This is a genomic window from Pseudomonas nitroreducens, from assembly GCF_024170165.1.
In the GTDB taxonomy this organism is placed as follows: Bacteria; Pseudomonadota; Gammaproteobacteria; order Pseudomonadales; family Pseudomonadaceae; genus Pseudomonas; species Pseudomonas nitroreducens_C.
The window spans coordinates 56116-169112 of sequence record NZ_JALJXP010000011.1 but is presented as its reverse complement, the minus strand read 5'-3'; the positions used below and the strand labels follow the sequence as shown (position 1 = coordinate 169112).

The following is a 112997-nucleotide window of genomic DNA, read 5'->3' as shown; positions in this document are numbered from 1 at the left end:
GAGGCCGACGGCTTCCGCATCTACAGCGCCCGGCGCTGATCCAGAGCTCGCACTACACTCCACGCAGCCCGCTGGATCGGCGCATCGCCGCTCGCCCTGAAATATCGAGGACACCGTGAATCGCAGAATCAAAGACGACGTCGAACTGACATTCGCCATGGGGCCGAAGGAGAAGCCGCATCATCTGAAGCGCTCCCTCAAGCCGCGCCACCTGAACATGATCGCCATCGGTGGCTCCATCGGCACCGGCCTGTTCGTCGCCTCCGGCAGCACCATCGCCACCGCCGGTCCCGGCGGCGCACTGCTGGCCTATGCGCTGATCGGCCTGATGGTGTTCTTCCTCATGACCAGCCTCGGCGAGCTGGCGGCGTACATCCCCGATTCCGGCTCGTTCTGCACCTATGGCAGCCGTTTCATCGACGATGGCTTCGGTTTCGCCATGGGCTGGAACTACTGGTACAACTGGGCGGTGACCATTGCCGCGGAGCTGGTGGCCGCGCAGCTGGTGATGAAATTCTGGTTCCCGGAAGTCTCGGGCATGTACTGGAGCGCCGGCTTCCTGGCCATCATGTTCATGCTCAACTTCTTCTCGGTGAAAGGCTTTGGCGAGAGCGAATTCTGGTTCGCGCTGATCAAGGTGGTGGCCGTGGTGATCTTCATCGGCATCGGCCTGGCCAGCATCATCGGCATCATGCACGGCATCGACAGCCCCGGCTTCAGCAACTTCACCAGCGGCGATGCGCCCTTCGTCGGTGGCCTGCAGGCGATGATCGGGGTGGCGATGATCGCCGGCTTCTCCTTCCAGGGCACCGAGCTGATCGGCGTCGCCGCGGGCGAGTCGGAGAATCCGCAGAAGTCCATTCCCATCGCCATCCGCCAGGTGTTCTGGCGAATCCTGATGTTCTACATCCTGTCGATCTTCGTCATCGGCATGCTGATCCCCTACACCGATCCGAACCTGCTCAAGACCGACAGCAGCGACATCAGCACCTCGCCCTTCACCCTGCTGTTCGAGCGCGCGGGCCTCGCCGCCGCCGCGGGCGTGATGAACGCGGTGATCCTCTCGGCGATCCTCTCGGCGGGCAACTCGGGCATGTACGCCTCGACCCGGATGCTCTACACCATGGCCACCCAGGGCAAGGCGCCGCGCCTGTTCACCCAGGTGTCCGCCAGCGGCGTGCCGCGCTATGCGCTGTATGCCACCACGCTGATCGGCGCGCTGTGCTTCCTCACCAGCTTCATCGGCGACAAGACCGTCTACACCTGGCTGCTCAACGCCTCGGGCATGTGCGGCTTCATCGTCTGGCTGGGCATCGCCGTGTCGCACTACCGCTTCCGCAAGGGCTTCGTGCTGCAGGGCGGCAACCTCAATGACCTGCCCTACCGTGCCAAGTGGTTCCCCCTGGGCCCGCTGTTCGCCTTCACCCTGTGCCTGATCATCACCCTGGGGCAGAACTACCAGGCCTTCGTCGGCGAGCACGTGGACTGGGCCGGGCTGGTTGCCACCTACATCACCATTCCGCTGTTCCTGGCGATCTGGCTGGGCTACCGCTTCAAGAACGGCACCCGTTTCATCCGCTACGAAGACATGGACATCAGCCCCACCCGCGACTGATCCGACACGCAGGCTTGCCCAAGTCCCGGGACTTGGGCAGAATGCGCCCCGTCCTAGGGGAGTAGTCTCCCGCGAGCGCCCTGCTCGCCCGGTACGCGTCAACACACTTGGTCCGCAGACCATGGCGCGTACGATCCAGGCCTGCAGCGTTCAGGCCGGGGTTTGACAAGACCTATGACACGAGCAACCTGACCCGGGGCGGGCAGGTAGCGCGTGTCATGGTGATTAGTCGACCCGCCCCCTTTGGAAGTCTGATGGAATCCCTCTTCGTCCCCACCCTGATCGTTGCCCTCGCGGAAATCGGCGACAAGACGCAACTGCTCGCGCTCGTCCTCGCCGCGCGCTTCCGCAAGCCCTGGCCGATCATCGCCGGGATCATCGCCGCCACCCTGGCCAACCATTTCGCTGCCGGCGCCGTGGGCAGCTGGGTCGCTTCGTTCTTCTCGGAAAGCACGCTGAGCTGGGTGCTGGCCGTGTGCTTCCTGGCAGTCGCTGGCTGGACCCTGATTCCGGACAAGCTGGATGACGACGAAGAAGGCTCGCTGAAGAAGTTCGGCCCGTTCCTCACTACCCTGATCGCCTTCTTCCTCGCCGAGATGGGCGACAAGACCCAGGTCGCCACCGTGATGCTGGCCGCGCAGTACCCGCACTTCTGGCTGGTGGTCATCGGCACCACCCTGGGCATGCTGATCGCCAACGTGCCGGTGGTCCTGGCGGGCAACTTCGCGGCCGAACGCCTGCCGCTGAACCTGATCCGCCGCCTGGCCGCCGCCGCCTTCGCCGTTCTCGGCCTGGCTGCGATCTACCATGCACTGAAGCTCTCCGGCGTGTTCTGACCGGCTGCTTTTCGTCGGGGGGCTGGCGCGCCGGCCAATGCCTGTGTATCGCCAGCGATACACAGTGGCGCTCCAGCCTCCCCCGACAAAGGATGTCGCCATGCCGGAAAAAGACCTGAAGAAAGTCGCCCGCCACCATATCGACCTCGCCTGGAACAAGGGGCACCTGGCGCTGGTCGAGCAACTGCACAGCCCGGACTTCATCTACAAGAGCGCCTTCACCGCCCAGCCGCTGGACAACGCCGGCTACCGGGCGCTGGTGGAGGAGATCCGCAGTGGCATGGAAGACCTGGAAGTGGCCGTGGAGGAATGCATCCGCGAGGGCAACAAGGTCTTCACCTGGAGCACCCTGATGGGCAGCATCGCCCGCCCTGTGCTGGGTTACCCGGCCAGCGACCGCATCGTCAGCATCTCGGCCATGGGCTTCTGGACCTTCAACAGCCAGGACCAGGTGCAGGAACTGTGCACGCTGTTCGACATGGAAAGCTTCCGCGCGCAGATGGGGCTGCCCAACCGGCCCTTCGCTGAGAAGGCGCTGCCCTGACAACGAAAAAGCCCGGCCAATGAGCCGGGCTTTTTTCATTCACTTCCACGCTCTACGCGGCACATAAGGCTCTCGCAGGGAGCTCCGTAACAGCTTTTCGTAGGAGCGAGCCTGCTCGCGAACAGGGACCGCTCAGCGTTATGCAGTTCGCGAGCAAGCTCGCTCCTACAAAGACAGCCGAAATCAGAGGTAATCGTTGGCGTGGAACCAGGAGATGGCCCGCTCCAGCGTGTCATCCAGCGGCACATGGGACTCGAAGCCCAGCTCCTCGCGCGCCTTGCGGCCGTCGAGGAACTGCCCGCCGGCCATCACCTCGATGGCGGTGTCGTCCAGCAGCGGCATCTTGCCAGTCAGCCGGTAGCGCCAGCGACCCAGCGTCGCCAGCGCGCGGGCGCGATGCAGCGGCATCGGGGTCGGTGCCGGCTTGCCCAGCAGCTTGGCGATGGTGGCGGTCAGCTCGCCCATCTCGATGTTGTGCCCGGTCAGCAGGTAGCGCTCGCCGACCCGCCCACGCTCCAGCGCCGTGAGCAGGCCGCGCCCGGCCTCGGATGCATCGATGACGTTCCGCCGGCCCGGCACGTAATGCAGCATCTCGTCGCGGCCGATGGCGGTGATCAGGCGTCCGGTGGTCGGGCCGATGTCCAGCTCGCCCAGCACCATGCCGGGAATCCCGATGACCACCGGCAGCCCGCCACGGGCCTGTTCGCGGGCCTGTTCGTCCAGCGCCCACTTGCACATCACGTAGGCGCTCTTGCCGGTGGGCAGCCCTTCGTAGAACAGCCCCTCATGGCCCGGCAGCCCCTGCGGGTGCGAGGGCATGGCGAAGGCCGAACCGACGTAGAGGATGCGTGGCACTTTCGCCTGCAGACAGGCGGCGTAGAAATGATTGGTCAGGTCCAGTGCGCTGGCGACCTCCTCCTGCCAGCGACGCGGGCGCACCGGGTAGTAACCGGCGCTGAAGATCACCGCGTCCAGCCCGCTGAGCGCGCGGGCCATGCCCTGGTGATCGAAGAGTTCGGCTACCCGGCACTCAGGCTCGAGGTAGGCCAGGCGCTGGATCTGCGACGAGGGTCGGTGGATCAGCACCAGCTGGTGGCCGGCCGCCTTGATCGCGCGGGCGGCGTGGTGGCCCAGGAGCCCGGTGGCTCCGAGTACAGCGATTTTCACGGGTGCTCCCTGTTCACTGGATAAAGCGGCGCAACCTTACGCCGCTCCTGGCCGTTCGAGAGAATCACGAACCCCTGCTGCAAAAACACTGTTCAGCGGGTCTTGGCCTGCTCGTAGAGCGGCATGACCTTCGGGATGGCGGCCTGCAGGTTGGCCATCCGCGTACTGTCCGCCGGGTGAGTGCTGAGGATTTCCGGCGGAGCCTCACCGTTCGACGCCTGTCCCATCTTCTGCCACAGGGTCATTGCGGCGTTGGGGTTATAACCAGCTCGCGCCGCCAATTCCAGGCCGATCAGGTCCGCTTCGTTCTCATTCTGCCGGCTATTGGGCAGCGTCAGGCTGTATTCGACCACCTGGTGGGCCATGTCCACGCTGCTCTGCCCCAGCCCCAGCAGCGCGCCGCCGATGCCCAGCCCCATCTGTTCCGCGTAGGCGCGGGACATGGCTTCTCGGCCGTGCTCGCGCAGGGCGTGGGCGATCTCGTGGCCCATCACCGCGGCCAGTTCGTCGTCGCTGAGCTTGAGCTGATCAATCAGCCCGGTGTAGACGATGATCTTGCCGCCGGGACCGCAGTTGGCATTGAGCTCGTCGCTCTTGATCACGTTGACTTCCCACTGCCAGGACGGCGCGTCCGAGCGGAAGGCGCCGGTCTGCGGAATCAGTCGCGCGGCAATGGCCTTCACACGCTTGGCGTCGTTGCTGCTGGCATCCAGCTTGCCGGCCTTGGAGGCCTCACCGAGGGTCTGCTGGTAGGACTGCGCATACATCTGGTCGACCTGGGCGCTGGACAGCATGCTGAACATGCTCTGCTTGCGATCGACACCGACGACGCCGCTATTGGTGGTATTCACCTGCTGGCAGGCGGTCAGCAGCAGGGCTGCGGCCAGGCCTGCGACACGAAAAACGCTGGGCATGTTGCTCTCCCGAAACAATGCAATCTCCCACGGACAGCGCGCATGGTAGGCCCGCCTCCGATGCCCGGCAACTGGCAGGAAACAGCCGGCGCAGCAGGGACTTACGAAACCCTATCGACGCCACCCCAGGTACCCTGCGGCGCGCGTCGTAGCACACGCGAAGAAGACCATCGTGCTGGCGATCCTCAACCGCGAACAGGGCGCTCACAGCGCCCGCGTAATTTCATTTTGACATCACATGCTAGACCTCCCGGCCCACCCCGACAATCCTGCGACAAGCGGCGAACAGCCGCGTTACAACGCTTTACAACGGCCGCCTAAGGAATTCCCCCGGTCCTGCCGATACAGATAGACACGCAGACCTCTGGCGCATTCCGGGTACCCGTATGAAATTCAAGTCGATCCAGTTTTCCGTGGTGGCGCTGGCCGGTGCCAGTGTTCTGGCAGTGGTCGCGGCGCTGGTGCTCTACGCACTGTTCGCCGGCTCGCGGACCCAGGCGCTGGTGCAGGAGCGCACCCAGGCGCTGCTCGAACAGGTGATCAACGAACGCCTGGTGGCCATGGCCCGCGGCCAGGTCGCACAGATCCAGCGCGAACTGGAATACCCGCTCACCGTCGCCCGCGACCTGGCCAACACCAACGCCCTGCTCGACGAAACCGACAGCAATGGCCAGCCGCTGCTGGGCATCGGCCGTGCCGGCATGTCCAACCTGCTGCGCCAGACCGTGGCGCAGAACCCCAAGCTGCTCGACGCCTTTGCCGGTTGGGAACCCAACGCCTTCGCCGGCAATGACAGCCAGTACGCCGGCCTGCCGGGATACGACGGCAGCGGCCGCTTCATGCCCTGGTGGTATCGCAAGGACGGCGGCCTGACCGTGGAAGCCATGGGCGACACCCTGGAAAGCCAGAAAATGCAGCCCACCGGCGTGCGCGAAGGCGAGTACTACCTGTGCCCGAAAGAGAAGCACCAGCCCTGCATCATCGACCCGGCGCCCTACGAGATGGCCGGAAAGATGGTGCTGATGTCCTCGTTCAACGCGCCGATCATGGTCAAGGGCCAGTTCAAGGGCACCGTCGGCGTGGACCTGTCGCTGGACTTCATCCAGGACCTGCTCAAGGCCGCCGACAGCCAGCTCTACGACGGCGCCGGCGAGATGGCGCTGATCTCCACCAACGGCCGCCTGGTCGCCTACACCAAGGACCCGGCCAAGCTCGGCGAATCCGCCAGCAGCGTGCTGGACGCCAACGAAGTGGCCAACCTGGCCAAACTCACCCTCGACCAGCCGCTGACCTCGGTGGACAAGGAGCACGGCCACATCGAGCTGTTCCTGCCCTTCACCATCGCCGACTCCGGCGCGCGCTGGACGCTGATGCTGCAGCTACCGCAGGAAGCCGTGCTGGGTGACCTGAACCAGCTGCAGAGCGACCTGAAAGCCCAGCGCGACAGCGACACCCTGGGCATGACCCTGGTCGGCCTGCTGATCGCCGCCATCGGCCTGGCCGTGATCTGGCTGGTCGGCCACGGCATCGCCCGCCCGCTGCGCCAGCTGGTCGGCATGCTCGACGACATCGCCCAGGGCGAAGGCGACCTGACCCGCCGCCTGAGCAGCGACCGCGCCGACGAACTGGGCTCCATCGCCAAGGGCTTCAACACCTTCCTCGGCAAGCTGCAGGGCATGATCGGCCAGGTGGTGACCTCGGTGCAGCACGTCAGCGACTCTTCCGAGCACACCGCCGACATCGCCATCCGCACCAACCAGGGCGTGCAGAAGCAACTCGCGGAGATCGAGCTGGTGGCCACCGCCGTCCACGAGATGACCGCCACCGCCCAGGACGTGGCGCGCAACGCCACCCACGCCGCCGAAGCGGCCAACCATGCCGACCAGGCCGCGCACCACGGCAAGCGCATCGTCGAGAGCAGTTCCACGGCGATCCAGGCGCTGGCCAGCGAGATCGGCCGCGCGGTGGGCGTGGTGCAGTCGCTGGCCCGCGACAGCGAGAACATCAATGCGATCCTGGTGGCCATCCGCGGCATCGCCGAGCAGACCAACCTGCTGGCGCTCAACGCCGCCATCGAGGCCGCCCGTGCTGGCGAGCAGGGCCGTGGTTTCGCGGTGGTCGCCGACGAGGTGCGCAACCTGGCGCAGAAGACCCAGCAGGCCACCGAGGAAATCCAGTCGATGATCCAGCAGCTGCAGAACGGCACCCGCGAAGTGGTGCAGGTGATGCAGCAGAGCCAGGACAAGACCGAAGACAGCGTGCGTCATGCCGGCGAGGCGGCCCAGGCCCTGGAGTCGATCACCCAGGCAGTGTCGGTGATCAACGACATGAACACCCAGATCGCCAGCGCCGCCGAAGAACAGAGCGCGGTGGCCGAGGACATCAACCGCAACGTCAGCAACATCGGCATGGTCGCCAACCAGGTGGCCGGCGGCGCCGACGAGGCGTCCCAGGCCAGCGCCGAGCTGACCAAGCTGGCCGAGCAGCAGCGCCGGCTGGTGAATCAGTTCAAGGTGTAAGGCTTGCGGGATCGTACAACGGTCCCCATCAGCCCATGACGCCGTCGATTTCGTAGGAGCGGACTTCGGTGTCAGGCCGGGGTGAGGCACTCCGGCCCATTGCAGGTCGGGTCGTTGATGAAGCTCGCCAGCGCCTGCATGCGCAGCCGCGCCTGGGGCAACTGCAGCAGCTCCAGCAACCGCGCGGCGGGCGTCGCGTTCGACAGCCATTGCGCCTGTTCCTGCACATCGAGGATCAGCGGCCGGCGCATCTCGCCCGCCGCCTGGGTGAGCATTGCCACGCTGTAATAGGTGTGGCCTTCGACCGGATACGCCTCCCACACCCCCGCGAAACAGATCAGCCCGCCGCCGGAAACCCAGTGCGGCCGCTTGCGCACACCGTGCCACTCATAGAAGCCATTGGCCGGCAGCAGGCAGCGGCGCTGGGCGAACGCGTCGCGGAACATCGGCTGTTCAGCGATGGTTTCCGTGCGGGCGTGGGCAGGGGTTCGCGACAGATCCTTGAGCCATGCCGGCGTCAGCCCCCAGCGCGCAAGCTCGGCATGGCGCGCGCCATTCTCCTCGCGCAGCATCAGCACGCGGGAGCCGGGTGCAAGGTTCCACTGCGGCTGCAGATCGGCAGGGAAGCCGACGTTTTCGGCAAGCTCGCGGTTCCAGCGGAACAGGGCGTAGCGGCTGGTCATGGGCGATCGTTCATGGGGAGTCGTCGAGGCGAGTCAGCAAAGCAGGACGCCGGGGCCGCCCTCGTGATCGTCGGCGCCGCCCGGCAGGGGTTGCGCGGCATTGTACGCGGCGATCAGTTCGCGCGCCTGCTCGGCCACCGCGTCCTCCACCCACAGGTGCAGCAGGCCCATGCCCGGCAGCTCGCCGATGCCACCGACCAGATGGCGTCCGCCCAGGTGCGACGAAATGCCCTCGTTGGCCAGCATGCCGCCCAGCAGCTCGGCTTCGATCAGGTCGGCGGGTTCGTAGATTCGCTGCATCAATCGTCCTCGCGCTGGACTTCCAGGGTCCAGTCCACGCCGTCGGTGTGGAGCTGGAACAGGATCGGCCGGCAACACACCGGGCAATCTTCATAGTAGCTCTGGTCGCCCCCGGAAAGGTCGAGCACGGCCTCGGCCGGCTCGCCGCAATAGGGACAGGAATAAGCCTGACTTTCGAGCATCGCTGGTTCCCCCGTGACTTCCGTTTATAATCGCGCGGTCTTTTTGGGTGCCCGCCTGGCCGGTGAGTCGGCGGCATACCCATCCGGGCCGTCTATTTCGCGGCCTGTCCCGTGATACCCCGAGAATTCATAGAGAGCATGATGGGCGAGTTCGAAGCCATCCGACCGTACAACGACGCCGAAGTCCCGGCTGTCCTGCAGCGCCTGCTGAGCGATGACGCCTTCCTCGGCGCGCTGGCGCGTTACCGTTTCCCGCGTCTGTCCGGTCCGTTCGGCTGGCTGCTCAGACCACTTATAGCCCATCGGCTGGCCCGCGAAGTCACCGGTATCCGCAGCGTCAGCGAGCTGCAGCACAAAGTCGAGCCCTACGTCGACCGAACCATCGAGCACGCCACCGACGGCGTCACCTATTCGGGTGTCGAACGCCTGCAATCGGGCCGTGCCTACCTGTTCATCGCCAACCACCGCGACATCGTGGTCGACCCGGCCTTCTGCAACTACGCGATCTACCACGCCAAGCTGCCGACGCCGCGCATCGCCATCGGCGACAACCTGCTGCAGAAGCCCTTCGTCAGCGACCTGATGCGCCTGAACAAGAGCTTCATCGTGCACCGTTCGATCAGCGGCCGGCGCGAGAAGCTGGCGGCTTACCAGAACCTCTCGGCCTACATCAATCACTCGATCTGCCAGGACGGCCAGTCGATCTGGATCGCCCAGGCCGAGGGCCGCGCCAAGGACGGTGACGACCGTACCGATTCGGCGATCCTCAAGATGTTCCACATGAGCCGCAAGGACGAGCCGTTCGCCGAGGTGGTTCGCCAGCTGCACCTGATCCCGGTGTCCATCAGCTACGAATACGACCCCTGCGACGCCGCCAAGGCCCGCGAACTGTTCACCCGCGCGACCACCGGCGAGTACAGGAAGGCGCCGGGCGAGGACGACCGCAGCATCGTGCAGGGCATCACCGGCTACAAGGGCCGGGTGCACATCAACTTCGGCGAGGAAATCACCGGCGACTTCGCCGACGCCAAGCAGCTCGCTGCCGAGCTGGACCGGCAGATCCTCGGCAACTACCGGTTGTTCCCGGTGCACTACCTGGCCTACGAGGCCTCCGACCTGCGCGACGCCGCGCTGAACGTGCCCCGCGCCGAGACCCTGTTCAAGGCCGACGAACTGCAGCGGGCGCGCACCGAATGGGAGCGTCGCCTGGGCGAATGCCCCGCCGAGCAGCGCGGCCACCTGATCCTGCAGTACGCCAACCCGGTACTGAACCAGTACCGGCTCAAGCAGCGGGCATGAAAAAAGGCGCCCTCGGGCGCCTTTTTCATCTCAGCCGTTACTGGCTCAGCTGCGTGCTGTACCAGCTCACCGCCATGGCCAATGCCATGCAGGCGAAACCGAAACGGTAGAAGAAGCGGTTCATCCGCGCGGTCGGTTCGACGCTGTCCAGCGGCACCGGTGCGACTTCGCTCTCGGCGGCCAGGCGCGCCAGGGCGAGGCGCTCGCGGCGACGGGTCGCCAGCAGCAGCCAGCCTCCGGCCAGGGCGAAGAACAGGGCCAGGTCATTCACGATACGACCGGGATGGGCCTGGAAGAGACTCCAGAGCGCCTGCAGCGACATCACAACCTCCGCTTCAAACTGCACACCAACGACTTCGAAGCAAAGCGGGGCCAGTCTGGACGAACGGGCATGGCCCGTCATGGATGAGAAACAATCGACGCGCATTTTATCCGCTGGCCCGCCATCGCAGCCAGCGCGCAACGCTTATTTACGACGAGCGTAAGAATTATCGAGAAATGGTCTAAGACCTCTCCCGCGCCCTGGCACGTTGCTGGCTTCAACGAATTCTGCAAACCCGGTCTTTCGCCAAGGAGATTCGCCATGCTCGACATCGTCCCCCACGAAAACGCCTACCTGATCGAACACCTGGAAGAAATCGAAGCCGTGGTCGTCGAACTCTCGTTCAACGTCCAGGACGACCACTGGCTGGTCTACACCCAGGCCTGCGGCCACGAGCACCTGGACCTGCCGGAAACCGACGAGCGCATGCGTTCGTTCGAAGTCGACCCGTACCGCCAGGCCGCCTGATCGCAACCGCTCAGCGCCCATGAAAAAGCCCGCCATTCGGCGGGCTTTTTCATGTCCGATCGATCAGCGCTGGTTCAGCGTCTGGCCGATGGTCGGGTCCTTGAACACACGGGTCAGCGCATCGCTGAGCACGTCGCTCACCAGCTTGGTGTTGGTCGCCTGGTTGGGCGCCATGCCGAAACGCTGGTTGGTCGAGGCGCCGTAGCGGCCGCTGTAGCGACGGGTGCCGCTCTGCACGTCGGCGCGGAAAGTGGCGCCGATGTCGGCCTCGGTGACGTACATGCCTTCCTTGGGCGACTGGTACTTCAGCTCGGCCAGGGTCAGGGTCAGTTGCGGCGCGTTGTAGGCGTTGGCCGACGGGGTGAAGCCCAGCAGGCGCACGGCAGTCTCGGCCTGCAGCTGCAACTTGGGGATCACGTCTTCACTGCGCACGGTCAGCTGGCTGGTTTCCGAATACAGGCCACCACGGGTACCCAGCGCGGTGCTCGGGCGACCGTCGACGACTTTCACCACCACCGGCTGGCCCTGGCCAACGGCGGCGACCGGGCCCTTGAACTCGGGCGTCGGGTTGAGTTGTTGCGGGCTGAGGGCGCAGCCGGTCAAGGTCAGGCTGGCGGCAGCGATAAAGCCGAGCAACAGGCGAGGCAGCATGCTCATCTCTCCATGGGGTAGGCGATGGCCGGCAGTATACCGGCGGGCAGCGCGGTCAGATAGCGCTTGGCCATTGGACGCGGAACCCGTTCGCAGGGTTCCCTCGCCACGCGTCGATCAGCCACCTTGACCGACCCGCAGGCAAGACGCACCGGGAGGGGGCACAAATGGTCAATCAAGGGGTAGACACTAGGAAAAAAGTCTAAGGTGCAGAGCTTTTTTTTGTGTTTCGCCGTTATAATCGCCCCCCGATTATAAGGACGCCTCCTGGTCGGGCCCCGCACGATGCCGACACACCGTGTCTCGCCTCTGCCACCCCTCAAAGAGAGTCGCCACTCGCCTCGGTCACTGGCCGTCGCGCTTTGTACGTTCGTTGCGCAGAACTTGGCATGGATGCAGCCGCCCCCTCCGCACGGAGACCGGACCGGCCCGCGACGACGATCCCCTTTGAGCTTCACGCCTCCAAAAGAGCGTGATCGAAGGTTTTTCACTACTTCACGAGAGTGTGGCGAGCAATGAAGAGTTTTGCGTTGGTAGCACCATTGACGTCTGACCCCGCAGCACTGAATCGCTTTTTCGGCACCGGAAGCCGCGCATAAGCGCCACTCCCCGATGCCCTTGCGGATGACTTTGTCTGTCCGTGGATTGCCGAGAAGGTGCGCACTTCCCCTCCTCCGATCCCGGCCCGAGACATTCCGCGAAAGGTCCCTGGCGACCTGAGAAGAATTCGGACATGCGGCTTCGCGCAACGAGCGCAAGGCCCCTGTCACAACTGGCTGCTGATAGTTTTGGAGACGCGTTAATGGCGCAGAACGAAATCGAATCGATGGACGTGCTGCTGGTCGGCGCCGGCATCATGAGCGCAACCCTGGCTGTCCTGCTCAAGGAAGTCGATCCGGGCGTCAAGCTCGAGATCGTCGAACTGCAGGAATCCGGAGCCATCGAAAGTTCCAACCCGTGGAACAACGCCGGTACCGGTCACGCCGGCCTCTGCGAGCTGAACTACACCCCGCAGGCGGCTGACGGCTCGATCGACATCAAGAAGGCGGTGAACATCAACGCCCAGTTCGAGGTGTCCAAGCAGTTCTGGGCCTACCTGACCGGGAAGGACGCCTTCGGCGCACCACGCAACTTCATCAACCCCGTTCCGCACATGAGCTTCGTGCGTGGCAAAGACATTCCGTTCCTGAAGAAGCGCCATGAGATGCTTGCCCAGCACCATGCCTTCTCCTCGATGGAATACACCGAGGACCGCGCGAAGATCGCCGACTGGGCCCCGCTGACCATTCCCGGCCGCCCGGCCGACGAGCAGGTCGCGATGACCCGCGTGGAAAGCGGCACCGACGTCAACTTCGGCGCCCTGACCAACCAGCTGCTGAGCTACCTCTCCAGCCGCGAAGGCAGCGAAGTCCGCTACTTCCAGAAGGTCGTGGGCCTGGAGCGCTCCGGCGACGGCTGGCTGGTGGACATCAAGAACACCCAGACCGGCGACGCCCGCAAGGTGAAGGCGAAGTTCGTCTTCCTCGGCGCCGGCGGCGGCGCGCTGCCGCTCCTGCAGATGTCCGGCATCCCGGAAAGCAAGGGCTTCGGCGGCTTCCCGGTAAGCGGCCAGTGGCTGCGTTGCGACAACCCGGAAGTGGTCAAGCACCACCAGGCCAAGGTCTACAGCCAGGCCGAAGTGGGCGCCCCGCCGATGTCCGTGCCGCACCTGGACACCCGCGTGGTCGAGGGCAAGACCTCGCTGCTGTTCGGCCCCTACGCCGGCTTCTCCACCAAGTTCCTGCGCCACGGTTCGTTCCTCGACCTGCCGCTCTCGGTGCGCACCAGCAACCTGCTGCCGATGCTCGCCGTGGCCCGCGACAACATGGACCTCACCCGCTACCTGGTGAAGGAAGTCATGCAGTCCATGGACCAGCGCATCGAAGCCCTGCGCAAGTTCTACCCGGAGCTGAACCCGGCCGACTGGCGCCTCGAAACCGCCGGCCAGCGCGTGCAGATCATCAAGAAGGACCCGAAGAAAGGCGGCATCCTGCAGTTCGGTACCGAACTGGTGGCGGCCCAGGACGGCAGCATCGCCGCCCTGCTCGGCGCCTCGCCGGGCGCCTCGGTTACCGTCTCGATCATGCTGGGCCTGCTGGAGCGCTGCTTCCCCGAGCGCTACCAGTCGGCCGAATGGACCGCGAAGCTCAAGGAGATCTTCCCGGCCCGCGAGAAGCAGCTGGAAACCGACGCCGCGGTCTACCGCGAAGTCAACCAGATGACCGCCGACCGTCTGCAGATCGTCGCCGCGTCCTGAGTGCTGCTCCCATGAAAAAGCCCGCCATCCGGCGGGCTTTTTCGTTTCTGTCTTCGGAAGAGGTCAATGGCAGCTGACCATCCAGCCGACGCCAAAGCGGTCGGTGAGCATGCCGAAACGCTGCGCCCAGAAGGTCTTCTCCAGCGGCATCTCCACCCGCCCCTCCTCCGCCAGGGCAGCGAATGCCTGCTCCGCCGCCACCACGCTGCGCAGCGTCAGGTGCAGGGAGAAGCCATTGAAAGCGGCGTTGTGCTCGCCGCGGCCATCGGACAGGAACACCTCCGTCTCGCCGATCTGCAGGCTGGCGTGCATCACCTTGTCCAGCCAGCCGTCGGGCACCGGCGAGGGACCGGGCGCCTCCTCGAAGCGCATCAAACCTCCGAGCTGGGCACCCACCGCGCGCTGGTAGAAGGCAATCGCCTCATCGGCGCGACCATGGAAAAACAGATAGGGCTGTACTTGCACGGCTTCGTCCTCGCCTTGTCGTTATCGTTCTGAGGGAAAGTCTAGGCGGGGATTCGCGGAGGTGTCCGGCGAGTCTTTTCGTAGGATGGGTGGAGCGCAGCGATACCCATGCGGTCCGACGCCCGGAAGTGATGGGTATCGCTGCGCTCCACGCCATCCTACTTCGAGTTTCCCTGCTGAACTCGCGAACAAAAAAGCCCGCACAAGGCGGGCTTTTCAGCGGTTCGCAGCGATTAGCCGCGAGCAGCCTTGATCACCTCGATGTAGGGCTCGGCCTGGCGCTGGTCCTGGATCAGGGCGATGAAGTCCTGGCCCTGGGCGTCCTTGGCGGACAGGTCGTAACCGGCTTCGACGAAGAAGCCGACGAAGCGCTCGAAGTCGTCGATGCGCAGGCCGCGGTAGGCCTTGACCAGCTTGTGCAGGGACGCCGGAGTGTCGTCGGCCGGTTCCACGTCGAGGAACAGCTTGATGGCGTCGTCGTTGATCTCTTCGCCAATCACCTGCTTCTTGTCTTTACGCATCGCTCGCTTCTCTCTACGGCTGTCTCGGGGATCGCGGCCGGCAACGGCTCAGGCCGGGCACCACGGGTCGGGCAGTTTAACCCTGCGCCGTGCGCGGCTCAACGCGCACGCACCGCGCCGGTATGCAGGTCGGCCCAGATATGGCCATTGCCATAGGTGAGGAACTGCACGTAGACGGTGCCGTTGCGCAGCAGGTCGAGCAGCTGGGGATAAGCCGCCTGTGGGTAATACAGGCTGAGCACGCGGGTCTTCTCGTCGTAGGCCGGCTTCTTCAGGCTCTTGCCCTCGGCGTCGAAGCTGATGACCACCTGGCTGATCTGCGCGCCCTTGCTCAGCGGCTTGCCCTTGAGGCGCAGCAGCGACGGCGTGGTGATCGGGATCGGCTGCTGGTTGGACTGGCGCTGGTTGCCCAGCACCACGCTGTACTCGGTGACCTGCAGCAGTTGCTGCTGTTCCGGCTCGCCCTGGCGCAGGCCGGCGTCGTCCGGGGGCAGGAACTGGCTGTGCATCGGCGCGGCAACGGCCGTCCCGGCCAGGCCGAGAGGAAGGCAGAACAACAGCGCCAGCACGGCGCCCGGCATGCGAACGGACATCATCACCTCCGCGGGACAGGGCCGAGCACTCTAGCACGCACCCGAAGCGCCACGACAGGCACACATGGCAAGCCCGGCGATACATTGATAGCCTTCGAAGCAACACCCTCGACACATCGCCACTCACGAATCGAAAGCCGCCATGCTGCACAACGTTTCCGACCTCGACCTGCGCCTGCTGCGCATCTTCGCCTGTGTGGTGCGCTGTGGTGGCTTTTCCGCCGCCCAGGGCGAACTGGGCATGGGCCAGTCGACCATCAGCACCCACATCGCCAGCCTGGAGACGCGCCTGGGCTACCGCCTGTGCGAACGCGGCAAGAGCGGCTTCCGCCTGACCGAGAAAGGCCAGCGGGTACTGGATTACGCGCAGAGCCTGTTCGCTGCGCTGGGCGACTTCCGCGACCAGGTGCAGTCCCTCGCAGGGCGACTGGTCGGCGAGCTGCATCTGGGCCTGGCCGATAACATCGCCACCCTGCCCGACGCCCGCATCCACCAGACCCTCGCGCGCTTCAACCGCCGCGACCAGGACGTGCGCCTGCATTTCCTCATCGAGTCGTCCAGCGAACTGGAGCGCCTGGTGCTCAGCGGCCGCCTGCACCTGGCCATCGCCTGCTTCAGCCGGCGCCTGCCGAATCTGCGTTATCAGCCGCTGTACCATGAGCGGGTCGCGGTGTTCTGCGGGCGCGAACATCCGTTGTTCGGCAAGTCAGTGAAGGACGCCGCAGAGCTGGAAAGCTGCGACTGGATCCAGCATGGCTATGCGGTGGCCGACGTGCAGTTGCCGGCCGATCCGCAACGCAGCACGGCCTTCGCCCAGCACATGGAGGCGGTGCTCCACGCCGTGCGCGCGGGCACTCACCTGGGCTACCTGCCGACCCACTATGCCGAGCGCTGGGTGGAGCAGGGAGAGATGCGCGCGCTATTGCCGGACAGCCTCGGCTACGGCATCACCCACAGCCTGGTGGTGCGCGACGAGCCGGGGCACAACGAAGCGCTCCAGGCGCTGGTCGAGGACCTGCGCCTGGAGCACGGGGTGACGCCGATCAGCGCGGCGCGGTGATGTGCTTGATGTCGAAGAACGCCGACAGGCCCCACGGCCCCAGCTCGCGGCCGATGCCGCTGCGCTTGCCGCCGCCCCAGGAGGTCTGCGGGAATACCACTTGCGGCGAGTTCAGCCAGACGTTGCCGGCCTCCAGGCTCTCGGCGATGCGCTGGGCGCGCCCGAGATCGGCGCTGCACACGGTGGCGGCCAGGGCGAAGTCGCTGTCGTTGGCCTGACGCAGGGCATCGGCTTCGTCGCTGAAGGTACGCACGCACAGCACCGGGCCGAAGATTTCCTCGCGCCACAGGCGGCTGTCCGCCGCTACGCCGGTGTACACGGTCGGCTGGATGAACCAGCCCTCGGCCGCTTCGCCGCCGGTCAGGCAGGCCAGGCCTTCGTCGCGGGCGACCGCGAAGTAGTCGAGCACCTTGCGGTACTGCGCCTCGCTGGTCATCGGGCCCATGTCGGTCTCGCCCTGCAGCGAATCACCGACGCGCAGACCTTCCACCGCGACCTTCAGCTTCGCCAGCAGCGGCTGAGCGATGGATTCCTGCACCAGCAGGCGCGAGGTGGCGGAGCACATCTGCCCGGCGTTCCAGTAAACGCCGGCGATGATCCATTGCACGGCCTCGTCCAGGTCGCAGTCCTCGAACACCAGGATCGGCGACTTGCCGCCCAGTTCCAGGCCCACCGGCAGGGTGCGCGCGGCAGCGGCTTCCATGACCTTGCGGCCGACGACGTTGCTGCCGGTGAAGGACAGCTTGGCGATGCCCGGATGGCTGCACAGCGCGGCGCCGGCATCGGCCAGGCCCGGCACCAGGTTCAGTACGCCGGCCGGCAGGCCGATGGCGTCGGCGATCTCGCCCAGTACCAGTTCGATCAGCGGGGTGATCTCCGAGGGTTTGAGCACCACGGTGCAGCCCGCCGCCAGCGCCGGTGCGACTTTCCAGGCGCTGGTCACCAGCGGGAAGTTCCACGGCACGATCAGACCGACTACACCGATGGGCTCGAAGCGGGTCTGCGAGCGGTAGCCGGCGTCCGGCAGGGCGACTTCGGCGTTCTGCCGGGCGTCCAGCTGGTCGGCCAGCTCGGCGTAATAAGCGAAGGTGGCGATGGCATCGCCGATATCGATTTCCGCTTCCAGGCGCGGCTTGCCACTGGCCTGCATCTGCAGGGCGATCAGCGCTTCGCTGCGGGCTTCGAGCTGCTCGGCGAAGGCGCGCAGATAACCGGCACGCTGGGCGGCACTGGTCAGTTTCCAGTCGGCGAAGGCACATTTGGCGGCAGCGACGGCGCGCTCCACGTCGGGCACACCGGCGCAGGCGACTTCCGGCAGCGCTTCACGGGTGGCGGGAGCAATCGGCCGCAGGACCGCGCCGCTGTCGGCGGGCTGCCATTGGCCATCGATATAAAGGAGACGGGACATGCGAACCTCGGACGGTTGTCGGGTGAGGGTCGCAGGATAGGGACGGCATGCATCGACAAAAATGCGAGTCAGCCCATGCATGCATCGATGGATATCAATGCTTCGATGTTCGACTGCAGGAGCGGGCCATGCCCGCGATTCGCGCCCATGGGGCGCTCCTACAGGTATCGATCAGGCAGGAAAGTGCGAACGCATCCAGTCCAGGTACTCGGCAGCGCCTGCCTCGCCCTCGCGCGGCGCCCACTGCCCGCGCTCGTCCTCGCTCAGCGGCACGAAGGGGCCGGCCTTGGCTTCGAACATGATGCTGTCCGGCTCCAGCGCCACCATGGCGTGGAAGGTGCCCGGCGGCAGGTCCGCGCCGACACAGTCGCCACCTGCGCGCAGCACGCGCGTGGTCAGCAACTCGCCGCTGTCGGAAAAGATCAGCAGGCCCAGCGCACCCTTCACCACCAGCAGGCTTTCGGCCTTGTCCGGGTGGCGATGGCAGTGCGGTGGGATGTAGCTGTCGGGCTGCAGCGCGTTGAGCAGGCGATGGCAGGGCTCGCTCTGCTCGTGGAAGTTGTGGTTCTGCCGGCGCCGGGGGCTGGCGGCGGCACGGGCCGCGACCTCGTCGAACAGCGCACTGTCGAGAAAACGCGGCCCGCTCATCGTCAGAGACCCTTTACGGCGAAGATGCCGGCGGCGTTGCGCCAGTAGCCCTTGTAGTCCATGCCGTAGCCGAAGATGTAGCGATCGATGCAGGACAGGCCCACGTAGTCGGCCTTCAGGTCCGGACGGGCCTTGCGGTCGTGATCCTTGTCGATCAGCACGGCGGTGTGCACGCGCTTGGCGCCGGCATGCTTGCAGAAGTCCATGATCGCCGAGAGGGTGTGCCCTTCGTCGAGGATGTCGTCGATGATCAGCACTTCGCGGTCGATGAAGGAGATTTCCGGCTTGGCCTTCCAGAACAGTTCGCCACCGGTGGTCTCGTTGCGGTAACGGGTCGCATGCAGGTAGGAAGCTTCCAGCGGGAAATTCAGCAGCGGGAGCAGCTTGCCGGAGAAGATCAGGCCACCGTTCATCACGCAGAACACCACCGGGTTGGTGTCGGCCAGGGAGCCGTTGATGGCCTCGGCCACACGGGCAATGGCGGCCTCTACCTCGGCGTTGGTGTACAGGCAGTCGGCTTCGGCCATGACTTGGCGGATGTGCGCGAGATCGACGGACATGGGGGTTCTCCCGTGAAAAAGTGCGCAAAGGTACCTATCGGCGTGCCACGGAGCAAGGGTCAGCGGACGAATGTCGCCGACAATCATGGCCCAAGGTAGCTAGGATGCATTACGCTACCGCAATTTTTTTGCCAGCCCGTCCGGAGAACCCATCCATGCCCGTCCTCGAGATCCGCCATCCCCTGATCCGCCACAAGATCGGACTGATGCGCCGTCACGATATCAGTACCAAGAATTTCCGCGAGCTGGCCCAGGAAGTGGGCGCCCTGCTGACCTACGAGGCGACCAAGGACCTGCCGCTGGAAAACTACGAGATCGAAGGCTGGGCCGGCCCCGTGCAGGTCGAGAAGATCGCCGGCAAGAAGATCACCGTGGTGCCGATCCTGCGCGCCGGCATCGGCATGCTCGACGGCGTGCTCAGCCTGATTCCGGGCGCCAAGGTCAGCGCGGTGGGCGTGGCGCGCAACGAGGAAACCCTCGAAGCGCACACCTACCTGGAGAAGCTGGCGCCGGACATCGCCGAGCGCCGCTCGCTGATCATCGACCCGATGCTGGCCACCGGCGGCTCGATGGTCGCCACCATCGACCTGCTCAAGAAAGCCGGCAGCAAGGACATCCGCGCCATGGTGCTGGTGGCCGCTCCCGAAGGGATCAAGGCAGTCAACGATGCGCATCCGGACGTGCTCATCCTGACCGCTTCCATCGACCAGTGCCTGAACGAAAATGGCTACATCATGCCGGGCCTGGGCGATGCCGGTGACAAGATCTTCGGCACCAAGCAGAAGGAAACCTGATAGATGGCCGATGAATTCAACGAACCGCTGTGGCGCCAGATCATCTCTGGCGCACAGATGCTCTTCGTGGCCTTCGGCGCGCTGGTGCTGATGCCGCTGATCACCGGCCTGGACCCGAACGTCGCGCTGTTCACCGCCGGCTTCGGCACCCTGATGTTCCAGATCGTCACCGGCCGCCAGGTACCGGTATTCCTGGCTTCGAGCTTCGCCTTCATCACCCCGATCATCCTCGCCAAGGGCCAGTTCGGCCTGGCGGCAACCATGGGCGGCGTGGTGGCCGCGGGCTTCGTCTACACCTTCCTGGGCCTGGCAGTGAAGGTAAAAGGCACCGGCTTCATCGACCGCCTGCTGCCGCCGGTGGTCATCGGCCCGGTGATCATCTCCATCGGCCTGGCCATGGCGCCGATCGCCGCCAACATGGCGATGGGCAAGGCCGGTGACGGTACCGAGCTGATCGCCTACAAGACCGCCATGTTCATCTCCATGCCAGCGCTGCTGACCACCCTGATCGTCGCGGTGTTCGGCAAGGGCATGCTGCGCCTGGTACCGATCATCGCCGGCGTGCTGGTGGGCTACGGCCTGTCCTTCGCCTTCGGCGTAGTCGACGTGGCGAAGATCGTTGCCGCGCCGTGGCTGGAACTGCCGAAGTTCACCGCACCGGAGTTCAACTGGCAGGCCATCCTGTTCATCGTTCCGGTGGCACTGGCCCCGGCCATCGAGCACATCGGCGGCGTCATCGCCGTGGGCGGCGTGACCGGCAAGAACTACCTGAAGACTCCCGGCCTGCACCGCACCCTGCTGGGCGACGGTATCGCCACCTCCGCCGCCGGCCTGTTCGGCGGCCCGCCGAACACCACCTATGCGGAAGTGACCGGCGCGGTGATGCTGACCAAGAACTACAACCCGAAGATCATGACCTGGGCGGCGGTGTTCGCCATCAGCCTGGCCTTCGTCGGCAAGTTCGGCGCCATCCTGCAGAGCATCCCGGTCCCGGTGATGGGCGGCATCCTCTGCCTGCTGTTCGGCACCATCGCCTCGGTGGGCATGAACACCCTGATCCGCCACAAGGTGGACCTGTCCCAGGCGCGCAACCTGTGCATCGTCTCGGTCACCCTGGTGTTCGGCATCGGCGGCGTACTGATCGGCACCGGCACCGGCCCGGATGATTTCGGCCTGAAGGGCATCGCCCTGTGCGCCATCGTCGCGATCCTGCTGAACCTGATCCTGCCCGGCGAGGAAGGCTGGGAAAACAAGGTGCTGGAACAAGGCGCCGGCGACTCCGCGGCCGACAAGCCCGCCGAGTGAGGTCCGGGCGCCGCCTCGCGGCGGCGCCCTGCCCACACAAAGTCAGGCGAACGCAGCATGCCGATCACGGTCCATTCTGCATGACAGTTCGCACCCGACAGGAGGCACTCCCATCCGCTTCGCCTCAATGACCCCGCCCCTCCCTGACCGGGTGCGCCCGTGAGCCGTGCCGCGTGGCTGTTGATCGGCCTGATCGGCGCCTCGCTGATTCCCCTCGCCCTCGGCGGGCGGGAGATGCTCGAGCATGTCCTCGCCTTCCCCCTCGACCAGTTGCTGATCATGTTCGGCATGATCTGCCTGTGCTGGCTGATCAATGCGCAGAAGCTGCGGGTGCTGCTCAACGGCCGCGCCGGGGAGATCGGCAAGGTACGCTCGGTGGGCATCATCATGGCCTCGGAGTTTGCCTTCTACGCCACCCCCGGCGGCACCGGTGGCCCGCTGACCCTGATGGCCCTGCTCGCCCGCCACGGCATGCGCCCGGCCCACAGCAGCGCGATCTTCGCCGTGGACCAGCTGAGCGACCTGCTGTTCTTCCTCTGCGCACTGGCGGCCGTGCTGGTGTGGGCGCTATCGCACAGCGTCAGCCCGAACCTGGAGACTTCGCTGATCACCAGCGGCGTGCTGCTGGGCGGGATCTTCTTCGGCGTGGTATTGCTCGCGCATTTCCAGCGCCGGGTGATCAAGGCCAACGGCCGGCTGTTCACGCGCCTGGGGATGAAACCGCGCACACGCCTGCACTGGGCGCGCAAGTGCCTGCACTTCCGCGACACGCTGGTAAGCTGCCTGCGCCAGCCCAAGCGCCGGCTGCTGCTGATCTTCTCCTTCACCTGCTGCCACTGGATCCTGCGCTTCTCGGTGCTCTACATCACCCTCAAGGCGCTGGGCGTGGACCTGCACTGGGCCTGGGCCTTCCTGATCCAGCTGCTGTCGCTGGCGGCCGGCCTGGCTACCCTGCTGCCGGGTGGCGCGGGCGGCACGGAACTGACCAGCGCCGCGCTGCTCGCCCCGCTGGTGGGCAAGTCCACGGCAGCAGCCGCCATCCTGATCTGGCGCCTGGTGACCTACTACTTCTACCTGGTGATGGGCGCGCCGGTGTTCGCCCTGATGGCGGGCCGGCCTTTGCTGCGCAAGCTGATGGGGCTGCGCGAAAGCGCCTGAGGGTCAGTCGCTGGCGGGCTTTTCGTCGTCTGGCGACGCGGGCTTGAGGGAATCCCAGAGCTCGGCGGCGCCGGGAAAATCGGTGCCATCCTCGTCGCTCAGGGCTTCGGGATCGTAGCGGCTGGTACAGCCTTCGCCCAGGGTGGGCGGCGGGGTGGCGGTGCCGGGGTTCTTCGGGTCACTCATGCTGGCCATCTCCGTTGAGCGCAGCGCCCGCCGTCAGGCGACGGCGGGAGCATGCGGAGTACCCAGTCCAGAACGAAGCCGGGTGGATCAGTCGAATACCACGGTCTTGTTGTCGTGCACCAGCACGCGGTCTTCCAGGTGGTAGCGCAGGCCGCGGGCCAGCACCAGCTTCTCCACGTCCTTGCCCAGGCGCACCAGGTCCTCGATGTTGTCGCGGTGGCTGATGCGCACCACGTCCTGCTCGATGATCGGGCCGGCGTCCAGTTCCTCGGTCACGTAGTGGCAGGTCGCGCCGATCAGCTTCACACCACGCAGCGAGGCCTGGTGGTAGGGCTTGGCGCCGACGAAGGACGGCAGGAAGCTGTGGTGGATGTTGATCACCTGGTGGCGGTACTTCTGGCACAGGTCCGGCGGCAGGATCTGCATGTAGCGCGCGAGCACCACGTTGTCGGCCTGGTGTTCGTCGATCAGGCGCGAGACCTGCTCGAAGGCCGGCTGCTTGTTCTTCGGGTCCACCGGGACGTGGAAGTACGGAATACCGTGCCACTCCACCATGCTGCGCAGGTCATCGTGGTTGGCGATCACGCAGGGAATCTCGCAGTCCAGCTCACCGCTGTGCCAGCGGTGCAGCAGGTCGGCCAGGCAGTGCGACTCGCGGCTGGCCATCAGCACGACGCGCTTCTTCACCGAGGAGTCGGTGATGCGCCACTCCATGGAGAACTCGCGGGCAATCGGCGCGAAAGCCTGACGGAAACCGTCGATATCGAACGGCAGGGAGTCGGCACGAATCTCATGCCGCATGAAGAACCAGCCGTTGTCGTTGTCAGAATGGTGACTGGCCTCGGTGATCCAGCCGTTGTAAGTGGCCAGGAAATTACTCACCTTGGCGACGATGCCAACCCCGTCGGGGCAGGCGATCACCAGTCGGAAAGTGCGCATGGGTGTACTCCAGATACATCGCGAAGGCCGCCATTCTAGCGGCTCGAGGGGAAAAGATCAGCCATTGCCGTGGTGCGCCGACGAGAGCCAGTTCGGTGCATTGCGAATGCATCGGTTAATTACCGGCGAATGAACTAGTTAAATAATCCGGCAATTACCGATAAAACTTTTCCCAAGCATTTACTTGAACAACTTCGCTGACTATTATGTCTGCTACAAACTTTCCGCCACCGCTGGACCCAGAACAAGGTACCCAACATGTCGCTGATCAACGAGTACCGCGCTACCGAAGAAGCCATCAAGGAACTTCAGGAGCGCCTGAAATCCCTGGAACAGGACGACAAGCTGAAGAAAGAGCTTGAGTTCGAAGAGAAACTTCGCGCACTCATGGCCAGCTACGGCAAATCCCTGCGCGATGTCATCGCCCTGCTCGATCCGGACGCGAAGCTGAGCAAATCGCCGCGTACCGCAAAAGCCACCGTGAGCAAGCGCGCGCGCAAGGTCAAGCAGTACAAGAACCCGCACAATGGTGAAGTGATCGAAACCAAGGGCGGCAACCACAAGACCCTCAAGGAATGGAAGGCCAAGTGGGGCGCCGAGGCCGTAGAAGGCTGGGCCACGCTGCTGGGCTAAGCCTCTCCGACATGAAAGACGCCAGCCTTGCGCTGGCGTTTTTTATTGCCTGCGAGAACAGTGCGCGGCGCTACAGGCTATAACGCGCGCGCAGCGCCTGCGCATACTTGTCCCACTCTTGCAGCAGCAGACGCCCGGCCGGCGTGGCATTGACCAGCTGTTCGCTGATTGCCGCAGCGAAGTTATCCAGAGTATTCGGTGCGCCCCACTCCGCCTGGCTCAGGCGAGCACGGCAGAAGTCCTGCCATTGTTGCTGTTCCGCGGCGCTCAAAGTTTCCGGAAAATTGCGCGCACGATAACGGAACAGAAGTTCGGGAAGTCGCGCATCGTCGAACGGCCATTGCTCTTTCGCCAGGCGCGCAGGATCGGCCTGGCGCACCTGCTCGCACAATCTGCGATCACGATCACCAATAAATCCGTCATACAACTGCTGTTCGGGATCTTCACTGCCGGCGAAACTTTCCTCGGCATACAAGAGGGCGAGTTTGTCCTGCCAGATTGCCTTCGCCTCGGTCAGTGTCCGCGCCGCCGCCAGGCAGGCGTCGAGATCCAGGCCGATGCGCTCGCGATCCTGCGGGCGCAGGACGGACAGCGGCGCCACCACCGGGCATTTGTTGATATGCAGCAGCTTCAGCGGCACCGGCAACTCGCCCTCGGCCAGTTCGTCACGGCGCGTGTAGAGGCGCTTGCGCAGGGTTTCCGCATCCAGCTCCAGCAAGGGCGAGACTTCGGTGCCCAGGTCGCAGACGATCAAGGCGTTGCGGTTGCGCGGATGCCAGCCCAGCGGCAGCACCACGGAGAGATAATGCCGCGCACCGGAGAACATGCCGGAGATATGCACCATCGGCTGCAGCACGCGTACCTGATCCAGCACACCCTGCTTGCCGCGCAGGCGATAGAGGTAGTCGTACAGCTTGGGCTGGCGGTCACGCACCAGCCGCGCCAGGGCGATGGTGGCGCGCACATCGGACAGCGCATCGTGCGCCTGGCCGTGTTCGATGCCGTTGGCCGCGGTGAGGCGCTCCAGCTTGAGGCTGACGACGCCGTCCTGTTCAGGCCAGACGATGCCTTCGGGGCGCAGGGCGTAGGCGGTACGCACCATGTCGATCAGATCCCAGCGGCTGTTGCCGCCCTGCCATTCACGAGCATAGGGATCGAAGAAGTTGCGGTACAGGCTGTAGCGCGTCACCTCGTCGTCGAACCGCAGGCTGTTGTAGCCCGCCACGCAGGTACCCGGCTGCGCCAGTTCGGCGTGCAGGCGAGTCATGAATTCGGCCTCGCTCAGCCCGCGCTCTTCCAGCCGGTCCGGGGTGATGCCGGTGACCAGGCAGGCGGCCGGGTGCGGGAGGATATCTTCGCTGGGCCGGCAATAGAGGTTCAGCGATTCACCGATCTCGTTGAGCTCCTCGTCCGTGCGGATGCCGGCCACCTGCAGCGGGCGGTCGCGGCGCGGGTCGATTCCGGTGGTTTCGTAGTCGTACCAGAAGATGCTGGCGTTCATCGTTTTTCCTTGCCTGCAAGCGAGTGCGTCGCAGTCTAACAGTGCAGCCGACCACACTTCCAAAACGCCTCGCTGGCACCTCGCCAGCCCCCGCCTTTATGATGGGCGTCGCAAGGACACTCACTGGAAAGGACTTTCCTCATGCAAGACATCGCTGCACAAAATCCCTACAGCGCTCCGCTGAGCAACCTCGAAGCGAGCGCCGCCCAAGGCTCCGTCCCCTCCATCGTCGAGGCCCTGACGCGCGGCTACAACTTCGGTATCGGCGATCTGCTGGGCGAATCCTGGCGCCGCACCAAGGGCGCCAAGGGCCTGATCATCGGCGGCTTCGTGATCTTCTATGCGGCGATCTTCGCCCTGGTCAACCTGCTCAGCCTGTTTCTCACCGTGGTCGGCGTCGCCGGGATCGCCGGCATGGGCCTGCTCGGTGACAGCGAAGCGGCCGGCGGCATGGCAGTCGGCGCGCTGGTCGCGTTCTTCATCGGCTCCATCGTCCTGAGCTTCGTCGCCACAGCCGTCTGCTACCCGCTGCTGGCCGGCGTGAACATGCTCGGCATCCGTCGCGCAGCCGACCAGCCACTGCGTTTCAACGAAGTCTTCAGCCACTTCGGCCGCACTTTCCAGGTGGTGATCTGCGTGCTGCTGAGCACCCTCATGATCTTCATCGGCTACTTCCTCTTCGTGCTGCCGGGCATCTACCTGAGCATCGCCTACATGCTCGCCATCCCACTGGTGGTCGAGCGCGGCCTGTCGCCCTGGGCGGCAATGGAAGTCTCGCGCAAGGCCATTACCCAGCACTGGTTCAAGGTCTTCGGCCTGCTGCTGGTGTTCGGCCTGCTGTTCATGCTCAGCACCCTGACCCTGGGCATCGCGCTGATCTGGGTATTGCCGTGGCTGATCGTCGCCATCGGCGTGCTCTACCGCACCATCTTCGGCGTGCTGCCGCCAGCCAAGTGATCAAATCGGCCTGAGCCTGCCAGCGCGGTTGCCTCGCCGCACCGCGCTGGCTAGCATCTGGCACCTACGTCATCGACAGCGGTTTCCCTTGAGCCCAGCAGACCTCCATTCCAACGCGTCGCCCCACGCGCCCGTCCTGGATACCCGCTACCACGTGGAGACCCCGGAAGGCATCGACCTGCTGCTGCGTCCCGCCGGTGTCGTCCCCCGCGCCCTCGCCTACCTGATCGATCTGGGCATCCGCGCCCTGCTGATGGTGGCGCTGTTCATGCTGCTGGCCTTCCTCGGCGAACTGGGCACCGGGCTGGGGCTGATTCTCACCTTCATCATGACCTGGTGGTACATGGTGCTCTTCGAAGTGCTCAATCAGGGCCGCTCGCCCGGCAAGCAGATGATGGGCCTGCGCGTGGTGCACGACGACGGTACGCCGATCGGCTGGTCCGCCTCGCTGCTGCGCAACCTGCTGCGCTTCGCCGACATCCTGCCGTTCGCCTACACGCTCGGGCTGCTCAGTTGCCTGTCCAACGCCGCGTTCAAGCGCCTGGGCGACCTCGCCGCCGGCACCCTGGTGATCTACCGTGACCCGCCGCCGAGCCGCCCACAGGTGCCGCAGACCTCGCCCGAACTCGCCCCCTGGCCCCTGACCCTGCAAGAGCAGCGCGCCCTGATGAGCTTCGCCGAACGCGGCACACAGCTTTCGGCCGCACGCCGTGAAGAGCTGGCCGCCATCCTCGCGCAACCGCTGGGCATTGCGCCCGAGCAGGCGGAGGAACGCCTGAACCGCATCGCCAGTGGCCTGCTGGGCAACGGGGCGGGCCACCCATGAAGCAGGCCTTCTTCGAACAACGCCACCAGGGCAGCTGGAAGCGTTTCGCCAGGCGCCTTGAGCAACTGGAAACCGGCAAGCGCCAGGAATCGAGCGAGAAGCCCGAGGAATTCGCTGCCGACTACCGGCGCATCTGCCAGCAGCTCGCCCTGGCCCAGGAGCGCGGCTACAGCAGCCACCTGATCGACCAGCTGCAGCAACTGGCCATGCGCGGGCACCAGCAGTTCTACCGCCACCGCAGCCACCTGGGCGCGCGTATCCTCGGCTTCCTGGTCGCCGGCTTCCCGCGTCTGGTACGTGAGGAGTGGCGCTGCATCGCCATCGCCAGCCTGCTGCTCTACGGCAGCCTGCTGCTGATGGGCGTGCTGGTCTACCACTTCCCCGACCTGGTCTACAGCGTCATGGCGCCGGAGCGGGTGTCCGAGATGGAGTCGATGTACTCGCCGGAAGCCAGGCGCCTGGGCCCGATAAGCACACGCGATGCCGGCGATGACTGGAAGATGTTCGGCTACTACATCATGAACAACATCGGCATCGCCTTTCAGACCTTTGCCAGCGGCCTGCTGTTCTGCGTCGGCAGTCTGTTCTTCCTGCTGTTCAACGGGTTGATGATCGGCACGGTCGCCGGCCACCTGACCCAGATTGGCTACACCGAGACCTTCTGGTCCTTCGTCGTCGGTCATGGAGCCTTCGAACTGACTGCGATCACCTTTGCCGGCGCTGCCGGCCTCAAGCTTGGCTGGGCGTTGCTCTCTCCCGGCCGCCTGAGCCGCCTGGAGGCCCTGCGCCAGGCCGCCGCCCGCGCCGTGCAACTGATCGGCGGGGTGATCCTGATGCTGCTGATCGCCGCCTTCGTCGAGGGCTACTGGTCCTCCGTCACGCACTTCTCGGCCACGGTGAAGTACATCGTCGGTGCCTGCCTGTGGCTGCTGGTGGGCAGCTATTTCCTCCTGGCCGGACGGGGTCGCCATGCGCCTGACTGACGCCAGCGTCGCCATCCGCCCGCGCAGTGCCTGGGAGGCGCTGGACCTCGGCATCCTGCTGGCGCGCCGTCACGCCGGCCTGCTGATGGCCAGCTGGGCGATCGTCACCCTGCCGGTGTTCGTGCTGCTTTCCGTGTTGCTGTGGAACTACTCCAGCTGGGCGGTACTGATCTTCTGGTGGCTCAAGCCCGCCTTCGAGCGCCTGCCGCTGTACATCCTGTCGCGCGCGCTGTTCGGCGATACGCCAACGCTCAAGGAAGCGCTGCGGGCCTTCCCCGGCCTGCTCAAGGCACAACTGCTGCCCAGCCTGCTCTGGCGCCGGCTGAGTCCGACGCGCAGCTTCGACCTGCCGGTACTGCAGCTCGAAGGCCTCAAGGGCCAGGCGCGCAGCCAGCGTCTGGTCGTCCTTGGCCAGCGCAATGCCGGCGGCGCCACCTGGCTGACCATTGTCGGCATGCATTTCGAACTGGCGCTGTGGCTGGGCCTGACCACCCTGATGTACCTGATGCTGCCCAACCAGTGGGTGGAAGACTGGGAATGGCAGTCACTGATCAGCGTGGCGCAGGGCGACTGGGCGTGGCTGGAACACGTCAGCAACCTGATCTATGCATTGCTGCTGATCGTCTGGGAGCCGGTGTACGTGGCCTGCGGCTTCACCCTCTATCTCAACCGCCGTACCGAGCTGGAAGCCTGGGACATCGAACTGGTATTCCGCCGCCTGCGTCAGCGCCTGATCGGCAGTGCCTACGCCCTGCTGCTGGTCGTGGCCGGCGCCTTCGCCCTGCTGCCGGCCGATGACGCCCTGGCAGCCGGCTCCGCAACGCCCAGCGGCGTCAGCCACAGCTGCCCGCTGCCCGACCAGAATCCCGACGGCCCGCAGGGCGCTCGGCTGACCCAGCAGAAGCTCAACAGCGAAGACTCGCGCAAAGCCGCGGAAAAGATCCTTACTGCGCCGCCCTTCAAGAACAGCGAGAAGGTCACCAGCTGGCGGCTCCAGGAAGACAAGAAAGACCCGAAGCCGACCGACCCGGACGAGGCCAAACGGCTGAAGAGCTTCTTCGAGGCGCTGGGCGACTGGAAGGCCTTCCAGTTCGCCGTGCAAGGCATCGAAGTGCTGCTCTGGGGCATTCTGTTCAGCGTCATCGCCCTGGTCATCTGGCGCTACCGCGAATGGCTGCGGCTGTTCGTCGGGCGCATCGGCCTGCCACAGAAGCCGCTCCGCGAAGCTCCCAGCGTGCTGTTCGGGCTGGACCTGGCGCCGGAAACCCTGCCCAGCGACGTCGCCAGCGAGGCCGAGCGCCTGTGGGACGAACACCCCCGCGCGGCCCTCGGCCTGCTCTACCGTGCGCTGCTCAGCCGCCTGCTGCACGACTTCCGCGTGCCGCTGCGCGAATCGGCTACCGAAGGCGAAGTCCTGCTCCGTGTGGCTGACCTCAATGATCCGCCGCTGGACAACTTTGCCCGCAGCCTGACCCAGCAGTGGCAGGCACTCGCCTACGGCCACCACGCGCCACAGGCTGAACTCAAGCAGCAGCTGTGCGAAGAATGGCGCCACCTGTTCGGCAGCGAGGTGCGGGCATGAAGCGCGGCAACCTCGCCCTGCTGCTGTTGCTCGTCCTGCTCGTGTTCGGCGGCATCGGCTACTACCTGTACCGCAACCTCGAGCACTACACCGAGACCGTCGAGCACGGCGCTTCCCCGGAAGCTCGCGCCAATCCCTATCTCGCCGCCGAAATGTACCTGCGCGGTCGTGGCATCCGCGTCACCACCGCCCGCGGCATGGAAGTGCTGGACCAGTTGCCGAGCAAGGGCCAGACCCTGATCCTGCTGGGCACCCGCGAGAACGTCACGCCGTCGCAGAATGCGCGCCTGCTCGACTGGGCCAATCGCGGTGGCCACCTCATCGTCACCGCCGAAAGCCTGTGGGACGAGGACGAAGGCAAGAGCGGCGACGCACTGCTGGATCAGTTGGGCGTACAGCAATTCCTCACCGCCGACCTGAAGGACAAGGAGCAGGAGAAATCCGCTCCGACCGACGACAAGCCTGCCGAAGCGTCCGCAGGTCAGGCGCAGGAAGATGCCGCCAGGCCGGAAGTGGAAGAGGAACATCCGGACCAGGCTTCCAGCGCCAGCGACAACGCCGCCGCTGAGGCCGATCCCTACCCGAACCTGACCAAGCTCTACCTGGAGAACGAGAAGGCCCCGGCCTACTTCGACTTCGACACCGACTACCACCTGTTCGACTCGAAGAACCTTGCCTACGCCTGGGCCAACAGCGCTGATGCCACCCACCTGCTGCAACTGCAGCAGGGCCAGGGGCTGATCACCGTGCTGACCGACAACTGGCTCTGGCAGAACGCCGAACTCGATTCCTACGACAACGCCTGGCTGCTCTGGTACCTGACCCAGGACAGCGCCGTGACGCTGGTCTACCGCGCCGACGGCACCAGCCTGATGACCCTGTTGATGCGCTACTTCCCGCAGGCACTGCTGGCCGCCGTCCTGCTGCTGGCCCTGGTGCTCTGGCGCAACGGCCTGCGCCAGGGCCCGCTGCAGCCCAACCCGGATCGCAGCCGCCGGCAGCTGGAAGAACACCTGCGCGCTGGCGCCGACTTCGTCCTCCGCCAGCGTGGCCAGCTCGCCCTGCTGCAGAGCCTGCAACGTGACGTGATGCGCCGGGCGCGGCAGCGCCAGCCCGGCTTCGACCGCCTGCCGGTCGCCGAACAATGGCAAGCTCTGGGCCGCATGACGCGCATGTCGGTCAGCGCCATCAGCCAGGCCATGCGCCCCTATCCGCAACAGCGCATGGCCGTCGCCGAATTCACCCGCCAGGTCGCGCACCTGCAAAGCCTCAGGAATGCCCTATGAGCGAACAGACGCCCGAACAGCCCGGCTCCACCGCCGGCACCGCCCCCAACCCGGGCGCCCAGCGCCAGCGCGCCAGCCAACTGGGCCAGGCGCTGCGCCACGAACTGCAGAAGGCCCTGATCGGCCAGCAGGAAGTGATCGACGACGTGCTCACCGCCCTGCTCGCCGGCGGCCACGTACTCATCGAAGGCGTGCCCGGCCTGGGCAAGACCCTGCTGGTGCGCGCCCTCGCCCGCTGCTTCGACGGCGGCTTCGCGCGCATCCAGTTCACTCCCGACCTGATGCCCAGCGACGTCACCGGCCACGCCGTGTACGACCTGGCCACCGAGCAGTTCAAGCTGCGCAAGGGTCCGGTGTTCACCCACCTGCTGCTGGCGGACGAGATCAACCGCGCCCCGGCCAAGACCCAGGCCGCACTGCTGGAAGTCATGCAGGAGCGCCAGGTCACCCTCGAAGGCCGCGCCCTGGCCGTGCCGCAGCCGTTCATGGTGCTGGCGACGCAGAACCCCATCGAGCAGGAAGGCACCTACCCGCTGCCTGAAGCCGAGCTTGACCGCTTCATGCTCAAGCTGCGCATCGACTATCCGCTGGAAGCCGAGGAGCAGACCCTGGTGCGCCAGGTCACCCGTTCGGCGCGCAGCGACATGCTCGACGTGGCGCCGATGCGCGCCCTGCTCAAGGACAAGGACGTGCTGGCCCTGCAGAAGATCGCCGCCGACCTGCCCATCGATGACCAGGTCCTCGACTACGCCGTGCGTATCGCCCGCACCACCCGCAACTGGCCGGGCCTGGCGCTGGGCGCCGGGCCGCGCGCATCCATCGCCCTGGTGCGTTGCGCCCGCGCTCGCGCCCTGCTGCGCAGCGGCGACTTCGTAATCCCCGACGACGTCAAAGGCAGCGCCCTGGCCGTGCTTCGCCATCGCGTGCGCCTGTCGCCGGAGCTGGAGATCGAAGGCCTGTCGGTGGACCAGGTGCTGAAACAGCTGCTCGACCAGGTACCGGCGCCGCGCGTATGAAGCCATCGCGCGCGCTCCTCGCGCTGCTCGGCGCCCTGCTGGCGATTGCCATCGCCCTGGGCGCAGCCGAGGCTCTGGACTCGGGCTCGGCGCTGCTCGGTCGCCTCTGGTGGGGTGCGCTCTGCGCGCTGCTCCTGCTGGCGCTGGCCGATGCCCTCTGGCTGCGCCGCACGCCGTCGCCCGAGCTGCGCCGCCAGCTGAGCGGCAACCTGCCGCTGGGACGCTGGAGCGAAGTGCGCCTGCAATTCCATCACCGCTATGCCCAGCCGCAGCGCATCACGGTGTTCGACCACCTGCCCGCGGGCATGGACTTCGAATACCTGCCGCAGACCGTGGAGCTGCATCCTGGCGAGCAGACCGAACTGGGTTACCGCGTGCGTCCGCTGTCCCGCGGGCATTTCGTCTTCCAGCGCTGCGAGATCGAACTGTCCAGCCCGCTGCGCCTGTGGAAGGGCCGGCGCTACCTGGAACAGCGTGACGAAACCCGCGTCTACCCGGACTTCGCCCGCCTCTACGGTGCCGAACTGATGGCGGTGGACCACTGGCTCAACCGCATCGGCGTGCGCTCCGGTCAACGGCGTGGCCTGGGTCTGGATTTCCATCAGCTACGCGAATTCCGCGACGGCGATACCCTGCGGCAGATCGACTGGAAGGCCACCGCACGCAAGCGCACGCCCATCGCCCGCGAGTACCAGGACGAGCGCGACCAGCAGATCCTGTTCCTGCTCGACTGTGGCCGGCGCATGCGCAGCCACGACGGCGACCTTTCGCACTTCGACCACTCGCTCAACGCCAGCCTGCTGCTGGCCTACGTCGCGCTGCGCCAGGGCGACGCGGTGGGCCTGATGACCTTCGCCGGCGACCAGCCGCGCCATCTGCCGCCGGCCAAGGGCAGCGCCCAGCTCACCGCCCTGCTCAACAGCGTCTACGACCTGCGCAGCAGCCAGCGCCCGGCGGACTTCCCCGCCGCCGTGCAGGCCGTGCTGACGCGCCAGCGCCGCCGCGCGCTGGTGGTGATAGTGACCAACCTGCGCGACGAGGATGACGAGGAACTGGTGGCTGCGGTGAAACGCCTCGGACGCCAGCACCGCGTGCTGGTCGCGAGCCTGCGCGAAGAAGTGCTGGACCGTCTGCGCCAGACGCCGGTGGAAGGTTTCGAGGAAGCCCTGGCTTACTGCGGCGCGGTGGATTACCTGAACGCTCGCGCGGGGCTGCACGAGAAGCTGGCGGCCCACGGCGTGCCGGTGCTCGACACGCGTCCGAGCCAGCTGGGGCCTGAACTGATCAGCCGCTACCTGGGCTGGAAGAAGGCTGGCGCGCTGTAACCACGCGCCACAACCGGACGCCGACTCCGTGGCGTCCCACACCGAACAGATCGGTCAGCGCGTCCTGCGCTTCAGACCGACTCCACCTGCCGGCGAAAACTGAAATAACGGCGCAGCGCGTCGACCAGCTCGACGTACTCCAGCGGCGGCGCTGTCAGGCTGAAACCCGAATCGTAGTTGCCTGGATTGACGTCCTCGCGGCACCACTGGCAGGTGGCGGCGAACTCGATCAGTTGCAGCTTGCCGTCGTGCCCGGGGATCTTCAGGCGCATCTCGAAGCGGCCACCCACCAGCATCGGCAGCTGGCTGATCAGGAGCAGCCCATCCAGCGACACGTTGCCCAGGTAGCCCATCGGTTTGTCGGTGATGCTGTTGAACACCTTCAGGTAGTAGGGCAGCTGATGGCGCTCGATATGTCGTTGATGACGCATAATGGCGTTTCGCTATGAAATATCGTCCAGTATGACGATGCCGCCCAGGCAGGGCCAGTCCTAACGACAACCTTCCGCCAGCCGTGCGCTAAGCGCCTGACGAGCGGCGTCGAGCTGTGCATCGCTGTAGTAAGTCCTTTCACCACTGCTGGTCTGCGTGAAGTACCGCCCGCCATGACTGAGCGACTCCAGGTCACGGCGCCACTTCGCGCACTGCTGGTCCAGCTTGGCCTGCTGCTGGGCCGCCTGGTTCTGGGCGGCGGCACTTTCATCTCGACGCGCGTCATAGAAGCGGCGGGTTCGCTCCTCCCGCTCGCGGGTCGCCTCGTCACGCTCGACGACCTGCGGCTTGACCTCGACGCGTTGCGCCCCTGGCGGTGGTGTTTCGCTGAAATGCACCTTTCCCTGAGCGTCGGTCCAGCGGTAGATGTCCGCCGAAGCCAGCAGGGGGAAACACCAGGCACAAAGCCACAGGGCGCGCATTCGTAGCTCCTTGCATGAAGCACAGAAGAGATTAGCCAGCTATCGGCCGTGCTCAAGTCGACCCGCGACCGGCGGTCAGGGCATCGCTACAGGCGCGGGCGGGTCGAGGCGCAGATCGTTGGGCAGACGGCCATTCAGGCGCAGCGTCTCCAGCCGAGCCCTGGCTCGATAGGCATACTCACTGGTGGGGTAGCGGGCGACGATGAACTGATAGGTCTGCGCCGCATCGACGTAGAACTTCTCACGCTCCAGGCACTGGCCGCGCAGCATGGAGATTTCCGGCTGGATCCACGGCCGCGCGCGGGCCTTGCGCTCGGTCTCCGAGAGCTCCAGCTGCACGCGCTGGCAGTCGCCGCTCTTGTACGCGCGGTAGGCATTGTTCAGGTGATAGTTCATCGACCAGCTGGTGCAGCCGGTAACACTCAGCGCCAGCAGCGCGAGGAAAAGGGTTCGCATGGGCATATCCTCCGTTGGGAAGTGTATCGGCCCGTCTTGGCCGTACTGTAGCCCGCCACTAGACTCACGTGGACTTCGCCCCAGCGCAAAGGATCTGCCATGCGTTTCGCCCACCCGCTTTCGATTGCCCTGCCGTTCGCCGTGCTGCTGCCCTGGCTCGCCGCCTGCGCCCCGACCACGCCGTTATTCGTTGCCCAGATCACCACCGGAGAAGTGGCCGAATACAAGCAGCTCAAGAACAAGCGCATGACTGCTGCCGTGGAAGAGGAAGGCGACCTGCTCACCTACAGCGCCCAGGCCATCCGCGATGGCAAGAGCAGCGAAGCCGAGCAGCTCTATCTCACCGGCTACGACAACACCCGCTATGGGCCCGAGGTTCGCGCCATTGCGCTGTACCAGATCGGGCTGATCTACATGAGCCGCTACAACGACCAGCGCGACGATCAGAAAGCCATGGATTACTTCCAGCGCATCGACCGCGAGTTCCCCGGCACCAAGGCCGCCGAACACGCCGACGCCCGCGAGCTGATCATCCGCCAGCGTGCCAGGGAGCCGGTGCAGAAGACCGCCAAGCAGTTGCTCGCCGACTGGCAGCCGCAGTACAACCTGGACCTGAACAAGCCGACCCTCGACCCCGACATGACCCTGCTCTCGCGCCGCGCCGTGCTCAAGGGGCGTGTCGACGAGGCAGCGCAGCTCTACCTGCTGGGCGCCAATGACCCGGCCATCCCGGCGGACATTCGCGAGAAGGCGCTGTACCAGCTGGGCCTGATGTACATGGCGCCGGACAACCCGCACCCGGACCGCGAGAAGGCCATCGCCTACCTGCGCCGCCAGCTCGCGGAGTTCCCCAACGGCGAACTGTCCGACAAGGGCGCCCGGCATCTGGACCGCGCGCTGAACCAGACCTCGCCACGCAGCTGACGGCAAAGCCCGCGCGCCGCTGAGCCACATCAAGGCGCGCGGCGGGCGGCAGTGTCTACGCTTGCTCTGCAATGAGCGCAGAGCAAGCGAGGACTCCGCCATGAAGCTGCAGCACCTGCTCGTCATCATCGACCCGACCCGCGCGGACCAGCCTGCCCTCACCCGCGCCCGCTGGATCGCCCAGCGCTGCGGGGCGCGCCTGGAGCTGCTGGCCTGCGCGTACAACGCGGCGCTGGACAACGCCCTGCTGCTGGAACGCGGCGACCTCGACGCCGCCCAGCACAACCTGCTGGACGAGCGCCTGGCCAGGTTGCAGCAACTGGCCGCGCCGCTGCGCGAGGCTGGCATCGACGTGCACTGCCAGGCACGCTGGGGCAAATCCCTGCACCACCAGGTCGTACTTCACTGCGAGCAGACCAGGCCCGACCTGGTACTCAAGTCCGCGCACCACCACAACCTGCTCAAGCGCCTGTTCCTCACCAACCACGACTGGCAACTGATCCGCCATTGCCCGCAGCCGCTGTGGCTGGTGCAGCACGGCGAGTGGTCCGGAAAGAACCTGTGTGCCGCCGTCGACCCGTTGCACACCAGCGACGCGGCCGCCGCGCTGGACCATCGGCTGATCATGGTAGCCCGCGAGCTAGGGCAACGCCTGAAGCTCGACGACCATTACCTGCACGCCTACATGGCACTGCCGCACACCCTGGCATTCAACGCGGAGCTGCTGGCCGACTACGATAACTATGTGCTGCGCACCGAGGCTCACCACCGCGAAGCCTTCGACGCCCTGCTCGCCCACTACCCGCAGATCGACCGTCAGCGCACGCTGCTGGGCCAGGGCTTCGCCGAGGAAGTGATCCCGGCCTACGTGAAGGACCACGCCATCGACCTGCTGCTGATGGGCGCGGTCGCCCGCGGGCAGCTCGACAACGCCCTGATCGGCCAGACCGCCGAGCGGGTCTTCGAGGAAGTCGAATGTGATCTGCTGGTGATCAGACCCGACCTGAAAGAGTCACCTGAAAGAGAGTAAGATGGCGCCCTGGCCGCCCCGGACCCGCTCCGTGGAAGGCCTGACCGCTGCTTTCCCCTAGGAGTCCCGCATGTCCCTTCGCCGCACCAAGATCGTCGCCACCCTCGGCCCAGCCAGCAATTCCCCCGAAGTCCTGGAACAGCTGATCCTCGCCGGGATCGACGTCGCCCGCCTGAACTTCTCCCACGGCACTCCCGACGAACACCGCGCGCGCGCCCAGCTGGTGCGTGACATCGCTGCCAAGCACGGTCGCTTCGTGGCGCTGCTGGGCGACCTGCAGGGTCCGAAGATCCGCATCGCCAAGTTCGCCAACAAGCGCATCGAACTGGCAGTCGGCGACACCTTCCGCTTCTCCACCAGCCACCCGCGCACCGAAGGCAACCAGCAGGTCGTGGGCATCGACTACCCGGACCTGGTCAAGGATTGCGGCATCGGTGACGAGCTGCTGCTGGACGACGGCCGCGTGGTCATGGCGGTCAAGGAAGTGAAGGCGGACGAACTGGTCTGCGAAGTCCTGATCGGCGGCCCGCTGTCCGACCACAAGGGCATCAACCGCCGTGGCGGCGGCCTCACCGCGCCGGCCCTGACCGAGAAGGACAAGGCCGACATCAAGCTGGCCGCGAGCATGGACCTGGACTACGTCGCCGTGTCCTTCCCGCGTGACGCCAAGGACATGGAGTACGCCCGCAGCCTGCTCACCGAGGCCGGCGGCACCGCCTGGCTGGTGGCCAAGATCGAGCGCGCCGAAGCCGTGGCCGACGACGAAGCCCTGGACGGCCTGATCCGCGCCAGCGATGCCGTGATGGTCGCCCGTGGCGACCTCGGCGTGGAAATCGGCGACGCCGAGCTGGTGGGCATCCAGAAGAAGATCATTCTGCACGCACGCCGCTACAACAAGGCGGTGATCACCGCGACCCAGATGATGGAGTCGATGATCCAGAACCCGATGCCGACCCGCGCGGAAGTCTCCGACGTGGCCAACGCCGTGCTCGACTACACCGACGCCGTGATGCTCTCGGCCGAATCCGCCGCCGGCGAATACCCGGTGGAAGCGGTCAAGGCCATGGCACGCATCTGCGCCGGCGCCGAGAAGCACCCGACCACCAAGAAATCCAGCCACCGCCTGGGCCAGACCTTCGAGCGCTGCGACGAGAGCATCGCCCTGGCGGCCATGTACACCGCCAACCACTTCCCGGGCATCAAGGCGATCATCTGCCTGACCGAAAGCGGTTACACCCCGCTGATCATGTCGCGCATCCGCTCCTCGGTTCCGATCTTCGCCTACTCCCCGCACCGCGAAACTCAGGCCCGCGTGGCACTGTTCCGTGGCGTGGAAACCATCCCGTTCGACCCGGCAGCCCTGCCGCCGGAGCGTGTCAGCCAGGAAGCCGTCGACGCGCTGCTGCAGCGTGGCGTGGTGACCAAGGGTGACTGGGTGATCCTGACCAAGGGCGACAGCTACACCGCCCAGGGCGGCACCAACACCATGAAGGTGCTGCACGTGGGCGACCTGCTGGTCTGATCCGGCTGTGAAGGCTCTTTATTGAGCGAGAAAGGCCGCCTTCGGGCGGCCTTTTTACTGGCGGTTGCTCAAAGGGCAACCAATCGGCTGAAAGCCAGGCGCCCCGTGGCTTCGGCACCTTGGCCCCAAGCTTATCCACAGCACCTTCCACACCTTATGTGGGCAACCTGCCGGGAGTCGTTCAAATACCACTCAATCCCCTGCAGGCCACGGCTGGCGGTGGCTAGCAGGGTTGCCCCAGAGGTTATCCACAGCGCGTTCCACAGATTGTGTGGGCAACCTTTGCGTAGCAGCGGTGACATCGAATTCCCCTGTAGGAGCGGGCCATGCCCGCGATCGCGCGCATGGCCCGCTCCTACAGTGAGCAGTGCGTCAGGGCACGTGCTCCAGCCAAGACAACCCGCGAATTACAGAAACTTGGAGAAGTCCGGCTGGCGGCGCTGGGTGAAGGCGCTCAACGCCTCGTGGGCTTCCGGGGAATGCAGGCGCTGCACGAAGTGCTGGCCCTCCTCCGCCACCACGCGACGCAGTTCCTCGATGAAGGGCGCTTTCAGCAGACGCTTGCTCAGCGCAACAGCGGCAGGCGGCAGTTGCTGGAAGGCGTTGCAGACTTCACGGGCACGCTCCAGCGCTGCCGCGCCGTCTTCCAGTGCCTCGTTGGCGATGCCGTAGGCCACGGCCTGTTCGCCGGTGAAACCCTCGCCACGCAGCAGCAGGCTGGAAGCCTTCACCGGGCCGACCAGACGCGGCACCAGGAAGCTGGAGCCGAACTCCGGGCACAGGCCCAGGTTGACGAAGGGCATCTTCAGCTTGGCGCCCCTGGCGATGAACACCTGGTCGCAATGCAGCAGCAGCGTGGTGCCGATGCCCACGGCCGGGCCGGCGACGGCGGCGACCACCGGCTTGGTGAACTCCATCAGCGCACGCATGAAGCGGAATACCGCGCTGTCCGGGCCGCTCGGCGGCTCCTGGAGGAAATCGACGATGTCGTTGCCGCTGGTGAAGCACTCGGCGTTGCCGGTAATCAGCACCACGCGCACCGAACGATCCTCCTGCGCCGCTTCCAGGGCATCGGCGAGACCGGCATACATGCTGCGGGTCAGCGCATTCATCTTGTCCGGACGGTTCAGGCGCAGGGTCAGCAGGCCCTCTTCGCGCTCGACGAGAATCTGTTCGCTCATGGCAATTCCTTGTTCTTATTGAAAGTGGGGAGGACCGCTTCAGAGCCTTTTCAACACCTCGCGAGCTAGAGCAGAACAAGGCGGAACCAGGCAGAAAAAGCGGAGTTTACATCGTGTAAATGAGCATTTTTCTGCCTGGTTCCAACGCAGTTATGCCGACGCGCAGCAGGTGATCAAATGGCTCTCAGGCGTGGGGCAGGTACAGGTCGGCCAGCGTCTGGCCACGAGGCACGCCGCAGAGGTAAAGGCGGCGGGCGAAGGCATCGACGCTGGCGGGATGGCCGCAGAGTAAGGCGAGGGTTCGCCGGGAAACAAGCCGGAGTTGCGCCAAAACCTCGGCCGACTCGGCCGTGGTCAGCAGCGTCACTTCCAGCTCAGGGTGGCTGGCGGCCAGGGATTGCAGGGGTTCGGCCAGGTAATGGCCGGCAGGGTCATGGGCCTGGTGAATGACCCGGATCGGCCCGCCGTGATGCTGCCGCAGCGCCTCGCGCAACACGCCCCAGAGCGGCGCCAGACCGGTACCGGACGCCATCAGCAGCAGCGGCCGCTCGTGCCATTCCGGGTCGTAGTGCAGCGCGCCGCCACGCAGTTCGCCCAGACGCAGGCCGTCGCCGAGCTTCAGGCCGCGGGCGAAATCGGCGAAGGCGCCTGGTTCGCGGCAGTCTATGTGGAATTCGAGCCAGGGGTCGAGGCCCGGCACGCTGGCCAGGGAATACGGTCGCGCTACCCCCTCGGCACTCCAGAGGATCAGGTGCTGCCCGGCGCTGTAGCGCAGCGGGCGTTGCGGGGTCAGGCGCAGGCGCAGCACGTCCGGGGACGGCCAGTCCAGTTCGCTGACCGTGGCGGGCAGCCCGTCGCGCTGCGGGTCGAAGGCTTCCACGTTCAGGTCTTCGATCACCCGGCACTGGCAGGACAGCCGCCAGCCTTCTGCACGGCGTGCCGAATCCAGCGCATCGGGCAGGGCATCCTCGACCTCGCCGCCAGTGCAGCGCACCAGGCAAGCGTGGCAACTGCCGGCGCGGCAGCTGTAGGGCACGGCGATGCCGGCCCCGCGCAGGGCATCGAGCAGGTTGACTCCGGGGCTGACCGAAAAGCGTTGCGATCCGGCCTGTATCTCAGGCACGCGTCCACTCCCATGCGGCATCGCAGCGGTTACGTCCGCTGCGTTTCGCACGGTAGAGCGCCTGGTCGGCCCGTTGCAAGGCCTCGTCGAGATCGTCGTTGGCGTCGAGCAGGGTCATCCCCGCCGACAGGCTCAGGGACTCGATGTTCACCCCCACCGGCTCTGCCGCCGCGTAGGCCATCCGCAGCCGTTCGCAGCAGGTGGTCAGTCGGTCGGCATCGGCGTTGGGCAGCAGCAGGACGAACTCCTCGCCGCCGTAGCGCGCCAGCACATCGCCCTCGCGCAGGCAGGCCCGCGCCACGGCGGCGAAGGTCTGCAGCACGCGGTCGCCGGCGGCGTGGCCGTGGACATCGTTGATGCGCTTGAAGTGGTCCAGGTCGATCAGCGCCAGGCCGTGGCGCTGGCCGGGGTGCATTTCTTCCAGCGCGCGGCCGGCCAGGCGAATGAAGTGCCGGCGGTTGAACAGCCCGGTGAGCTCGTCGGTGGCCACCAGGTCTTCGAGCTGGCGCATCATGCCGCGCAGGGTGTCCTGGTGCGCCTGCAGCGCATAGCGGCGCTGGCGCATGCGTTGGCGAAGCGACTGCACGTAACCGGCGAACAGGCTCAGCCAGGTGAGCACGATGAACAGCACCAGCAGTTGCAGGACTGCCTGGGCCGGCAGTTGCAGGCGTTGCTGGAAGGCTTCGTGGAGGTTCAGGCCGGCGAAGGCAATGAACGCCAGCGCGGCGCAGCGGGCGAATACCCTTGGCTGCAACTGGAACACGCCGAACAGCAGGATCAGCACGTAGAGCACCATCAGCGTGCCACGCGCGGTATCGACATTGGCCAGGAACAGGGTGTTCCAGACCAGCGCCACCAGCACCTGCGGCTCGGTCATGCTCGGGTCGCTGAAGCGCTGGTTGCGTCCGCTGAAGAACAGCCAGGCGAACACCAGCTGGCTGCCGGTGACCAGCAGCGTGCAGGTCAGCGCGAAGCTGACAGGGGCGCGGTAGAACTCGCCGAATACGGCCAACCACAACAACAGCAGCGCCAGGGCATAAGTCCCGAGGGCCATGCCGAATCGCCTGATGAGTAGTTTTTGTAAGGCGTGCTGCTTCAGAGGTGGTTTCAGCGTGCTCATGGGGCTCCGTCCCGTAATGGCACCTGGCCTTCACTCTACTCTCAAAGCGCCCCAGTGCCTAGCCGATCGGAATGTGGGCGGTCAGCGAGCTCTTTCATCAGAGCAGCGGGCTTTCTGGGACCAAGGTCGGATCACCGGCGAGTGCGCGGCAAGCGACCGCAGCGCTATACTATGGCGCCTTTTTTCGCCGCAGCCGTGTCGGCGCAACCCTGATGTAACAGGCTGACAGCCTGTCTTACCCCGCCTGAAGAGGACCGTGCTCCATGGCCGTGATCAAGCAAGACGACCTGATCCAGAGCGTCGCCGATGCCCTGCAGTTCATCTCCTACTACCACCCGGTTGATTTCATCCAGGCCATGCATGAGGCCTACCTGCGTGAAGAATCGCCGGCCGCCCGGGACTCGATGGCGCAGATCCTGATCAACTCGCGCATGTGCGCCACCGGCCACCGCCCGATCTGCCAGGACACCGGTATCGTCACCGTGTTCGTCCGCGTCGGCATGGACGTGAGCTGGACCGGCGCCACCATGAGCGTCGACGACATGATCAACGAAGGCGTGCGTCGCGCCTACAACCTGCCGGAGAACGTCCTGCGCGCCTCCATCCTGGCTGACCCGGCCGGCGCGCGTAAGAACACCAAGGACAACACCCCGGCGGTGATCCACTACTCCATCGTCCCCGGCAACACCGTGGAAGTGGACGTCGCGGCCAAGGGCGGCGGCTCCGAGAACAAGTCGAAGATGGCCATGCTCAACCCGTCCGACTCCATCGTCGACTGGGTGCTGAAGACCGTTCCGACCATGGGCGCCGGCTGGTGCCCGCCGGGCATGCTCGGCATCGGCATCGGCGGTACCGCCGAGAAGGCCGCAGTGATGGCGAAGGAAGTCCTGATGGACGAGATCGACATTCACGAGCTGAAGGCCCGCGGTCCGCAGAACAGGATCGAGGAAATGCGCCTCGAGCTGTTCGAGAAGGTCAACCAGCTGGGCATCGGCGCCCAGGGCCTGGGCGGCCTGACCACCGTGCTCGACGTGAAGATCATGGACTACCCGACCCACGCAGCATCCCTGCCGGTCTGCATGATCCCCAACTGCGCCGCCACCCGCCACGCGCACTTCGTGCTCGACGGCTCGGGCCCGGCCGAACTGGAAGCGCCGTCCCTCGACGCCTACCCGGAAATCGTCTGGGAAGCCGGCCCGTCCGCGCGCCGCGTCAACCTCGACAGCATCACCCCGGAAGAAGTGCAGAGCTGGAAGCCGGGCGAGACCATCCTGCTCAACGGCAAGATGCTCACCGGCCGCGACGCCGCGCACAAGCGCATGGTCGACATGCTGAACAAGGGCGAAGAGCTGCCGGTGGACCTCAAGGGTCGCTTCATCTACTACGTCGGCCCGGTCGATCCGGTCGGTGACGAAGTGGTTGGCCCGGCTGGCCCGACCACCGCGACCCGCATGGACAAGTTCACCCGCCAGATCCTCGAGACCACCGGTCTGCTGGGCATGATCGGCAAGTCCGAGCGCGGCCCGATCGCCATCGAGGCAATCAAGGACAACAAGGCCGTCTACCTGATGGCCGTGGGCGGCGCCGCCTACCTGGTCGCCCAGGCGATCAAGAAGTCCAAGGTCCTGGCCTTCGCCGAACTGGGCATGGAAGCGATCTACGAGTTCGAAGTGAAGGACATGCCGGTGACCGTTGCGGTCGACACCAATGGCGAGTCGGTGCACATCACCGGCCCGGCCATCTGGCAGAAGAAGATCGCCGAGAACCTGGCGGTGGAAGTGCAGTGATCACTGCATGACTGCTCGATAAAAAAGCCCGGCCATGTGCCGGGCTTTTTCATGCTCGCGAACCGGGTGTCAGAGCGCGGTTTCCAGGCTCGACTGGATCGCTTCGGTGCGCTCCTCGATCTGCTCGGCAGCCGACGCCGGCCTGAAGTTGATGCTCAGGACCCCGGATTCGAAAGCCACGGCGCGGCGGTAATCGCGGGCCGCGGGGTTGCTGGCGTCATAGCGGATGACGATGCGTTTGAGCTTGTCCTTCATCGCCTGGCGCCCCAGGTCGTAGGAGGTGAGCATTTCCAGCGCTTCGGCCAAGGGCACGAAGTACACGTTGGTCCAGTAGTCGTCGCTACCGTAGTGCGCGGCCTGGCCGGGCAGTGCGATGCTGTCCCAGTCGACTTCGACCGGCACGGAAAAGCCGGCGGACTGGTGGATGTCCTTGAGTTGCGTCTGGTAGACACTCTGCTGGTAAGAACTGATGGCCGCCTGTTCGACGGCGGTGGGCGCGGCATGCAACAGGCCGCTCGCCAGCCCGCAGGGCAGGGCGAAGGCAAGCAGGGTACGGCGAATGGATGACATGGCGATTCCCGGGATCTGGAAATCGCGCAGTCTAGGAAGCCATACCGACCTCGGGGATCGGACAGTTCGACAGCCGCTGTGGGCGGATGCCGACTCAGGATGCGCTGCGCGCCACCAGACTCAGCTCGGTGACCTTGTCGCGGCGCTGGGCCAGGAAGCGCGTGCAGCTCACCCGCAGGAAGGAGGCGAAGTTCACCACCTCCCCGCGGTAGTCCATCACCTCATCGTAGAGCTTGGTGATCAACTGGTTGGTGGTCATGCCGTCCACCTCGGCGATCTCGCGCAGGATGTCCCAGAACTGGTTCTCCAGGCGCAGCGTGGTGACCACGCCACGGATGCGCAGCGAGCGCGAGCGCGACTCGTAGAGGATCGGGTCGGCCTTAACATAGAGTTCGCACATGGACGGCTTCTCCAGCTTCGATGTCGGGCCAGTTTACAGGCTGATCTTCGTGCCCAGCACGTCGAGGAACTTCGCCAGCCAGGCGGGATGCGCCGGCCAGGCCGGAGCGGTGACCAGGTTGCCGTCGACATGGGCGGCGTCCACCGGGATATCCACGTACTCGCCACCGGCCAGCGTCACTTCCGGGCCGCAGGCCGGGTAGGCGCTGCACGCGCGGCCCTTGAGCACACCGGCAGCGGCCAGCAGCTGGGCACCATGGCAGACGGCGGCGATGGGTTTCTTCGCGGCGTCGAAGGCTTTTACCAGTTCGATCACCCTGGCGTTCAGGCGCAGGTATTCCGGGGCGCGGCCGCCGGGGATCAGCAGCGCGTCGTAGTCTTCGGCGCGCACCGTGGCGAAGTCGGCGTTGAGGGCGAAGTTGTGACCGGGCTTCTCGCTGTAGGTCTGGTCACCTTCGAAGTCGTGGATGGCGGTGCGGATGCTCTGGCCGGCCTGCTTGTCCGGGCAGACGGCATGGACGGTGTGCCCGACCATCAGCAGGGCCTGGAACGGCACCATGGTTTCGTAGTCTTCGGCGTAGTCGCCAACCAGCATCAGGATCTTCTTCGCGGCCATCTGGGCATCCTCCCGGCAAGGCCCGGCCATGGTGGCCGGGCATGCGGGAGAGCTTAGTCAGTGGCGCGGGCAGCGGGTAATACGCCGCTACTACACCGCCGCGTGCTGGACGGACTTGGCCGACGAACGCTGCTCGGCGGCCTGGCGGGCGTCTTCGAGGATCAGGTCGGCGCCCTTCTCCGCCACCATCATCACCGCGGCATTGGTGTTGCCGGAGGTGACATTGGGGAAGATCGACGCATCGACCACGCGCAGCCCCTTGAGGCCGTGCACGCGCAGGCGGTTGTCCACCACCGAGGTCTGCGGGTCGCTGCCCATGGCGCAGCTGCCGCACAGGTGGTAGATCGAGCCGCAGTTCTCGCGGAAGTACTGCAGCATCTGCTCGTCGGACTGGGTCGCCGGGCCGGGCAGCACTTCTTCCACGGTGATCTTCTTCAGCGCCGGGGCGTTCATGATCTTGCGGATCAGGTGGCTGCCCTGGATGGCTTCATCGATGTCCTTCTGCGTGCTCAGGTAGTTCGGGTCGATCAGCGCGGCGTCGGCCGGGTTCTTCGAGGCGATGCGGATGTCGCCGCGACTGGTCGGCCGGCACGGGTTGAAGCAGAGCAGGAAACCCGAGTACGGCTCCGGTTTCAGGCTGGCCTTGTTGCTCTTGGGAATCTGGTACGACAGCGGGTTGAAGTACAGCTGCAGGTTCGGGTGCTCCAGCTCATCGTCGCTGCGGAAGAAACCGCCGCTCTGATTCACGCTCATCGACAGCGGCCCCTTGCGCGTCAACAGGTATTCCAGCCCGAGCCTGGCCTGGCCGAACAGCGAACCGAAGTCGTCGTTCAGGGTGCGGATATTGGCCTTGTAGTAGTAGCTGACGCAGAGGTGGTCCTGCAGGTTCTTGCCCACCGCCGGCAGCTCGTGGACTTGCGGAATCTGGTGCTGGTCGAGCAGCTTGCGGTCGGCAACCCCGGACAATTGCAGCAGCTTGGGCGAATCCACCGCGCCGGCGGCGAGGATCACCTCGCGCCTGGCGTGGAACTCACGCTGCACGTCGCTCTGCTTCACGCTCACGCCAATGGCGCGCTTGTTTTCGTCGAACAGCACGCGCTCCACCAGTGCATTACGCTCGACGCTCAGGTTCTTGCGACCCTGCGCCGGGTGCAGGTAGGCGAAGCTGCTGGAGCAGCGCTGACCATTCTTCGTGTTGACGTCGTAGAGACCGGCGCCTTCGAAGTCCTTGCCGTTGAAGTCGTCGCTCAGCGGGTAGCCCAGCTCCTGGCAGCCGTTGAGGAAGCTGTCGCAGATCGGGTGGGTGTGGCCTTTCATCGGCGTGATCTGAATGGGGCCGTTGCCGCCGTGGTACTCGGTGTTGCCCAGCGGGTGCGATTCCAGCTTGCGGAAGTACGGCAGCACGTCCTTGAACGACCAGCCCTCGTTGCCATCGGCCGCCCAGTCGTCGAAGTCATGGGCCTGGCCACGCACGTAGATCATCGCGTTGATCGAGCCCGAACCGCCCTGCACCTTGCCGCGCGGCGCATAGAGTTCGCGGTTGGCGAGCTGCTTTTGCGGCTGGCTGTAGTACATCCAGTTGAAGGTCGGGTTGTAGTAGAGCTTGGCGAAGCCCACCGGGATCTTGAACCAGTGCGAGCTGTCCTTGCCGCCGGCCTCCAGCAACAGGACGCTGTGTTCACCCGATTCGCTGAGGCGGGCGGCGAGGATGCAGCCGGCGGAACCGGCGCCGACGATGATGTAGTCGTATTTCATGGATTGCGTACCGCGGTGTTGGGTAAAACCCCGCTCCCCTTCCTTCACGGAAAAGGGGGCGGGTCCGGCATCAGCCCTTGGCTGGTGCGTTGTCTTTCACGTCGACGGGGTCCGGGCCCATCTGCAGGTGCAGGCGCTCACCGGTATAGGGGCTGTGAGCGCGCACCACGTCCATGTTCAGCTCGACGCCCAGGCCGGGCTCGCTGGACGGGATGATGTAGCCGTCTTCCCACTGCAGCGGCTTCTTCAGGACCTGCGCGTGGAAGCCGTCCCAGGTGCCGATGCTTTCCTGGATCAGGAAGTTCGGCGTACAGGCCGCCAGCTGGAAGCTCGCCGCCGCGCCGATGGGGCCGTTGTAGAGATGGGGGGCGATCTGCGCGTAGAAGGCTTCGGCCATGGAGGCGATCTTCTTGCCTTCGAGCAGGCCGCCGCAGCGACCGACGTTCATCTGCAGGATCGACGCGCCGCCGGCCTGTAGCAGCTTGAAGAATTCGTACTTGGTGGTCAGGCGCTCGCCGGTGGCAATCGGGATGCTGGTCTTGGCGGCCACCTGGCCCATGGCGTCTTCCTGGCCCGGCGGGATCGGTTCTTCGAACCACAGCGGATCGTACTTCTCCAGGCGCCGGGCCAGGCGGATGGCCGAGGACGGCACCATCTGTCCGTGGGTGCCGAACAGCAGGTCGCACTGGTTGCCCACCGCTTCGCGGATCTTGCGGCAGAAGGTTTCGCAGCGCTCCAGCACTTCCAGCGACACCTGGTGGCCGGAGAACGCGGTATAGGGGCCGGCCGGGTCGAACTTCAGCGCGGTGAAGCCCAGCTTCATGTTCTCGATGGCGCACTCGGCGGCCAGGTCCGGGTCGGAGTAGTCGTACTCGCCCTGGGCATTCTTCGGATACAGGTAGGTGTAGGAGCGCAGGCGCTCGTGGACCTTGCCGCCGAGCAGCTCGTAGACCGGCTTGTTCGCCGCCTTGCCGATGATGTCCCAGCAGGCCATTTCCAGGCCGCTGACGATGCCCATCATGGTCAGGTCGGGGCGCTGGGTGAAACCGCTCGAATAGGCGCGACGGAAGAAGCGCTCGATGTGGTGCGGGTCCTGGTTCTCCAGGTAGCGGCCGAATACGTCCTCGATGGCCGGCACCATGACCCTGGGATGGAAGGTGGCAGCGTAGATCTCGCCGACGCCTTCGATGCCGCAATCGGTCTTCAGCTTGACGAACAGCCAGTACATACCGCCGACGTGGGGCGGCGGGACGGCGACCACATGGGTTTCGAGGGAGACGATCTTCATGCTTGTTTCGCTCTCTTCTGGATGCGCTTGTTCAGGATCAGGGTGGCGACCACGCCCAGCAGGCCCATCACCACGACGTAGGAGAAGTAGATCTGGTAGCCGACGAAGCCGGGGAAGCGGTCGGTGATGTAGCCGTTGAGCAACGGCAGATAGGCGTCCGGGGCGTAGCCCAGCACCGAGATGATGCCGATGGCCAGGCCCGTGACGCGCAGCGGGATGTGGCAGTCGTCGAGGATCGCCCAGTACAGGCCACGGATGGCGTAGGTCATCAGGCCGATGAAGATCACCAGGAAGATCAGCACGCCCAGCACATGCAGGCTCGGCAGCACGATCAGGCCGATCATGCCCAGCGCGGCCAGCAGCATCGCCCAGGTCAGCACGCCGGTGCGGGTGAAGCGGTCACCCAGCCAGCCGCCGCCGATGCCGCCCAGTGGGCGCATCCACAGCTTGATGGTGGTAATCAGGCCGGCGGCCGTGGCGGAAAGGCCGAAACCGCCTTCCTGCAGGTAGGCCGAGAAGCTGTAGGTGGCCCAGAAGAAGTGGTAGCCGCAGAAGACGATGGCAGTCACCAGCCACAGCTCGGGAATGCGCAGCAGGGTGCGGAAATCTTCCAGCAGGTTGCCCTTCTCGGCGTTGGCATCGCGGGTGTTCTTCTGCGGATCACGCACGGCCATCAGCGCCACGCCGAGCACGATGCAGAAGAGCGCGTACATGTGGATCACCAGTTGCAGGCCCTGGGCGTTCTTCTCGCCGCGGGTCTCGGTGACGTAGGCAAACAGCGCGATGGCGATGGTCGCCAGCAGTGCCTCGACCAGCCCGCGCCCGCCGTCGAGCACGCCGAAGAAGCGGCCCTGCTCGTCTTCGCCGGCAAGCATCTTCACCCGCTTGATCAGCGCGGCCCAGAAGGTCAGGCCGGTGGTGATGCCGAAGCCGCAGAAGATCACCAGCAGCGTGTCGAAGCCCGGCAGCATGGCGTACCACATGCCCAGCAGGCCGGTGCCGATCAGCGAGAAGCTGATCAGGAAGCGCGGTGACAGGCGATCCGCCAGCCAGCCGCTGGGCAGGTAGCTGAGCAGGAAGGCGGTGCCGAGGATCGAGTAGAGGTAGCCCAGTTCGCTGTTGTTGATCGCCAGCGCCTCGAGCATGGTGCTCTGGTACACCTGGCGCAGGTACAGCATGGGATAGATCGCCCCCGCCGCGAGCACGAGCAGGGCGAGCTGGATGTAACGGGTGAGGTTGGCATTAGCGGGCACGGCCATGGGCATGGCTTCTGCACTTATTGTTTTTTTCATCATGCATCTCGCAGCCGACGCGGTCGCCGGCAACTGGTCGGAACAGCAGTGGGAAACACAGGGCCCAGGCAGTGGGCCCTGTGGAGTTGAATCAGCGGATCAGAATTTCAGGACCACGAGGCGCGTCTGGGTGAACTCCAGCATCCCGTGCTTGCCGTCGTCGCCGCCCAGGCCCGAGCGCTTCCAGCCGGCGTGGTAGCCCTGGTAGGGGTCGGCAGGTGTGCGGTTGATGTAAATCTCGCCAGCCTCGATGTGGTTGGCGACCTTCATGGCGTTGCGGTAGTTCTCGGTGTAGAGCACCGAGGACAGGCCGAACTGGTGGTCGTTGGCCATGGCCAGCGCTTCGTCGAGGGTTTCGTAGGAGAGCACCGGCAGCACCGGGCCGAAGATTTCCTCCTGGACAATCTCCATGTCCTGGCGGCAGCCGCTGAGCAGGGTCGCCGGGTAGAAGTGGCCGGCACCTTCGGGCAGCGCGCCGCCGCACTCCAGCACGGCGCCCTCGGCCAGCGCGCGCTGGACCTTGGCGTGCACGTCGGTACGGGCGCGGCCGTACTGCAGCGGGCCCATCAGGCTGGCGTCCTCGGCACGGTTGCCGATGCGCACGGCGGCCATCTTCTCGCGCAGCAGGGCGAGGAAACGGTCATGCACGCTGGCCTGTACGTAGACCCGCTCGATGGCGGTGCACAGCTGGCCGCAGTGAGTGGTCTTGGAGGCAACGATGGCGGCGGCGGCCTTCTCCAGGTCGGCGTCCGCCTCGATGATCGCCGGGGTCTTGCCGCCCAGTTCCAGGGACGGCTTGGCGATGTTGGCCTTGCAGTAGTCGAGCACGATACGGCCGGCGCCGACGCTGCCGGTCAGGGTGATCAGGCCGACCTGCGAGTGCTGGCAGAGTACGCCGGCAACGTCGTGGTTCATGGTCAGCACGTTGAGCACACCGGCGGGCAGGCCGGCTTCCTCGGCGCAACGGGCGATTTCGAAGGCCGAGGTCGGGGTGTTGTTGCTCGGGCGCACCACCACGGTGTTGCCGCTGATCAGCGCCGGGGCGACCTTGCGCAGCAAGGTGTAGACCGGGTAGTTGAACGGGATCAGCGCTGCCACCACGCCGATCGGCTCGCGCTGCAGCAGAATGGTTTCGTCGGTGGAATCGCTGGGGATCACTTCGCCTTCGATGCGACGCGCCCATTCGGCATGGTAGCGGGTGATCTGGCCGGCGTAGAACGCTTCGCTGCTGGCATCGGCCAGGCTCTTGCCGGACTCGGCGGCCAGGGCGGCGCCAATACGATCGGCATTGCGTTCCAGGGCTTCGGCGAAGCGACGCAGGTGCTCGCCACGCTCGATCGCCGGCAGACGAGCCCAGCTGCGCTGAGCGCGTGCGGCCGCCTCGACGGCATTGCGTACATCGGCTTCGGTTGCAGCTGGCACCTGAGCGACCTGCTGCTCGGTCGCCGGGTCGAACACGGCGATGTGGGCGAAGGAGGCGTCGGCAAAGCGGCCGTCGATGAAATTACGATCTGTACGCATGGGCATGTCCTGTCGTTCAAGCAAGGCTTCGGCCGCTGGCGGCCACACGGAACGACAAGGTGCAGGCTGACTCATGCAGACGACGGGCAAGGCGGCGCGGCGCAGGCATGGGGTGACTCTTGTCGTTATCGAATGGCCGAAGTTTCGGTAGGCACCGCAGGAGCGACAAGCGATTAATAGACCGCAGTAACTTGCGAAAAACGCAGGTTAGTACGCGCAGGAAAGACGCCACTTCCTACAGGAAATGACGGTGGATTCTTTCAGGAAAGACTGATGACGGAGCCCGATCCCGCCAGGTTGCGCTCGGTCATCCACACTTCCTGCTGCAACCACTCATGGAAGCGCTGGACGTGGGACGGCAACTCCTGTTCCGGCCGGCTGACCCACCAGTAGGACTGATGGCCCTGCACCTCGACGTCGAGCATCTGCACCAGTTGCCCCGCCGCCAGTTCACGGGCGACCATCTGCCGATCGGCGATGGTGATGCCCAGCCCGTCGATGGCCGCGCGGATGGCCATGTCCAGCAGGTCGAATTCGTAGCCGCCCTGCAGATCGACACCCTGGATCTTCGCCGCGTCCAACCAGTGCCGCCACGTCAGGAAGCGCTGGTCGTCGCGGGCCAGCACATGCAGCAGCGTCATGCTGCGCAGGTCGATGTCCTGCTCCTCGCGCTGAGCCAGCAGACTGGGCGCGCACACTGCAATGTGCCGTTCGTGCATCAGCAGCGAACTGTCCAGGCCATCCCATTCGCCATTGCCGAAGCGAATCGCGCAATCCAGCGTGCTGCTCTGCGCGAGACTGTCCTGCAGGTTGGTGGTCAGGCTCACTTCCAGGTCGGGGTGCGCCTCGCGCAGGCGCGACAGACGCGGCAACAGCCAGCGCAGGGCGAAGGTCGGCGGCGCATTGACCCGCAGTCGGTTGAGGTGGTGGCGCTGCTGGATGCCGCGCACCGTCAGCTCGATACGGTCGAACGACAGTTGCAGTGCCCGCAACAGCACCCGCCCGGCCTCGGTCAGCTCCAGGTGGTGGTGTCGGCGCACCAGCAGGCTCTCGCCCAGCTGCTCCTCCAGCTGGCGAACCTGACGGCTGACCGCGCTCTGGGTCACGTTGAGCAACTCGGCCGCACGGGTAAAGCTGCCCGTGCTGCCGGCCACTTCGAAAGCCTTCAGCGCATTGAGCGCCGGAATCTTGCGTTTCACCCACCCTTCCCTGCCCCGCGGCCGTTGCCGCGCAGGTCTTGTCAGCGCGATATCAGAAGTAATAGCCGACATTCGCGTACAGCTGGTTCTCCCAGTGGCTGGTGCCACCTTCGGCCAGGCTCTGGGTGTAGTTGCTGCCGCCGATGTACGGATCGTTGCGGCCGTTGAGCCATTCCACGGCGATGTACACCGCCTTCACCGAGAAGGAGGTGCCGAAGATGAAGCGCTGCGAAGTCTTGAAGTCATCAGCGGATTTGTCGAAGGCACTGTAGTTGCCATAGACCTTCACGCCGCTGACCCAACCATCGAGGAAACTTCCCGGAATGCTGTAGCTCAGGTCGCCGACATACAGGTTACCGCGACTGGCGACGTTGAACGTACCGTCGTACCCACCGAATGTGACTACCTCGTCGCTCCCCGGATTGCGTGGCGACATCTGCTGGCGTGCCGCCTGCAGTTGCACGCCCCAGGGGCCATTCTGCCCGGCATAGTGAATGGCGTAGGCGTTGCGCCGGCCGTTGTCGTCGGTGTCCTGGTTCTCCAGGCGCGAGGTCAGCGCGGAGAAGCCGATTTCGGACTTCCAGTTGCCCAACTGCAGCGAACGCGCCAGTCGGCCGACGAGGATCTGCCGCTCCTTGTTGCGCGAGCCGTCGCCGACATAGCCGTCCGCGGAGGTCACCACGGTGGAATAGGTGGTGCCGTTGCTGGTGCCGTTACCCTCCCATGCGGGGCGGCTGTATGCGCCCACCTGGAGGTTCCAGTCGTCCTGCTGCTGGATGTACTTCACGCCCACGTCGTTGACGTCTTCCAGACCGATGACGTTACCGAGGGTCTCGTAGAAGGTGCTGCCGAAGAAGGGTTGCAGACCGAAGGGAATCTGGTTGAGGCCGACCTGGATCTGCCGGTCCGGATCGAACCTGTAGCCGATCCAGGCGTACTCGGCGAAGTTCACGTCACCAAAATGCTGGGTGTACTGGTAGGGATAGTCCTTGCCGTACCAGCGGTAGCGCGCGGCGCCGATCCAGGTGTCGGAGGTGTAGGTGACGCGCAGCATCGCGGTGTCGATGCCGAACTTCTCGATATCGCGGTCCGGGTCATGATCCCAGCGCGCGCGCACCGCGCCGCCGATGTCCAGGTTGTCGGTCAGCGGTACGGCAACGGCGGTGGAGCTCAGGGCGAAGAGTGCAGGAAGCAGGAACGGCAGGTGGAGTCTGGCCACGTTGAAGGTGCCTCGGCTGGTTTCTTGTCGTTATGGGAATCGCCCGCGCCCGGTGCTCCCCGGTGCGTGAGCGCGGCCGAAACTAGCCCTTGGCCGAACCGCCACACAAACGACTAAATCGCAGTCAAAACCCGAGAAAAACGCATATTCCGAAGGCATCGCCCTCGCTAGAATCGGCGAAGAAAGCCCGCGCCCCGAGCGTACTTCCGGATGGCCCCGCCATGCGCAATCTGCCGCCCCTGACCATGCTCCGCGTCTTCGAAGAAGTGGCCCGCCACCGCAGTTTCAATCGGGCAGCCGATGCACTGAACGTCACCCAGGGAGCCGTCAGCCGGCAGATCAAGCAACTGGAGGAATACCTCGGAATCAGCCTTTTCCTACGCACACCTCGTGGCCTGACGCTGACCGAAGCCGGCAGCTCCCTCGCCCCGCACCTGGGCGAAGCCTTCGACCAGATGGAGCGCGCCCTGCAGTCCGTGCGCGTGCCTAACCTGCGCCAGTGCCTGCGCATCCTCGCGCCACCTACCTGGGGTACGCGCTGGCTGTCGCCGCGCCTGCGCAGCTTCCTCAAACGCTATCCGGACATCAGCCTGAGCATCACCAACCAGCAGGGTGACGACAGTGCCGGCGAACTGGATTGCCGCATCCGGTTCGGCCTGGAGCAGGCTGCGCACTGTCATAGCGAGCTGCTGGTGATGGAGCGCCACATCGCCGTGGCCAGCCCCGAGTTGTTCGAAGGCGAACAGCCACCCGAACTTGGCGCGTACCCGTTGCTGCATATCCTCCACGAGGGCAAGCGTCTGAGGGTCTGGGAAAACTGGCTGGAAGCGGTCGGCCGCAGCGACATCGACGCAGCCAGCGGGATCGAGTTCAGCACCCTGGACCAGGTCATCCATACGGCCCTGGCCGGTGGTGGGCTGGCAGTGATCGACCGGCAGATGATCGAACGGGAACTGGACAACGGCAGCCTGCTGCCGATCACTCCCGTCGAGGTGCTCGGTCCCTACGGCTACTGGCTGGACATCGCCAGCGACAAGCTGGGACTGTCGAAGGTGGAGCGCTTCCAGCACTGGCTGAACGCGGAGCGCAATCCCTGAGCGCTGCCACCAACGCCAGACAAAAAAGAGCCAGGTACCTGACTCGCCGTCAGGTGACTGGCTCAAGTCAGAGGCATGATGACGGAGCACCCCTCATGTCTCTTCTGCATGCCCCGATCGGCGTGCGCCCCATTCTTGACGCCACTCCCGGGAGCGGGCTGCCAGAAGCGTCCTAGAGTCAGCCGCGATATTTCCGGTACAGGTTCCGCCCCGGCGCATCGCCAGGAGCTTCCCCTTAACCTCGACGACAGGCGTGCCAATGAGGGCGCGCTGCAATAGCTCCTACAGTCGAGGTACCGATCAATGAAATCAGCAATATCCTGGCTCGCCAGTGCCTTGCTCGCCTTTTCCCTCAGCGCCTGCTCGACGGTGGACGCGGGCAACGGCGGGCCGGGGGAAATGGAGATTCGCACCGGGCGTATCGAACAGCTCAGCCTGACGCAGATGCAGACCAACCACGACAGTGGCATCGGCGCCGTGATCGGCGGCGTTGGCGGTGCGGCACTGGGCAGCCTGATCGGCCACGGTACCGGGCGGGATGTCGCGATGGTGGCCGGCGCACTGGGTGGCGCACTGGGCGGGAACTACGAAGAAAAGAAACACTACGATCAGCCCAAGGAGGCACAACAGGTCATCGTGCGCCTGAAGAACGGCGTACTGGTCTCGGTGACCCAGCCCGTCAACCCCAGCCTGAGCCAGGGTATGGCTGTCTATATCGAGGGTAGCGGCAACGGCGCCCGCGTGGTTCCGCAGCACTGATCGCCCGAGGCGCCTCCCATGAGATGACCGGGGGGCGCCGCCGAAGGTGGGCTAGCGGCTTTCTGGCGTGCCCATCAACTCCTCGCGCAACACCGCCATGCAGGGAGGCGCCTGAATGGAAAGGCGCACTATCAAGCCCTTCACCGGCGTCCGCGAGAGCGAGGTGAAAATCCCCTCCACCCGCACCACCAGCCCATCCCCACGTACAGCCGCGAGGATTTCATCGTCGCTCACCCCCTCGCCGCAGGAAATGCGGATCTCCTCCCCTGGGCGACGTGATAATGCCAATGTCACAGATCCGTCCTCCACGTCGTCTCAGCGACTCACCACGGGCTTGAAAAGTGCCGTCCCCTCAGGCCCCGGCTCGCCCCCCACCGCCAGGTACAGCGAGTTGTAGGCATTCAATGCGGCGAGACGGCTGCTCACCTCCTGCAACTGACCATCGAAGAGCTTCTCCTGCGAAGTGGTGACCTCCAGATAGGTGGAATACCCCCCTTCGTAGAGGCGTCGCGCCTGCTGCGCATAGGTCTGCAACGACATGACCTGATGTTCGACGGCAGCCAGTTGCGCCGCCGATTCGCGGGTTCCGACCAGGGCATCGTTGACGTCCGCCAACGCCGACTTAACCGCGCCCTGGTATGCCAGCACCGACTGCTGGTACTCGGACTTCGCCTGCAGCACCTGCCCGGAGATCGCCCCCGCGTCGAAGACGGTCTGGTTCAGGCCCAATGCCAGACTCCAGACCTTCGAGGCGCTTTCGAACAACTGCCCGCTCTCGCCGCGGCTGAAGCCGATCATCCCGCTGAGGTTGAGGTCTGGCAGGTAAAGCGCCTGCGCCGCACCGACCATCGCGTTACTGGCCACGACGGCCTGCTCTGCCTGCAGCAGGTCCGGACGCCGCGACAGCAGGCTGGCCGGAAGGACATCCGGCAGCCTGGGTGCGTGTAAGGACGACAACCGCTCATGGCGCACAATGGGACCGGGGTTGCGGCCGAGCAGTACCGACAACGAGTTCTCCGCCGAGGCGATTCTGGCCCGTAACGGCGGGATGGCGGCCTGGGTCGCCCAGTAGTCATTCTGCGCCTGACTGAGTTCGATCTGCCGGATCACACCGCGGTCATAGCGCTTCTGGAAGATGCCCAGGGCTTCCTTGCGCGTCTGCGCCGTCTGTTCGGCGATGGCCAGTTGCTCGTCCAGCGCCAGGAGGTTGAGATAGCCTGCACTGATCGAACTGGCCAGACTGAGCGCGACGCCGCGCTGGGCATATTGCGAGCCCAGCAGTTGTGCGCTGGCCGCTTCGCTTTGCCGGCGCAGACGCCCCCACAGGTCGATTTCCCAGCTGGCGTTCAGGCCTGTCTGGTACTGATTGGCAACGCCATCGAAGTTGGAAAGCGGCGTATCGACGAACTTGTCGCTTCGCCCACGCTGCCCGCTCATGCCCAGGCCGAGTTGCGGGAACAGACCGGCACGAACGCTGCGCAGTTGGCCACGGTACTGCTCGATGCGTGCAGTGGCGCGTTGCAGGTCGAGGTTGTTGCTCAAGCCCTCACCCACCAGGGAGGTCAGGGTGGGCGAGCCGAACTGCCCCCACCAGGGGCCGGCGACTTCCGCGGAGGGAGTCGCCAGATGGGCCCTGTAAGACGACGGCAGGTCGACGTCCGGTCTTTGATAGTCAGGCCCGACCATGCAACCCGACGCTCCGGCGACGGCCAGCGCCAACAACAATTTCCTGGCGTTCATCAGTGGGTCTCCGTGGCAGAGTCGCTGCCAGCGCCGTTTGCGACGACAGGTGTTCGAGTGGCTTCCTTGTTCTTCGCACGCCGCTCGCCGGCACGCTCGACCAGATAGGAGAACAGCGGCACGAACAGCAACGCCAGGCTGGTAGCGGCGAGCATGCCGCCGATGATGCCGGTGCCGATGGAGTGACGGGAGTTGGACCCTGCACCCGTGGCAATGGCCAGCGGCACGGCACCGAAGATGAACGCCAGCGAGGTCATGATGATCGGGCGCAGGCGCAGCTCGGCAGCCTTGAGCACGGCGTCCATCGGCGATAGCCCCGCCTGGCGCTGGAGGATGACGAACTCGACGATCAGGATCGCGTTCTTCGCCGCCAACCCCACCAGAGTGACCAGGCCGATCTGGAAGTACACGTCGTTGGGAATGCCGCGCGCCCAGATGGCCACCAGCGCGCCGAAGATGCCGAAGGGCACCGCGCTGAGGACCGTCAGCGGCAACGACCAGGACTCGTACTGTGCCGCCAGGATCAGGAACACCATGACGATGCCGAAGATGAACACCAGCACCGTGGTGTTGCCCGACTTGTTCTCCTCGAAGGCTTCGCCGCTCCACGCGTAGCTGTAGCCCGCCGGCAATACCCGGGAGGCGAGTTGCTGCATCGCGGCGATGGAGTCGCCTGAGCTGTAGCCTGCTCCGGCGTTGCCGGTGATCTTCGCGGCCGGGAAGTTATTGAAGCGAGTCACCAGGCTCGGCCCGGAGGTGAATTCGGTCTTCACCAGGGCAGACAGCGGGATCATCTTGTCGTTCTTCTGCTTGACGTAGAGATAGCCCAGGTCAGTCGGCGAGCCCCGGTACTGCGGAGCCCCCTGCAGGATCACCTGCCACACCCGGCTGCCCAGTACGTACTGGCTGATGTAGGAGGAGCCGAACTGGGTCTGCAGCGCGCCATAGACATCGGCCATCGGTACACCCAGCGTCTCCGCCTTGGCATTGTCCACGGCAATGCGCATCTGCCGCGTGGAAGCCTGGAAGGTACTGATAAGGCCGGACAGTTCGGGACGCTCGGCGCTGGCGCCGATGAGCTTCCAGGTAGCGTCCTGCAAGGCTCTGGCATCGCCGTCGCCGCGGTTCTCCACCCAGAATTCGAAGCCGCCCTGGGTGCCCAGCCCCGGAATCGACGGCGGGTTGATCGGGATGATCCGCGCCTGGGGAATACTCGCGAGCCTGGGATACAGCGCCCGGATCACGCCCTCGGCGGAAAGCTCGAAGCCCTTGCGCTGCTCCGACGGCTTCAGGTTGATGAACACCGTGCCCATGTTGGTCTGGCTCTGTCCATCGATGAAGCTGTAGCCGGACACCGCAGAGGCATCCTGAACGGCTGGATGCTGGCGGAACAGGGTAGCGACCTGCTCGGTGATGGCCTCGGTGCGATCGAGGCTCGCCGAGTCGGGCATCATCACGGCCACCAGCAGGTAGCCCTGGTCTTCCTCCGGCACGAAGCTGGTTGGAATCCGTGCAAACAGCACGTAGATGCAGAGCAGCATGCCGGCGAACAGCGCCAGCGCCACCACGAGCCGCCGTACCACCACCGAGACCAGACTCACGTAGCCACGGGTCAGCTTGTCGAAGGCCGTGTTGAACCACTGGAAGCCTTTCCAGCGCGCGTGCTGACCGGGCTTGAGTATCAGTGCCGCCAGCGCCGGCGAGAGACTCAGCGCGACGAAGCCGGAGATGACCACCGAGCAGGCGATGGTCAGGGCGAACTGCCGATACAACAAGCCGGTGGTGCCGCTGACGAAGGCCACGGGAACGAACACCGCGCAGAGCACCAGCACGATGGCGATCACCGGGCCGGTGACTTCCTCCATCGCCTTGATCGTCGCCTCGCGGGCGCCGAGCTTGAGTTGCTCCATGTTCCGCTCGACGTTCTCCACCACCACGATGGCGTCGTCCACCACGATGCCGATGGCCAGTACCAAAGCGAACAGCGTCAGCAGGTTGATCGAGAACCCCAGTGCCAGCAGGGCACCGAAGGTCCCCACCACCGCCACCACCACGGCCGCCACGGGAATCAGCGTGCTGCGCACGCTCTGCAGGAAGATGAACACCACCAGCACCACCAGGGCGATGGCGATCAGCAACGTCACCACCACCTCATGAATGGAGGAGCGCACGAACTCCGTGGTATCCAGTGAAACGACGTAGTCAATGCCGTGGGGGAAGGTCCTGGACATCTCGGACAGCGCGGTGCGGACGTTCTTCGAGACCTCCAGTGCGTTGGAACCGGCTTGCTGGTAGACCGCGATCAGCGTGGCCGTCTTGCCGTTGATCGCCGAACGCATGGTGTACTGATTGAGCCCGATCTCCGCGCTGGCCACGTCGCCCAGGCGAACGATGGCGGTCCCGCTGGAATCGGCACGCAGGATGATGTCCTCGAACTCCCTGGCGGTCTTCATCCGCCCCGGCGTCACCAGGGGATAGGTCAGTTCCATGCGCCCCTGGGTGGGTGCCTGGCCGATGTTGCCGGCGCCGAACTGCTGGTTCTGCTGGCTGACGGCGTTCTGTACGTCGCTCGCCGTGATGCCCAGTTCCGCCATCCGGTCAGGCTTGAGCCAGACGCGCAGGGCCAGGTCGGCATCGCCCATGATCTGCGCCTGGTTCGCCCCCTGGATACGCTTGATCGTATCCAGCACGTAGAGGTTGGCGTAGTTGCCGACGTACTTCTGGTCGAAGCTGTTGTCCGGAGAATAGATGGCCAGCAGCATGAGGAAGCTGGAGGAGCGTTTCTGCACGTTGACCCCGTTCGCCTGAACGGATTGCGGCAGCTGTGCCAGCGCCTGGCTGACGCGGTTCTGCACCTGGACCTGGGCGATGTCCGGGTCGGTGCCGATATCGAAGTAGACGTTGAGGGTCATCTGGCCGGTGGGCGAGCTGACCGATTGCATGTACAGCATGTTGTCCACGCCGTTGACCTGGGTCTCGATGGGCGCGGCGACAGTGGAGGCGATGGTCTGCGAATCGGCGCCCGGGTAGGTCGCCGTCACGGTGATCTGGATGGGTGTGATGTCCGGATATTGCGCCACCGGCAGGGCGAAGATGGACACGCCGCCGGCGATGATGATGATCAGCGACAGCACCATGGCGAAGATCGGACGATCGATGCAGAAACGCGAAAGCATGGCCGCCCCCTCACTCAGACTTCGTGGCGGGAGTGCCGAAGCTGCCGGCCGGCGCCGCACCGGTCACTTTCAGCGGCGCACCCGGCATGAGCTTCCCGGCGCCGTCGACCACCACCTGTTCGCCGCCCTTGAGGCCGCTCTCGACCCGCCAGAACTCACCGGCCGGATCAGCCACCTGCACCGGACGCGCCTCGGCCTTGCCATCAGCCCCGGCGATGTACACGAAGTCGCCCTTCGGACCATGCATGACCGCCCGCTGCGGTACCTGGATGGCATTGGCGTAGCTCGCGCCCTTGAGCGTGATACGCACGAACTGCCCCGGATGCAGGTCGCCCTTGGGGTTGGCGAAGTCGGCACGCACCATGAACGTGCCGGTCTGCTGGTTGAAGACGGTCGAGGTGAAGGTCACCAGGCCGGTGTGCGGATAGCCGGAGCCGTCCGCCATCAGCAGGTCCGCCTCCAGGCGCTGGTCGGCCGGCATGACCAGCCGGCCGCTGTCGCGCAGGTTGCGTATGGCAAGGAACTGCTCCTCGCTCACGCTCAGGACCACGCGCATGGGGTCCAGGGTCGAGACCGTCGTCAGCAAGGCATTGCTGGCATTCACGTAAGTGCCGTCATTCACCCGTGCGTAATCGCTGACGCCATCCACCGGCGCGCGGACATAGGTGTAGGAGAGATTGAGTTCCTGGGTATTCACCGCGGCCTGCGCCGCCTGCATCGAAGCCTCTGCCGCCTTCGCCGTGCCAATGGCGTCATCGCGGTCCTTCGGACTCAAGGCGTTTTCCGCAGCCAGCGGCAGAACCCGGTCCAGGTTCGCCTTGGCCCGATCGTAGCGAGCCTTCTGCGCCTGAAACTCCGCCCTGGCCGAAGCCAGGTCGGCGAGGAAGGGGGCGTGGTCGATCTCGAACAGCACTTGACCCGCTTTCACGACGGCCCCTTCGGTGTAGTTGCGCTTGAGCAGGTACCCGTTGACGCGCGCTCGTATATCCACTGCCTGGGGACTTTGCGTCTGACCGACAAAGGTAAGGCTTGCCGGCAGGCTCTCCGGTCTGGTCGTCACCGTAGTGACGCTTGTCGGGGCGGCTGCGGCGGGGGCCTTGCCCTCCGGTCCGCAGGCCACGAGGCAGGCAGCGGTGAATAGCACTGCACAAGGGCAGCCGAGGTCAGTCAAGCGCATGGTTCTGAATTCCATTGAGTCATCGCCGGGCAATGGCAAGAACGAGGGCCGGAGCCCCTGTGCGGGACGTAGGAGCTCCGGATTCGTATCAGTGGGAGGATGGGGTCGAAGCTGCGGCTTGCGCCGCTGGGTGGGCAGTGACGATCTGCAGCGAGTCCGTGAAGGTCACGTTGAGCATCTGGCCGACCTTCAACTCGCTCATCTTGCTGCGCAGTTTTGGGTCGTCGACGGAGACGACCTTGTTGGAACCATCCGGGCCTTCGAAGGTGATCTGATGCTTCGCCAGGTTGACTGCGAGAACTTTGAGTTGCACGCGCGCCATGCGGAACGCGTCACCCCCCGGGTGAGGATTGGACGGTGTGGCCAGGGCAGCACCTTCGGCCTCGATGCCCCCCGGTGCCTGGCTCTGTACCTGGGTATCCAGGTCGAAGGCGGCGGAGTGGATGACCAGCGCACCGATGGCGTCGCCCGCCTTCAGGTGGCCAAGGTCCTGGGCGGCGTCGGTCACCTGGACCGTCACGGGCTTGCCGGCGGCATCGGCGACGACGATTCGGCGGTCCTTGGCATCGACGGAAATGACCCTGGTCACCACCTCATCGGCTTCGACGGCGGTCCCCAGCGGAATGTCCTTCGCCATCACGGGAGTGGCAATCGCCAGCGCCAGTGCGCTGATCATCGGCAGGGACTTTAGGAAACGCATGATGAAACCCTCCTTGGGCTCGGTGTTGTGGAAACGCGACGAACAACGGGCGACCGCTACCGCTACTCGGAAACCCGGGCGGTATCGCTGATCGCATTGCAGGTGTCTGGATCGAGGCAGTAGGTGATGTACACCGCCTGGCGGCCACAGCCGCGGGCGCCGATGGTGTATTCGGTGCGGTTGCTGACGCCGGCAAGACGGACCTGGGTGACCTTGCTGGACAGCACCGATGTCGTGACGTCCGGGCAGTCGAGTTCGAACCGCGCCCGCGCGAAGGTCGCGCTGAGCGCGGCATTCTGGTTCTGCGCGAGAAACTCCTGGTCGGACATGCAGCCGCCCAGCAGAGCGGCGCAGATCAGCAGCGCTGCCTGCAGCCCCCTCGCCAGGGGTAGACGATGCCGGATATCGGCTGCCAATGGAGAAGGAACGCCGCCCCCTGGATAGCGTGCAGCCCCCGGTGAACAGCTCAGCGTGTCGACGGCAAAAGCGGACTCAAGGTGCATGGCAACTCCTTCACCGGAACAGGCCACCGGGCAATGCCGAAACGACCGAGAAGGCCGCGCCAGACATCTCCACCCATGGCTGAAGTCGTTACCTTAGTCGCCCGACAGGACGCTGAAATCAGGGAAAAAACGATAAGGACAGACCTCCTGTCAGTTGCACCGAATTCCTACGCGACGCCACACAAAGGCTGACGATTGGTCATCCTGGACAGAAAAATTCTTCCCCAAAAAAACGGACGCACCGGTTTCCCGGTGCGTCCGTCAAATGGTTACCCAGCGGATCAGGCCAGGCTTGCCGCCTTGCCCGTTGCCTTGTCGGCGTCACCCTCGGCCTCCGCGCGGCAGGCATCAGTCAGCGTCAGGTTCTTGGTTTCCGGCGCCCAGGCGATGGAGATGATCGCCCCCAGCAGCAGGATGCCGGCGAGTATCGCCATCGTCGGATTGAGGCCGATGCCCGCCACGCTGACCGGCAGGAGGAAGGTGCTCAGCGCCGAGCCCAGGCGGCTGGCGGCGGTGGCCAGGCCGATACCGCCGGCGCGCACTTCGGTGGGGAAGCTCTCCGCCGGGTAGACACCGACCAGGTTGCTCACCGCCGACAGCACCAGGGTGAACAGGCCGAAGCACGCCACCATCAGCCAGGCCATGCTGCTCGGCAGCAGCACCAGCAGGAACAGCGCGGCGGCGAGGATCAGGAACGAATTGATGAGGAAGCCGCGGCGGGTGAACCGGACGGTGCACCAGATGCCCAGCACCGCACCGACCACCAGCAGCGCGTTGAGCATCATCTCGGTGCCGAAGCCTTCGGACAGCCCCATCTTCTGCAGGATCGACGGCAGGAAGGTGTAGATGGCGAAATACGGCATGACGATGCAGATGAAGAACAGGCAGTTGAACGCCGTACGCTTGCGGTACTCGCGACTGAACAGCGCGCCGTAGCCGGCGTGCTTGCGCGTGATGACCTCCTCGTCGATCTCCACGTTGGCGCCCAGGTGCTTGTGCACGATGGCGCGGGCTTCCTCGACGCGCCCCTTGTGGATCAGCCAGCGTGGCGACTCCGGAGTGCCGATGCGGGCGATCAGGATCATCGCCGCGGGGATCGCCGAGGAGGCCAGCATCCAGCGCCAGGCATCGTCGCCCAGCGACAGCAGCGCAGTGCCGACGAAGGTGGCGGCAACGTAGCCGAAGGTCCAGATCACGCTGAAGGAACCCAGCAGCACGCCACGGTGCTTGCGCGGCGAGAACTCGGCGAGCATGGCGTGGCCGACGCTGAAGTCGCCGCCCAGGCCAATGCCGATCAGCACCCGGCAGAGCAGCAGCTGCGTTGCGGTTTCGACATAGAACTGCATCACCGAGGCCGCCGTGATCAGCACGAAGCTGATCAGGAAGATCTTCTGCCGGCCGAGGTGATCGGAAATCCAGCCAAAGAACAGGCTGCCGAGGAACAGGCCGAACAGTGCCGAGCTGCCGATCAGGCCCTGCCAGAACGGCGTCAGCGCCATCTGCGGGTTGATCAGGGTGAAGGCGATACCAATGAGGCCGAGGATGTAGCCATCGGTGAAGTGGGCGCCGAAGGTGAGGCCGGCGATCTTGATGTGGAACCTGCCGATGGGCAGGTCATCGATTTTGACTGGTTGACCCGACATGATCGTCTCCGACTTTTTGTTATTGGAAACACAGCGAGGTTGAGCCGCCGCGCCCCGGACGGCGCGGCGGATGAGACAGAACTCCTTGGCCGGGCGTCAGGCGGACAGGCCACCCATGAGCAGGTACTTGATCTCCACGTAGTCCTCGATGCCGTACTTCGAACCTTCGCGGCCCAGGCCCGATTCCTTGATGCCGCCGAAAGGTGCCACTTCGGTGGAGATGATGCCTTCGTTGATGCCGACCATGCCGGCTTCCAGGCCTTCGGCCATGCGCCAGACGCGGCCGATATCGCGGCTGTAGAAGTAGGCGGAGAGGCCGAAGGGCGTGTCGTTGGCCATTTCCAGCACTTCCGCCTCGTCGCGGAAGCGGAAGCAGGCAGCGACCGGACCGAAGGTTTCCTCGCTGGCGATCAGCATCTGCGGGGTCGCTTCGGCCAGCACCGTGGGTTCGTAGAAGGTGCCGCCCAGCGCGTGGCGACGGCCACCGCAGAGCAACTTGGCGCCCTTCTCCACGGCGTCGCCAACGTGCTGCTCGACCTTGGCCAGCGCCGCTTCGTTGATCAGCGGGCCCTGCTCGGTTTCACCTTCCAGCGCATTGCCGACGCGCATCGCGCTGACGGCCTTGGTCAGGCGCGAGACGAAGGCTTCGTAGACCCGCTCCTGGATATAGAAGCGGTTCACGCACACGCAGGTCTGCCCGTTGTTGCGGAACTTCGAGGCCATGGCACCGCGCACGGCGGCATCGATATCGGCGTCGTCGAAGACGATGAAGGGCGCGTTGCCGCCCAGTTCCAGCGAGACCTTTTTCAGTGTCTCGGCGGCCTGGCGCATCAGCAGCTTGCCGGTGCGGGTGGAGCCGGTGAACGACAGCTTGCGAACCGCTCCGGATGCCTGCAGCGCACCGCCAATGGCCGGAGCATCACCGGAGACGATGTTGAACACGCCCGGTGGAATGCCCGCCTCTTCCGCCAGCACCGCGAGGGCGAAGGCCGACAGCGGGGTTTCTTCCGACGGTTTGAGAATCATGGTGCAACCGGCGGCCAGCGCCGGACCGACCTTGCGGGTGACCATCGCCAGCGGGAAGTTCCATGGGGTGATCGCCGCGACCACACCGATCGCCTGCTTGATCACCACGATGCGCGCATCGACCTTGTGCGAGGGGATCACGTCGCCGTAAACGCGCTTGGCTTCCTCGGCGAACCACTCGAGGAAGCTCGACGCGTAGACCACTTCGCCCCTGGCCTCGGCCAGCGGCTTGCCCTGCTCGGTGCTGAGCAGCCGCGCCAGGTCATCCTGGCGCTGCAGCATCAGCTCGCCCCAGCGGCGGACGCGTGCGCTGCGCTCCTTGGCCGTCAGCGCGCGCCAGGCCGGCAGCGCGCGCTCGGCGGCGGCAATGGCGGCATTGGTTTCCTCGGCGCCGCCACGGGCCACGTCGACGATCAGCCCGCCGCTGGCTGGGTTGCGTACAGGGTAGGTGGCACCGCCGGCCACCCATTTGCCGTCTATGTAATGGCCGGTCTTCAGCAGCTCGCTCATGCCACTGCCTCCGTCAGCGCGAAAGCTTCGCGCATTGGCCGGGCGGCACGCAGGATGCGCTTGCCGGCGGTGTAGTCGTTGATCACGTCGCAGGGCGTGTAGTTGCGCTCCAGCTCGTGGATTTCCTCGTCGTCCAGGCGCGTTTCCAGGGCAGCCAGGGCGCTGTCGAACTGCGCGGTGGTGTCGGCGCCGACCAGCATGCAGTCCACACCCGAGTGCTGCAGGACCCAGGCCTGGGCGATCTGCGCGTTGGATACGCCGCGGCGCTGGGCCACACGCTGCACGGAACGGGCGATCTCGAAGGAGGCCTCGTCGGCGTACATCTGCTGGGTGAAGAAGTCGGTCTGGTTGCGCGTGGAACTTACGTCGCCGGTCAGCAGGCCGCGCGCCAGCGGGCTGAATACCGAGACGCCGAGGCCCTGGTCGCGGCAGAACGGGATCATCTCGCGCTCTTCCTCGCGGTAGGCGCAGTTGAGCTGCAGCTGCATGTTGATCGGCTTGACCCAGCCATTGCGCTCGCAGGCCATGAGGATCTTCGCCAACTGGCCGGTGAGCATGGTCGACACGCCGATGTAGCGGGCCTTGCCGGCGCGGACGATGTCGTTCAGCGCGCCCATCACCTCTTCCACCGGGGTGTTCACGTCGTAGAAGTGCAGCATGTAGATATCGACGTAATCCATGCCCATGCGCTTCAGCGAGGCATCGATGCCGTCCATGATGTGCTTGCGCGAGTGGCCACTGGCGTTGATGCCGGGGCGGGTGCCGTAGCCGACCTTGGTGGTGATCACCACGTCCTCGCGGCGCACCAGGCGCTTGAGGATGCGGCAGACCACCTCCTCGCCGACGCCGGCGGAGTAGAAGTCGGCGAGGTCGATGAAGTTCACCCCGGCATCCAGCGCGTGCTTCACGATCGGCTCGCTCTTCGCCTCATCGAAGATCCACGGTTTCCAGTCCGGGGTGCCCATGTTCATGGTGCCCAGGCACAGCTTGGAGACCTGCAGGCCGGAGTTGCCAAGACGGATGTATTGCATGCTGCTGTCCTCAGGCCTTGGGGGTGTAGAAGGGGTTGGCGATGGCGTTGACCACGTCCGCCAGCTGCGCGCGCTCGGGCTTGCAACTCAGCGCCGCGCGGATCGCGGTGCGGCAGGCGTTGTAGTTGTTGCGGTAGACGGCATCGAGGTCGTCGCAGCCCGGGTTGACCCAGTTGGCGGTGACGATGGCCCACTCGTCCTCGGCTTCGGGCGGCAGGGTGCCGTCCAGCAGCGCCTCGGTCACCGCCCTGGCGATGCCTGCCTGGGACGCGCCCCAGGTGGCGTTGGCGTGCAGGTCACCGTTGATCTCGGCCTTGTTCACATAGAGGGTCATCGGCTTCACCGGGATGTTCGGCTGGGCGATCACCATGAACGGGCAGTGGCCCTGGCTGGGCGAAGCCAGGCTGTTGGAGAAGGCCTGGCCGGCCGGGCCGCTGCGCGGGCCGAGCAGGATGTTGATGTGCGCGGCGTTGACGCCGGGGCCTTCGAAACCTTCACCGATGTACAGGTCGAGCTTTTTCATGGGGGACCTCATGGAACCGTGGGGGTGTAAGAAAGCCCGGGCCTGCGTGCGCGGCCCGTGGCAAAACCGGCGCAGGGACGCCGGGAGAAAGACGGTGTGGGATCAGGAATCGACAGGCGAGTCGGACAGGTGCGCGAAGGCACCGGACAGGCCGGAACGCGGAGGACGGATCGAGGGAAGGGAAAGCAGGCAGGTGATCATGTCGCGTCGCTCTTTGTTGTTGTCGATGAGCAGGTGCGATGATTTTTAGCACCGGGCAAAAGCGCTCCGGTAACCATAAAAACTCAAGGGGCTATGAGTTCATCTCATACCCCTAAAAACAGACAACCAGACAGGAAAAAACCGACGACGGTGCACGCTCCGTCGCCGGTCCGTCAGTCTCCGGGCATCAGTCCTTGAGACAGGCGATACGGTAGAAACCGTCCTCGACCTCGACGCCATGGGTATCGTGGGCGAAGCCCGGGAAACGCCGGTCGAAGGCTTCCAATGCCTTCAGGTAACCCAGTACCGGGCCGTCGCCCGAACCGGCATTCTCACCCGGCATCAACAGCGGAATGCCCGGCGGATAGGGCACCACGCCAGTCGCCACGGTGCGGCCACTCATTTCCTGCAGGGTCAGCTGCTCGATGTTGTTCCTCACCAGTTGCTCATAGGCGGCGGTTGGCGTCAGTCGCGGCTCGGGCAGCAACGAGAAGGCCTGGCCCATCAGGGTAGTGGTCTGCAGTTCGGCCATGCTTTCGAACATCCGGTCGCAGAGATCCTTGAGCCCCATGTCGCCGTAGCGCTGCGGCCAGCTCGAGACCAACTGCGGCAACACGCGCGGCAGCGGAAGGTTGCCGTCGTAGTCACGCTTGAAGCCCAGCAGCGCGTTGACCAGCGTCCCCCACTTGCCCTTGGTCACGCCGATGGAGAAGAGGAACAGCAAGGTGAAGTCGGTGGTCTTCTCCACCACTATGCCCTGTTGCGCCAGATAGCTTGTGAGGACCGCCGCGGGAATGCCGACCGGCATCAACCCGCCATTGGGCGCGACACCAGGCGTCACCACCGACACCTTGATCGGATCGAGCATGCAGTAGCCTTCCTCGATCTCGCCAAAACCATGCCACTGTGCTCCCGGTGACAGGCACCAGCACTGCGGGTCGCTGACCAGAAGCTCTTCATCCGCCTCGAAGAACGGCACCTTGCGACCGCTTTTCGGATCGCGCACCTCGTCGGGTTGCCAGGCATCGAAGAACCAGTCGCCCTGCTCGGCGAAGTCGTTGTTCAGGCGCGCCAGCAGGCGACGGAAGGCCACAGCCTCGCGGATGGCGTCGGTGGTCAGCGCCACTCCGCCCTGCCCGTCCATCATGGCGGCCGACACATCGTTGGAGGCGATGATCGCGTACTGCGGCGAGGTGGACGCATGCATCATGAACGACTCGTTGAAGCGCGCATGTTCCACCGGGTTGCGCCCATCGCGCACATGAATGAACGAGGCCTGGGACAAGGCCGCCAGCAGCTTGTGGGTGGACTGGGTGGCGAACACCGTGGGGCGGTCTGCCCTGTGCTCGGCCGGATCGCCATGCATGGCGTGGCGCTGGCGGTAGAGGGGGTTGAAGCGCGCATAGCCGTACCAGGCCTCATCGAAGTGCAGGCGGTCGACACTCTGGCCGAGCAACTCCTCGACCCGCGCCACGTTGTAGCAAAGTCCGTCGTAGGTGGAGTTGGTGATGATCGCGTGGCGGGGCGTCGGATCGATGCCCGGATGGGCCAGTGCGTTTTCGGCGATATGGCGCCTCACCGCGACGGGCGTCAGCCGCTCGGGCAGGATCGGGCCGATCAGCCCGAGGTGGTTGCGCGAGGGCACCAGATAAGTCGGGATCGCCCCCGACATGGTCATCGCATGCTCGGCCGACTTGTGGCAGTTGCGGTCGCACAGCGCGATCTGGTCGCGGGTGACGCTGGCCATCAGGATGACCCGGTTGGAGGTCGAGGAGCCATTGGTGACGTGATAGCTGCGATGAGCGCCGAACACCCGCGCGGCGTAGCGCTCGCTCTCGCCGATGGGACCGCTGTGGTCGAGCAGCGAGCCCAGATCGCCGACGGAGATCGACAGGTCCGAGCGCAGCAGCTCTTCGCCGAAGAAGTCGAAGAAAGCGCGCCCGGCTGGCGCCTTGAGGAAGCCCGTGCCGCCGGTGTGGCCCGGCGTGTGCCAGGAGTATTCGTAGACTCGGGAGAACTTCATCAGCGCCTTGAACATCGGAGGCAGCACCGCGTCGCGATAGCGCTCGACGGCGGCAATGATGCGGCCTCCGATGAAGTCGGTGGTGTCTTCCAGCAGCCAGATGAAATCGTCCGATAGACGCAACGCCTGCAAGTCGATGGCGGCCGCGTTGCCGCGCGAAGCCATGAGGAAGACGGGCAGCTGTGCATGCCGCCGGCGCACTGCTTCCAGCACCGACTGCGCCCCGCCGGGCAATTCCCAGTTCAGCAGTACGGACTGCAGTGCAGGGTTCGAGTCGATGACGGCACAAGCATCCTCGGCACTCGCAGCAATCAGCACGACCACCCCGCGACGCTCGAGATCCTGCACCAGCGCGCGCGCGGCTCGTCCTGCTGACGTAGCCTGGTCCAGCGCTTCATGGGCCATCAGGACCACGATATCCAGCGTGTTCTTGGTAATGGGCTCGGACATGGAAACTCCTCGAAACGGCTGGCAGCTCTCGCGCCACCAGCCAGGCAGGCGCCTGCCCCGCCTTCAGCGCCATCGGAGAAGGCGCATGCAGGCGAAGGGATCAGTTGGCGGCAGGGACGCCGGCGGGCGGTGCCGTAGCGGTGACGGAGGCGGCAGTTGCCGGTTGCGGCACCCGAGGACGCAGGTTGAGGTTGTCATGACGACCGACCGACACCCAGAACATCGCCACCAGCGCGAGGATGGTCAGTGCCAGGGTGCCGAAGCGGATCCAGCCCGGAGAGACGCCACCCGGGTGCACGCCGGTTTCCTCGACGGTACGCATGCTGTTGATCGACAGCTCGTAGAAGATGATCGTCGAGACCACGAAGATCAGCGACCAGCGTGTCTGCTCGCCATCGGAGCCGACCATCGCCCACAGGCTGTAGATCGCAGCGATGACGCCCACGAAGGTATAGAAGCCGTACTGGCGGGCGGGCATCTTCCGGTAGCCCAGCACCTTGATGGCGACAGCCGAATAGATGTACGGCAGCAGCGTCATGATCACCGCAATGGAAGCGATCTTGCCGAACTGTTCGCTGGCGGTCGGCGACATGGTCGCCAGCACCTGGACGCTCATGATCGCCGCGACGATGGCCAGGCCTGCCGAGGGCACGCCCTTGGCATTGACCTTGGCGAAGATCTTGCCGAACAGGCCATCGTCCGCCGCCGCCTTGGCCGTCTGCCCGACGAGCAGCGTCCAGCCGGCCAGAGAGCCGAGGCAGCCGATGGCCGCGCAGAGGGCCACGACGTTGGCGGCGGTATCCCCCAGCGCCAGACGCGCGGCATCCGCGAAGGGAGCGCTGGAGGCGAGCAGATCCTTGTTCGGGATCATGCCCATGATCGCCGTGGAGCTGAGTACGTAGCAGACCGCGGCGATGAGCACTCCGCCCACGGTGGCGATCGGCACGTTGCGCGCCGGGTCACGCACCACGCCTGCCGATACCGAGGCGCTCTCGACGCCGATGAAGGCCCAGAGCGTGTAGTTCAGCGTGGAGCCGACTGCTTCGAAGCCGCTCTTGCCCGACACGTTCCAGCCGGCCTCGTAGATATCGCCGCTGAACCAGAACCAGCCCAGCAGCGCCATGCCAATGATCGGGAACAAGGCGAACACGGTCGTGAACGACTGCAGCTTGCCGACCACCGACGGGCCGAGGATGTTGGCGTAGGTGAAGAACCAGATCACCGCGATCTGCGCCATCGCGGAGACCAGCGGATCCTTCAGGCTGGGGAAGAAATGCGACAGGTAACCCAGGCCGGCCACCGCGAGACCGACGTTGCCGACGACGTTGGCCAACCAGTAGATCAGGTTGGTCTGGTAGCCCATGTAGTTGCCGAAGGACTTCTTGGTGTAGGCATAGGGGCCGCCCGCTGCCGGATCGATTGCCGACAGCTTGGCGAAGACCAGGGCCAGCGACACCGCGCCGACAATGGTGATGAACCATCCGTAGAGGGCAATGCCGCCGGTGGTAGCCAGGTTGGCCGGGAGCATGAAAACCCCCGATCCCATCATGTTGCCCGCCACCATCAGGGTGGCCGCCACCACCCCGATCTTGTTGCTGTCGGCCTGTTCCATAGCGTGACTCCGTGGATGTGGAGTCACGATTCTTCTGCCCCCGGACAGGGTTAAGAAATCGCCAGGATTCTCAAAGAGGAGTCCGAAAACTCTTCAGCACTTCAGGGCCTGAGACCGTCTATTCCGGGGATTTCCAGCAGTCAGCACATCACAGACCGAGGCGTTCGAAGAAGCCCGGCCCTTCGACTTCCTTGCCGCTGGCGGCGATGCTCACCGGACCCTGGACCTGCCGCGTGGCGGGGATTTCCCGCGAGCCCAGCTCCTTGCCCACCAGTTGCAGCGGGCCGGCACCCTGGCCAGTGGTGTGTTCGTACTTGGGCGGCGTGTGGGTCTCGTCGTAGCGCAGGTAGTAGACCTCGCCGGCGCGGGCTTCCAGGGTGAAGCCGGCGATCAGGGTGAAGTCCAGGCTGCCGCCAGCGAAGAAGGTCCAGAAGCTGCCCAGCAGCGGGCGACGCATCTGCAGCGGATAACTGCCGGGGGCGAAGCTCAGGGCGAAGTAGCCGTTGCTTGGCAGGCTGCCGATCAGCTCGTTGTCGATGAACAGCCCGGGCGCTTCCAGCTCTTCGTCGGACCACTGGTTCTGCGGCCGGTAGAGGTACACCGTGGCCTGCTGCGGATCCGCCGGCAGCGCGGCGAACGGCGGCCCGTCCACTGCGCCGAAGAACGCACCGGGCGAGCTGCAACCAGCGAGCATCAGGAAAAAGGCGCACAGGGCCACTCGGAGCATGGAAAGTCCCTCTTATGGTTATCCCCGGAGCATAACCAGCGCTTCACGCCTTGCCACCCGTCGAAAGTCCGGGTCGATCACTTCTCGGCCACACCTGGGCCACCGGCGCAGACCTGTCCCCGATCCAGCGTCCCGAACACTGACGTGCGTCAGCTCAGGTCCTTGAGCCAGAACATCATCGACTTGGCCGTCTCCCGTTGCTCGCCGATATCCCGCCAGTGGTACTCGGTCTGCAGGGAGGGTTGCGGAGTGAAGCCCCGCTGCAGCCAGAAGGCGTCCGGCGAGCGGTAGCTGGCAGGTCGCGCGAAATGATCCGGCTGCCGCCGAAGGGCGCAGAAGGCACACCAGTCGAAACGATCCAGGCTGCGCGCAAAGCGCTCGCGTTCCTCGAAGAAGTGCAGCTCGAGATCGGCGCTGCGGTACTCCGGCAGAACCAGCGACTCGCCAAAATAGAAGATTCGTTCCGGGTTCCAGCCCTGTACCAGGAACGGCTGCTGCAAAGCCTCGGATTCGTCCGGCAACGGCAGCCCGGTCGAGGCCCCCACTACCCGCCCCTCGTCGATCACCAGCACGCACAGGCTCCAGGCCGAGCGCACGTGACTGTCGAGGTATCCGGCTTCGTATTCCGGGCTGCCGTCGTAGAGGTAGGGATACTCGCGGAACACAGTAATGCGCAGTCGCGCCAGATCATCGATGAACGGGCGGATCGCATCGCCGCTGAGCAGGCGGAACTCGATGGGCATGGTGGTTTTCGTCCGCGAGGGGCCGCAGCGGCGGCGCTGCAGAAAACCTAGCACGGGCCGCACAAGTTGGCAGAGCTGGCGATCTGGTTCGCGAGCAAGCTCGCTCCTGCAGGTTCAGGTCGCGCGCTTCGCAGGATCGAGGGGGACGCCTGGAACCTGACCCGGACCGGAGGTCATGACTCGGTCACCACCCGTCGCCGCGAGGCCGGCGGTGCAGGCGGCGCTGGCAACAGGTGGCGCACCAGCCATTTGCGCACCGGTACCACGCAGCGCTCCTGCACCAGCACGCAACTGGTGACCATGAACAACAGGAACAGCGGGTACAGCCACAGCGACAGCTGCTGGTGCGTCGCCGACTCGACGCAGAAGGCCCAGTCCGCCAGGCAATCGCCCGGCGCGCGGATCAGCTTCTCGGTGCGCGAGAACAGCGTGAACAGCGGCACATGCAGGGCGAACAGCGACAGCGACGCCGCCCCCAGGCGTGGCGACCAGTGGCGGATCAGGCTGTTCTGCGGATCGCGCGGCAAGGCGCTCATGTACACCAGCACCAGCTGTGCCGGCAGCAGCAGGCCGTTGTGCAGGAGGAAGTACCAGTACTTGGCGCCATGGGTGTAGAGGTAATCGGCAACGAGGAAACTGGCCAGCACGAAGGCGCCCATTGCCGTCAGCATCCCGCGCCCCGGCAGGCGGCCGGCGTCCTTGTACTCGCGGAACAGCCCGTAGGCGAGGATGCCGCTGAGGAACTCCGGCAGACGCAGCAGCGGGTTGCGGTGCAGCAGGCCGGTCCAGGGCATGCCGTACTGCTCGCTGGCGACCACTAGGATCGGCGGGATCAGGTAGAGAATCCACAGTGCCAGCAGCCAGCGCCATTTGTTCTGCAGGCGCGCCAGGCGTGGTGCGACGAAGGGGAAGCAGAGGTAGAAGAAGAACAGCGTCGACAGCGACCAGAGCGGTGCGTTGAAGGTCAGGTAGTACGGGTTCCAGGCCTGCAGCATGGTGAGCTGGAGGATGCTGTTGAACAGCAACTCGCGGTCGCTCATCCAGTGGTGGAACAGCTCCGGCTGCAACCGGCCGATGGCCTCGTTGGTGTCGTAGATGACGAAGCGTGGTGTCGCCTGGTCGAGGTCCGGGCCGATGCCCAGCCCGCTCACCACCAGCAGCACGGCGATGGTCAGCAGGATCGAGAAGATGTGCAGCGGGTAGAGGTTGGACAGGCGCTTGGTGAAGAAGCTGCGCGGAGTCTCGCGCAGTTGCCCATCGGTGACGTAGACGTGGCAGAGCAGGAAGCCGGAAAGCACGAAGAAGGTACTGGTGGCGAAGAAGCCCAGCGCGGTGAGGTCATCGAGCCCGGCGAACTTCTGCTCCGCCGGGTAGCTGTGCAGCGTGTGGTAGACCACCACGTAAAGGCCCATCAGGAAGCGCAGCCATTCCAGCCCGATGAAACGCTCCTTTTTTTGCAGGTTCTCCACGCTTCTCTCCTTCCAGGTAGGCGAATGGCCGCTGGACGAACGACAGCAGCATCATCGGCGGCGATCGAGGAAGTTCACCACCAGTCGGTCCAGCGAGCCCCACAGACGCTCACGCAAGCGCTTCCACCAGGGACGTGCGCGCCAGAAACCCAGGTCGATCTCGCGGCTCTGTGCGAAGTCGGCGGCCAGGCAGTCGGCCACCGCCGCGGTGAATGTCGGATCGAACGCTTCTACATTGGCCTCCAGATTGAACCGAAGGTTCCAATGATCGAAGTTGCACGAGCCGACGCTGACCCAGTCATCGACCAGCGCCATCTTCAGATGAAGGAAGCGCGGCTGGTACTCGAAGATCTTCACCCCGGCACGCAGCAGGCTCGGGTAATAGCGCTGTCCAGCGTAGCGCACCGGCGCATGGTCGGTGAGGCGCCCGGTGAGCAGCAGGCGCACATCGACGCCGCGCTGGGCGGCCTTGCGCAGAGCCCGGCGGACCTTCCAGGTCGGCAGGAAATACGGCGTCGCCAGCCACACGCGCTGGTGCGCGCCGCGCAGCGAACGCACCAGCGCCTGGAGGATGTCGCGGTGCTGGCCGGCGTCGGCATAGGCGACTCGCGCCAGGCCCTCACCGTAGCTGGGAATCGGCGGCAGTCGGGTCAGCAGGACTTCCTCCCGCGGTTTCCAGGCGCGCACGCCAAGACACGCGTTCCACTGCCGCTCGAACAGACGCTGCCAATCGGCGACGATCCGGCCGGTCATCTCCACCATCACTTCGTGCCAGTCGCTGCGGTTCTCCCGCGCGGACCAGAACTCATCGGTGGCGCCGGTGCCACCGACATAGGCGATGCGCTCGTCCACCAGCAGCAGCTTGCGGTGGTCGCGGTACAGGTTGCGGATGCCGGCCTTCCAGTTCAGCGGGTTGTAGTGGCGCAGCTCGCCGCCCGCCTCCAGCAACTGCCGCGTCCAGGCGCTGGAGAGCTTCAGGCTGCCGAAGGCGTCGAACAGGCAACGCACCTTCACGCCACGCGAGCGCGCCGCCAGCAAGCGATCCAGCAGCGCCTCGGCGCAGCTGCCGCTTTCCACCAGGTAAAGCTCCAGTTCGATCTGCCGCTCGGCACTGTCGATGGCGGCGAACATGCGCGGGAAGAAGCGCTCGCCGTCGCAGAGCAGGGCGAAACGGTTGCCCGTCCGCCAGGGGAAGATCGGGCCGCTCACCGCGAGGCGAAGATCAGCACGGCGCCCACCGGCACCGACAGGCCGATGCTCTTCAGCCCGGCCAGCTTGCGCAGCTGCGTCACGCCCGGAGCGAGGCCGAAGTCAGCGGCGTTGATCACCAGCGGCTGCAGCGTCACCACCTGGAAGCGGTGCTCGTCCAGGCGGGTGATCAGCACGTCGGTGCGGTAGTCCTTCGCCTGGCCGTTCAGCTCCAGGCGCAGCGGCAGGCGCGTCTCCAGTTGCACGCCACTGGCGAGATCGGTGATGGGGCGCAGGTCGATGGTCGAGGTGATGCGCGCCTCGGGGAATTTCTCGGTATCGAACAGCTTGTCGCGCACACGTTCGTCGCGCAGCGGGATGCCGGTGCTCAGCGAGTCCATCTCGATGCGCAGCTCCACCTGGCCCTGCTCCTCCACCTTGCCGTGCATCACCAGGAAGCGGTTCACCTCGGCGATATCGGCGTTTTTGGTGGTGACGAAGGTCAGCCGCGAGGACTCGTAGTCGAGGTACCAGGCAGCCTGGGCGGAAGCGGCGAAGCAGGCCGCGAAGAGGAAGGCGAACAGCGAGCGCATGGAATCCCTTACATGGAAAACGGACGGATCAACGGCCAACGATAGCGGCCCGCCGTCGGCTTGCAAACCGGCCGACCGGCGAGCCCATTGGGCAGGTGATGGCGCCAATGGTTCAGTCGGCCAGCAGGGCGGGAATCCCGGCCACCAGCGCATCGATGGCGCAACGAATCTTCGGCGGCATGTAGCGGGTCTTCGGCCACACCGCATGGATCTCCAGCGGCGGCAGGTTGCAGCGTCCCGTCACCGTCACCAGTTCGCCCAGCTTCACGTGCCGCGCCAACAGCCAGGACGGCAGGCGCGCCAGGCCGAAGCCGGCCACGGCGGCGGCCGTGATGGCCTGCAGGTCGTCCATGCTCAGCTGCGGGTCGATGTCGATGCGTTTCGCCTGGCCGTCGTCCTCGCGCAGGTCCCAGGGCGAGGTGACGCCGGCAACCGAATAACTGATGGCCGCGTGGCCGGCGAGATCGTCCAGCGCCTCCGGCATGCCGTGTTCGGCGATATACGAGGGCGCCGCGCCGATGCTGGTGTATTGCACGCCCAGCCTGCGCGCGGCGAGGGTAGCGCTGTCGCTCAGCGGGCCGATGCGCACAGCGAGGTCGAAGCCCTCCTCCACCAGATCGACGCGGCGGTCGGTGAAGGACAGGTCGATCTTCAGCGACGGATACTGCCGCGCCAGCGCCAACATCAGCGGCACCACGCAGAGGTGACCGAAGGAGATCGGCACGCTGACCCGCAGGCGCCCGCGCGGCTCCAGGCGTCCGCCTTCCAGCGCGGTGTGCGCGGCATCCAGTTCGGCCAGCGCGCGCACGCAGCTGTCGTAGAACACCTGGCCATCGTCGGTGAGGTTCTGGCTGCGCGTGGTGCGTTGCAGCAGGCGCACACCCAGGCGCGCCTCCAGCCGGGCAACGGCCTTGCCCACCGCCGAACGCGTGAGGTTCAGGCGCTCCGCCGCGAGGGCGAAGCTGCCGGCGTCAACCACCTGGACGAAGGTGGCAATGCCATCGAGCCGGTCCTCCATCACCCTTCCCCTTTGAATCCCAGAAAGACCCAATGATGGGACGAAATGGAGCCAATGGGGAACCCTGTTCTTTTCGACAATGGTGGCTCGCCAAACGGAGCCCACTCCCATGACTGCCCACCACACCCCCAGAAACCTCATCGCCCTGGCGGCGGTATGCCTCTCCTCGATGATGTTCGGCCTGGAAATCTCCAGCGTGCCGGCCAGCCTGCCAGCGCTGGAGCGCGTGCTGCACGGCAACTTCCAGGACCTGCAATGGGTGATGAATGCCTACACCATCGCCGTCACCAGCGTGTTGATGGCCGCCGGCACCCTGGCCGACCGCTTTGGCCGCAAGCGCCTGTTCGTCATCAGCCTGGCGCTGTTCGGCCTGACCTCGCTGCTTTGCGGGCTGGCAAGCGACATGCCGACCATGATCGCCGGGCGTTTCCTGCAGGGCGCCGCCGGCGGAGTCATGCTGATCTGCCAGGTGGCCGTACTCACCAGCCAGTTCAGCGAACCGATCGAACGCGTGCGCGCCTTCGCCGCCTGGGGCGTGGTGTTCGGCATCGGCCTGGGCTTCGGGCCGATCGTCGGCAGCGCCATCGTCGCCCTGGCCAGCTGGCAATGGGTATTCCTGGTCCACGGCCCGCTCGCCCTGCTCACCCTGGCACTGGCGCAGTATGGCGCGGTGGAATCTCGCGACCCGGAGGCCGAGCGGCTGGATATCAGCGGCATGCTGACGCTGTCGCTGGCGGTGCTCGGCACGGTGTTCTACATCACCCAGGGCGCGGTCATGGGCTTCGCCAGCCCGGCCGCGCTGGCGATCCTGCTGCTCAGCGTGGCCTGCCTGATCGCCTTCATCCTGATCGAGCGCCGTGTCGCCCATCCGATGTTCGACTTCTCGGTGCTGCGCATCCGCGCGTTTTCCGGCGCGATGTTCGCCTCGGCGGGGATGAACGTGAGCTTCTGGCCGCTGATGATCTACCTGCCGGTCTACTACCACGGCGTGCTCGGCTACGACGATGTGAGGGCCGGCTGGTCGCTACTCGCCTATACCCTGCCGACGCTGGTGGTGCCACCGATCGCCGAGCGCCTGGCGCATCGCTTCCAGCCGGGCTGGGTGATTCCCGGCGGGATGTTCGTGATCGGCGCCGGCTTCTTCCTGATGCTCTGGGGCAGCGCCGTGGACCACGCCAGCTGGCTGACCCTGCTGCCCGGCTGCGTACTGGCCGGCATCGGCCTGGGGCTGACCAATACCACGGTGACCAACACCTCCACCGCCGCCGTGCCCGCCGCCCGCGCCGGCATGGCCTCGGGCATCGACATGAGCGCGCGGATGATCTCCCTGGCGATCAATATCGCGGTGATGGGGCTGATTCTGCTCTCCGGTGTCGCCGCTGCGCTGCATGGTGTGGAGGGTGGCGAGAAGCTGCAATTGGCGGCCAGCATCGCCAGCGGCCGGCTGGGTGCGGACGATCCGGACGGCGCCCGTGCGGCGCTGGTGCAAGGCTTCGGCTGGGTGCTGGGCTACGGCGGGATCGCGGCCTGGTTGTTCGCGGCGGGGAGTTTCCTGACCTTCGGCGCGCATCGCGCGGTGCGGCCTAGACTGGAGGCTGTCCAATCCTGAATGACAGGAGCACTGCCATGAAAACCATCCTGCTGCTCACCTTCGTGCTCATCGGCGCTTCCAGTTGCAGCGTGGGCTCGGGCTTTCGCTTCCAGCCCGACGTGCCGGCGATTGCGGCGCGGGCTTGAGGCCGGCTGTTTTTGCGGTTGACGCTGTGCCGTGCGGTTCGCGAGCAAGGGCTAGGCGCCCCCCTCGGTCCTACGAAGAACCAATGCCCCGCCCCGGCTCTGGCTCTGTCTCTGTCTCTGTCTCTGGCTCTTGAAGACTTCCAGATAAACCTCAGCGCACTCCGAACGGCCCCGTTCAGGAGGCCTCGTTGAAACTTCGATTCAACGAGGGAATTTTTCGCCTAAGCGAAAAACCGGATGATTGGGGCAAGACCTTTGCCTTCTTTGGGGCGTTTGCCAAAGAAGGTCGCCCGAGGGGGCGAAACAAGAAGTCCGCGCGCACGCCGAAGCGGCGCAGAAATACCCAAGCCAACGCAGCAATACAGGACCAACATCGGAGCGGAGGAAGGCGCCGGCCCTGCCGGCGGATCGCGGGCATGGCCCGCTCCTACAGGGTCATGGTGCGCGTGTCACGGCGCCTGCTTGATCACCTGGCTGAACCCCAACACCGCAAACACCGGCACCTCCGGAGTAATGGAGGGCACGTTGGCGACTTCCTTGAGCGGCTCCAGCTTCTCCTCCAGGTCGAAGTCGACCAACTTGAGCACCAGCGGCTCCAGGGTCGTCACCTCGATGCGGCTCTCGCTGGGCCGGCTGACCAGCACCTCGGACTTGAGTCGGCGCTGCTGGCCATGCAGGTCGAGGTTGAAGTCGATGGTTTCCTGGCGCGACTGGCCAACCTGCAGGTCCTCGTATCGGCTGAGGTCCAGCTGGCTGCTGATGATCGCCTCGGGGAAGCGCTCGATCTCGAAGAAGGAGTTGCGCATGCGCTCGTCGCGCAGCGCCAGGCCGCTGTCGATGGACTCCAGCGGCACCACCACGCGCACCGCGCCCTGGTCGTCGATCTGCCCGGAGAGGCGGTCGAAGCGCTGCACCTCGGCCATCTTGCCGCGCTTGACCGAGACGAAGCTGATCCGCGAGGTGTCGCCGTCCAGTTGCCATTCGGCCAGGGCCAGGGGGCTGGCCAGTACCAGCAAGGCGCACACAGCTCCTGTTACAAAAGAATGCATTGGTCCTCCGAAGCGGGTCGCCCCGCTCCGTGGAACGCGCCCGTCAGTGGCTGCCCGATTCGGGCAAATCGTCCGCCTGGGGCATCAGTTGGCATCCCTCGCGCGCACCGAGCCAGGCGGCTGTCTGCGTACTGCCCAGGCCGCGGGCGGTCACCCGCTTGCGCGCTTCGTCGTCGAGGAAGGCGCTGGTCGGCACGTACTGCTTGGTATAGGCCTGACAATAGTCCGCCGAGTTCCCCATGACGTAGCGGCAGGAGCAGTACTCCTTGGCCGTGTAGGCACCGATGATGCCGGGGAACGCGGCGAGATGGACGCGGTTCTGCCAGGCCGTGGTCACCAGCGCGAGCAGCAGCAGGACCAGGGCGGTGAGAATCGGATGGCGACGGATCATGGCTGCACCTCCCCGTGGGCGAAGGCCGCCTGGGCAAGCTTGAGGAAGGTGTCGTGCTGGTAGCTGCCGTCACGGTCGTCGGCGTAGCGGACGATCACCAGCTTCTGTTCGGGGATCACATACAGCGCCTGGCCCCAGTGGCCGAGGGCGGCGAAGGTGTCCTCGGGCGCATCCGGCCAGGGCGCAGGCGCACCGGCCACCGGGCGGTTGAGCCACCACTGGCCGCCGGGCACCGCTTCGCCGGGTTTCTCGGTTTTCGGCTGGTACTCGGGGAATGGCGCGAGAACGAATTTCAGCCAGTCCTGGGGCAGCAACTGGCGATCCTTCCAGCGCCCGTCGCGCTCCATCAGCAAGCCGATACGGGCCATGTCGCGGGCGGTCATGTAGGCGTAGGAGGAGCCGACGAAGGTGCCGCTGGCGTCACGCTCCCAGACCGCGGACTGGATGCCCAGCGGCTCGAACAGCGCAGTCCAGGGGTAGTTCGCGTAGTCCTTGCCGACCATTTGCTTGAGCGTGGCGGAGAGCACGTTGCTGTCGCCGCTGGAGTAGCGGAAGCGCTTGCCCGGCTCGGCGTCGGCGGGGAAGCCGGCGGTGAATTTGGCCATGTCGTCGCGGCCACGGGTGTAGAGCATCGCCACCACCGAGGAGCGCACCGGCGCGTACTCGTACTCTTCCTGCCAGGCCAGGCCCGAGGCCCAGTGCAGCAGGTCGCGCATCTTGATCTCGGGGTGCTCGGCGAAGGCCGGGTAGTGCTTGGCCACCGGGTCGTCGAGCTGGAACTTGCCCTCGCCGAAGGCGACGCCGAGGACGCTGGCCATCACGCTCTTGCTCATCGACCAGGCCAGGTGCGGCGTCTCGGCTCGGGTCGGGCCGGCATAGCGCTCGTAGATCAGCTGGCCGTCGCGGATAACCACCACGGCGTCGGTACGCACGCCCTTGCGGGTGCCGTCGTCGCGGGTGGGGAAGGCGTAGTTCTCGAACGCCTGCACGGCGGCGCCGCTGGGAGAGGCGCCGTGGGGCCAATCGGCCTCGGGCCAGGTTTCGGTACCGTGGGCGTGGCTGCTCAGCAGGCAGGTCGCCAGCGCCAGCGCACGCAGCGCTGGGCGGAAGGGGGCAATGGGCATCGGCGGGCCTCTTGTTATCAGGTCGGCCCGCACCCTAGCACGGTGAAGATGACGGATTAAGCGCCGATCGTGCCGTAATCAAGGACGATTGGCGCAATCGGTCAGCACCGCGCTTGTCAGCAAGTACCTGTCAGCGCGGAACCTGATAGTCGTCAGGCCCCATCAGGTCCATGCCGCATTGCAGGTCGGCGATCCAGTCGAGGAAAGCCGTGATCATCGGTTTGCCCACGAACGGCCGGCCGTGCTGCGGGACGATCATCTCGATGTCGAGGCCGCGAACCATGTTGGCCCACAGCCGGCCGACCTTGTTCGAGGCCATGTAGCGGCGGTGGAAACCTTCCATGTGCGGCACATGGGCGGCGAAGTCCTGCACCGGGCTGGCATCGTCCACCAGGGAGGCGCCCATGTCGCCGGAGAAGAGGATCTTGCTGACCGGGTCGTAGACCTGGAAGTTGCCTACCGAGTGGAGGAAGTGCGCGGGGATCATCTTCAGCTGGCAGCGGCCCAGCTGTACCGACTCGCCACGGTCCGGCAGCGGGATCACGCGGTCATAGGTGGAAATGCCGTGGCTGACCGCCAGGTAGCTGGCCGTCAGGTGCGGCAGGAAGCGAGCCCAGAGCTTGGAGCAGATGACCCTGGCGCGGGTGTGCAGCAGCCACTTGTCCAGCGCGGCGATGATGTCCGGGTCCTGGTGCGAGGCGAAGATGTAGTCCAGGTCCTGCAGCGGGAACAGCTTGGAGAGTTCCAGGGACAGCGGGGTGTAGGTCAGGTCGCCACCCGGATCGAGCAGCAGGCGCTTGTCGTGGTCGACGATGAGGAACTGGTTGGATTGCACACCGTCGCCGCTGACCAGATCGTCGAAACACAGGCATTGGTGTTTACCGTCGTCGAACAGGACGATGGGTTCACGTCGCATGAGGGGATTTCCTAAAGCAGTGGGAGGGAAAACTGTGGGTAGCCCTGCGGAAATTTCTAGGTATCTCAGAAACTTCCGTAGGCTAGCGCCCCCTCCCCCAGCCCTCACTGACGTGGGTCAAGGCCTATTGCCACCCTCGCTTTCTCCAGGCGCTTGGCCCGCGCGGCGCCGGCGATGGCGAGCACGCCCTTGTCCCTGCGCCACACCGCCGCCAGCTCCGCATCGCCGGCGGCAAACGCGGAGTCCAGTGACGCGGCCAGGCTTTCGAACTGGCTGAAAACACCGGCCAGCAAGAGGTGGGTTTCCGCCTGCGAGGCGGGCTGCCGGCTGACTTCGGCGCAACCGGCGAGCACGCCGGTCAGGCGCAGCGTCAACTCCGCCGGCCACTGGCGCTCCAGCGCCAGCCCATAGAGCCAGGCGCAGACCGCCGCCAGCACATGGGTGTCTTCCAGGGTGCGGAACGGTTTGCTGTAGGCCTCCCAGCCGTCGCCGGGCAGGCGCTCGCAATGGGCGCCGTCGAGCAGCAGGCGGGCGTGGGGAATGTCGGGCATCAGCGGCAGGGCCGGCAGCGCTTCGAGCCTGGCGCCGGGGGCGCCGGCCTGCACCACGGTCATGGCGATGCGCGGCGGCTCGCCCTCCTCCTCGTCGCGCGCGGCGACCAGCCACCAGGCGGCACTCTCGGCGGCCGTGGCGAAGTCCTTGCGGCCGTGCAGCACCAGGCCTTCGAGGCGCGTCTGCAGATCGGCGGGGCGCACGCTCTTCTTCTCGGTCACGCACAAGGCGCCGAGGCTGCGCGGGGCAGCCGGCCAGAGAGCGCGCAACGCCGCCTGGTAGCCGGCGAGGAAGGCCAGCCCCGGCGAGCTCGCCAGACGGCCGCCGAGCAACGCCAGCTCGAAGCTGTTGGCGCACCCGGCGCGGGCGAGCAGTTCGGCGTACCAGTCGTCCAGGACCAGGCCGGGCGGTAACCGGTCCTGCGGGCCGAGCAGGCAATTCCAGGGCATCGCGGCGCTCCTTCCTTCGAGGTCGTTGTTCTTGTCATACAAGCATCACCGCACCGTCATGGGCGTGACACCGGTCATTCCTAGCCTGAGCTTGCACAACAAAGCCGACCGGCCGCAACCCGCATGGCCGGTTCACGGAGGCACTCGCATGAGTCAGATCGCCCTCTCCTGTGACACCCCGGCAGAACGCCGTCTCAAGGCCGTGCGTCTGCGCGGCGCCCGCGCCCTGCGCGAAGCCCAGGCCCTGCGTTACCGCGTGTTCAGCAGCGAGTTCGATGCCCAGCTCAAGGGCGCGGACCTGGGCCTGGACATGGACGACTACGACCGCCACTGCGCCCACATCGGCGTGCGCGACCTCAACACCGGTGCGCTGGTGGCCACCACCCGCCTGCTCGACCACCGCGCTGCCCAGCGCCTGGGCCGCTTCTACAGCGAAGAGGAATTCGCCCTCGACGGCCTGGACGACCTGCAGGGCCCGGTGCTGGAAATCGGCCGCACCTGTGTCGATCCGGACTACCGCAACGGCGGCACCATCGCGGTGCTCTGGAGCGAACTGGCCGAAGTCCTCAACGAAGGCGGCTACCGCTACCTGATGGGCTGCGCCAGCATCCCCATGCGCGACGGCGGCATCCAGGCCCGCGCCGTGATGCAGCGCCTGCGCGATCGCTACCTCTGCCAGCAGAACCTGCGCGCCGAGCCCAAGACGCCGCTGCCGCCCATGGAAGTGCCGGACAACCTCACCGCCGAGCTGCCGCCCCTGCTCAAGGCCTACATGCGCCTGGGTGCGAAGATTTGCGGCGAGCCCTGCTGGGACCCGGATTTCGGCGTCGCCGACGTGTTCATCCTGCTCAAGCGCGACGAGCTCTGCCCGCGCTACGCCCGCCACTTCAAGGCCGCGGTCTGATGCGCAGCCTGCGCGCCTGGCTGCGCGTCGCCCGCCTGCTGGCACTGCTGCTGGTGGGCCTCGCGCTGGCCAGCTTCGTCAGCCTGCTGGAGCGCCTGCCCGGCGACCGCATGCCCCTGCGCCAACGCCTGACACGCTGGTTCCTGGCGCGCCTGTCCGCCGCCCTGCCCTTCGAACTGCAGGTGCACGGCGAACTGCCCACGCAGCCGATGCTGTGGGTCTGCAACCATGTGTCCTGGGTCGATATTCCGCTGCTGGGCGGGCTGCTGCCGCTGACCTTCCTGTCCAAGGCCGAAGTACGCCAGTGGCCGCTGGCCGGCTGGCTGGCGGAGAAGGCAGGCACGCTGTTCATTCGCCGTGGCTCGGGCGATGCGCGGATGATCAATGCGCAGCTGGCCACGCACCTGTCGCGCGGCCGTTCGCTGCTGGTCTTCCCCGAAGGCACCACCACCGACGGTACCGGCCTGCGCACTTTCCACGGTCGCCTGATGGCCAGCGCCATCGAAGCCGGCGTGCCAGTGCAACCGGTGGCGCTGCGCTACCGACGCAATGGCCAGGCCTGCGAGCTGGCACCGTTCATTGGCGACGATGATCTGGTCAGCCACCTGAAGCGCCTGTTCGACCATGATCGGGGTGTGGTGGAAGTTCACCTGCTGCCGGCGCTGTCCAGCGCCCACCAGGACCGCAACCTGCTGGCGAAGCAGGCCCATGCCGCGATCCATGCAGTGGTGTGTGACGTTCAGGAAGAGTCGGCCATCGCGGCCTGAGATTTGCCAGTCAAGCGGCCGGTAAAGCGAAGAAGGTTTGGAGCCCGCCGTAACCTACGGCCGACGGGTTCCCACTCTGACGAAACGGCTTTCAAACTGCGCCGGGCGGCACCCTCGAGCCTCCCGACGCAACCTGAAAACAGTCTCCAGACGCCGGAGGCTCAAGCCTCCGGCGGCACGACCAGGATGTCACAATCCAGTTCGCGCAGAGCGTAGTCGGCAACACTGCCGATCAGGGCACGCTTGATCCCACCCATACCCCGAGTACCCATGACCAGCAGATCGGGCCGATGCTTGTCGACCATCCGCTGCAGCACGTTGCCCGGCAGCCCGACGGCCACCAGTTGTTCATCGATGCGTTCTTCCAGGTGCTGGTCGTGGAGGAACTTCTTCAGCTCGTCCACCGCCTGGCGCGATTCGCTGCCGACGAATTCGTCGATGCGCTCCTCGCTCACTCCGGAGTACTGCATCATGCCCTTGGCCAGCGGGCTGAAGGCGTAGACGCCCCGGCGCACGGCGCCTTCGAGCAGGCCCAGGTCGTTGGCCACTTCCACTGCGTGGGCCGAGGCCGGCGAGGTATCGAGGGCGATAAGCAGGTCGCGGTACTCGCCGCCGGCCGGCTGGTTGACCACCAGCACCGGCAGTTGCCCGGCGCGCAGTACTCGCTCGACCGTGGTGCCGACGAAGATGTCACGCAGCACGCTCTTGCGGTGCGCACCCATCACCAGCATCTCGCAGTTCTGCTTCTTCGCCGCGGCGAGAATCTGCTGGTTCGGATCGCCGCGCTCCACCAGCAGTTTCGGGCAGGTGCCGCCCAGTTCGGTGAGTTCCACCAGCCGCGCTTCGAGCATCAGGCGCACCTGGGTGACTTCCTGCTCGACCAGCGCCGCGGGCTGGTCTTCGTCGACCACGTAGAGCACGGTCCAGGGACAGGCGTAGCGCTTGGCCAGCGCTGCCGCACGGTGCAAAGCCTTTTCGGAACGGCCGGACAGATCCGTTGCGACCATTAACGACTTCATCATGCTGCTCCTCTCGTCGTCCTTCAGATGTGTCTATTGCACACGCGATGGGCCGTCGGGCGGTTGACGCATATCAAGTCAGGTCGGACCGTCCATCGAATTCGGCAGATTTCTGACGAAGGCCTGCAATTCGGGATAGAACTCGCGGAAATCGCTGCTCAACGGCTCGTACAAGCGATCCAGTTCATCCCAGGCGCCGTCCAGCAGGGACGGCCTGGACAGGCGCCGGGACATGCCGGCGACCACGTCCTGCAGCACCTCGAACTCCCGATAACTGCCGAGCCAGTCCTGCGCGGCCATACGCGGTGCAATGCGCGCCAGACGCTCCGGCAGGCCGGGCGTGCGGCCCAGTACACCGTAGACCCGTTGGGTGAAGTGCTCCAGCGGCTCACCGGAGAAACGCCCCCAGTCGCGGGCCAGGCAGTGGTCGAAGAACACGTCGAGAAGCACGCCGGCCATGCGCCGGCGCTCGCTGGGGAAGCGCGTCTTGGCACTGTGTATCAGGGCGTGACTGTCGGTGAAGGCATCGATGCGCCGGTGCAGGCGGATGCCCGCCTCGATCTCGGCGGGCCATTGCCCGGCCAGCGGGCCCTTGACGAAGTCGCCATAGAGGCTGCCGAGCAGTTGGGCAGGCCGGTCGCCGCCCAGGTGGAGGTGCGCGAGGTAATTCATGTCGCTGAGCTTAGCGCGGAACCCGCCCTGAAAGCGTCATACCTGATCGAAGCGTAGGAGCGGACTCCGTCCGCGATAGGTTCGCATCGCGCCGGACGCCATCGCGGGCGGAGTCCGCTCCTACGTCAGCCGGGTAATATCATCCGCAAGGCAATTGGCGGCAGGTATCCACGCCCACAATGGCGGGGTCTGCCGGCTAGTATCATCGGTGTCGATCATTACTATCGCCCCAAACGAATTCATATCGTTTTTGACCGATATATAGTTCGTCCCAACGCGATATACCGATGTGTCCCATGACTGAACAACCCCATCTCGATCCTGACATCGACCTCGAAGAGATCTTCAAGGCCCTGGCCCACCCGGTGCGGCGCGACATGCTGCACTGGCTCAAGGACCCTGAGCAGTTCTTCGTCGAGCAGGAGCACCAGTCCTTCGAGATCGGCGTCTGCGCCGGCAAGTTCGACCAGCGCACCGGTCTGTCGCAATCCACCGTCTCCGCGCATCTGGCCACCCTCCAGCGCGCGGGCCTGGTGACCAGTCGAAGAGTCGGCCAGTGGAACTTCTTCAAACGCAATGAAGACACCATCCAGGCCTTTGTTCGCCACCTGAGCGAAGCGCTGTAACCCGGCTACTGCCAGCCAACACAATCCCACTCTCCAGGAGCAGGTACATGCCCACTTCGCTTCTCGTCCTCGCTTTGTCCGCGTTTGCCATCGGCACCACGGAATTCGTGATCATGGGCCTGCTGCCCGAGGTCGCGGGCGACCTCTCCGTGACTATCCCGGCCGCCGGCTGGCTGGTCAGCGGCTATGCCTTCAGCGTCGCCATCGGCGCGCCGATCATGGCCCTGCTCACCGCCCGCCTGCCGCGCAAGACCGCGCTGCTGATGCTCATGGGCATCTTCATCCTCGGCAACCTGCTCTGCGCGGTGGCCGCCAACTACGGCCTGCTGATGCTGGCGCGGATCATCACCGCCCTGTGTCACGGCGCCTTCTTCGGCATCGGTTCGGTGGTTGCCGCCAGCCTGGTGCCGGCCAACCGCAAGGCTTCCGCCGTGGCCCTGATGTTCACCGGCCTGACCCTGGCCAACGTGCTCGGCGTACCAGCCGGCACCGCGCTGGGTCAGATCGCCGGCTGGCGCTCGCCGTTCTGGGCAGTGACCCTGATCGGGGTGTTCGCGCTGATCGGCCTGTGGAGCGTGCTGCCCAAGAAGCATGACGAGGAAGCGGTGGACATGCGCAAGGAAGTCGCCGCGCTGCGCAACGGCCCGCTGTGGCTGGCGCTGGGCACCACCGTGCTGTTCTCCGCGGCCGTCTTCGCGCTGTTCACCTACGTCGCGCCGCTGCTGGGCGAAGTCACCCAGGTTTCGCCGCGCGGCATCACCTGGAGCCTGGTGCTGATCGGCCTCGGCCTGACATTGGGCAACATCCTCGGCGGCCGCCTCGCCGACTGGCGTCTGGGCACCACCCTGGCCGGCGTGTTCGCCACCATGGCGGTGGTTTCCACCGTCCTGAGCTGGACCAGCGCCTCGCTGATCCCGGCCGAGATCACCCTGTTCATCTGGGCCGCTGCTGCCTTCGCCGCGGTGCCCGCCCTGCAGGTCAACGTGGTGCGCGTCGGCGGCGCTGCACCGAACCTTGTCGCCACCCTGAACATCGGCGCCTTCAACGTCGGCAACGCCATCGGCGCCTGGGTCGGTGGCAGCGTCATCGACCACGGCCTGGGCCTGACCCGCGTGCCCCTGGCCGGCGCCGTGCTCTCCGTACTCGCGCTGATCGCGGTGATGATCGCCTTCAGCGGCAAGCCCAACCAGACCCAACCCGTCCTCGACTGATCCTCCACCCTCACGCCCCGGAGTAACGCAATGACCACGCTTTTCGACCCCATCGTCATCGGTGACCTGGAACTGCCCAACCGCATCGTCATGGCCCCGCTGACCCGCTGCCGCGCCGACGAAGGCCGCGTGCCCAACGCACTGATGGCCGAGTACTACGTCCAGCGCGCCGACGCCGGCCTGATCCTCAGCGAGGCCACCTCGGTGACCCCGATGGGCGTGGGCTACCCGGACACCCCCGGCATCTGGTCCGATGACCAGGTCCGCGGCTGGACCAACATCACCAAGGCCGTACACGCCAACGGTGGCCGCATCATGCTGCAGCTGTGGCACGTGGGCCGCGTCTCCGACCCGCTGTACCTCAACGGTGAACTGCCGGTAGCGCCGAGCGCCATCAAGCCGGCCGGCCACGTCAGCCTGGTGCGCCCGATCAAGGAATTCGTCACCCCGCGCGCCCTGGAAACCGAAGAGATCGCCGACATCGTCGAGGCCTACCGCGTCGGTGCCGAGAATGCCAAGGCCGCCGGTTTCGATGGCGTGGAAGTGCATGGCGCCAACGGCTACCTGCTCGACCAGTTCCTGCAGAGCAGCACCAACCAGCGTACCGACCAGTACGGCGGCTCGGTAGAGAACCGCGCGCGCCTGCTGCTGGAAGTCACCGATGCCGTGATCGGCGTCTGGGGCGCCGGCCGCGTCGGCGTGCACCTGGCTCCGCGCATGGACTCCCACGACATGGGCGACGCCGACCCGCTGGCCACCTTCGGCTACGTAGCCCGCGAGCTGGGCAAGCGCGGCGTGGCGTTCATCTGCACCCGCGAGAAGGCCGGCGACGACAGCATCGGCCCGAAACTGAAGGAAATCTTCGGTGGCGTGTACATCGCCAACGAGCGTTTCACCAAGGACAGCGCCAACCAATGGCTGGAGAGCGGCAAGGCCGACGCGGTTGCCTTCGGCATCCCGTTTATCGCCAACCCGGACCTGGTGACCCGCCTGGAAAAAGGCGCCGCCTGGAACGAGCCGCACCCGGAAACCTTCTACGGCAAGGGTCCGGTCGGCTACCTGGACTACCCGCGCCTGTAAGGGCTGGTTCCAGCGCCAATGAAAAAGGCGCCTTCATTCGAAGGCGCCTTTTTTGTATTCCCGAGGCATCGCAGCCGACCTGTAGGAGCGCCAGAGCCGATATCGAAACCTTTTGTAGGATGGGTGGAGCGCAGCGATACCCATGCTGTTCGTGCGCTGCGTGATGGGTATCGCTTCGCTCCACACCATCCTACGGTTCGAGTTCAACCTGTAGGGCGAATAACGCCTCGGGAGTTATCCGCCGATCTGGCGGATAACCCGTGCCGGGTTATGCGCCCTACGCATTGCTCCAGCGCAGCGGGACGGCCACGGTTCGCCCCGCCAGGCGATACCCCGTGGTCGCACATCGCGTAGCCTCCGCGCAGCCCTTGCAACTCCCGCAGGCGGCCGGCTCGGGTGCGATCTTTTCCACCACGCCCATCGCCAGCAGTCGCTCCAGCAATGCTTCGAGCAGAGCCTTCGAGGCCCCCAGGCGCTGGGCCAGGGTCGGAACATCCGCCTCGCCCATCTCGCCGAGCAGGTTGCGTACCGCGATTGCCGTGGCCATCAGTGGCAACTCCCCGCCGGAGCCGGGCGCAGCACGCGCTCGCCCTCCAGCTCCAGACCGCGCCGGCCAACCCAGCGCAGGATCAGGAACAGCACCAGGTTGAACGCCAGCACCAGGCCGATGGCCACCGCGCTGTACTGCGGATGTTCGGCGAAGCTGAACACCTGGTAGCAGAGGGTCGCCAGCGAATAAGCCACGTTGAGGCCCCAGAGCACCGCGAAGGTCATCCAGCCGCGACCGCTCTCGCGGGTCAGCGCGCCGAGGGTCGCCACGCAGGGCACGTAGAGCAGTACGAACACCAGGTAGCTGTAGGCGGCCAGCGGGCTGCCGAACTTGGCGGCGAAGGTGCCCATGGAGCCCTCCTCCATCTCGCCGTCGGCCATGCTCGCGGCGACCGGGTTGGCCAGCACGCAGAGGCTGAACGAGTCGCGCAGGCCATCCAGGGTATCCGCGCCGGCCTGTTTCAACTGGCCCCAGAGGTCATAGCCGTCGGCATCGAAGGCTTCGCCCTGGATGTGTTCGGCTGTGTAAAGGGTGTTCAACGTGCCGACCACCACTTCCTTGGCCAATGCGCCGGTGACCAGGCCGACCGTGGCCTGCCAGTTGTCCTCGTGCACGCCCATGGGTTTGAGCAGCGGCGTGACCTTGTGGCTGAGGCTGGCCAGCGCCGAGTCGGCGATGTCGCCCTGTACCGGGCGGCCGTCGAGGGTCACGCTGTTGAGGCCACCGATCACCAGGCTGACCAGGATGATCACGGTCCCGGCGCGGACCACGAAGGCGCGCAGACGCATCCAGGTCTGCAGCAGCAGGCTGCGCAGGTGCGGCACGTGGTACAGCGGCAGCTCCATGACGAAGGGCGAGGCCTCGCCGCGCATCAGCGTGTGCTTGAGCAGCAGGCCGGTGAGTACCGCGACGACTATGCCCAGCAGGTACAGCGAGAAGATCGCCAGTGCGCCGTTCTGGCCGAAGAAGGCTGCGGCGAATACGGCAAAGATCGCCAGCCGCGCACCGCAGGACATGAACGGCGCCATCATCGAGGTCATCAGGCGTTCGCGCGGGTTGTCCAGGGTACGGGTGCCCATGATCGACGGCACGTTGCAGCCGAAGCCGACGATCAGCGGCACGAAGGACTTGCCCGGCAGGCCGAGGGCCTGCATCAGGCGGTCCATGACGAAGGCGGCGCGAGCCATGTAGCCGGAGTCTTCGAGCAGCGCGAGGAACAGGTACATCAGGCCGATCTGCGGGATCAGCGGCAGCACCGCGTTGATGCCGCCGCCCAGGCCCTGGGCCAGCAGCGCGGTCAGCCAGTCCGGCGCACCCGTGCGCGCACCCAGCCACTGGATACCGTCGATGAAGAGGGCCGAGGAGCCCTGGTCGAAGATCGGCTGCAGCGCGCCGCCCAGGGTGATGGCGAAGAAGAACATCAGGTACATGACGAAGAGGAACACCGGGATGCCCAGCCAGCGGTTCAGCGCGATGCTGTCGAGCATCTGCGTCAGACGATGCGGCGCGGCCTGGCGGTGGTTGCTGGCGCGTTCACAGAGCTCACCGATCAGCCGGTAGCGCGCGTCCACCAGCAGCAGTTCCGGGTCTTCGCCGCAGGCGCAGCGGATCGCATCGCGGGCGGCCAGCAGGCTCGCCGGGTCGAGCTTGAGCTGACGGGCGCTGTGCAGATCGCCTTCCAGCGCCAGCAGGGCCATCCAGGCCTGGGCCGGCGGTGCGTCGGCGGGCAGCAGTTGCGTGACGGCATTGCGCAGTGCGGCAGGGTACGGCACCTGCAGCGGCGGCTGTAGCGTCACGCTATCGATGGCGTCCTTCAGCGCATCGATGCCTTCGCCACGGGTCGACACCAGCGGCACCACCGGGCACCCCAGCTCCCGCGCCAGCGCCTCGCGGTCGATATTCAGGCCCTGGGTGCGGGCGATGTCGAGCATGTTCAGCGCCACCACGCAGGGCAACCCCATCTCGCGCAACTGCACGGTGAGGTAGAGGTTGCGTTCCAGGTTGGTGGCGTCCACCACGTTGACCAGCACGTCCACCTCGCCACCGACGATGCAGCGCCGGGCGATCTGCTCGTCCAGCGAGGCCTGGGTCGACAGCGTGGTCAGCGAATAGGTGCCGGGCAGGTCCACCAGGCGCACCTGGTGGCGCGCGGTGCGGAAGCTGCCTTCCTTGCGCTCCACGGTGACGCCGGCCCAGTTGCCGACGCGCTGGCGCGAGCCGGTGAGCTGGTTGAACAGGGTGGTCTTGCCCGCGTTGGGGTTGCCGATCAGGCCGATGCGCAGCTCCTTCATGGCGGCTCAGTCCTGCGCTTCGAGCTGGAGGAAGGCCAGGTCGCGGCGGCGCAGCACCAGGCTGCACTGGCGGGTATCCACCTGTACCGGATCGCCCAGCGGCGCCACGCGGCGCACCTGCAATTCGGCGCCAGGCAACAGCCCCATGGAGAACAGCCGCTGGCGGAAGGCGGCGCCGATCCCGGGCCGGTAACCGGCAATGCGGTACCGGCGTTGCGCTTGAAGATCGTGCATGGGAAGCCTCCGGGCGAATGATCGAAACACGGAGAGAATCAGAATGACTCTCATTTGTTAGCGATTATTCGCCTCGAAGCCCGCCCTGAAACTGATTCAAGACAAGAATTGCCCTCACTACCCCCAAAGAGGGATGGCCAGAAAAAAGCCCCCGGACCTTTCGGCGCGAGGGCTTTTCCCGGGCAGGCCAATCAGCGGGTGCTGATCTGCTGCTGGAGGTTCTGCATCTGCTGCTGCAGGGTGTTGATGTTGCGCATCACCTGGATGCGGAACACGTCGAACTCCTTGGTATCGCTGCTGGCCTGGCCCTGGCGCCCGTCAACCTCGGCGCGCAGCAGCATCAGGTCGTCCTGCAGGCTCTTGATCGCCTGGCTCGGGTTGCCCTGCTTCTTCAGGTTGGCGATCTCGGTGTTCAGCCCCTGGATCTGCTGGTTGGCAGTGGCGAGGTCGGCCTGCACGTTCTTCAGCTTGTCCTGCTCGTCGGTGATGGACTTGAGCTTGACGTCGAGCTGTTGCATCAGCAGCGCGGCGCTTTCCTGCTGGGCCTTGAGGTCGGCGCTGACCTGCGCCAGGCGCTTGCCCTGGGCGCCGTCGAACTCCGACAGCGAGGTCTGCTGCGCCTTGGCCTGCTCGGCCAGGCGGCCCTGCAGCTGCTTGACCTGGAGCTTGAGCGCCTCGCGGTCGGTCATGCCATTGGATTCGTTGGCGACGAACTTGCCACGGATATCGTCCAGGCGACCGGCGGCTTCCTCGCTGATCTTGGCGAAGCTTTCCTGGGTGGCGATCAGCTGCTGTTCCATGAGCAACAGCTGCTGGTGGCTCCACCAGCCCACACCGGCCAGGGCAATGGCCATGGCCGCGACCAGCGCCCACAGCGCCCCGGTCCCGCCACCACGCTTCACCGGCTGGGGCTGCGGGCGGCCGTTGGGCTCGACCACACGGCGCGGGTGATGACCGAACTCGTCGCGGTCGGCGGCGTCGGTGGAAAGGTGGGGCACATCATCGAATTCGTCGAACGTGTCGTTACGCATGGAATGAACCTGTGGGGATAAAGCGGCGTGTTGCCTGCGCAGGGCGCAGTATATCCGTTCGCGTGACACCAGGAGCAGCGTGCCATCACAGGGCGTCACGCACCTCGTCGGCGCACAGAAGACCCGTGACGGAGGTCGCAGTTCCCCAGGCGACCCGCCAATAGTGGCTTTGCGACATCGTGGCACGCCCCTTGCTCCCGCTCCGGTTACTTGGCGCCGCTTTGGCGCCCTTCGCGGGGAGGAAGTCGGGTGATCGAACTCAACAAGGCCATCCTGGATTGCATGCGCGAATTGCGCCGCCGTCTGCGTGAAGAACAGGCACTGGACATCCAGTACCAGCAGAGCGACGCCATCGAGCGAATGCTGCGCGCCTGCGCCCATTCAGCGTGCGAAGAAACGCGCCAGCTGGGCGAGCGCCTCAGTGAGCTGAGCGGCGTGAAGCTGCCCCGCGTGGTGCAGGAGCCGAGCTTCCTGCCGATGCAGGGCGGCGGCGACCAGCAGTACTCCGGGCCGCTTCGCGGCGGTGCCCGCCCCTCGCGCTGAACGCCTGCCTCTTTTGTAGGAGCGAGCTTGCTCGCGAACAGCCCGAGCTTCGGTGCCGTGCGGTTCGCGAGCAAGCTCGCTCCTACGAAGAGCCACTACGCGCCGCGCACCCGCCACCAGTCGCAGAACTCGTCCAGCGCATCCCACAGGCTCGCCTGCGGGTCGTAGTCGAGGTACTGGCGGGCGCGGGAGATGTCCAGGGAGAAGTCCTTGGCCATCACCGCCATGCCCAGGCGATGCAGGGTCGGCTCCGGGCGGCCGGGCAGGACCTTGCACACGCCTTCGTTGAGCAGCGCCAGGTTGTAGGCCAGCCCGTAGGGCATGTGCCGCTCCACCGGTTGCATGTCGAGCCGGCGCAGTACGTAGTTGACCACGTCCCACAGCGGCAGCGGCTGACCGTTGCTGATGTTGTAGGCCCGGCCGAGCGCCTCGTCGCCCGCCATCAGGCTGGCGAACAGCGCGTCGTTGAGGTTCTGGATACTGGTGAAATCGACCCTGTTCAGCCCCTGGCCGATGATGCGCAGGCGGCCCTTGCGGTGTGCGGCGATCATCCGCGGGAAGATGCTGGTGTCGCCGGCGCCGGTGACGAAGCGCGGGCGCAGCGCCAGCACTTCCAGGCCGAACTCCTGGGCGCCGAGGGCCACCAGTTCGGACTGGTACTTGGTCGAGCCGTAGTGGTTGGCGAAGCGCTTGGGCACCTGCTGTTCACTGATGCCGACATGGGACTGGCCATCGAAGTAGATCGACGGCGACGACAGGTGCACCAGCCGGCGCACCTTCTGCTTGAGGCAGGCCTCGACCACCGACTCGGTCATGGTCACGTTGGCCTGGTGGAAGTATTCCCGGCTGCCCCACACGCCGACCGCGCCAGCACAATGCACCACGGCGTCGACGTCGCTGCACAGCGCGCGCACCAGCGCCGGGTCGGACAGGTCGCCGGCCATGAATTCGGCGCCGCGCGCCACCAGCGGTTGCAGCGCCTCTTCGCGGCGTCCGTTCACCCGCACCGCCAGCCCCTGCTCCAGGGCAAAACGGGCGAAACGCCCGCCAATGAACCCGCTGGCTCCGGTGACCAGAATCTTCATGCACGCCACTCCCGTTCTTATAGTCCGGCGACTCTAGCAGGCGCCGCACCGTCCTACTCTGGCCTTGCACGCCAGAAACGAATCCTTGCAGACCGCAGCGCCGCGCCAGGGTTGCACGACTTGCGATCGGCGACAGCCACCGGGCAGTTGCGACTACCCTTGATGCACACTGATTCCCCCTGTCAGCAGCAAGGCGAGGCCACACCATGAGCAAGCCCCACTGGATGATCTACGGCGCCAACGGCTATACCGGCCGGCTGGTGGCCGAGCAGGCGCAGCGCGAGGGCCTGAAGCCGATCCTTGGCGGCCGCAACCCGGCCAGCCTGCATGCGCTGGGCAGCTCCCTGGGACTGGAATGCCGGGTGTTCGACCTGAACGACAGCGCCGCCGCCCTGGCCGCACTGGAAGATGTCGCGGTAGTCGCCAATTGCGCCGGCCCCTTCTCCGCCACCGCCGCGCCGATGATCGAAGCGTGCATCGCCAGCGGCGCACATTACGTGGATATCACCGGTGAGATTTCCGTCTTCGAATACGCCCACAGCCTCGACGAAGTGGCGCGCACGGCCGGCGTGGTGATCTGCCCCGGCGTCGGCTTCGACGTGATCCCCACCGACTGCGTCGCCGCCTGCCTGAAGGAAGCCATGCCCGACGCCGCGCACCTGGCGCTGGGCTTCGACAGTGGCAGCGGCCTCTCGCCGGGCACCGCCAGGACCACCGTGGAAGGCCTCAAGCTCGGCGGCAAGGTGCGCGAGGCCGGGCGCCTGCGCGATGTACCGCTGGGCTACAAGCGCCGCGACATCGACTTCGGCCGCGGCCTCAAGCACGCCGTGACCATCCCCTGGGGCGACGTGGCGACGGCCTACTACTCCACCGGCATCGGCGACATCGAGGTCTACCTGCCGGTGCCGCCAGCCGCCGCCATCGGCATGCGGGTTATGGACAGCATCCGCCCGCTGCTGGGCCGCGACCGCGTGCAGGACTGGCTCAAGCAGCAGGTGGACAAGCGCGTCCAGGGCCCCGACGAACTGGCCCGCAGCAAGCTGCGCACCTGGGTCTGGGGCGAAGTGCGCAACGCCCGTGGCGAACGCCGTACCGCACGGCTGGAAACTGCCAACGGCTACGACGTGACCATCCACGGCGTGCTCTTTGCGGTGCGCCACCTGCTGGCCAACCCGAACACGGTCGGCTACTTCACCCCGTCGAAACTCTTCGGTGCGCGTTGCATCGAGCAGTTGCCCGGCAGCGGCAACATCGTCATTCGCGGCTGATCGGCACCATCAGTCCCGGCGCCTTCGCCAGCAGGTGCCGGGTCAGCGCAGCGAGCAATTCGCCGCCGTTGCGCCAGTGGTGCCAGTAAAGAGGCACGTCGATCACCTGCCCCGGCAGCATATCCACCAGCTCACCGCGCTCCAGTTCGCCGCGCACCTGCTGCTCGGGCACCAGGCCCCAACCGAGGCCACCGCTGGTCATGCGCACGAAGCCTTCGGAAGACGGGCACAGGTGGTAGCTGAAGTGACCGTCGACGCCCAGATCCTTCAGGTAGCGGTGCTGCAATTGATCGTCCGGGCCGTAGACGATGGCCGGAGCACGCACCAGGCCGGCGGGCGTCACACCTTTGGGAAAGTGCCGGGCGACGAATTCCGGGCTGGCCAGCCCGCGATAGCGCATGGCGCCCAGCGGCTCGCAGCGCCCGCCAGCCACCGGGCGCGGACTGGCGCAGACGCAGCCGGCCACCTCACCGGCGCGCATACGCTTGAGGCCAACTTCCTGATCCTCCACCACCAGGTCCAGCAGCACATGGCGCTCGCCGCAGAAATCGCCGACCGCGTAAGCCCACCAGGTCGCCAGGCTGTCGGCGTTCAGCGCCAGACGCAGGCGCTCGGGCGCTGCGCCGTCATCCAGCGCGGGCACCCACTGCTGCAGGTCGCCCTCCAGCAGGCGCACCTGCTGCACATGGTTGAGCAGGCGCTGGCCGAGATCGGTCGGCTGCGGCCGCGCCGCACGCACCAGCACCGGCTGGCCGACCCGCGCTTCCAGCAGCTTGATGCGCTGGGAAATGGCCGACTGCGACAGCCCCAGCACCTGGGCGCCGCGCTCGAAACCGCCCTGCTCCACCACGGCGGCCAGGGCGGCAAGCAGCTTGTAGTCGAACATGATCAGTTTCCCTAATGAGATATCAGCAGTATTGGTTTTTCTTATACAGGCCAAAGTCGGACAATCGCCAGCATTCCCACTCTTTATGGACGGCCCACCATGGCTGGCGAAACCTCCCTGGCCGCGCTGCTGCGCGACATGACCCCGGTACTCAACGATGGCGAGTACGTGTTCTGCACCCTGCCCGACGGCCAGTTGCCGGCCGGCCTGCAACCGCTGGGCAGCTTCCGCGAAAGCGAAGGGCTGACGCTGATCCTGCCGCGCGCCGACGCCGAGCAGGCGGGGCTCGGCTTCGACTACGTCGCCGCCTGGCTGACCCTGGAAGTGCACTCGGCGCTACAGGCAGTCGGTCTCACCGCCGCCGTGGCCGGCGCCCTGGCCAGGGCCGGGATCAGCTGCAACGTGATCGCCGCCTGGTACCACGACCACCTGTTCGTCGCCCATGCCGACGGCCCGCGCGCTCTGGACGTATTGCGCGCCCTGGCACTGAACCCGGAGGCCTGAACCATGTGGCAGAGCTACCTCAACGGCGTGCTGGTCGCCGCCGGCCTGATCATCGCCATCGGCGCTCAGAACGCCTTCGTCCTCGCCCAGAGTCTGCGCCGCGAGCATCACCTGTCGGTGGCCGCGCTGTGCGTGCTGTGCGACGCCATCCTGGTCAGCGCCGGGGTGTTCGGTCTGGCCAAGGTCCTTGCCGAAAACCCGACGCTGCTGGCCATCGCCCGCTGGGGCGGGGTGACCTTCCTGTGCTGGTACGGCCTCAAGGCACTGCGTCGCGCAGTCGCACCCGAAGCCCTGGCCGATGCCCAGGAAACCGGCCCGCGTTCACGCCGTACCGTGCTGATGGCCGCGCTGGCGGTCACCCTGCTAAACCCCCACGTCTACCTCGACACCGTGCTGCTGATCGGCTCCCTCGGTGCCCAGCAGACGGCGCCCGGCGCCTATGCCATGGGGGCGGCCAGCGCCTCGCTGCTGTGGTTCTTCACCCTGGCCTTCGGCGCCGCGTGGCTCGCACCGTGGCTGGCGCGACCGGCCACCTGGCGCCTGGTGGACCTGATGGTCGCGGTGATGATGCTGGGCATGGCCGCGCAGCTGGTGTTCGCCAGCTGATTGCGCCCGCGGCGGAACAAATCCGAACGTCGATCCGTCATCCCGGTCTGTGCATAGTGAGCGTCGCGCTCCGGCGCAAGCCGCTGTGCAGGGCCTTTGCCCCTACAGTTGCTGCGTGGATATGCCACAGGTCGGGTGCTATGATCCGACCTTCGCGGCGCCGGCGGGCTCTGAGCCTTCCGGACGCAACTGGCGCGCTGCCTGTCCCTTCGGGGACGTATCGCAGCTACGCCCGGATGCCGCGACAAACATCGAACCGGCCCCGTGTACCGGTCGCGCGCACGTCGCGCTAGCCCAGACTGAGTGAGATAGGAGAGAGACCATGGCTTTCGAATTGCCGCCGCTGCCTTACGCGAAGAACGCCCTTGAGCCGCACATTTCCGCGGAAACCCTGGAGTTCCACCACGACAAGCACCACAACACCTACGTCGTGAACCTGAACAACCTGGTTCCGGGTACCGAGTTCGAAGGCAAGAGCCTGGAAGACATCGTCAAGACCTCTTCCGGCGGCATCTTCAACAACGCCGCCCAGGTGTGGAACCACACCTTCTACTGGAACTGCCTGAGCCCCAACGGCGGTGGCCAGCCCACCGGCGCCCTGGCTGACGCCATCAACGCTGCCTTCGGTTCCTTCGACAAGTTCAAGGAAGAGTTCAGCAAGACCTCCATCGGCACCTTCGGCTCCGGCTGGGGCTGGCTGGTGAAGAAGGCCGACGGCTCCCTGGCCCTGGCCAGCACCATCGGCGCCGGCTGCCCGCTGACCAGCGGCGACACCCCGCTGCTGACCTGCGACGTCTGGGAACACGCCTACTACATCGACTACCGCAACCTGCGTCCGAAGTACGTCGAGGCGTTCTGGAACCTGGTCAACTGGGACTTCGTGGCTGAGCAGTTCGCAGCCTGAATGTACCCTGCCTGATACGAAAAACCCGGCCCCGCGCCGGGTTTTTTCGTAATGGGCGCGTAACACCCTCGTGTCAGCTAACCTGAAAGGCCGGTACAGTCACGAAACACAACGATGGCCCTTTGACGTCATTGCGCCAATTGCCAATACTCAGCCCCAGTCGTTCGCCCCTGGCGAGAAACAAGGAAAGCCCTTGAAACTGGATCCCCGGCACAGCCTCTCCCTCAAGCTGCTGCGAATGGTATTGCTCGCGGCCCTCGTGGTCGGGGTGGTACTCAGCTGTGCCCAGATCGTCTATGACGCCCACAAGGCGCGCCAGGCCGTGCACAACGATGCCCAGCGCATCCTGGCGATGGTCCGCGATCCCTCTACCCAGGCCGTCTACAGCCTCGACCGCGATATGGCGATGCAGGTCCTCGAAGGCCTGTTCCAGCACGAAGCCGTGCGCTACGCCGCCATCGGCCACCCCGACGAACCCATGCTGGCGGAAAAATCCCGCCCGCTGCTGGACTCCAGCACCCGCTGGATGACCGACCCGATCCTCGGTGCCGAGCAGAACTACTCCATCCGCCTCGCCGGCCGTGGCGGCTCCAACGAGTACTACGGCGACCTGAAGATCACCCTCGACACCGCGCCCTACGGCGACGACTTCGTCGCCACCTCGGTGATCATCTTCATCTCCGGCATCCTCCGCGCCATGGCCCTGAGCCTGGTGCTGTTCATGGTCTACCACTGGCTGCTGACCAAGCCGCTGTCGAAGATCATCGAGCACCTCGCCTCGATCAACCCGGACCGCCCCAGCCAGCACAAGTTGCCGATGCCCGACGGTCACGAGAAAGACGAGCTGGGGTTATGGGTGAACACGGCCAACCAGCTGCTGGCCTCCATCGAGCGCAACGGCCATTTGCGCCGGGAAGCCGAAGACAGCCTGCTGCGCATCTCCCAGTACGACTTCCTCACCGGCCTGCCCAACCGCAAGCTGCTGCAACAACGCCTGGACCAGATCCTCGAGGGCGCCTCGCGCCTGCAACGCCGCGTCGCCGTGCTGTGTCTGGGCCTGGATGACTTCAAGGGCATCAACGAGCAATACAGCTACCAGTTCGGCGACCAGTTGCTGATCGCCCTCGCCGACCGCCTGCGCACCCGCAGCGCACACCTCGGTGCCCTGGCCCGGCTCGGCGGCGACCAGTTCGCCCTGGTCCAGGCCGACATCGAACAGCCCTACGAAGCGGCGGAGCTGGCCCAGCAGATCCTCGACGACCTGGAAGCGCCCTTCGAGCTCGACCAGCACCTGGTGCACCTGCGCGCCACCATCGGCATCACGCTGTTCCCCGAAGACGGCGAGACCACCGAGAAGCTGCTGCAGAAAGCCGAGCAGACTATGACCCTGGCCAAGAGCCGCTCGCGCAACCGCTACCAGTTCTACATCGCCAGCGTCGACAGCGAGATGCGCCGCCGCCGCGAGCTGGAGAAGGACCTGCGCGAGGCCCTGGCACGCAACGAACTGCACCTCGTGTATCAGCCCCAGGTGGATTACCGCGATCACCGCGTCGTCGGTGTCGAAGCGCTGCTGCGCTGGCAGCACCCGACCCAGGGCTGGGTCGCGCCGGACCTGTTCATCCCGCTGGCGGAGCAGAACGGCAGCATCTTCAGCATCGGCGAATGGGTGCTCGACCAGTCCTGCCGCCAACTGCGCGAATGGCACGACCAGGGCTTCGACGACCTGCGCCTGGCGGTCAACCTGTCCACCGTGCAGCTGCGCCACAATGCCCTGCCACGGGTGGTCAGCAACCTGTTGCAGATGCACCGCCTGCCGCCGCGCTCGCTGGAGCTGGAAGTCACCGAGACCGGCCTGATGGAAGACATCTCCACCGCCGCCCAGCACCTGCTCAGCCTGCGTCGCGCAGGCGCCTTGATCGCCATCGACGACTTCGGCACCGGCTACTCCTCGCTGAGCTACCTGAAGAGCCTGCCGCTGGACAAGATCAAGATCGACAAGAGCTTCGTCCAGGACCTGCTGCTGGACGACGACGACGCCACCATCGTTCGCGCCATCATCCAGCTGGGCAAGAGCCTTGGCATGCAGGTGATCGCCGAGGGCGTGGAGACGGTCGAGCAGGAGGCTTACATCATCGCCCAAGGCTGCCACGAAGGTCAGGGCTACCTCTACAGCAAGCCGCTGCCGGCCCGCGAGCTGACCCTCTACCTCAAGCAGGCGCGACGCCTGGCCGAAGCGGCCGGCGGCAATCCCAACGGGTCCGTCGAGCGGCATTGATGCCATCGGGCGGCTAACCCCCTCCCCACGCCGAATCCCGGCCCTACAAAAAATCGACTCTCCCTGCCCGCTGCTGGCGACTTGCTGGCGCCGTGACCGAACGGCGCTATCGAACGCCCTTTTCAAAAATGCAAATCTTTCGCATTATGTTGCGGATTTTCTTGCGCAGTCCTTTTTACGTGCGCCTCTTTTCCATGCAAAGGAACCCGTCATGACTCGTATGCCCTGGGCCACTGCCAGCCTGCTCGCCATCGCCATCTCCCTCGCCGGCTGCGGCGATGACAAGAAAGCCGAAGCTCCCGCCGCCGCGCCGGCTGCCAGCACCCAGAGCACTGCCCCGGCAGCGGCTGCCAAGGTCGACGAAGCCGCAGTCAAGGCCGTGGTGAAGAACTACCTGGACATCGCCGAAGCCACCTACGGCGACGCCCTGACCACCGCCAAGGCCCTGCAGACCGCTGTGGACGCACTGATCGCCAAGCCCAGCGAAGAAACCCTGAAGGCCGCCCGCGAAGCCTGGATCGCTTCCCGCCCGTCCTACTCGCAGAGCGAGGCCTTCCGCTTCGGCAACTCGATCATCGACGACTGGGAAGGCGCGGTTAACGCCTGGCCGCTGGACGAAGGCCTGATCGACTACGTCGCCAAGGACTACCAGCACGCCGAAGGCAACGCTGGCGCCAGCGCCAACATCGTCGCCAACACCGAGATCCAGGTCGGCGAAGACAAGATCGACGTCAAGGAAATCACCGGCGAGAAGCTCAAGGGCCTGAACGAGCTGGGCGGCTCCGAAGCCAACGTCGCCACCGGCTACCACGCCATCGAATTCCTCCTCTGGGGCCAGGACCTGAACGGCACCAAGCCGGGCGCTGGCGATCGCAAGTACACCGACTACGCCCAGGGCAAGGACTGCACCAACGGTCATTGCGACCGTCGCGCCGCCTACCTGAAGGCCGTCACCGACCTGCTGGTGTCCGACCTGGAAGAAATGCACGGCAACTTCAAGGCCGGCGTCGCCGACAACTACCGCGCCAAGGTCGAGGCCGACACCGCCGAGAACAACCTGCGCAAGATGTTCTTCGGCATGGGCTCGCTGTCCCTGGGCGAGCTGGCCGGCGAGCGCATGAAGGTCGCGCTGGAAGCCAACTCCACCGAAGACGAGCACGACTGCTTCAGCGACAACACCCACAACACCCTGTTCTTCAACGCCAAGAGCATTCGCAACATCTACACCGGCGAATACAAGCGCACCGACGGCAGCGTCGTGAAGGGCCCGAGCCTGTCCGACCTGGTCGCCAAGGCTGATGCCCAGGCCGACAGCGACCTGAAGGCCGACCTGGCGAACACCGAAGCCAAGATGCAGATCATCGTCGACCGTGCCGAGAAGGACGGTGTGCACTTCGACCAGATGATCGCTCCGGAAGACAAGGACGATCAGCAGAAGATCCGCGACGCCATCGCTTCGCTGGTCAAGCAGACCGGCGCCATCGAGAAGGCCGCCACCGCGGTCGGCGTGCAGGACCTGAAGCCGGACAACGCTGACCACCAGTTCTGATCAGCCTGCCCTGACGGCTTGCAGGTGGCTGCGGCTCCACGCCGCAGCCACCTGCAAGCCTCTGCAAAGCCCCGCCCTGCGGGGCTTTGTCATTTCCGGACGGCAAAAGAAGTCGTTCGCAAATACAAATTTTTCATATTTGCATTTGACGCCCCTGCTACCATGGCCCGCTGCCATAACACCGCTCTGGAACCCCGCCAATGCTCCCCCGCCGTACCGCCCTGTGCCTCGTGCTGTCTGCCCTCGCCCTTGCCGCGTGCAAGCCGGAGACCTCCCAGCACGCCGTGGCCGAACCTGGCGAAGCACTGTCCGGCGGCGCCACCACGGTGAAACAAAGCGACCGCAACGCCTACTCCATGCCCTCTGGCAACCTCACGCCGAGCCGCCGCCTGGACTTCGCCGTGGGCAACAGCTTCTTCCGCAATCCCTGGGTGATTGCGCCGACCACCACCACCGCGCGCGACGGGCTCGGCCCGCTGTTCAACACCAACGCCTGCCAGAACTGCCACATCAAGGACGGCCGCGGCCATCCGCCGGAACTGGGCGACGTCAACGCCGTGTCGATGCTGGTGCGACTGTCGATTCCCGCCGGCTCCGCCGACGTCGAAACCATCAAGCGCCTGGGTGTGGTGCCCGAGCCGGTGTACGGCGGCCAGTTCCAGGACTCGGCCATTCCCGGCGTGGCGCCCGAGGGCAAGGTGCGGGTGGATTACGAGCCGGTGAAGGTCACCTTCAAGGACGGCACCGAAGTTGAGCTGCGCAAGCCCAGGCTGCTGATCAGCGACCTGGGCTACGGCCCGATGCACCCGAACACGCTGTTCTCCGCGCGCATCGCCCCGCCGATGATCGGCCTGGGCCTGCTGGAGTCCATCAGCGAGGCGGACATCCTCGCCAACGCCGACCTCCAGGCCAAGGGCAGCGACGGCATCCATGGCCGGCCGAACCGGGTCTGGGACGACGAGAAACAGGCCACCGTGCTCGGCCGCTTCGGCTGGAAGGCCGGGCAACCCAACGTCGCCCAGCAGAACGCCCACGCTTTCTCCGGGGACATGGGCCTGACCAGCGACCTGCTGCCCCACGACGACTGCACCCCGGCGCAGGTCGACTGCCTGAACGCCATCGATGGCGGCAAGCCGGAAGTCAGCCAGCACATCTTCAACCAGGTCGCCTTCTACGCCCGCAACCTCGCGGTGCCGGCGCGGCGCAAGGTCGACGACCCGCAGGTGCTCACCGGCAAGGGCCTGTTCTTCGACTCCGGCTGCGCCAGCTGCCACACGCCCAAGTTCACCACCGGCGCCAATGCCGCCGAGCCCGAGCTGGCCAACCAGGTCATCCGCCCGTATACCGACCTGCTGCTGCATGACATGGGCGAGGGACTAGCGGACAATCGCCCGGAATTTCTCGCCAGCGGCCGCGACTGGCGCACGGCGCCGCTGTGGGGCATCGGCCTGACCGAGACGGTCAACGGCCACACCCAGTTCCTCCACGACGGCCGCGCCCGCAACCTGCTCGAAGCCGTGCTCTGGCACGGCGGCGAAGCCGAAGCGGCGAAGCAACGCGTACTGAATTTCGACGCCGGGCAGCGCGATGCCCTGCTGGCGTTCTTGAACTCACTCTAAGGAGCCGAGCCCACCATGTTCCGCCCCCGACTGCTGATCACCAGCCTCGCCATCGCCCTGGGTGCCTGCTCGCCCACCGACCCGCAGGCCACCACCAGCGCCACGCTGGCCCAGCAGGTGATCCTGCCGACGTACAGCCGCTGGGTCGACGCCGACCGCGCGCTGGCCGCCAGCGCCCTGGCCTACTGCCAGGGCAAGGAAGACCTGACCAAGGCCCGCGCCGACTTCATGGCCGCGCAGAAAGCCTGGGCCGAGCTGCAGCCGCTGCTGGTCGGCCCGTTGGCCGAGGGCAACCGCTCCTGGCAGGTACAGTTCTGGCCGGACAAGAAGAACCTCGTGGCGCGCCAGGTCGAGCAGCTGCTCAACAGCGGCAACGCGATTTCCCCGGCGACCCTGGATAAATCCAGCGTTGTGGTCCAGGGCCTGACCGCCTACGAATACATCCTCTACGACGCCAGGATCGACCTCGCCAACGCCGAGACCAAGGCGCGCTACTGCCCGCTGCTGGAAGCCATCGGCAGCCACCAGCAGGCCCTGGCGGAGAGCATTCTGGCGCAGTGGAAGCAGGACGGCGGCATGCTCGCCCAGCTCTCCAAGTTCCCCAACGAGCGCTACGCCGACGCCCACGAGGCCATCGCCGAGCTGCTGCGGGTGCAGGTCACCGCGCTGGACATGCTGAAGAAGAAACTCGGCACCCCGCTGGGCCGCCAGAGCAAGGGCATCCCACAGCCGTTCCAGGCTGAAGGTTGGCGCAGCGACATGTCGCTCGCGAGCCTGGACTCCAGCCTGACAGGCGCCCAGGCACTGTGGGACGGCACCGACAAGAAGGGCCTGCGCGCCCTGCTGCCGGCCGAACAGAAAGACCTGGCCGGCAAGATCGACGCGGCCTACGCCGACGTCCACGGCAAGCTGAAGGCGATCAACAAACCGCTCAGCGAACTGCTCAAGGACGAAGCCGGCCTCAAGCAGCTGAACGAGCTGTATGACAGCCTGAACGTTGTCCATCGCCTGCACGAAGGCGACCTGGCGAAAGCGCTCGGCGTGCAGCTAGGGTTCAACGCCAACGACGGCGACTGATAGAGAGCGAACGAGGTGCAAGCCATGTTGCGACGTCACGTGATCGGCCTGGGCAGCCTGCTGCTCGGCGCCCTGACCTTCGGCGGCTGGACGCTGTCACGCAAGGGCAAGGAGCCCCTGGTGCTGTCCGCCCGTGACGACGCGGATGGCAAGCACTACGCCGTGGGCTATCGCCTGGACGGCAGCTGCGCCTTCGCCACCGAGGTCGGCCTGCGCTGCCACGACGTGGTGCAACATCCCAGCCTTCCGCTGGCGCTGTTCGTCGCCCGCCGCCCGGGCCGGCACAGCTACCTGATCGACCTCAACGACGGCCGCCTGCTGCAGACCCTCGACTCGCAGAGCGACCGCCACTTCTATGGCCACGGCGTGTGGCACCAGGACGGCGAGTGGCTCTACGCCACCGAGAACGACACCACCGATCCGGGCCGCGGCCTGCTTGGTGTGTACCGTTTCGATGGCGAGCGCCTGAGCCACACCGGCGAGGTGTCCACCCACGGCCTGGGCCCGCACCAGGTGTCCTGGATGCCCGACGGCGAAACCCTGGTAGTGGCCAACGGCGGCATCCGCACCGAAGCCGAAAGCCGCGTGGAGATGAACCTCGACGCCATGGAGCCGAGCCTGGTGCTGATGCAGCGCGATGGCACGCTGATCTCCAAGGAAACCCTGCCGCAGCAGATGAACAGCGTGCGCCACCTGGCCATCGCCGCGGACGGCACCATAGTCGCTGGCCAGCAGTACATGGGCGACTCCCATGACCGCGCCGACCTGCTCGCCATCAAGCGGCCCGGCGAGGCCTTCCAGGCCTTCCCGCTGGCCGACGAACAGCGCCTGGCGATGACCCAGTACACCGCCAGCGTCGCCGTGCACGACGAGCTGCGCCTGGTCGCCCTCACCGCTCCGCGCGGTAACCGCTTCTTCATCTGGGACCTGGATACTGGCGCCGTGCGGCTGGACGCGCCGCTGCCCGACTGTGCCGGCGTCGGCGCGGTGAAGGACGGCTTCGTCGTCACCTCCGGCCAGGGCCGTTGTCGCGTCTACGACTGCCGCAGCGAACGCATCGCCGGCACGCCGCTGGAACTGCCCCCGGCCTTCTGGGACAACCACCTGCACCTGGCCTGAACCGAACGTCCTGCAGGAGCGGGCCATGCCCGCGATCGCGCGCATGGCGCGCTCCTACAGTTCTGCTCCGTCCTCTGGATTGCCGTAGGAGCGGACTCCGTCCGCGATGGTCAACCGACTTGCTCGGAGCCGCCGGATAGCGATCGCGGATGAATCCGCTCCTACGTAAACAACAACCCAGTGCATCAAGCCAGAACGCCCGTACCAGAGCGCCCGGAAACCCCTACCACTCGTCTCCCTGGCCTCAGGAAGACTGCCATGCGGCCGATGCAAAGGCTGACCGATTCCCACCCTGCGTCTTAGAGGCGTAAACAAGATGTCCCCCAACACTTCCCTGCGTACCCAGATACTCTCGCTGCTGGGCGGCAGCCTGCTGCTCGTGCTGCTGATCGCCCTCGCCTGCTTCCACTTCCTCTCCGGCAGCGTCGGCGCCTACCAGCGCCTGCTGGACGGCCCGCTGCAATCCTCGCAGCTGGTCGACCAGGCCAACCTCGCCTTCAAGATCCAGGTGCAGGAATGGAAGAACGTCCTGCTGCGCGGCCAGCAGCCGGCCGACCTGAGCAAGTACTGGGGCCAGTTCGAGGATCAGGAGCGCGCCGTGCAGGATGTGCTCGGCCGCCTGGAGCAGAACGCCACCGACGAGCCGCAGCTCAAGGCCCAGGTCAGCCGACTGCGCGATGAACACCGCCAGCTCGGCCAGGCCTACCGCAAGGGCCGTGACGCCTACCTCGCCGCCGGCAGCGACCCGCGCGCCGGAGATGCCGCGGTGAAAGGCATCGACCGCGCCGCCAGCGACCAGATGGCCGCCCTGGTGGAGAGTCTGCACCGCGACGCCCAGCAAGAAGCCCAGAGCATTTCCGAGAGCGCCCATGGCACCGTCATCAGCGGCAGCCTGATCCTGCTGATCTCCGGCATCGCGCTGGGCCTGCTCAGCCTGTGGCTGGTCAACCGCAACCTGATCGGCCCGATCGCCCGCCTGATCGAGCACATCGCCCAGCTCAGCGAAGGCAACTTCGGCGAGCGCGTCGACGCCAGCCGCCGCGACGAACTGGGCCGCCTGGCCCGCGCCGCCAACACCCTGCGCGACTTCCTGGCCGAGACCTTCACCCGCCTCAAGCACAGCACCACCGAACTGGACACCGCCAGCGGCGAACTGAATGCCATCGCCACCCTGATGGCCGAGGGCACCCGCGAGCAGTTCTCGCGTACCGACCAGGTGGCCACGGCGATGCACGAAATGTCCGCCACCGCCCAGGAAGTCGCCCGCCACGCCTCCGACGCCGCGCGCGCCGCGGACGATGCCGACCAGCACGCCCAGCAGGGCGGCGAAGTGATGAAGACCACCATCGTCACCATCACCGAGATGAGCAACGAGATCGCCAACACCGCCGAAGTCATCCGCCGCCTGGAGAGCGACAGCGGGCGCATCGGCAAGGTGCTCGAAGTGATCCGCGGCATCGCCGACCAGACCAACCTGCTGGCGCTCAACGCCGCCATCGAGGCCGCCCGCGCCGGTGAAGCCGGCCGTGGTTTCGCCGTGGTCGCCGACGAGGTCCGTACCCTGGCCCAGCGCACCGCCGAGTCCACCGCGGAGATCCACCAGATCATCGACACCGTGCAGACCGGCTCGGTCAACGCCCTGCGCGCCATCGAGAGCGGCCAGACCCGCAGCGAACAGGGCGTGGAGCGCGTCACCCAGGCCGGCGAAGTGCTGCGCAGCATCACCCATGCCGTGGAAGCGATCCGCGACATGAACCGCCAGATCGCCACCGCCGCCGAGGAACAGACCTCGGTCGCCGAGGACATCTCGCGCAACCTCACCGAGATCACCGCCATTGGCGCCACCAACGAGGAAAACGTGGTGCGCACCCAGGGCGCCAGCCGTCACCTGCACGGCCTCTCCGGCGAACTGGCGGACGTCACCCGCAAGCTCAGCGCCTGATCCTCCTGCGCCACATGGATGTGGCCTCCTTCCCGGCTCCGTCTGCTGCACCGATTCAGCGCGTATCTGCCGCAAACAACCTTACTTTTCGTGGGAAACCTCTTGTAATCGCAGCCCTTTGACTCGCCGCGCATTCAGGCATAAGGTGCGCAATTCCGCCCCGCAATGGGGCGTCCCCCGTATCGGCTTCAAAGCCTGATCGATATCTGCGCGAACGGAAGGCCGCCCGGCAAATAGTGGGCGAGCGATCGCGCCCGATTGCTGCCAGGCACGTACCAAGGAACAGGAAGATGTTGCGCCGCATGCTGATCATGCTGGGCGTAGTTGCCGTCATCGTTGCGGTGCTCGCCGGCTCGAAATACCTCTCCATCAAGAAACAGATCGCCATGTTCTCGGCGCCGCGTCCGCCAGTGAGCGTGAATGCCGCCCAGGCCGAACAACGCGACTGGCAGAGCCGTCTGCAGGCCATCGGCACCCTGCGCGCCATCCAGGGCGTGACCCTGACCGCCGAAGTCTCCGGCACGGTCAGCGCGGTGCAGTTCGTCTCCGGCGACAAGATCAGGATCGGCCAGCCCGTCGTGGAGCTGGAATCCGACGTCGAACAGGCCACCCTGCGCAGCGCCGAAGCCGACCTTGGCCTGGCCAAGGTCGAGTACGAACGCGGCCGCAGCCTGATCGACCGCCAGGCCATCTCCAAAAGTGACTACGACCGCCTCGCCGCCCAGCTGAACCGCTCCACCGCTACCGTTGCGCAGCTCAAGGCGAGCCTGGACAAGAAGCGCATCCTCGCGCCCTTCTCCGGCACCATCGGCATCCGTCAGGTGGACGTCGGCGACTACGTCTCCCCCGGCACCGAGATCGTCACCCTGCAGGACCTGACGACCCTGCAGGTGGACTTCTTCCTCCCCGAACAGGACTTCCCGCTGCTCAAGCGCGGGCAGAAAGTCGTGGTGCGCGTGGCGGCCTATCCGGGCCAGAGCTTCGACGCGCAGATCGACGCCATCAGCCCGCGGGTGGACAACCAGACGCGCAACCTGCTGGTCCGCGCCAGCCTGGCCAACCCCGACGGCAAACTGCTGCCGGGCATGTTCGCCAACCTCGAAGTGCAGCTGCCGGACAGTGCGCCGCGGGTCGTGGTACCCGAGACTGCCGTGGCCTTCACCCTGTATGGCAACTCGGTGTACGTGGTGGTGCCGCACAAGCCGAAGGAGGGTGAGAAAGCGGACGACGCCAAAACCGACGACAAGGCGCCAAAGCTGGACGTCGAACGCCGCTTCGTGAAGACCGGCGAACGCCGCGAAGGCAGCGTGGTGATCCTCGAAGGCCTGAAGGCCGGCGAAGAAGTGGTGACCTCCGGCCAGCTCAAGCTGGACAACGGCACCGCCGTGGCCATCGTCAAGGACCCGCAGTAATCGCATAGCCGGCGCGTCACTCGATGTGGCGCGCCAACAGACCCCGCCGTCATCCGGCAGGGGTCCGCATTAAAGGATTGAGCTATGTTCACCGATCCCTTTATCCGTCGCCCGGTGCTGGCGACCGTGGTCAGCCTGCTGATCGTCCTGCTCGGCATGCAGGCCTTCAGCAAGCTGGTGATCCGCGAGTATCCGCAGATGGAAAACGCGCTGATCACCGTCACCACCTTCTATGCCGGCGCCAACGCCGAAACCATCCAGGGCTACATCACCCAGCCGCTGCAGCAGAGTCTCGCCAGCGCCGAAGGCATCGACTACATGACCTCGGTGAGCCGGCAGAACTACTCGGTGATCTCGATCTACGCGCACATCGGCGCCAACTCCGATCGCCTGGTCACCGAGCTGCTGTCGAAGATCGGCGAGGTGAAGACCCAGCTGCCGCCCGACGCCGAAGACCCGGTGCTGGACAAGGAAGCCGCCGACGCCTCGGCGCTGATGTACATCAGCTTCTTCAGCGAGCAGATGAACAACCCGCAGATCACCGACTACCTGTCGAGGGTGATCCAGCCCAAGCTCGCCACGCTGCCGGGCATCTCCGAAGCCGAGATCCTCGGCAACCAGGTGTTCGCCATGCGCCTGTGGCTGGACCCGGTGAAGATGGCCGCCTACGGCGTCACTGCCGGCGACGTGGCCAGCGCAGTGCGCGAGTACAACTTCCTCTCCGCCGCCGGCGAGGTGAAGGGCGAACTGGTGGTCACCTCGGTGAACGCCTCCACCGACCTGAAATCCCCGGAAGCCTTCGCCGCCATCCCGCTGAAGACCGCCGGCGATCGCCGCGTGCTGATGGGTGACGTGGCTCGCATCGAACTGGGCGCGGCGAGCTACGACGCGGTCAGCTCGTTCAACGGCATCCCCTCGGTGTACATCGGCATCAAGGGCACGCCCAGCTCCAACCCGCTGGACGTGATCAAGGAAGTCCGCGCCAAGATGCCGGAGCTGGAAGAACAGCTGCCACCGGGGCTGAAGGTGTCCATCGCCTACGACGCCACGCGCTTCATCCAGGCCTCCATCGACGAGGTGGTGAAGACCCTCGGCGAGGCGATCCTGATCGTCATCGTGGTGGTATTCCTGTTCCTCGGCGCGTTCCGCTCGGTGATCATTCCGGTGGTGACCATCCCGCTGTCGATGATCGGCGTACTGTTCTTCATGCAGGTGATGGGCTACTCGATCAACCTGCTGACGCTGCTGGCCATGGTGCTCGCCATCGGCCTGGTGGTGGACGATGCCATCGTGGTGGTGGAGAACATCCACCGCCACATCGAGGAGGGCAAGTCGCCGTTCCAGGGCGCCATCGAAGGCGCGCGGGAAATCGCCGTGCCGGTGGTGACCATGACCATTACCCTGGCTGCCGTGTACGCGCCCATCGGTTTCCTCAGCGGCCTCACCGGCGCGCTGTTCAAGGAGTTCGCCTTCACCCTGGCCGGCGCGGTGATCATCTCCGGCATCGTCGCCCTGACCCTGTCGCCGATGATGTGCTCGCGCCTGCTGCGCCACGACGAGAACCCCAGCGGCCTGGCGCATCGCCTGGACCTCATCTTCGAAGGCCTGAAGGTGCGCTACCAGCGTGCCCTGCACGGCACCCTGAACAGCCGCCCGGTGGTCATCGTCTTCGCCCTGCTGGTGCTGGCGATCATCCCGCTGCTGATGATGTTCACCCACAAGGAACTGGCGCCGGAGGAGGACCAGGGCATCGTCTTCATCATGGCCAACGCGCCGCAGACGGCGAACCTCGACTACCTGTCGAAGTACACCGCCGAGTTCGAGGGCATCTTCCGCAAGTTCCCCGAGTACTATTCGGCGTTCCAGATCAACGGCTACAACGGCGTGCAGACCGGCATCGGCGGCATGCTGCTCAAGCCCTGGGACGAACGTGAGCGCAGCCAGATGGAACTGCTGCACGCGGTGCAGGGCGAGCTGGACAAGATCCCCGGCCTGCAGATCTTCGGCTTCAACCTGCCGTCGCTGCCAGGCACCGGCGAGGGCTTGCCGTTCCAGTTCGTGATCAACACCGCCAGCGATTACCAGTCGCTGCTGCAGGTGGCTGAGCGGGTGAAGAAACGCGCGGAAGAGTCGGGCAAGTTCGCCTTCCTCGACCTCGACCTGGCCTTCGACAAGCCCGAGCTGGTGGTCGATATCGACCGCGCCAAGGCCGCGCAGATGGGCGTGTCCATGCAGGAT

Annotated in this window: 107 protein-coding genes, 1 pseudogene and 1 riboswitch (2 of these 109 only partly in view); of the genes and pseudogenes, 46 read left to right on the top strand and 62 right to left on the bottom strand. The window is 65.7% G+C overall.

All coding sequences use genetic code 11. The annotated features are described in order from the left end of the window. From J2T47_RS21430 to J2T47_RS21415, 4 genes are all read left to right on the top strand, one after another. Window positions 1-39, top strand: partial view of a class I SAM-dependent methyltransferase gene (locus J2T47_RS21430; protein ID WP_253451397.1) — the final stretch only. Its footprint begins 963 nt before the window's first position; 39 of the gene's 1002 nt are visible here — the last part of the coding sequence; its start codon lies off the left edge, out of view; the stop codon is at window positions 37-39. A 118-nt stretch (window positions 40-157) separates the two neighbouring features. After that, a complete protein-coding gene (locus tag J2T47_RS21425) occupies window positions 158-1615 on the top strand; it encodes an amino acid permease (RefSeq protein ID WP_253451564.1) in 1458 nt (485 codons plus the stop codon). A gap of 44 nt (window positions 1616-1659) precedes the next feature. Continuing rightward, window positions 1660-1779, top strand: a riboswitch (yybP-ykoY riboswitch). 90 nt (window positions 1780-1869) lie between these two features. Then, window positions 1870-2451 (top strand): TMEM165/GDT1 family protein, encoded by a 582-nt coding sequence (locus J2T47_RS21420; protein WP_253451395.1) that lies wholly within the window; start codon window positions 1870-1872, stop codon window positions 2449-2451. Window positions 2452-2551: 100 nt separating this feature from the next. After that, a complete protein-coding gene (locus tag J2T47_RS21415; RefSeq protein ID WP_253451393.1) occupies window positions 2552-2995 on the top strand; it encodes a ketosteroid isomerase-related protein in 444 nt (147 codons plus the stop codon). 183 nt (window positions 2996-3178) lie between these two features. Here J2T47_RS21415 and J2T47_RS21410 read toward each other — a convergent pair whose 3' ends face one another. Continuing rightward, on the bottom strand, window positions 3179-4162 hold the full coding sequence (locus tag J2T47_RS21410; RefSeq protein ID WP_253451390.1) for an NAD-dependent epimerase/dehydratase family protein: 984 nt from the start codon (window positions 4160-4162) through the stop codon (window positions 3179-3181). A gap of 92 nt (window positions 4163-4254) precedes the next feature. Further along, the gene (locus J2T47_RS21405) at window positions 4255-5076 is read right to left on the bottom strand and encodes a M48 family metallopeptidase (RefSeq protein WP_253451388.1); all 822 of its coding nucleotides are present in this window, start codon (window positions 5074-5076) and stop codon (window positions 4255-4257) included. Window positions 5077-5462: 386 nt separating this feature from the next. On the opposite strand from J2T47_RS21405, the gene J2T47_RS21400 reads away from it, so the two are divergent. Then, window positions 5463-7595, top strand: coding sequence for a methyl-accepting chemotaxis protein (locus J2T47_RS21400; protein ID WP_253451386.1), 2133 nt, complete (start codon window positions 5463-5465; stop codon window positions 7593-7595). A gap of 71 nt (window positions 7596-7666) precedes the next feature. On the opposite strand, the gene J2T47_RS21395 is transcribed toward J2T47_RS21400, so the two are convergent. From J2T47_RS21395 to J2T47_RS21385, 3 genes are read right to left on the bottom strand one after another with little or no spacing between them, the layout of a single operon-like run. Beyond that, complete coding sequence (locus tag J2T47_RS21395) at window positions 7667-8278, bottom strand: SOS response-associated peptidase (protein WP_253451384.1); 612 nt, start codon at window positions 8276-8278, stop codon at window positions 7667-7669. 33 nt (window positions 8279-8311) lie between these two features. Then, window positions 8312-8578, bottom strand: coding sequence for a putative signal transducing protein (locus J2T47_RS21390; protein ID WP_253451382.1), 267 nt, complete (start codon window positions 8576-8578; stop codon window positions 8312-8314). Further along, complete coding sequence (locus J2T47_RS21385) at window positions 8578-8760, bottom strand: CPXCG motif-containing cysteine-rich protein (protein ID WP_192292137.1); 183 nt, start codon at window positions 8758-8760, stop codon at window positions 8578-8580. The genes J2T47_RS21390 and J2T47_RS21385 overlap by 1 nt, the downstream gene beginning before the upstream one ends. Window positions 8761-8898: 138 nt before the next feature. Between J2T47_RS21385 and J2T47_RS21380 the strand changes: the two genes are divergently transcribed. Then, window positions 8899-10059 (top strand): 1-acyl-sn-glycerol-3-phosphate acyltransferase, encoded by a 1161-nt coding sequence (locus J2T47_RS21380; protein ID WP_253451380.1) that lies wholly within the window; start codon window positions 8899-8901, stop codon window positions 10057-10059. Between the two features lie 37 nt (window positions 10060-10096). Here the strand turns inward: J2T47_RS21380 and J2T47_RS21375 are convergent, their stop codons facing one another. Then, window positions 10097-10381, bottom strand: coding sequence for a hypothetical protein (locus tag J2T47_RS21375; protein WP_253451378.1), 285 nt, complete (start codon window positions 10379-10381; stop codon window positions 10097-10099). A gap of 261 nt (window positions 10382-10642) precedes the next feature. Here J2T47_RS21375 and J2T47_RS21370 point away from each other — a divergent pair, with 261 nt between their 5' ends. Beyond that, complete coding sequence (locus tag J2T47_RS21370; RefSeq protein WP_081516299.1) at window positions 10643-10849, top strand: hypothetical protein; 207 nt, start codon at window positions 10643-10645, stop codon at window positions 10847-10849. A gap of 63 nt (window positions 10850-10912) precedes the next feature. On the opposite strand, the gene J2T47_RS21365 is transcribed toward J2T47_RS21370, so the two are convergent. Further along, a complete protein-coding gene (locus tag J2T47_RS21365) occupies window positions 10913-11500 on the bottom strand; it encodes a YajG family lipoprotein (RefSeq protein ID WP_081516300.1) in 588 nt (195 codons plus the stop codon). A gap of 802 nt (window positions 11501-12302) precedes the next feature. Here J2T47_RS21365 and mqo point away from each other — a divergent pair. Next, window positions 12303-13796 (top strand): malate dehydrogenase (quinone), encoded by a 1494-nt coding sequence (mqo, locus tag J2T47_RS21360; protein ID WP_253451376.1) that lies wholly within the window; start codon window positions 12303-12305, stop codon window positions 13794-13796. A 63-nt stretch (window positions 13797-13859) separates the two neighbouring features. On the opposite strand, the gene J2T47_RS21355 is transcribed toward mqo, so the two are convergent. The 3 genes from J2T47_RS21355 to J2T47_RS21345 all read right to left on the bottom strand — a co-directional run bounded on the left by J2T47_RS21355 (window position 13860) and on the right by J2T47_RS21345 (window position 15363). Next, window positions 13860-14261, bottom strand: a complete 402-nt coding sequence (locus J2T47_RS21355; protein ID WP_192380961.1) for a VOC family protein — start codon at window positions 14259-14261, stop codon at window positions 13860-13862. Window positions 14262-14494: 233 nt separating this feature from the next. Beyond that, a complete protein-coding gene (locus tag J2T47_RS21350; protein WP_017519723.1) occupies window positions 14495-14782 on the bottom strand; it encodes a PA4642 family protein in 288 nt (95 codons plus the stop codon). Between the two features lie 98 nt (window positions 14783-14880). Continuing rightward, a complete protein-coding gene (locus J2T47_RS21345; RefSeq protein WP_437181009.1) occupies window positions 14881-15363 on the bottom strand; it encodes a hypothetical protein in 483 nt (160 codons plus the stop codon). Window positions 15364-15517: 154 nt separating this feature from the next. On the opposite strand from J2T47_RS21345, the gene J2T47_RS21340 reads away from it, so the two are divergent. Next, window positions 15518-16435: a LysR family transcriptional regulator gene (locus J2T47_RS21340; RefSeq protein ID WP_253451372.1), complete on the top strand. Its 918-nt coding sequence runs from the start codon at window positions 15518-15520 to the stop codon at window positions 16433-16435. Here J2T47_RS21340 and J2T47_RS21335 read toward each other — a convergent pair. From J2T47_RS21335 to J2T47_RS21325, 3 genes are all read right to left on the bottom strand, one after another. Then, window positions 16419-17843: an aldehyde dehydrogenase family protein gene (locus J2T47_RS21335; RefSeq protein WP_253451370.1), complete on the bottom strand. Its 1425-nt coding sequence runs from the start codon at window positions 17841-17843 to the stop codon at window positions 16419-16421. The genes J2T47_RS21340 and J2T47_RS21335 overlap by 17 nt on opposite strands. Window positions 17844-18014: 171 nt before the next feature. Continuing rightward, the gene (locus J2T47_RS21330; protein ID WP_253451368.1) at window positions 18015-18491 is read right to left on the bottom strand and encodes a WbuC family cupin fold metalloprotein; all 477 of its coding nucleotides are present in this window, start codon (window positions 18489-18491) and stop codon (window positions 18015-18017) included. A 2-nt stretch (window positions 18492-18493) separates the two neighbouring features. Beyond that, complete coding sequence (locus tag J2T47_RS21325) at window positions 18494-19051, bottom strand: hypoxanthine-guanine phosphoribosyltransferase (protein ID WP_017519718.1); 558 nt, start codon at window positions 19049-19051, stop codon at window positions 18494-18496. Between the two features lie 155 nt (window positions 19052-19206). On the opposite strand from J2T47_RS21325, the gene upp reads away from it, so the two are divergent. The 3 genes from upp to J2T47_RS21310 all read left to right on the top strand — a co-directional run bounded on the left by upp (window position 19207) and on the right by J2T47_RS21310 (window position 22308). Next, window positions 19207-19845: a uracil phosphoribosyltransferase gene (gene upp, locus J2T47_RS21320; RefSeq protein ID WP_081516307.1), complete on the top strand. Its 639-nt coding sequence runs from the start codon at window positions 19207-19209 to the stop codon at window positions 19843-19845. Between the two features lie 3 nt (window positions 19846-19848). Beyond that, the gene (locus J2T47_RS21315; protein ID WP_253451366.1) at window positions 19849-21150 is read left to right on the top strand and encodes a uracil-xanthine permease family protein; all 1302 of its coding nucleotides are present in this window, start codon (window positions 19849-19851) and stop codon (window positions 21148-21150) included. A 159-nt stretch (window positions 21151-21309) separates the two neighbouring features. Then, the gene (locus tag J2T47_RS21310; protein ID WP_253451364.1) at window positions 21310-22308 is read left to right on the top strand and encodes a lysylphosphatidylglycerol synthase transmembrane domain-containing protein; all 999 of its coding nucleotides are present in this window, start codon (window positions 21310-21312) and stop codon (window positions 22306-22308) included. Window positions 22309-22311: 3 nt separating this feature from the next. Here J2T47_RS21310 and J2T47_RS21305 read toward each other — a convergent pair whose 3' ends face one another. Then, entirely contained in the window at window positions 22312-22494 is a 183-nt protein-coding gene (locus tag J2T47_RS21305; protein ID WP_253451362.1) for a hypothetical protein, read from the bottom strand. 87 nt (window positions 22495-22581) lie between these two features. Beyond that, entirely contained in the window at window positions 22582-23433 is an 852-nt protein-coding gene (gene purU, locus J2T47_RS21300; protein WP_017519713.1) for a formyltetrahydrofolate deformylase, read from the bottom strand. Window positions 23434-23691: 258 nt separating this feature from the next. Here purU and mvaT point away from each other — a divergent pair, with 258 nt between their 5' ends. Further along, entirely contained in the window at window positions 23692-24066 is a 375-nt protein-coding gene (gene mvaT, locus J2T47_RS21295) for a histone-like nucleoid-structuring protein MvaT (RefSeq protein ID WP_253451360.1), read from the top strand. A gap of 70 nt (window positions 24067-24136) precedes the next feature. Here mvaT and sbcB read toward each other — a convergent pair whose 3' ends face one another. Continuing rightward, window positions 24137-25567: an exodeoxyribonuclease I gene (gene sbcB, locus J2T47_RS21290; protein WP_253451358.1), complete on the bottom strand. Its 1431-nt coding sequence runs from the start codon at window positions 25565-25567 to the stop codon at window positions 24137-24139. A gap of 141 nt (window positions 25568-25708) precedes the next feature. On the opposite strand from sbcB, the gene J2T47_RS21285 reads away from it, so the two are divergent. From J2T47_RS21285 to J2T47_RS21255, 7 genes are all read left to right on the top strand, one after another. Beyond that, complete coding sequence (locus J2T47_RS21285; protein WP_253451356.1) at window positions 25709-26524, top strand: DUF975 family protein; 816 nt, start codon at window positions 25709-25711, stop codon at window positions 26522-26524. 88 nt (window positions 26525-26612) lie between these two features. After that, window positions 26613-27350, top strand: coding sequence for an RDD family protein (locus J2T47_RS21280; protein ID WP_253451354.1), 738 nt, complete (start codon window positions 26613-26615; stop codon window positions 27348-27350). After that, the gene (locus tag J2T47_RS21275) at window positions 27347-28333 is read left to right on the top strand and encodes a stage II sporulation protein M (RefSeq protein WP_253451352.1); all 987 of its coding nucleotides are present in this window, start codon (window positions 27347-27349) and stop codon (window positions 28331-28333) included. The genes J2T47_RS21280 and J2T47_RS21275 overlap by 4 nt, the downstream gene beginning before the upstream one ends. Continuing rightward, complete coding sequence (locus J2T47_RS21270) at window positions 28320-29915, top strand: DUF4129 domain-containing protein (protein WP_253451350.1); 1596 nt, start codon at window positions 28320-28322, stop codon at window positions 29913-29915. The genes J2T47_RS21275 and J2T47_RS21270 overlap by 14 nt, the downstream gene beginning before the upstream one ends. Then, entirely contained in the window at window positions 29912-31201 is a 1290-nt protein-coding gene (locus J2T47_RS21265; RefSeq protein WP_253451348.1) for a DUF4350 domain-containing protein, read from the top strand. The genes J2T47_RS21270 and J2T47_RS21265 overlap by 4 nt, the downstream gene beginning before the upstream one ends. Beyond that, entirely contained in the window at window positions 31198-32217 is a 1020-nt protein-coding gene (locus J2T47_RS21260) for an AAA family ATPase (protein ID WP_253451346.1), read from the top strand. Before J2T47_RS21265 ends, J2T47_RS21260 begins: the two co-directional genes overlap by 4 nt. After that, on the top strand, window positions 32214-33542 hold the full coding sequence (locus J2T47_RS21255) for a DUF58 domain-containing protein (RefSeq protein ID WP_253451344.1): 1329 nt from the start codon (window positions 32214-32216) through the stop codon (window positions 33540-33542). Before J2T47_RS21260 ends, J2T47_RS21255 begins: the two co-directional genes overlap by 4 nt. Before the next feature lie 71 nt (window positions 33543-33613). On the opposite strand, the gene J2T47_RS21250 is transcribed toward J2T47_RS21255, so the two are convergent. From J2T47_RS21250 to J2T47_RS21240, 3 genes are all read right to left on the bottom strand, one after another. Continuing rightward, window positions 33614-33973, bottom strand: a complete 360-nt coding sequence (locus J2T47_RS21250; protein WP_253451341.1) for a PilZ domain-containing protein — start codon at window positions 33971-33973, stop codon at window positions 33614-33616. 60 nt (window positions 33974-34033) lie between these two features. After that, window positions 34034-34456, bottom strand: a complete 423-nt coding sequence (locus J2T47_RS21245) for a DUF4124 domain-containing protein (protein WP_253451338.1) — start codon at window positions 34454-34456, stop codon at window positions 34034-34036. A gap of 75 nt (window positions 34457-34531) precedes the next feature. Then, on the bottom strand, window positions 34532-34912 hold the full coding sequence (locus tag J2T47_RS21240) for a hypothetical protein (protein WP_253451335.1): 381 nt from the start codon (window positions 34910-34912) through the stop codon (window positions 34532-34534). Window positions 34913-35011: 99 nt separating this feature from the next. Between J2T47_RS21240 and J2T47_RS21235 the strand changes: the two genes are divergently transcribed. From J2T47_RS21235 to pyk, 3 genes are all read left to right on the top strand, one after another. Beyond that, on the top strand, window positions 35012-35836 hold the full coding sequence (locus tag J2T47_RS21235) for an outer membrane assembly lipoprotein YfiO (RefSeq protein WP_253451332.1): 825 nt from the start codon (window positions 35012-35014) through the stop codon (window positions 35834-35836). Between the two features lie 100 nt (window positions 35837-35936). Then, window positions 35937-36866 (top strand): universal stress protein, encoded by a 930-nt coding sequence (locus J2T47_RS21230; RefSeq protein ID WP_253451329.1) that lies wholly within the window; start codon window positions 35937-35939, stop codon window positions 36864-36866. A gap of 70 nt (window positions 36867-36936) precedes the next feature. Continuing rightward, window positions 36937-38388 (top strand): pyruvate kinase, encoded by a 1452-nt coding sequence (pyk, locus tag J2T47_RS21225; RefSeq protein WP_081516323.1) that lies wholly within the window; start codon window positions 36937-36939, stop codon window positions 38386-38388. Window positions 38389-38795: 407 nt separating this feature from the next. On the opposite strand, the gene J2T47_RS21220 is transcribed toward pyk, so the two are convergent. From J2T47_RS21220 to J2T47_RS21210, 3 genes are all read right to left on the bottom strand, one after another. Further along, window positions 38796-39569 carry an enoyl-CoA hydratase-related protein gene (locus J2T47_RS21220; protein WP_253451326.1) on the bottom strand — a complete coding sequence of 258 codons (774 nt, stop codon included), beginning with the start codon at window positions 39567-39569 and terminating at the stop codon, window positions 38796-38798. A gap of 184 nt (window positions 39570-39753) precedes the next feature. Then, a complete protein-coding gene (locus tag J2T47_RS21215) occupies window positions 39754-40692 on the bottom strand; it encodes an iron-sulfur-binding ferredoxin reductase (RefSeq protein WP_253451323.1) in 939 nt (312 codons plus the stop codon). Continuing rightward, window positions 40685-41812, bottom strand: a complete 1128-nt coding sequence (locus J2T47_RS21210) for a GGDEF domain-containing protein (protein ID WP_253451320.1) — start codon at window positions 41810-41812, stop codon at window positions 40685-40687. The genes J2T47_RS21215 and J2T47_RS21210 overlap by 8 nt, the downstream gene beginning before the upstream one ends. Window positions 41813-42075: 263 nt before the next feature. On the opposite strand from J2T47_RS21210, the gene J2T47_RS21205 reads away from it, so the two are divergent. Then, complete coding sequence (locus J2T47_RS21205; RefSeq protein WP_253451317.1) at window positions 42076-43599, top strand: fumarate hydratase; 1524 nt, start codon at window positions 42076-42078, stop codon at window positions 43597-43599. A 69-nt stretch (window positions 43600-43668) separates the two neighbouring features. On the opposite strand, the gene J2T47_RS21200 is transcribed toward J2T47_RS21205, so the two are convergent. The 9 genes from J2T47_RS21200 to J2T47_RS21160 form a co-directional block, all read right to left on the bottom strand. After that, window positions 43669-44169, bottom strand: a complete 501-nt coding sequence (locus tag J2T47_RS21200) for a hypothetical protein (protein WP_253451314.1) — start codon at window positions 44167-44169, stop codon at window positions 43669-43671. Between the two features lie 94 nt (window positions 44170-44263). Next, window positions 44264-44569 carry a ribbon-helix-helix domain-containing protein gene (locus J2T47_RS21195; RefSeq protein WP_081516329.1) on the bottom strand — a complete coding sequence of 102 codons (306 nt, stop codon included), beginning with the start codon at window positions 44567-44569 and terminating at the stop codon, window positions 44264-44266. A 33-nt stretch (window positions 44570-44602) separates the two neighbouring features. Continuing rightward, the gene (locus tag J2T47_RS21190) at window positions 44603-45184 is read right to left on the bottom strand and encodes a DJ-1/PfpI family protein (protein WP_253451311.1); all 582 of its coding nucleotides are present in this window, start codon (window positions 45182-45184) and stop codon (window positions 44603-44605) included. A 90-nt stretch (window positions 45185-45274) separates the two neighbouring features. After that, window positions 45275-46939, bottom strand: coding sequence for a GMC family oxidoreductase (locus tag J2T47_RS21185; protein WP_253451309.1), 1665 nt, complete (start codon window positions 46937-46939; stop codon window positions 45275-45277). Between the two features lie 70 nt (window positions 46940-47009). Further along, on the bottom strand, window positions 47010-48227 hold the full coding sequence (locus tag J2T47_RS21180) for a mandelate racemase/muconate lactonizing enzyme family protein (protein ID WP_253451307.1): 1218 nt from the start codon (window positions 48225-48227) through the stop codon (window positions 47010-47012). Continuing rightward, a complete protein-coding gene (locus tag J2T47_RS21175; RefSeq protein WP_437181007.1) occupies window positions 48224-49519 on the bottom strand; it encodes an MFS transporter in 1296 nt (431 codons plus the stop codon). The genes J2T47_RS21180 and J2T47_RS21175 overlap by 4 nt, the downstream gene beginning before the upstream one ends. Before the next feature lie 99 nt (window positions 49520-49618). Next, complete coding sequence (gene aldA, locus J2T47_RS21170) at window positions 49619-51040, bottom strand: aldehyde dehydrogenase (RefSeq protein ID WP_253451303.1); 1422 nt, start codon at window positions 51038-51040, stop codon at window positions 49619-49621. Window positions 51041-51300: 260 nt separating this feature from the next. After that, entirely contained in the window at window positions 51301-52239 is a 939-nt protein-coding gene (locus tag J2T47_RS21165; protein ID WP_081516333.1) for a LysR substrate-binding domain-containing protein, read from the bottom strand. Between the two features lie 52 nt (window positions 52240-52291). Next, window positions 52292-53458, bottom strand: coding sequence for a hypothetical protein (locus J2T47_RS21160; protein WP_253451300.1), 1167 nt, complete (start codon window positions 53456-53458; stop codon window positions 52292-52294). A 221-nt stretch (window positions 53459-53679) separates the two neighbouring features. On the opposite strand from J2T47_RS21160, the gene J2T47_RS21155 reads away from it, so the two are divergent. Both J2T47_RS21155 and J2T47_RS21150 read left to right on the top strand, forming a co-directional pair. Further along, window positions 53680-54555 (top strand): LysR substrate-binding domain-containing protein, encoded by an 876-nt coding sequence (locus tag J2T47_RS21155; RefSeq protein WP_253451297.1) that lies wholly within the window; start codon window positions 53680-53682, stop codon window positions 54553-54555. A gap of 303 nt (window positions 54556-54858) precedes the next feature. Further along, complete coding sequence (locus tag J2T47_RS21150) at window positions 54859-55314, top strand: glycine zipper 2TM domain-containing protein (protein ID WP_253451294.1); 456 nt, start codon at window positions 54859-54861, stop codon at window positions 55312-55314. A 51-nt stretch (window positions 55315-55365) separates the two neighbouring features. Here the strand turns inward: J2T47_RS21150 and J2T47_RS21145 are convergent, their stop codons facing one another. The 18 genes from J2T47_RS21145 to J2T47_RS21060 form a co-directional block, all read right to left on the bottom strand. After that, window positions 55366-55548, bottom strand: a complete 183-nt coding sequence (locus J2T47_RS21145; RefSeq protein WP_253451290.1) for a hypothetical protein — start codon at window positions 55546-55548, stop codon at window positions 55366-55368. A gap of 81 nt (window positions 55549-55629) precedes the next feature. Beyond that, the gene (locus J2T47_RS21140; protein WP_253451286.1) at window positions 55630-57054 is read right to left on the bottom strand and encodes an efflux transporter outer membrane subunit; all 1425 of its coding nucleotides are present in this window, start codon (window positions 57052-57054) and stop codon (window positions 55630-55632) included. Beyond that, on the bottom strand, window positions 57054-60230 hold the full coding sequence (locus J2T47_RS21135) for an efflux RND transporter permease subunit (RefSeq protein ID WP_253451283.1): 3177 nt from the start codon (window positions 60228-60230) through the stop codon (window positions 57054-57056). Before J2T47_RS21135 ends, J2T47_RS21140 begins: the two co-directional genes overlap by 1 nt. A gap of 10 nt (window positions 60231-60240) precedes the next feature. After that, complete coding sequence (locus J2T47_RS21130; RefSeq protein WP_253451280.1) at window positions 60241-61407, bottom strand: efflux RND transporter periplasmic adaptor subunit; 1167 nt, start codon at window positions 61405-61407, stop codon at window positions 60241-60243. 88 nt (window positions 61408-61495) lie between these two features. Then, complete coding sequence (locus J2T47_RS21125; RefSeq protein WP_253451277.1) at window positions 61496-62107, bottom strand: hypothetical protein; 612 nt, start codon at window positions 62105-62107, stop codon at window positions 61496-61498. Window positions 62108-62169: 62 nt separating this feature from the next. Next, window positions 62170-62610: a hypothetical protein gene (locus tag J2T47_RS21120; protein WP_253451274.1), complete on the bottom strand. Its 441-nt coding sequence runs from the start codon at window positions 62608-62610 to the stop codon at window positions 62170-62172. Between the two features lie 281 nt (window positions 62611-62891). After that, window positions 62892-64253: an MFS transporter gene (locus tag J2T47_RS21115; protein ID WP_253451271.1), complete on the bottom strand. Its 1362-nt coding sequence runs from the start codon at window positions 64251-64253 to the stop codon at window positions 62892-62894. A 96-nt stretch (window positions 64254-64349) separates the two neighbouring features. Then, window positions 64350-65789, bottom strand: coding sequence for an NAD-dependent succinate-semialdehyde dehydrogenase (locus J2T47_RS21110; RefSeq protein WP_253451268.1), 1440 nt, complete (start codon window positions 65787-65789; stop codon window positions 64350-64352). Continuing rightward, window positions 65786-66820: an aldo/keto reductase gene (locus tag J2T47_RS21105; RefSeq protein WP_253451266.1), complete on the bottom strand. Its 1035-nt coding sequence runs from the start codon at window positions 66818-66820 to the stop codon at window positions 65786-65788. Before J2T47_RS21105 ends, J2T47_RS21110 begins: the two co-directional genes overlap by 4 nt. 10 nt (window positions 66821-66830) lie before the next feature. Next, window positions 66831-67343 carry a formaldehyde-activating enzyme gene (gene fae / locus J2T47_RS21100; RefSeq protein WP_253451263.1) on the bottom strand — a complete coding sequence of 171 codons (513 nt, stop codon included), beginning with the start codon at window positions 67341-67343 and terminating at the stop codon, window positions 66831-66833. Window positions 67344-67731: 388 nt separating this feature from the next. After that, window positions 67732-70017 carry an Orn/Lys/Arg decarboxylase N-terminal domain-containing protein gene (locus J2T47_RS21095; RefSeq protein WP_253451259.1) on the bottom strand — a complete coding sequence of 762 codons (2286 nt, stop codon included), beginning with the start codon at window positions 70015-70017 and terminating at the stop codon, window positions 67732-67734. 100 nt (window positions 70018-70117) lie between these two features. Continuing rightward, window positions 70118-71629 carry an arginine/agmatine antiporter gene (gene adiC / locus J2T47_RS21090; RefSeq protein WP_253451256.1) on the bottom strand — a complete coding sequence of 504 codons (1512 nt, stop codon included), beginning with the start codon at window positions 71627-71629 and terminating at the stop codon, window positions 70118-70120. 148 nt (window positions 71630-71777) lie between these two features. After that, window positions 71778-72356 (bottom strand): DUF2846 domain-containing protein, encoded by a 579-nt coding sequence (locus tag J2T47_RS21085; RefSeq protein ID WP_253451253.1) that lies wholly within the window; start codon window positions 72354-72356, stop codon window positions 71778-71780. A 149-nt stretch (window positions 72357-72505) separates the two neighbouring features. Then, entirely contained in the window at window positions 72506-73093 is a 588-nt protein-coding gene (locus tag J2T47_RS21080) for a GNAT family acetyltransferase (RefSeq protein WP_253451562.1), read from the bottom strand. Window positions 73094-73272: 179 nt separating this feature from the next. Continuing rightward, on the bottom strand, window positions 73273-74568 hold the full coding sequence (locus J2T47_RS21075; RefSeq protein WP_367399513.1) for an acyltransferase family protein: 1296 nt from the start codon (window positions 74566-74568) through the stop codon (window positions 73273-73275). A gap of 51 nt (window positions 74569-74619) precedes the next feature. Then, complete coding sequence (locus J2T47_RS21070; protein WP_253451251.1) at window positions 74620-75777, bottom strand: phospholipase D-like domain-containing protein; 1158 nt, start codon at window positions 75775-75777, stop codon at window positions 74620-74622. Beyond that, window positions 75774-76349 (bottom strand): YceI family protein, encoded by a 576-nt coding sequence (locus J2T47_RS21065; RefSeq protein WP_253451248.1) that lies wholly within the window; start codon window positions 76347-76349, stop codon window positions 75774-75776. Before J2T47_RS21065 ends, J2T47_RS21070 begins: the two co-directional genes overlap by 4 nt. A 112-nt stretch (window positions 76350-76461) precedes the next feature. Next, window positions 76462-77367, bottom strand: coding sequence for a LysR family transcriptional regulator (locus J2T47_RS21060; RefSeq protein ID WP_253451245.1), 906 nt, complete (start codon window positions 77365-77367; stop codon window positions 76462-76464). Between the two features lie 109 nt (window positions 77368-77476). Here J2T47_RS21060 and J2T47_RS21055 point away from each other — a divergent pair, with 109 nt between their 5' ends. Beyond that, window positions 77477-78976, top strand: a complete 1500-nt coding sequence (locus J2T47_RS21055; RefSeq protein WP_253451242.1) for an MFS transporter — start codon at window positions 77477-77479, stop codon at window positions 78974-78976. 577 nt (window positions 78977-79553) lie between these two features. Here J2T47_RS21055 and J2T47_RS21050 read toward each other — a convergent pair. The 5 genes from J2T47_RS21050 to J2T47_RS21030 form a co-directional block, all read right to left on the bottom strand. After that, window positions 79554-80153 carry a YceI family protein gene (locus J2T47_RS21050; RefSeq protein WP_253451239.1) on the bottom strand — a complete coding sequence of 200 codons (600 nt, stop codon included), beginning with the start codon at window positions 80151-80153 and terminating at the stop codon, window positions 79554-79556. A 43-nt stretch (window positions 80154-80196) separates the two neighbouring features. After that, entirely contained in the window at window positions 80197-80544 is a 348-nt protein-coding gene (locus J2T47_RS21045; RefSeq protein WP_192292269.1) for an amidase, read from the bottom strand. After that, window positions 80541-81668 (bottom strand): serine hydrolase domain-containing protein, encoded by a 1128-nt coding sequence (locus J2T47_RS21040; protein WP_253451235.1) that lies wholly within the window; start codon window positions 81666-81668, stop codon window positions 80541-80543. Before J2T47_RS21040 ends, J2T47_RS21045 begins: the two co-directional genes overlap by 4 nt. 130 nt (window positions 81669-81798) lie before the next feature. After that, a complete protein-coding gene (locus J2T47_RS21035; RefSeq protein WP_253451231.1) occupies window positions 81799-82584 on the bottom strand; it encodes an MBL fold metallo-hydrolase in 786 nt (261 codons plus the stop codon). Window positions 82585-82688: 104 nt separating this feature from the next. After that, a complete protein-coding gene (locus tag J2T47_RS21030; protein ID WP_253451228.1) occupies window positions 82689-83585 on the bottom strand; it encodes an acyl-CoA dehydrogenase family protein in 897 nt (298 codons plus the stop codon). A 148-nt stretch (window positions 83586-83733) separates the two neighbouring features. Here J2T47_RS21030 and olsB point away from each other — a divergent pair, with 148 nt between their 5' ends. Then, window positions 83734-84489, top strand: a complete 756-nt coding sequence (gene olsB, locus J2T47_RS21025; protein WP_253451225.1) for an L-ornithine N(alpha)-acyltransferase — start codon at window positions 83734-83736, stop codon at window positions 84487-84489. Beyond that, a complete protein-coding gene (locus J2T47_RS21020) occupies window positions 84489-85256 on the top strand; it encodes a lysophospholipid acyltransferase family protein (protein WP_253451222.1) in 768 nt (255 codons plus the stop codon). The genes olsB and J2T47_RS21020 overlap by 1 nt, the downstream gene beginning before the upstream one ends. A gap of 161 nt (window positions 85257-85417) precedes the next feature. Here the strand turns inward: J2T47_RS21020 and J2T47_RS21015 are convergent, their stop codons facing one another. Then, window positions 85418-86278: a universal stress protein gene (locus J2T47_RS21015; RefSeq protein ID WP_253451219.1), complete on the bottom strand. Its 861-nt coding sequence runs from the start codon at window positions 86276-86278 to the stop codon at window positions 85418-85420. A 75-nt stretch (window positions 86279-86353) separates the two neighbouring features. Continuing rightward, a complete protein-coding gene (locus J2T47_RS21010) occupies window positions 86354-86947 on the bottom strand; it encodes an ACP phosphodiesterase (protein ID WP_253451217.1) in 594 nt (197 codons plus the stop codon). A 296-nt stretch (window positions 86948-87243) separates the two neighbouring features. Between J2T47_RS21010 and J2T47_RS21005 the strand changes: the two genes are divergently transcribed. From J2T47_RS21005 to J2T47_RS20995, 3 genes are read left to right on the top strand one after another with little or no spacing between them, the layout of a single operon-like run. Beyond that, window positions 87244-87573, top strand: coding sequence for an ArsR/SmtB family transcription factor (locus J2T47_RS21005; protein WP_253451214.1), 330 nt, complete (start codon window positions 87244-87246; stop codon window positions 87571-87573). A gap of 47 nt (window positions 87574-87620) precedes the next feature. Continuing rightward, window positions 87621-88784, top strand: coding sequence for an MFS transporter (locus tag J2T47_RS21000; protein ID WP_081516363.1), 1164 nt, complete (start codon window positions 87621-87623; stop codon window positions 88782-88784). 30 nt (window positions 88785-88814) lie between these two features. Continuing rightward, entirely contained in the window at window positions 88815-89864 is a 1050-nt protein-coding gene (locus tag J2T47_RS20995) for an alkene reductase (RefSeq protein ID WP_253451211.1), read from the top strand. 277 nt (window positions 89865-90141) lie between these two features. Here the strand turns inward: J2T47_RS20995 and J2T47_RS20990 are convergent, their stop codons facing one another. The 4 genes from J2T47_RS20990 to J2T47_RS20975 all read right to left on the bottom strand — a co-directional run bounded on the left by J2T47_RS20990 (window position 90142) and on the right by J2T47_RS20975 (window position 93970). Then, window positions 90142-90411 (bottom strand): FeoC-like transcriptional regulator, encoded by a 270-nt coding sequence (locus J2T47_RS20990; RefSeq protein WP_253451208.1) that lies wholly within the window; start codon window positions 90409-90411, stop codon window positions 90142-90144. Further along, on the bottom strand, window positions 90411-92705 hold the full coding sequence (feoB, locus tag J2T47_RS20985; RefSeq protein ID WP_253451205.1) for a Fe(2+) transporter permease subunit FeoB: 2295 nt from the start codon (window positions 92703-92705) through the stop codon (window positions 90411-90413). Before feoB ends, J2T47_RS20990 begins: the two co-directional genes overlap by 1 nt. 6 nt (window positions 92706-92711) lie before the next feature. Continuing rightward, window positions 92712-92939: a ferrous iron transporter A gene (feoA, locus tag J2T47_RS20980; RefSeq protein WP_081516367.1), complete on the bottom strand. Its 228-nt coding sequence runs from the start codon at window positions 92937-92939 to the stop codon at window positions 92712-92714. A gap of 191 nt (window positions 92940-93130) precedes the next feature. Further along, a complete protein-coding gene (locus tag J2T47_RS20975; protein WP_253451203.1) occupies window positions 93131-93970 on the bottom strand; it encodes an ATPase in 840 nt (279 codons plus the stop codon). 252 nt (window positions 93971-94222) lie between these two features. Here J2T47_RS20975 and J2T47_RS20970 point away from each other — a divergent pair, with 252 nt between their 5' ends. Beyond that, a complete protein-coding gene (locus tag J2T47_RS20970; protein WP_253451558.1) occupies window positions 94223-94513 on the top strand; it encodes a hypothetical protein in 291 nt (96 codons plus the stop codon). A 95-nt stretch (window positions 94514-94608) separates the two neighbouring features. Here the strand turns inward: J2T47_RS20970 and J2T47_RS20965 are convergent, their stop codons facing one another. Beyond that, window positions 94609-95598 carry an NAD-dependent epimerase/dehydratase family protein gene (locus tag J2T47_RS20965; protein ID WP_253451200.1) on the bottom strand — a complete coding sequence of 330 codons (990 nt, stop codon included), beginning with the start codon at window positions 95596-95598 and terminating at the stop codon, window positions 94609-94611. Window positions 95599-95804: 206 nt separating this feature from the next. On the opposite strand from J2T47_RS20965, the gene J2T47_RS20960 reads away from it, so the two are divergent. Further along, a complete protein-coding gene (locus tag J2T47_RS20960) occupies window positions 95805-96866 on the top strand; it encodes a saccharopine dehydrogenase family protein (protein WP_253451197.1) in 1062 nt (353 codons plus the stop codon). On the opposite strand, the gene J2T47_RS20955 is transcribed toward J2T47_RS20960, so the two are convergent. Then, the gene (locus J2T47_RS20955) at window positions 96853-97758 is read right to left on the bottom strand and encodes a LysR family transcriptional regulator ArgP (RefSeq protein WP_253451556.1); all 906 of its coding nucleotides are present in this window, start codon (window positions 97756-97758) and stop codon (window positions 96853-96855) included. The genes J2T47_RS20960 and J2T47_RS20955 overlap by 14 nt on opposite strands. 93 nt (window positions 97759-97851) lie before the next feature. Between J2T47_RS20955 and J2T47_RS20950 the strand changes: the two genes are divergently transcribed. From J2T47_RS20950 to J2T47_RS20900, 12 genes and pseudogenes are all read left to right on the top strand, one after another. Beyond that, window positions 97852-98256 carry an ACT domain-containing protein gene (locus tag J2T47_RS20950; protein ID WP_253451195.1) on the top strand — a complete coding sequence of 135 codons (405 nt, stop codon included), beginning with the start codon at window positions 97852-97854 and terminating at the stop codon, window positions 98254-98256. 3 nt (window positions 98257-98259) lie between these two features. Beyond that, window positions 98260-98862 carry a LysE/ArgO family amino acid transporter gene (locus J2T47_RS20945; RefSeq protein WP_253451192.1) on the top strand — a complete coding sequence of 201 codons (603 nt, stop codon included), beginning with the start codon at window positions 98260-98262 and terminating at the stop codon, window positions 98860-98862. A 322-nt stretch (window positions 98863-99184) separates the two neighbouring features. Continuing rightward, window positions 99185-99766: a superoxide dismutase gene (locus J2T47_RS20940; protein ID WP_045211147.1), complete on the top strand. Its 582-nt coding sequence runs from the start codon at window positions 99185-99187 to the stop codon at window positions 99764-99766. Between the two features lie 193 nt (window positions 99767-99959). Beyond that, complete coding sequence (locus J2T47_RS20935; RefSeq protein WP_081516375.1) at window positions 99960-102041, top strand: putative bifunctional diguanylate cyclase/phosphodiesterase; 2082 nt, start codon at window positions 99960-99962, stop codon at window positions 102039-102041. A 211-nt stretch (window positions 102042-102252) separates the two neighbouring features. After that, entirely contained in the window at window positions 102253-103590 is a 1338-nt protein-coding gene (locus J2T47_RS20930) for an imelysin family protein (protein WP_253451189.1), read from the top strand. Window positions 103591-103790: 200 nt separating this feature from the next. After that, window positions 103791-105209, top strand: a complete 1419-nt coding sequence (locus tag J2T47_RS20925) for a di-heme oxidoreductase family protein (RefSeq protein ID WP_253451186.1) — start codon at window positions 103791-103793, stop codon at window positions 105207-105209. A gap of 15 nt (window positions 105210-105224) precedes the next feature. Continuing rightward, on the top strand, window positions 105225-106286 hold the full coding sequence (locus J2T47_RS20920; RefSeq protein ID WP_253451183.1) for an imelysin family protein: 1062 nt from the start codon (window positions 105225-105227) through the stop codon (window positions 106284-106286). A gap of 24 nt (window positions 106287-106310) precedes the next feature. Further along, window positions 106311-107405, top strand: a complete 1095-nt coding sequence (locus tag J2T47_RS20915) for a DUF1513 domain-containing protein (RefSeq protein WP_253451180.1) — start codon at window positions 106311-106313, stop codon at window positions 107403-107405. Between the two features lie 316 nt (window positions 107406-107721). Further along, window positions 107722-108414 (top strand): annotated as a pseudogene (locus J2T47_RS29500) (methyl-accepting chemotaxis protein); the annotation flags it as partial. A 165-nt stretch (window positions 108415-108579) separates the two neighbouring features. Beyond that, window positions 108580-109347 carry a methyl-accepting chemotaxis protein gene (locus J2T47_RS29495; RefSeq protein ID WP_437181008.1) on the top strand — a complete coding sequence of 256 codons (768 nt, stop codon included), beginning with the start codon at window positions 108580-108582 and terminating at the stop codon, window positions 109345-109347. 290 nt (window positions 109348-109637) lie between these two features. Next, a complete protein-coding gene (locus tag J2T47_RS20905) occupies window positions 109638-110759 on the top strand; it encodes an efflux RND transporter periplasmic adaptor subunit (RefSeq protein ID WP_253451174.1) in 1122 nt (373 codons plus the stop codon). Window positions 110760-110843: 84 nt separating this feature from the next. Then, window positions 110844-112997, top strand: partial view of a multidrug efflux RND transporter permease subunit gene (locus J2T47_RS20900; protein WP_253451171.1) — the 5' portion only. Its footprint extends 903 nt past the window's final position; the window shows 2154 of its 3057 coding nt (coding positions 1-2154); its start codon is at window positions 110844-110846; its stop codon lies beyond the right edge, outside the window.

Excerpts from the sequence above, each read along its gene's own strand:
- J2T47_RS21425 (WP_253451564.1), top strand. The coding sequence starts at position 158 with ATGGGGCCGAAGGAGAAGCCGCATCATCTGAAGCGCTCCCTCAAGCCG.
- J2T47_RS21420 (WP_253451395.1), top strand. The coding sequence starts at position 1,870 with ATGGAATCCCTCTTCGTCCCCACCCTGATCGTTGCCCTCGCGGAAATC.
- J2T47_RS21415 (WP_253451393.1), top strand. The coding sequence starts at position 2,552 with ATGCCGGAAAAAGACCTGAAGAAAGTCGCCCGCCACCATATCGACCTC.
- J2T47_RS21405 (WP_253451388.1), bottom strand. The coding sequence starts at position 5,076 with ATGCCCAGCGTTTTTCGTGTCGCAGGCCTGGCCGCAGCCCTGCTGCTG.
- J2T47_RS21400 (WP_253451386.1), top strand. The coding sequence starts at position 5,463 with ATGAAATTCAAGTCGATCCAGTTTTCCGTGGTGGCGCTGGCCGGTGCC.
- J2T47_RS21395 (WP_253451384.1), bottom strand. The coding sequence starts at position 8,278 with ATGACCAGCCGCTACGCCCTGTTCCGCTGGAACCGCGAGCTTGCCGAA.
- J2T47_RS21390 (WP_253451382.1), bottom strand. The coding sequence starts at position 8,578 with ATGCAGCGAATCTACGAACCCGCCGACCTGATCGAAGCCGAGCTGCTG.
- J2T47_RS21385 (WP_192292137.1), bottom strand. The coding sequence starts at position 8,760 with ATGCTCGAAAGTCAGGCTTATTCCTGTCCCTATTGCGGCGAGCCGGCC.
- J2T47_RS21380 (WP_253451380.1), top strand. The coding sequence starts at position 8,899 with ATGATGGGCGAGTTCGAAGCCATCCGACCGTACAACGACGCCGAAGTC.
- J2T47_RS21375 (WP_253451378.1), bottom strand. The coding sequence starts at position 10,381 with ATGTCGCTGCAGGCGCTCTGGAGTCTCTTCCAGGCCCATCCCGGTCGT.
- J2T47_RS21370 (WP_081516299.1), top strand. The coding sequence starts at position 10,643 with ATGCTCGACATCGTCCCCCACGAAAACGCCTACCTGATCGAACACCTG.
- J2T47_RS21365 (WP_081516300.1), bottom strand. The coding sequence starts at position 11,500 with ATGCTGCCTCGCCTGTTGCTCGGCTTTATCGCTGCCGCCAGCCTGACC.
- mqo (WP_253451376.1), top strand. The coding sequence starts at position 12,303 with ATGGCGCAGAACGAAATCGAATCGATGGACGTGCTGCTGGTCGGCGCC.
- J2T47_RS21350 (WP_017519723.1), bottom strand. The coding sequence starts at position 14,782 with ATGCGTAAAGACAAGAAGCAGGTGATTGGCGAAGAGATCAACGACGAC.
- J2T47_RS21345 (WP_437181009.1), bottom strand. The coding sequence starts at position 15,363 with ATGCCGGGCGCCGTGCTGGCGCTGTTGTTCTGCCTTCCTCTCGGCCTG.
- J2T47_RS21340 (WP_253451372.1), top strand. The coding sequence starts at position 15,518 with ATGCTGCACAACGTTTCCGACCTCGACCTGCGCCTGCTGCGCATCTTC.
- J2T47_RS21335 (WP_253451370.1), bottom strand. The coding sequence starts at position 17,843 with ATGTCCCGTCTCCTTTATATCGATGGCCAATGGCAGCCCGCCGACAGC.
- J2T47_RS21330 (WP_253451368.1), bottom strand. The coding sequence starts at position 18,491 with ATGAGCGGGCCGCGTTTTCTCGACAGTGCGCTGTTCGACGAGGTCGCG.
- J2T47_RS21325 (WP_017519718.1), bottom strand. The coding sequence starts at position 19,051 with ATGTCCGTCGATCTCGCGCACATCCGCCAAGTCATGGCCGAAGCCGAC.
- upp (WP_081516307.1), top strand. The coding sequence starts at position 19,207 with ATGCCCGTCCTCGAGATCCGCCATCCCCTGATCCGCCACAAGATCGGA.
- J2T47_RS21315 (WP_253451366.1), top strand. The coding sequence starts at position 19,849 with ATGGCCGATGAATTCAACGAACCGCTGTGGCGCCAGATCATCTCTGGC.
- J2T47_RS21305 (WP_253451362.1), bottom strand. The coding sequence starts at position 22,494 with ATGAGTGACCCGAAGAACCCCGGCACCGCCACCCCGCCGCCCACCCTG.
- purU (WP_017519713.1), bottom strand. The coding sequence starts at position 23,433 with ATGCGCACTTTCCGACTGGTGATCGCCTGCCCCGACGGGGTTGGCATC.
- mvaT (WP_253451360.1), top strand. The coding sequence starts at position 23,692 with ATGTCGCTGATCAACGAGTACCGCGCTACCGAAGAAGCCATCAAGGAA.
- sbcB (WP_253451358.1), bottom strand. The coding sequence starts at position 25,567 with ATGAACGCCAGCATCTTCTGGTACGACTACGAAACCACCGGAATCGAC.
- J2T47_RS21285 (WP_253451356.1), top strand. The coding sequence starts at position 25,709 with ATGCAAGACATCGCTGCACAAAATCCCTACAGCGCTCCGCTGAGCAAC.
- J2T47_RS21275 (WP_253451352.1), top strand. The coding sequence starts at position 27,347 with ATGAAGCAGGCCTTCTTCGAACAACGCCACCAGGGCAGCTGGAAGCGT.
- J2T47_RS21270 (WP_253451350.1), top strand. The coding sequence starts at position 28,320 with ATGCGCCTGACTGACGCCAGCGTCGCCATCCGCCCGCGCAGTGCCTGG.
- J2T47_RS21265 (WP_253451348.1), top strand. The coding sequence starts at position 29,912 with ATGAAGCGCGGCAACCTCGCCCTGCTGCTGTTGCTCGTCCTGCTCGTG.
- J2T47_RS21260 (WP_253451346.1), top strand. The coding sequence starts at position 31,198 with ATGAGCGAACAGACGCCCGAACAGCCCGGCTCCACCGCCGGCACCGCC.
- J2T47_RS21255 (WP_253451344.1), top strand. The coding sequence starts at position 32,214 with ATGAAGCCATCGCGCGCGCTCCTCGCGCTGCTCGGCGCCCTGCTGGCG.
- J2T47_RS21250 (WP_253451341.1), bottom strand. The coding sequence starts at position 33,973 with ATGCGTCATCAACGACATATCGAGCGCCATCAGCTGCCCTACTACCTG.
- J2T47_RS21245 (WP_253451338.1), bottom strand. The coding sequence starts at position 34,456 with ATGCGCGCCCTGTGGCTTTGTGCCTGGTGTTTCCCCCTGCTGGCTTCG.
- J2T47_RS21240 (WP_253451335.1), bottom strand. The coding sequence starts at position 34,912 with ATGCGAACCCTTTTCCTCGCGCTGCTGGCGCTGAGTGTTACCGGCTGC.
- J2T47_RS21235 (WP_253451332.1), top strand. The coding sequence starts at position 35,012 with ATGCGTTTCGCCCACCCGCTTTCGATTGCCCTGCCGTTCGCCGTGCTG.
- J2T47_RS21230 (WP_253451329.1), top strand. The coding sequence starts at position 35,937 with ATGAAGCTGCAGCACCTGCTCGTCATCATCGACCCGACCCGCGCGGAC.
- pyk (WP_081516323.1), top strand. The coding sequence starts at position 36,937 with ATGTCCCTTCGCCGCACCAAGATCGTCGCCACCCTCGGCCCAGCCAGC.
- J2T47_RS21220 (WP_253451326.1), bottom strand. The coding sequence starts at position 39,569 with ATGAGCGAACAGATTCTCGTCGAGCGCGAAGAGGGCCTGCTGACCCTG.
- J2T47_RS21210 (WP_253451320.1), bottom strand. The coding sequence starts at position 41,812 with ATGAGCACGCTGAAACCACCTCTGAAGCAGCACGCCTTACAAAAACTA.
- J2T47_RS21205 (WP_253451317.1), top strand. The coding sequence starts at position 42,076 with ATGGCCGTGATCAAGCAAGACGACCTGATCCAGAGCGTCGCCGATGCC.
- J2T47_RS21200 (WP_253451314.1), bottom strand. The coding sequence starts at position 44,169 with ATGTCATCCATTCGCCGTACCCTGCTTGCCTTCGCCCTGCCCTGCGGG.
- J2T47_RS21195 (WP_081516329.1), bottom strand. The coding sequence starts at position 44,569 with ATGTGCGAACTCTATGTTAAGGCCGACCCGATCCTCTACGAGTCGCGC.
- J2T47_RS21190 (WP_253451311.1), bottom strand. The coding sequence starts at position 45,184 with ATGGCCGCGAAGAAGATCCTGATGCTGGTTGGCGACTACGCCGAAGAC.
- J2T47_RS21185 (WP_253451309.1), bottom strand. The coding sequence starts at position 46,939 with ATGAAATACGACTACATCATCGTCGGCGCCGGTTCCGCCGGCTGCATC.
- J2T47_RS21180 (WP_253451307.1), bottom strand. The coding sequence starts at position 48,227 with ATGAAGATCGTCTCCCTCGAAACCCATGTGGTCGCCGTCCCGCCGCCC.
- J2T47_RS21175 (WP_437181007.1), bottom strand. The coding sequence starts at position 49,519 with ATGAAAAAAACAATAAGTGCAGAAGCCATGCCCATGGCCGTGCCCGCT.
- aldA (WP_253451303.1), bottom strand. The coding sequence starts at position 51,040 with ATGCGTACAGATCGTAATTTCATCGACGGCCGCTTTGCCGACGCCTCC.
- J2T47_RS21155 (WP_253451297.1), top strand. The coding sequence starts at position 53,680 with ATGCGCAATCTGCCGCCCCTGACCATGCTCCGCGTCTTCGAAGAAGTG.
- J2T47_RS21150 (WP_253451294.1), top strand. The coding sequence starts at position 54,859 with ATGAAATCAGCAATATCCTGGCTCGCCAGTGCCTTGCTCGCCTTTTCC.
- J2T47_RS21140 (WP_253451286.1), bottom strand. The coding sequence starts at position 57,054 with ATGAACGCCAGGAAATTGTTGTTGGCGCTGGCCGTCGCCGGAGCGTCG.
- J2T47_RS21135 (WP_253451283.1), bottom strand. The coding sequence starts at position 60,230 with ATGCTTTCGCGTTTCTGCATCGATCGTCCGATCTTCGCCATGGTGCTG.
- J2T47_RS21130 (WP_253451280.1), bottom strand. The coding sequence starts at position 61,407 with ATGCGCTTGACTGACCTCGGCTGCCCTTGTGCAGTGCTATTCACCGCT.
- J2T47_RS21125 (WP_253451277.1), bottom strand. The coding sequence starts at position 62,107 with ATGCGTTTCCTAAAGTCCCTGCCGATGATCAGCGCACTGGCGCTGGCG.
- J2T47_RS21120 (WP_253451274.1), bottom strand. The coding sequence starts at position 62,610 with ATGCACCTTGAGTCCGCTTTTGCCGTCGACACGCTGAGCTGTTCACCG.
- J2T47_RS21115 (WP_253451271.1), bottom strand. The coding sequence starts at position 64,253 with ATGTCGGGTCAACCAGTCAAAATCGATGACCTGCCCATCGGCAGGTTC.
- J2T47_RS21110 (WP_253451268.1), bottom strand. The coding sequence starts at position 65,789 with ATGAGCGAGCTGCTGAAGACCGGCCATTACATAGACGGCAAATGGGTG.
- J2T47_RS21105 (WP_253451266.1), bottom strand. The coding sequence starts at position 66,820 with ATGCAATACATCCGTCTTGGCAACTCCGGCCTGCAGGTCTCCAAGCTG.
- fae (WP_253451263.1), bottom strand. The coding sequence starts at position 67,343 with ATGAAAAAGCTCGACCTGTACATCGGTGAAGGTTTCGAAGGCCCCGGC.
- J2T47_RS21095 (WP_253451259.1), bottom strand. The coding sequence starts at position 70,017 with ATGTCCGAGCCCATTACCAAGAACACGCTGGATATCGTGGTCCTGATG.
- adiC (WP_253451256.1), bottom strand. The coding sequence starts at position 71,629 with ATGGAACAGGCCGACAGCAACAAGATCGGGGTGGTGGCGGCCACCCTG.
- J2T47_RS21085 (WP_253451253.1), bottom strand. The coding sequence starts at position 72,356 with ATGCTCCGAGTGGCCCTGTGCGCCTTTTTCCTGATGCTCGCTGGTTGC.
- J2T47_RS21065 (WP_253451248.1), bottom strand. The coding sequence starts at position 76,349 with ATGCGCTCGCTGTTCGCCTTCCTCTTCGCGGCCTGCTTCGCCGCTTCC.
- J2T47_RS21060 (WP_253451245.1), bottom strand. The coding sequence starts at position 77,367 with ATGGAGGACCGGCTCGATGGCATTGCCACCTTCGTCCAGGTGGTTGAC.
- J2T47_RS21055 (WP_253451242.1), top strand. The coding sequence starts at position 77,477 with ATGACTGCCCACCACACCCCCAGAAACCTCATCGCCCTGGCGGCGGTA.
- J2T47_RS21050 (WP_253451239.1), bottom strand. The coding sequence starts at position 80,153 with ATGCATTCTTTTGTAACAGGAGCTGTGTGCGCCTTGCTGGTACTGGCC.
- J2T47_RS21045 (WP_192292269.1), bottom strand. The coding sequence starts at position 80,544 with ATGATCCGTCGCCATCCGATTCTCACCGCCCTGGTCCTGCTGCTGCTC.
- J2T47_RS21040 (WP_253451235.1), bottom strand. The coding sequence starts at position 81,668 with ATGCCCATTGCCCCCTTCCGCCCAGCGCTGCGTGCGCTGGCGCTGGCG.
- J2T47_RS21035 (WP_253451231.1), bottom strand. The coding sequence starts at position 82,584 with ATGCGACGTGAACCCATCGTCCTGTTCGACGACGGTAAACACCAATGC.
- J2T47_RS21030 (WP_253451228.1), bottom strand. The coding sequence starts at position 83,585 with ATGCCCTGGAATTGCCTGCTCGGCCCGCAGGACCGGTTACCGCCCGGC.
- olsB (WP_253451225.1), top strand. The coding sequence starts at position 83,734 with ATGAGTCAGATCGCCCTCTCCTGTGACACCCCGGCAGAACGCCGTCTC.
- J2T47_RS21020 (WP_253451222.1), top strand. The coding sequence starts at position 84,489 with ATGCGCAGCCTGCGCGCCTGGCTGCGCGTCGCCCGCCTGCTGGCACTG.
- J2T47_RS21015 (WP_253451219.1), bottom strand. The coding sequence starts at position 86,278 with ATGATGAAGTCGTTAATGGTCGCAACGGATCTGTCCGGCCGTTCCGAA.
- J2T47_RS21010 (WP_253451217.1), bottom strand. The coding sequence starts at position 86,947 with ATGAATTACCTCGCGCACCTCCACCTGGGCGGCGACCGGCCTGCCCAA.
- J2T47_RS21005 (WP_253451214.1), top strand. The coding sequence starts at position 87,244 with ATGACTGAACAACCCCATCTCGATCCTGACATCGACCTCGAAGAGATC.
- J2T47_RS21000 (WP_081516363.1), top strand. The coding sequence starts at position 87,621 with ATGCCCACTTCGCTTCTCGTCCTCGCTTTGTCCGCGTTTGCCATCGGC.
- J2T47_RS20995 (WP_253451211.1), top strand. The coding sequence starts at position 88,815 with ATGACCACGCTTTTCGACCCCATCGTCATCGGTGACCTGGAACTGCCC.
- J2T47_RS20990 (WP_253451208.1), bottom strand. The coding sequence starts at position 90,411 with ATGGCCACGGCAATCGCGGTACGCAACCTGCTCGGCGAGATGGGCGAG.
- feoB (WP_253451205.1), bottom strand. The coding sequence starts at position 92,705 with ATGAAGGAGCTGCGCATCGGCCTGATCGGCAACCCCAACGCGGGCAAG.
- feoA (WP_081516367.1), bottom strand. The coding sequence starts at position 92,939 with ATGCACGATCTTCAAGCGCAACGCCGGTACCGCATTGCCGGTTACCGG.
- J2T47_RS20975 (WP_253451203.1), bottom strand. The coding sequence starts at position 93,970 with ATGCGTAACGACACGTTCGACGAATTCGATGATGTGCCCCACCTTTCC.
- J2T47_RS20965 (WP_253451200.1), bottom strand. The coding sequence starts at position 95,598 with ATGAAGATTCTGGTCACCGGAGCCAGCGGGTTCATTGGCGGGCGTTTC.
- J2T47_RS20960 (WP_253451197.1), top strand. The coding sequence starts at position 95,805 with ATGAGCAAGCCCCACTGGATGATCTACGGCGCCAACGGCTATACCGGC.
- J2T47_RS20950 (WP_253451195.1), top strand. The coding sequence starts at position 97,852 with ATGGCTGGCGAAACCTCCCTGGCCGCGCTGCTGCGCGACATGACCCCG.
- J2T47_RS20945 (WP_253451192.1), top strand. The coding sequence starts at position 98,260 with ATGTGGCAGAGCTACCTCAACGGCGTGCTGGTCGCCGCCGGCCTGATC.
- J2T47_RS20940 (WP_045211147.1), top strand. The coding sequence starts at position 99,185 with ATGGCTTTCGAATTGCCGCCGCTGCCTTACGCGAAGAACGCCCTTGAG.
- J2T47_RS20930 (WP_253451189.1), top strand. The coding sequence starts at position 102,253 with ATGACTCGTATGCCCTGGGCCACTGCCAGCCTGCTCGCCATCGCCATC.
- J2T47_RS20925 (WP_253451186.1), top strand. The coding sequence starts at position 103,791 with ATGCTCCCCCGCCGTACCGCCCTGTGCCTCGTGCTGTCTGCCCTCGCC.
- J2T47_RS20920 (WP_253451183.1), top strand. The coding sequence starts at position 105,225 with ATGTTCCGCCCCCGACTGCTGATCACCAGCCTCGCCATCGCCCTGGGT.
- J2T47_RS20915 (WP_253451180.1), top strand. The coding sequence starts at position 106,311 with ATGTTGCGACGTCACGTGATCGGCCTGGGCAGCCTGCTGCTCGGCGCC.
- J2T47_RS29495 (WP_437181008.1), top strand. The coding sequence starts at position 108,580 with ATGGCCGAGGGCACCCGCGAGCAGTTCTCGCGTACCGACCAGGTGGCC.
- J2T47_RS20905 (WP_253451174.1), top strand. The coding sequence starts at position 109,638 with ATGTTGCGCCGCATGCTGATCATGCTGGGCGTAGTTGCCGTCATCGTT.